The organism is Streptomyces sp. NPDC012935, from assembly GCF_042900345.1.
Classification (GTDB): domain Bacteria; phylum Actinomycetota; class Actinomycetes; order Streptomycetales; family Streptomycetaceae; genus Streptomyces.
On the sequence record NZ_JBIBBC010000002.1, the window covers coordinates 679564 to 771965 of the forward strand.

At 70.9% G+C, this 92402-nt stretch carries 87 protein-coding genes; 53 read left to right on the forward strand and 34 right to left on the reverse strand.

The features are described 5' to 3' along the window. The 6 genes from ACFY5C_RS08470 to ACFY5C_RS08495 form a co-directional block, all read left to right on the forward strand. Positions 1–2054: class II fructose-bisphosphate aldolase (locus tag ACFY5C_RS08470; protein ID WP_389441987.1), on the forward strand; the 2054-nt coding region annotated here is incomplete at its 5' end. Further along, positions 2051–2548 carry a YbaK/EbsC family protein gene (locus tag ACFY5C_RS08475; RefSeq protein WP_389441990.1) on the forward strand — a complete coding sequence of 166 codons (498 nt, stop codon included), beginning with the start codon at positions 2051–2053 and terminating at the stop codon, positions 2546–2548. The genes ACFY5C_RS08470 and ACFY5C_RS08475, both read left to right, overlap by 4 nt. 50 nt (positions 2549–2598) lie before the next feature. Next, positions 2599–3552 (forward strand): DMT family transporter, encoded by a 954-nt coding sequence (locus tag ACFY5C_RS08480; protein WP_389442225.1) that lies wholly within the window; start codon positions 2599–2601, stop codon positions 3550–3552. A 188-nt stretch (positions 3553–3740) separates the two neighbouring features. After that, a complete protein-coding gene (locus ACFY5C_RS08485; protein WP_389441992.1) occupies positions 3741–5237 on the forward strand; it encodes a Tat pathway signal sequence domain protein in 1497 nt (498 codons plus the stop codon). Between the two features lie 193 nt (positions 5238–5430). Beyond that, a complete protein-coding gene (locus tag ACFY5C_RS08490; RefSeq protein ID WP_389441994.1) occupies positions 5431–6327 on the forward strand; it encodes a glycosyltransferase family 2 protein in 897 nt (298 codons plus the stop codon). Positions 6328–6744: 417 nt separating this feature from the next. Further along, on the forward strand, positions 6745–10746 hold the full coding sequence (locus ACFY5C_RS08495) for a BTAD domain-containing putative transcriptional regulator (protein WP_389441996.1): 4002 nt from the start codon (positions 6745–6747) through the stop codon (positions 10744–10746). A gap of 26 nt (positions 10747–10772) precedes the next feature. Here the strand turns inward: ACFY5C_RS08495 and ACFY5C_RS08500 are convergent, their stop codons facing one another. Continuing rightward, complete coding sequence (locus tag ACFY5C_RS08500; protein WP_389441998.1) at positions 10773–12476, reverse strand: bifunctional 3'-5' exonuclease/DNA polymerase; 1704 nt, start codon at positions 12474–12476, stop codon at positions 10773–10775. Between the two features lie 78 nt (positions 12477–12554). Next, positions 12555–13334 carry a Clp protease N-terminal domain-containing protein gene (locus ACFY5C_RS08505; protein ID WP_389442001.1) on the reverse strand — a complete coding sequence of 260 codons (780 nt, stop codon included), beginning with the start codon at positions 13332–13334 and terminating at the stop codon, positions 12555–12557. A 123-nt stretch (positions 13335–13457) separates the two neighbouring features. On the opposite strand from ACFY5C_RS08505, the gene ACFY5C_RS08510 reads away from it, so the two are divergent. Beyond that, on the forward strand, positions 13458–14603 hold the full coding sequence (locus tag ACFY5C_RS08510) for a DUF2786 domain-containing protein (RefSeq protein ID WP_389442003.1): 1146 nt from the start codon (positions 13458–13460) through the stop codon (positions 14601–14603). Between the two features lie 16 nt (positions 14604–14619). Here the strand turns inward: ACFY5C_RS08510 and ACFY5C_RS08515 are convergent, their stop codons facing one another. From ACFY5C_RS08515 to rpmB, 4 genes are all read right to left on the reverse strand, one after another. Next, complete coding sequence (locus tag ACFY5C_RS08515; RefSeq protein WP_389442005.1) at positions 14620–15156, reverse strand: DUF4232 domain-containing protein; 537 nt, start codon at positions 15154–15156, stop codon at positions 14620–14622. 119 nt (positions 15157–15275) lie between these two features. Further along, on the reverse strand, positions 15276–15755 hold the full coding sequence (locus ACFY5C_RS08520; RefSeq protein WP_389442228.1) for a hypothetical protein: 480 nt from the start codon (positions 15753–15755) through the stop codon (positions 15276–15278). A 161-nt stretch (positions 15756–15916) separates the two neighbouring features. Next, on the reverse strand, positions 15917–16222 hold the full coding sequence (gene rpsN / locus ACFY5C_RS08525) for a 30S ribosomal protein S14 (protein ID WP_389442007.1): 306 nt from the start codon (positions 16220–16222) through the stop codon (positions 15917–15919). Then, entirely contained in the window at positions 16222–16458 is a 237-nt protein-coding gene (rpmB, locus tag ACFY5C_RS08530; RefSeq protein ID WP_389442010.1) for a 50S ribosomal protein L28, read from the reverse strand. Before rpmB ends, rpsN begins: the two co-directional genes overlap by 1 nt. A 62-nt stretch (positions 16459–16520) precedes the next feature. Here rpmB and rpmG point away from each other — a divergent pair, with 62 nt between their 5' ends. The 5 genes from rpmG (at position 16521) to ACFY5C_RS08555 (ending at position 19094) form a co-directional block, all read left to right on the forward strand. Beyond that, on the forward strand, positions 16521–16685 hold the full coding sequence (gene rpmG, locus ACFY5C_RS08535; RefSeq protein ID WP_015658813.1) for a 50S ribosomal protein L33: 165 nt from the start codon (positions 16521–16523) through the stop codon (positions 16683–16685). Between the two features lie 7 nt (positions 16686–16692). Continuing rightward, a complete protein-coding gene (locus ACFY5C_RS08540; RefSeq protein ID WP_328425145.1) occupies positions 16693–16941 on the forward strand; it encodes a type B 50S ribosomal protein L31 in 249 nt (82 codons plus the stop codon). Between the two features lie 4 nt (positions 16942–16945). After that, complete coding sequence (locus ACFY5C_RS08545) at positions 16946–18109, forward strand: CobW family GTP-binding protein (protein WP_389442013.1); 1164 nt, start codon at positions 16946–16948, stop codon at positions 18107–18109. Positions 18110–18114: 5 nt separating this feature from the next. Further along, complete coding sequence (gene rpsR / locus ACFY5C_RS08550; RefSeq protein ID WP_389442015.1) at positions 18115–18348, forward strand: 30S ribosomal protein S18; 234 nt, start codon at positions 18115–18117, stop codon at positions 18346–18348. Between the two features lie 527 nt (positions 18349–18875). Then, positions 18876–19094: a DUF397 domain-containing protein gene (locus ACFY5C_RS08555; protein ID WP_389442230.1), complete on the forward strand. Its 219-nt coding sequence runs from the start codon at positions 18876–18878 to the stop codon at positions 19092–19094. A gap of 92 nt (positions 19095–19186) precedes the next feature. Here the strand turns inward: ACFY5C_RS08555 and ACFY5C_RS08560 are convergent, their stop codons facing one another. Next, positions 19187–19705: an ATP-binding protein gene (locus ACFY5C_RS08560; RefSeq protein WP_389442018.1), complete on the reverse strand. Its 519-nt coding sequence runs from the start codon at positions 19703–19705 to the stop codon at positions 19187–19189. A 333-nt stretch (positions 19706–20038) separates the two neighbouring features. On the opposite strand from ACFY5C_RS08560, the gene ACFY5C_RS08565 reads away from it, so the two are divergent. From ACFY5C_RS08565 to ACFY5C_RS08585, 5 genes are all read left to right on the forward strand, one after another. After that, the gene (locus ACFY5C_RS08565) at positions 20039–20863 is read left to right on the forward strand and encodes a helix-turn-helix domain-containing protein (RefSeq protein WP_369276274.1); all 825 of its coding nucleotides are present in this window, start codon (positions 20039–20041) and stop codon (positions 20861–20863) included. Between the two features lie 139 nt (positions 20864–21002). After that, positions 21003–22463 carry an aldehyde dehydrogenase family protein gene (locus tag ACFY5C_RS08570; RefSeq protein WP_389442020.1) on the forward strand — a complete coding sequence of 487 codons (1461 nt, stop codon included), beginning with the start codon at positions 21003–21005 and terminating at the stop codon, positions 22461–22463. Between the two features lie 86 nt (positions 22464–22549). Then, complete coding sequence (locus ACFY5C_RS08575; RefSeq protein WP_389442022.1) at positions 22550–23191, forward strand: PadR family transcriptional regulator; 642 nt, start codon at positions 22550–22552, stop codon at positions 23189–23191. Positions 23192–23280: 89 nt separating this feature from the next. Then, positions 23281–24246: an ATP-binding cassette domain-containing protein gene (locus ACFY5C_RS08580; protein WP_389442024.1), complete on the forward strand. Its 966-nt coding sequence runs from the start codon at positions 23281–23283 to the stop codon at positions 24244–24246. Next, positions 24243–24998, forward strand: coding sequence for an ABC transporter permease (locus ACFY5C_RS08585; RefSeq protein ID WP_389442027.1), 756 nt, complete (start codon positions 24243–24245; stop codon positions 24996–24998). Before ACFY5C_RS08580 ends, ACFY5C_RS08585 begins: the two co-directional genes overlap by 4 nt. 31 nt (positions 24999–25029) lie before the next feature. Here the strand turns inward: ACFY5C_RS08585 and ACFY5C_RS08590 are convergent, their stop codons facing one another. Continuing rightward, positions 25030–26451, reverse strand: coding sequence for a glutamate decarboxylase (locus ACFY5C_RS08590; RefSeq protein ID WP_389442029.1), 1422 nt, complete (start codon positions 26449–26451; stop codon positions 25030–25032). An 88-nt stretch (positions 26452–26539) separates the two neighbouring features. Here ACFY5C_RS08590 and ACFY5C_RS08595 point away from each other — a divergent pair, with 88 nt between their 5' ends. Further along, positions 26540–27301, forward strand: coding sequence for a MerR family transcriptional regulator (locus tag ACFY5C_RS08595; protein WP_389442032.1), 762 nt, complete (start codon positions 26540–26542; stop codon positions 27299–27301). A gap of 27 nt (positions 27302–27328) precedes the next feature. Here the strand turns inward: ACFY5C_RS08595 and ACFY5C_RS08600 are convergent, their stop codons facing one another. Next, complete coding sequence (locus tag ACFY5C_RS08600) at positions 27329–27694, reverse strand: YbjQ family protein (protein WP_389442034.1); 366 nt, start codon at positions 27692–27694, stop codon at positions 27329–27331. 133 nt (positions 27695–27827) lie between these two features. On the opposite strand from ACFY5C_RS08600, the gene ACFY5C_RS08605 reads away from it, so the two are divergent. Beyond that, positions 27828–28754 carry a DedA family protein gene (locus ACFY5C_RS08605; protein ID WP_389442037.1) on the forward strand — a complete coding sequence of 309 codons (927 nt, stop codon included), beginning with the start codon at positions 27828–27830 and terminating at the stop codon, positions 28752–28754. A gap of 91 nt (positions 28755–28845) precedes the next feature. Here the strand turns inward: ACFY5C_RS08605 and ACFY5C_RS08610 are convergent, their stop codons facing one another. Further along, entirely contained in the window at positions 28846–30477 is a 1632-nt protein-coding gene (locus ACFY5C_RS08610) for a threonine/serine exporter ThrE family protein (protein WP_389442040.1), read from the reverse strand. Positions 30478–30595: 118 nt separating this feature from the next. Next, positions 30596–31087, reverse strand: coding sequence for an inorganic diphosphatase (locus tag ACFY5C_RS08615; RefSeq protein ID WP_164425123.1), 492 nt, complete (start codon positions 31085–31087; stop codon positions 30596–30598). A 124-nt stretch (positions 31088–31211) separates the two neighbouring features. Here ACFY5C_RS08615 and dacB point away from each other — a divergent pair, with 124 nt between their 5' ends. The 7 genes from dacB (at position 31212) to ACFY5C_RS08650 (ending at position 40117) form a co-directional block, all read left to right on the forward strand. Continuing rightward, the gene (gene dacB, locus ACFY5C_RS08620) at positions 31212–32804 is read left to right on the forward strand and encodes a D-alanyl-D-alanine carboxypeptidase/D-alanyl-D-alanine-endopeptidase (RefSeq protein ID WP_389442232.1); all 1593 of its coding nucleotides are present in this window, start codon (positions 31212–31214) and stop codon (positions 32802–32804) included. A 101-nt stretch (positions 32805–32905) separates the two neighbouring features. Then, the gene (locus tag ACFY5C_RS08625; RefSeq protein ID WP_389442042.1) at positions 32906–34030 is read left to right on the forward strand and encodes a zinc-dependent metalloprotease; all 1125 of its coding nucleotides are present in this window, start codon (positions 32906–32908) and stop codon (positions 34028–34030) included. Between the two features lie 211 nt (positions 34031–34241). Further along, positions 34242–35432, forward strand: a complete 1191-nt coding sequence (gene tilS / locus ACFY5C_RS08630) for a tRNA lysidine(34) synthetase TilS (RefSeq protein ID WP_389442045.1) — start codon at positions 34242–34244, stop codon at positions 35430–35432. Between the two features lie 65 nt (positions 35433–35497). Continuing rightward, a complete protein-coding gene (hpt, locus tag ACFY5C_RS08635; protein WP_328430472.1) occupies positions 35498–36058 on the forward strand; it encodes a hypoxanthine phosphoribosyltransferase in 561 nt (186 codons plus the stop codon). A 207-nt stretch (positions 36059–36265) separates the two neighbouring features. Then, entirely contained in the window at positions 36266–38305 is a 2040-nt protein-coding gene (ftsH, locus tag ACFY5C_RS08640; protein WP_389442234.1) for an ATP-dependent zinc metalloprotease FtsH, read from the forward strand. Between the two features lie 145 nt (positions 38306–38450). Continuing rightward, positions 38451–39056, forward strand: a complete 606-nt coding sequence (folE, locus tag ACFY5C_RS08645; protein WP_389442047.1) for a GTP cyclohydrolase I FolE — start codon at positions 38451–38453, stop codon at positions 39054–39056. Positions 39057–39124: 68 nt separating this feature from the next. Next, positions 39125–40117, forward strand: coding sequence for a hypothetical protein (locus tag ACFY5C_RS08650; RefSeq protein ID WP_389442050.1), 993 nt, complete (start codon positions 39125–39127; stop codon positions 40115–40117). A gap of 3 nt (positions 40118–40120) precedes the next feature. Here ACFY5C_RS08650 and ACFY5C_RS08655 read toward each other — a convergent pair whose 3' ends face one another. The 6 genes from ACFY5C_RS08655 to ACFY5C_RS08680 all read right to left on the reverse strand — a co-directional run bounded on the left by ACFY5C_RS08655 (position 40121) and on the right by ACFY5C_RS08680 (position 45346). Further along, positions 40121–40609 (reverse strand): DUF3180 domain-containing protein, encoded by a 489-nt coding sequence (locus ACFY5C_RS08655; protein ID WP_389442053.1) that lies wholly within the window; start codon positions 40607–40609, stop codon positions 40121–40123. 57 nt (positions 40610–40666) lie between these two features. Beyond that, complete coding sequence (gene folK, locus ACFY5C_RS08660) at positions 40667–41278, reverse strand: 2-amino-4-hydroxy-6-hydroxymethyldihydropteridine diphosphokinase (protein WP_328880151.1); 612 nt, start codon at positions 41276–41278, stop codon at positions 40667–40669. Next, positions 41275–41634 (reverse strand): dihydroneopterin aldolase, encoded by a 360-nt coding sequence (gene folB / locus ACFY5C_RS08665; protein WP_389442055.1) that lies wholly within the window; start codon positions 41632–41634, stop codon positions 41275–41277. The genes folK and folB overlap by 4 nt, the downstream gene beginning before the upstream one ends. Before the next feature lie 374 nt (positions 41635–42008). Continuing rightward, positions 42009–42512 (reverse strand): nuclear transport factor 2 family protein, encoded by a 504-nt coding sequence (locus ACFY5C_RS08670; protein WP_389442057.1) that lies wholly within the window; start codon positions 42510–42512, stop codon positions 42009–42011. Next, a complete protein-coding gene (gene folP / locus ACFY5C_RS08675) occupies positions 42509–43414 on the reverse strand; it encodes a dihydropteroate synthase (RefSeq protein ID WP_389442059.1) in 906 nt (301 codons plus the stop codon). Before folP ends, ACFY5C_RS08670 begins: the two co-directional genes overlap by 4 nt. Before the next feature lie 99 nt (positions 43415–43513). Further along, positions 43514–45346 carry a phosphatidylglycerol lysyltransferase domain-containing protein gene (locus ACFY5C_RS08680; protein ID WP_389442061.1) on the reverse strand — a complete coding sequence of 611 codons (1833 nt, stop codon included), beginning with the start codon at positions 45344–45346 and terminating at the stop codon, positions 43514–43516. Between the two features lie 260 nt (positions 45347–45606). Between ACFY5C_RS08680 and ACFY5C_RS08685 the strand changes: the two genes are divergently transcribed. Both ACFY5C_RS08685 and ACFY5C_RS08690 read left to right on the forward strand, forming a co-directional pair. Continuing rightward, on the forward strand, positions 45607–46722 hold the full coding sequence (locus ACFY5C_RS08685; protein ID WP_389442063.1) for an alpha/beta hydrolase: 1116 nt from the start codon (positions 45607–45609) through the stop codon (positions 46720–46722). A gap of 159 nt (positions 46723–46881) precedes the next feature. Next, on the forward strand, positions 46882–48291 hold the full coding sequence (locus ACFY5C_RS08690; RefSeq protein WP_389442066.1) for a hypothetical protein: 1410 nt from the start codon (positions 46882–46884) through the stop codon (positions 48289–48291). A 95-nt stretch (positions 48292–48386) separates the two neighbouring features. Here ACFY5C_RS08690 and ACFY5C_RS08695 read toward each other — a convergent pair whose 3' ends face one another. Further along, the gene (locus tag ACFY5C_RS08695) at positions 48387–49721 is read right to left on the reverse strand and encodes a PH domain-containing protein (protein WP_389442069.1); all 1335 of its coding nucleotides are present in this window, start codon (positions 49719–49721) and stop codon (positions 48387–48389) included. Continuing rightward, positions 49718–50236: a PH domain-containing protein gene (locus tag ACFY5C_RS08700; RefSeq protein WP_389442072.1), complete on the reverse strand. Its 519-nt coding sequence runs from the start codon at positions 50234–50236 to the stop codon at positions 49718–49720. Before ACFY5C_RS08700 ends, ACFY5C_RS08695 begins: the two co-directional genes overlap by 4 nt. Positions 50237–50267: 31 nt before the next feature. On the opposite strand from ACFY5C_RS08700, the gene ACFY5C_RS08705 reads away from it, so the two are divergent. Continuing rightward, positions 50268–51419, forward strand: coding sequence for an NADH-quinone oxidoreductase subunit D (locus ACFY5C_RS08705; protein ID WP_389442075.1), 1152 nt, complete (start codon positions 50268–50270; stop codon positions 51417–51419). A 54-nt stretch (positions 51420–51473) separates the two neighbouring features. Here ACFY5C_RS08705 and ACFY5C_RS08710 read toward each other — a convergent pair whose 3' ends face one another. Continuing rightward, positions 51474–52478 carry an SAM-dependent methyltransferase gene (locus tag ACFY5C_RS08710; protein ID WP_389442078.1) on the reverse strand — a complete coding sequence of 335 codons (1005 nt, stop codon included), beginning with the start codon at positions 52476–52478 and terminating at the stop codon, positions 51474–51476. Between the two features lie 118 nt (positions 52479–52596). Between ACFY5C_RS08710 and ACFY5C_RS08715 the strand changes: the two genes are divergently transcribed. The 3 genes from ACFY5C_RS08715 to ACFY5C_RS08725 all read left to right on the forward strand — a co-directional run bounded on the left by ACFY5C_RS08715 (position 52597) and on the right by ACFY5C_RS08725 (position 55276). Next, the gene (locus ACFY5C_RS08715; protein ID WP_389442080.1) at positions 52597–53811 is read left to right on the forward strand and encodes a sensor histidine kinase; all 1215 of its coding nucleotides are present in this window, start codon (positions 52597–52599) and stop codon (positions 53809–53811) included. Positions 53812–53885: 74 nt separating this feature from the next. After that, positions 53886–54557: a response regulator gene (locus tag ACFY5C_RS08720; protein ID WP_389442083.1), complete on the forward strand. Its 672-nt coding sequence runs from the start codon at positions 53886–53888 to the stop codon at positions 54555–54557. Positions 54558–54607: 50 nt separating this feature from the next. Next, a complete protein-coding gene (locus tag ACFY5C_RS08725; RefSeq protein ID WP_389442086.1) occupies positions 54608–55276 on the forward strand; it encodes an AAA family ATPase in 669 nt (222 codons plus the stop codon). A gap of 24 nt (positions 55277–55300) precedes the next feature. Here ACFY5C_RS08725 and ACFY5C_RS08730 read toward each other — a convergent pair whose 3' ends face one another. Next, positions 55301–56407 carry a DUF5937 family protein gene (locus tag ACFY5C_RS08730; protein ID WP_389442089.1) on the reverse strand — a complete coding sequence of 369 codons (1107 nt, stop codon included), beginning with the start codon at positions 56405–56407 and terminating at the stop codon, positions 55301–55303. 174 nt (positions 56408–56581) lie between these two features. On the opposite strand from ACFY5C_RS08730, the gene ACFY5C_RS08735 reads away from it, so the two are divergent. Further along, positions 56582–56797: a hypothetical protein gene (locus ACFY5C_RS08735; RefSeq protein WP_389442092.1), complete on the forward strand. Its 216-nt coding sequence runs from the start codon at positions 56582–56584 to the stop codon at positions 56795–56797. On the opposite strand, the gene ACFY5C_RS08740 is transcribed toward ACFY5C_RS08735, so the two are convergent. Further along, positions 56787–58046, reverse strand: coding sequence for a threonine aldolase family protein (locus ACFY5C_RS08740; RefSeq protein WP_389442093.1), 1260 nt, complete (start codon positions 58044–58046; stop codon positions 56787–56789). The two genes, ACFY5C_RS08735 and ACFY5C_RS08740, sit on opposite strands and share 11 nt — an antisense overlap. 219 nt (positions 58047–58265) lie before the next feature. Here ACFY5C_RS08740 and ACFY5C_RS08745 point away from each other — a divergent pair, with 219 nt between their 5' ends. The 10 genes from ACFY5C_RS08745 (at position 58266) to ACFY5C_RS08790 (ending at position 67394) form a co-directional block, all read left to right on the forward strand. Next, positions 58266–59195 carry a Rossmann-like and DUF2520 domain-containing protein gene (locus ACFY5C_RS08745; RefSeq protein ID WP_389442095.1) on the forward strand — a complete coding sequence of 310 codons (930 nt, stop codon included), beginning with the start codon at positions 58266–58268 and terminating at the stop codon, positions 59193–59195. After that, positions 59192–60181, forward strand: coding sequence for a pantoate--beta-alanine ligase (panC, locus tag ACFY5C_RS08750; RefSeq protein ID WP_389442098.1), 990 nt, complete (start codon positions 59192–59194; stop codon positions 60179–60181). The genes ACFY5C_RS08745 and panC overlap by 4 nt, the downstream gene beginning before the upstream one ends. Continuing rightward, a complete protein-coding gene (locus tag ACFY5C_RS08755) occupies positions 60178–61887 on the forward strand; it encodes an L-aspartate oxidase (RefSeq protein ID WP_389442100.1) in 1710 nt (569 codons plus the stop codon). The genes panC and ACFY5C_RS08755 overlap by 4 nt, the downstream gene beginning before the upstream one ends. Before the next feature lie 5 nt (positions 61888–61892). Next, complete coding sequence (gene nadC, locus ACFY5C_RS08760) at positions 61893–62864, forward strand: carboxylating nicotinate-nucleotide diphosphorylase (RefSeq protein WP_389442237.1); 972 nt, start codon at positions 61893–61895, stop codon at positions 62862–62864. A gap of 8 nt (positions 62865–62872) precedes the next feature. After that, the gene (locus ACFY5C_RS08765; RefSeq protein WP_389442102.1) at positions 62873–63670 is read left to right on the forward strand and encodes a type III pantothenate kinase; all 798 of its coding nucleotides are present in this window, start codon (positions 62873–62875) and stop codon (positions 63668–63670) included. An 872-nt stretch (positions 63671–64542) separates the two neighbouring features. Then, positions 64543–65247: a hypothetical protein gene (locus tag ACFY5C_RS08770; RefSeq protein ID WP_389442239.1), complete on the forward strand. Its 705-nt coding sequence runs from the start codon at positions 64543–64545 to the stop codon at positions 65245–65247. A 170-nt stretch (positions 65248–65417) separates the two neighbouring features. Beyond that, positions 65418–65597, forward strand: a complete 180-nt coding sequence (locus tag ACFY5C_RS08775) for a hypothetical protein (protein ID WP_328425066.1) — start codon at positions 65418–65420, stop codon at positions 65595–65597. Positions 65598–65753: 156 nt separating this feature from the next. After that, a complete protein-coding gene (locus ACFY5C_RS08780) occupies positions 65754–66260 on the forward strand; it encodes a BlaI/MecI/CopY family transcriptional regulator (protein WP_389442104.1) in 507 nt (168 codons plus the stop codon). 9 nt (positions 66261–66269) lie between these two features. After that, positions 66270–66833, forward strand: a complete 564-nt coding sequence (locus ACFY5C_RS08785) for an amino-acid N-acetyltransferase (protein ID WP_389442106.1) — start codon at positions 66270–66272, stop codon at positions 66831–66833. A 225-nt stretch (positions 66834–67058) separates the two neighbouring features. Further along, positions 67059–67394, forward strand: a complete 336-nt coding sequence (locus tag ACFY5C_RS08790; RefSeq protein ID WP_328425060.1) for an Lsr2 family protein — start codon at positions 67059–67061, stop codon at positions 67392–67394. A gap of 18 nt (positions 67395–67412) precedes the next feature. On the opposite strand, the gene ACFY5C_RS08795 is transcribed toward ACFY5C_RS08790, so the two are convergent. After that, complete coding sequence (locus ACFY5C_RS08795; RefSeq protein WP_389442109.1) at positions 67413–68210, reverse strand: SCO3374 family protein; 798 nt, start codon at positions 68208–68210, stop codon at positions 67413–67415. Between the two features lie 430 nt (positions 68211–68640). Between ACFY5C_RS08795 and ACFY5C_RS08800 the strand changes: the two genes are divergently transcribed. Continuing rightward, positions 68641–71166 carry an ATP-dependent Clp protease ATP-binding subunit gene (locus tag ACFY5C_RS08800; RefSeq protein ID WP_389442111.1) on the forward strand — a complete coding sequence of 842 codons (2526 nt, stop codon included), beginning with the start codon at positions 68641–68643 and terminating at the stop codon, positions 71164–71166. Positions 71167–71239: 73 nt separating this feature from the next. On the opposite strand, the gene ACFY5C_RS08805 is transcribed toward ACFY5C_RS08800, so the two are convergent. Further along, positions 71240–71887 (reverse strand): HAD family acid phosphatase, encoded by a 648-nt coding sequence (locus ACFY5C_RS08805; protein WP_389442113.1) that lies wholly within the window; start codon positions 71885–71887, stop codon positions 71240–71242. Positions 71888–72386: 499 nt separating this feature from the next. On the opposite strand from ACFY5C_RS08805, the gene ACFY5C_RS08810 reads away from it, so the two are divergent. Beyond that, entirely contained in the window at positions 72387–73007 is a 621-nt protein-coding gene (locus tag ACFY5C_RS08810; RefSeq protein WP_389442242.1) for a M23 family metallopeptidase, read from the forward strand. Positions 73008–73020: 13 nt separating this feature from the next. Here ACFY5C_RS08810 and ACFY5C_RS08815 read toward each other — a convergent pair whose 3' ends face one another. Further along, complete coding sequence (locus tag ACFY5C_RS08815) at positions 73021–73608, reverse strand: TetR/AcrR family transcriptional regulator (protein ID WP_389442115.1); 588 nt, start codon at positions 73606–73608, stop codon at positions 73021–73023. Between the two features lie 118 nt (positions 73609–73726). On the opposite strand from ACFY5C_RS08815, the gene ACFY5C_RS08820 reads away from it, so the two are divergent. The 3 genes from ACFY5C_RS08820 to ACFY5C_RS08830 all read left to right on the forward strand — a co-directional run bounded on the left by ACFY5C_RS08820 (position 73727) and on the right by ACFY5C_RS08830 (position 76368). Next, the gene (locus tag ACFY5C_RS08820) at positions 73727–75325 is read left to right on the forward strand and encodes an MDR family MFS transporter (protein WP_389442118.1); all 1599 of its coding nucleotides are present in this window, start codon (positions 73727–73729) and stop codon (positions 75323–75325) included. A 101-nt stretch (positions 75326–75426) separates the two neighbouring features. Then, complete coding sequence (locus ACFY5C_RS08825) at positions 75427–75873, forward strand: helix-turn-helix transcriptional regulator (protein ID WP_369272657.1); 447 nt, start codon at positions 75427–75429, stop codon at positions 75871–75873. A 60-nt stretch (positions 75874–75933) separates the two neighbouring features. Further along, a complete protein-coding gene (locus ACFY5C_RS08830; protein ID WP_362383986.1) occupies positions 75934–76368 on the forward strand; it encodes a VOC family protein in 435 nt (144 codons plus the stop codon). 58 nt (positions 76369–76426) lie between these two features. Here ACFY5C_RS08830 and cseC read toward each other — a convergent pair whose 3' ends face one another. The 5 genes from cseC to ACFY5C_RS08855 form a co-directional block, all read right to left on the reverse strand. Further along, positions 76427–77947 (reverse strand): two-component system sensor histidine kinase CseC, encoded by a 1521-nt coding sequence (cseC, locus tag ACFY5C_RS08835; RefSeq protein ID WP_389442121.1) that lies wholly within the window; start codon positions 77945–77947, stop codon positions 76427–76429. Positions 77948–77958: 11 nt separating this feature from the next. Next, positions 77959–78663 (reverse strand): two-component system response regulator CseB, encoded by a 705-nt coding sequence (cseB, locus tag ACFY5C_RS08840; RefSeq protein ID WP_389442123.1) that lies wholly within the window; start codon positions 78661–78663, stop codon positions 77959–77961. Positions 78664–78807: 144 nt separating this feature from the next. Further along, positions 78808–79557 carry a hypothetical protein gene (locus ACFY5C_RS08845; RefSeq protein ID WP_389442126.1) on the reverse strand — a complete coding sequence of 250 codons (750 nt, stop codon included), beginning with the start codon at positions 79555–79557 and terminating at the stop codon, positions 78808–78810. Beyond that, positions 79545–80084 carry a SigE family RNA polymerase sigma factor gene (locus ACFY5C_RS08850; RefSeq protein WP_003999062.1) on the reverse strand — a complete coding sequence of 180 codons (540 nt, stop codon included), beginning with the start codon at positions 80082–80084 and terminating at the stop codon, positions 79545–79547. Before ACFY5C_RS08850 ends, ACFY5C_RS08845 begins: the two co-directional genes overlap by 13 nt. Before the next feature lie 352 nt (positions 80085–80436). Then, a complete protein-coding gene (locus ACFY5C_RS08855; protein WP_389442128.1) occupies positions 80437–81372 on the reverse strand; it encodes an A/G-specific adenine glycosylase in 936 nt (311 codons plus the stop codon). Between the two features lie 228 nt (positions 81373–81600). On the opposite strand from ACFY5C_RS08855, the gene ACFY5C_RS08860 reads away from it, so the two are divergent. Both ACFY5C_RS08860 and ACFY5C_RS08865 read left to right on the forward strand, forming a co-directional pair. After that, positions 81601–83244, forward strand: coding sequence for a sensor histidine kinase (locus ACFY5C_RS08860; protein ID WP_389442130.1), 1644 nt, complete (start codon positions 81601–81603; stop codon positions 83242–83244). Then, complete coding sequence (locus ACFY5C_RS08865; protein WP_389442132.1) at positions 83241–83900, forward strand: response regulator; 660 nt, start codon at positions 83241–83243, stop codon at positions 83898–83900. Before ACFY5C_RS08860 ends, ACFY5C_RS08865 begins: the two co-directional genes overlap by 4 nt. A gap of 3 nt (positions 83901–83903) precedes the next feature. On the opposite strand, the gene ACFY5C_RS08870 is transcribed toward ACFY5C_RS08865, so the two are convergent. Continuing rightward, positions 83904–84536, reverse strand: a complete 633-nt coding sequence (locus ACFY5C_RS08870; protein ID WP_389442135.1) for a phosphatase PAP2 family protein — start codon at positions 84534–84536, stop codon at positions 83904–83906. A gap of 185 nt (positions 84537–84721) precedes the next feature. Here ACFY5C_RS08870 and ACFY5C_RS08875 point away from each other — a divergent pair, with 185 nt between their 5' ends. Further along, entirely contained in the window at positions 84722–85546 is an 825-nt protein-coding gene (locus ACFY5C_RS08875) for a hypothetical protein (RefSeq protein WP_389442137.1), read from the forward strand. 71 nt (positions 85547–85617) lie between these two features. On the opposite strand, the gene disA is transcribed toward ACFY5C_RS08875, so the two are convergent. Then, complete coding sequence (disA, locus tag ACFY5C_RS08880; RefSeq protein WP_328425026.1) at positions 85618–86742, reverse strand: DNA integrity scanning diadenylate cyclase DisA; 1125 nt, start codon at positions 86740–86742, stop codon at positions 85618–85620. Positions 86743–86822: 80 nt separating this feature from the next. Next, entirely contained in the window at positions 86823–88232 is a 1410-nt protein-coding gene (gene radA / locus ACFY5C_RS08885; RefSeq protein ID WP_389442139.1) for a DNA repair protein RadA, read from the reverse strand. 210 nt (positions 88233–88442) lie between these two features. On the opposite strand from radA, the gene ACFY5C_RS08890 reads away from it, so the two are divergent. After that, positions 88443–90227, forward strand: coding sequence for a hypothetical protein (locus tag ACFY5C_RS08890; RefSeq protein WP_389442142.1), 1785 nt, complete (start codon positions 88443–88445; stop codon positions 90225–90227). A 23-nt stretch (positions 90228–90250) separates the two neighbouring features. Here ACFY5C_RS08890 and ACFY5C_RS08895 read toward each other — a convergent pair whose 3' ends face one another. Then, positions 90251–91120 (reverse strand): hypothetical protein, encoded by an 870-nt coding sequence (locus tag ACFY5C_RS08895; protein WP_389442145.1) that lies wholly within the window; start codon positions 91118–91120, stop codon positions 90251–90253. Between the two features lie 74 nt (positions 91121–91194). On the opposite strand from ACFY5C_RS08895, the gene ACFY5C_RS08900 reads away from it, so the two are divergent. Further along, a complete protein-coding gene (locus tag ACFY5C_RS08900; RefSeq protein WP_389442147.1) occupies positions 91195–92127 on the forward strand; it encodes a Ppx/GppA family phosphatase in 933 nt (310 codons plus the stop codon). Positions 92128–92402: the final 275 nt, after the last annotated feature.

The window sequence follows — 92402 nt, forward strand, 5'->3', positions numbered from 1 at the left end:
CGGCGGGCACTGCGGGAGCGGAGCCTCACGCGAGCACCGCCACTTCGGCGAGCACGGCGGCGCCGGCCGGCACTGCGGGAGCGGAGCCCCACGCGAGCGCCGCCGCCTCGGCGAGCACGGCGGTCTCCGCCGCCACGGCGCCGGCGAGTACGGCGATCCCCGCGATCCCCGCGGACGCCGCGGCCCTGGGCTCCCCGGCGGGCCCGATCACACGCCTGGGCCCCCGCCCGCCGCTGCCGTACGGCGTCCCGGGCGCCGCCGTACGGCCGCGCCGCTCCGCTGCCCCGCACGCTGTGATCAGCGCGGAGGTCTGGCACACCGAGTGGGCCCGGCCGCTCCTCGAGCGGCTCGGACTGCGGACCGTCATCGCTGACGAGCGGCTGTCGTGCGAGCGGGTGCTCGACACGCTCGCCGCGCAGTCGGTGGCGTTCGTGTGCGAGGGACTGCCGGTCAGCGGCCTGGCCGCGGTGACCTGGGCGGCCCGCCGCACCGAGGCGCTGCGCCGCGACGACCCGCTGCTCGGCGTGGTCTTCATGGTCGAGGACCACCGGGCCCTGGACCCCCGCGCCCTCGGCCCGCTGGTGCGCACTCTGTCGCCCGGCGACACCGACCTGCCGGACTTTCTCGCCGAGGTGCAGCGCGTACGGCACGAGTACCACTGGGAAGTGCGCAACCGGCGGCCCGGCAAGCCGTCGGCCGGGGAAACGGCGCCGCCCCCCGCCCGGTGGACCGGGACCGTGCCGAACTTCAACGTGAAGCACCCGTCCATGCTGCTGCCGTACGCCATGCTCTCGGCGCGCACGCGGCGGGATGTCTACTGCGAGATCTCGCCGCAGGAGGCCCTGCTGTTCGTCGCGGACAGCGTCGGCCGGGGTCCGGTCGAGGCCGTCGCCGAGGTCTTCCGCACGCTCCGGCAGGACGTGGACCGGCTCAACACCGAGCTCGGCTCGCGGCTGCGGCTGCACCTCGACCACGCGGACGACTACGAGGTGATCCAGGCTGCCTGCGAGGCCGGGGTCGACTCCGTCATGGTCGACGGGTCCGGACGGACGCTGCACCAGAACGTGCTGTTCACCAACGCGGCCACTCAATTGGCACGGCGCTACGGCGTCCTCGTCGAGGGCGAGATCGGCTCCATCGACGGGGCCGGGCTGCGCAAGTGGAACAAGACGACCACGAGCGACTTCACGCGGTTCGTCGAGAACACGGACCTCGATCTCGTCGGGGCCCACGTCGGCCAGTTCCACAGCTTCGACTACGGCTTCGCCGCCACTCGCCGGTCGTTGGCCCAGGTCGGCCTGCTGGACGACCGTGCCACGGGCGACGACCTGCACGCCTTCGCCGAGGCCTGCGCGCGTGTCGAGCAGGACCTCACGGACGCCGGGCTGCCCGGCTACTCGGCTGAGCACCGGCTCGTCGCCGCGCTGGCCCGCCGGGCCACGACGCAAGGGGACGGGACGGACGCCGGGCCGCGGCTCGACGCCGTGTTCCGCGAGGCCCGCACCCGCGTCCCGGTGTTCCAGCGGCCGCTGCTCGACGCCCTGGAGAAGGAGTGGCTGGAGCGGCGGCTGGCCAAGGCCCGGCGCAAGACCGAACTGTGGGACGAAGTCTTCGCCACGGAGCCCGTGCGCGAGCACCGGTACGCGGCGATCGACCACGGGCTCGTCCAGGCCCTGACCAGTGTCCTGGAGGGCACCGGCCGCGCCCTGGTCGTGCACGGAGGCAGCTCGCTCTCGCGGGTCGACCTCGCGTCCCTGCCGGCGCACGGGGTGGCCCGGGTGAACTTCGGCAGCGGGGTCTACGCCGACTATCTGGAGGCACTGCGCGCCCATCTGCCCGTCGATCTCACCGGGGGTCTCAATTCGCCGACCGGTCAAGGGACTTGGAAACATGTACGGCGCATGTCGTACCTTGCGGAGGCGACACGTGACTGGCAGTCCTGGACCGATGCGCCGCCGTCCTTCGTCGACACCTTCGTCAGCCGGCTGGAGCGGTGCTACGCGGCCCCGCTCCGTGGCCGTACGCCCGCACAGGCCCGGGGAGGCCGCAGTTGAGTCCCTTTGAGCAGATCGTCGACCTTCTCGACCGTGAGAAGGCCAGGTACCGCGTGGTCGCGCACCCGGCAGAAGGACGCTCCGAAGAGGTGTCCGCGGTGCGCGGCACGACCGTGTCGCAGGGCGCGAAGGCCCTGGTGTGCCGGGTGAAGGGGATCGAGTCCCCGGCGGTACTGGCCGTGCTGGGGGGCGACCGGCGCGCGGACCTGAAGAAGGTCGTCGCCGCGGTCGCGGGCAAGAAGGGCGGGTTCGCCCCCTCGGAACTGGCTGAGCAGCTCACCGGTTGTGTGGTCGGTGCCATCCCGCCGCTGTCGCTGTCCGGCGCGCTGCCGGTCGTCGTGGACGCGGAGTTCCTCGCGTCCCATGAGGAGATCGCCTTCAACGCGGGGCGGCTGGACCGGTCGGTGGTCATGGCCACGGAGGACTACGTACGGATCGTGGCGCCCGCGGTGGCGCTCATCGCGGCGCCGGTCGTCCCGGTCGCCGCGGAGTAGCGACCGACACGGAAATGGGGACCGACACAAAAGGGGGCGTCGGCTTGCGAGTGCGAATCGGGGCACAGTTCGTCGCACTGGCGTGCGCGTGGGGCTCCAGCTTCTTGTTCATCAAGGTCGCGCTGGACGGGCTGACGCCCGCTCAGGTGGTGTGGGGCCGACTGGTGCTGGGCGCGCTGGCGCTCTGCGCGGTCATGGCGGTCACCCGCAGCAGGATTCCCCGGGACCCCGGGCTCTGGCTGCGGCTGTCCGTCGTGTCCGTCCTGCTGTGCGTCGTACCCTTCCTGCTCTTCTCCTGGGCCGAGCAGCACCTCGACTCCGGTATGGCGAGCATCCTCAACGCCACCACCCCGCTGCTGACCCTCGCGGTCAGTACGGTCGCCCTGGCGGACGAGCGGCTCGACCGGCGCCGCACGGCGGGCCTGCTCGCGGGGTTCGCCGGGGTCCTCGCGCTGATCGGCCCGGGGGGCCTGGCCGGCGGCGGCGGCCACCTCATGGCTGAGCTCGCCTGTCTGGGCGCCACCGCCTGCTACGGCGTCGCCTTCGTCTACCTGCGCCGATTCATCACCCCGCTTGGGCTGCCGGCGGTCAGTGTCGCCTTCGTGCAGGTCACCATCGGCGCAGTCATCATGCTGGCGGCCACGCCCTGGCTCGCGGCGCCCGCACCCCGCATCGACGCGCCGATCGCGCTGAGCATGCTGGCGCTGGGTGCCCTGAGTACTGGCCTCGCCTACCTGTGGAACAACAACATCGTCCAGGCGTGGGGTGCGGTGAACGCCGCTGCGGTCACCTACCTCACCCCGGTCGTCGGTGTGACGGCGGGCGTGATCCTGCTGGACGAACGGCTGACATGGAACCAGCCGCTCGGGGCCGTGCTGGTCATCGCCGGGATCATGGCGGCGCACGGTACGCCTCGTCCGGCGCCGCGTCCGGTCGGGGTTGCGGGCGCGGCGGCGGTGGCCGAGAGGGCGGACGCCGAGGTGAAGGAGCGCGCGGTCCGCTGAGCAGGGGCCGGGGCTGCTCTGAATGGCTGCCACTCCGCCCGGGTCGAGACGCTGCCCCCGAGTGCCGTCGCCGGTGTCTGCTTCTCCAACTGCGTTCCGCATCCTGCCCGTTGACCCGCCCCGCCCGCACCACCAGAATGACCCACGCACTCATGAGAGCGCTCTCAAGAAACCACCGAGGGAGACCCATGAACGGCGTGAACGGCGTGAACGGCACAACCGGCAGTACCGGCAGTACCGGCAGGCAAGGGCCGCCGTTCAGCCGTCGCGACCTCATCGGCGCCGGCCTCGGAGCCGCGCTGCTCACCGCGGCCGGTGCGGGCGTGGCGCAGGCCGCGGCGGGTACGGCCCGGGCCGGTGCCCGCACCGCTCAACCCGCCGGTGCCTCCGCTCAACCCGCCGGCGCCTCCGCTCGTGCCGCCGGTGCCTTTGCCCGCCACCGGGCCCAGGTCTTCCTCGCCGCCACCATGGACGCCTACCCCGACCACGGCCCCATCCGTCTCGCCCAGAGCTACAGCGACGAAGCCGGTCTGTTCAGCACCGCCTTCACCTACGACAACGCCCTCGCGATCCTCGCCCTCCTCGCCACCCGGACCGCCGACGGGCGGGAGCGCGCCATCCAGCTCGGGGATGCGCTTCTCTATGCCCAGCAGCACGACCCGGTTCACGATGACGGTCGGCTTCGGCAGGGGTACAACGTCGGGCCGTACACCTTCTACGACGGCTCGCGGCAGCCGGACGGGTTCGTGCGGGCGGACGGGTCCGTCAATGTCGGGACGCAGTTCGGGTTCACGGGCACGGCCGTGGGGGACATGGCCTGGGCCGGGATCGCGCTCAGTGCGCTTGCCCGGCGGACCGGTGAGCGGCGGTTCCTTGGCGGGGCCGTGCGGATCGGGGAGTGGATCGAGCGGAACGGGCGTACCGACGAACCCCTCGGGGGGTACAAGTTCGGAGTCAACGGCGCCGACGAGAAGCTGCCCTTCACGTCCACCGAGCACAACACCGACCTCCTCTGCCTGTTCGGTCTTCTCGCCCGGCTCACGGGGGACAGGGTGTGGGAGGCGCGGCGGGCGCGTGCCGAGGCGTTCGTCATGCGGATGTGGGAGCCCGACGGCGGGTTCTTCTACACCGGCACCAACGACGGGGTGAGCGTCAACAAGTCGCCGATCCCCGAGGACACCCAGACCTGGACCCACCTCGCCCTCGACTCCCGTACCCACGCCCGGTCGCTGGACTGGGCCGCGCGCGAGCTGGCCGTCCTCGACCACGCCGGGCGGCGCAACAGCACGGTGCCGGCGGGGCAGTCGTACGACGGTGTCACCTTCAGCTCCGCCAGTCTCCTCGCCGACGAGGACGCCCCGATCGCCGACTCCCAGCCCAAGCCCGACCGCAACGGAGTCTGGTTCGAGGGGACCGCTCATCTCTCGCTCGCCCTGCGGGAAAGGCGCCGGCGCGGTGACGAAGCGCGTGCGCGGCGGCTGCTCGACTCCATCGAGCGTGCCCAGGATCTGCTGGGCGGGGGGCAGACCGTCGGTGGGCGGGCGCTTCCCGAGCGGGCGGGGGTCGTGTCGGCCAGTAGTCCGCTCGATACGGGGTTCGGGTTCGGGTACTACCCGTATCGGCACGTGGGGGCGACCGCCTGGTATCTGATGGCGGCCGTGCGTTCCAACCCCTTGCGAGTCTGAACCGGCCCCGCCCCGGGGTCGGCCCTCGACGATGACGCCATGCCCGTACGGCGCGGGGAGAACCGTCGCAACAGTCGTAGCCGCCGTACGCAGTCCGTCGATCGCCCTGCGAGAAGGCGAACTTGAGACGTCCTTACCGTGAACCACTAGCATCTCGGCGGTAGTCGCAGCCGGGAGCAGGTGAGGGCAGGGTATGACGGAACCGAGGATCGCTGTCGCCGTGGTGACCATGGGGAACCGCCCCGCCGAGGTCGACGCGCTGCTCGAGTCCGTGGCCAAACAGGACCTCGCCCCCGAGCGGATCGTCGTCGTCGGCAACGGCTGCCCGCTGCCCGAGTTCGCCGACCGGCTGGGGCTGCCCGGCGAGGTCACGCCCATCGAGCTCGACGAGAACCTCGGCTGCCCGGGCGGACGGAACGCGGCCCTCGCCCGGCTGCGCGACTTCGGGGACGTCGACGTCGTGGTCGAGCTGGACGACGACGGACTCCTCGTCGACGCCGACGTGCTGCGGCGGGTGCGGGACCTGTACGCCGCCGACGGCCGGCTCGGCATCGTCGGCTTCCGCATCGCCGACGAACACGGCGAGACGCAGCAGCGGCACGTGCCCAGGATCGGCAAGTCGGATCCGCTGCGGGGCGGGTACGTCACGGGGTTCCTCGGCGGCGGGCACGCGCTGCGCATGGCGATGCTGGCCGAGACGGGGGACTGGCCCGCGGAGTTCTTCTTCGCCCATGAGGAGACCGACCTGGCCTGGCGGGCCGCCGACGCGGGCTGGCGCATCCTCTACGCGCCCGAACTCCTCCTACAGCACCCGAAGACCTCACCCGCCCGGCACGCCATCTACTACCGCGTGAACGCCCGCAACCGCGTCTGGCTGACCCGCCGCCGACTGCCCCTCGCGCTGATTCCCGTGCATCTCGGGCTGTGGGTGCTTCTCACCCTCGTACGCAATCGCTCGTCGCTCGCCGGCCTGCGCGCCTGGTTCGGCGGCTTTCTGGAGGGCGTACGGGAGCCGGCCGGTGAGCGGCGGCCCATGCGGTGGCACACGGTGTGGCGGCTCTGCCGACTGGGGCGACCGCCGGTCATCTGAGGGCCAACCCCGAAAGGGGGATGACTTCGCCACGAGCGGGCCGGGGGAAGGGGACGCGGGTCCCGGTCGTTCACCTCCGCCGACCGGGACCCGCATGCGTCCCCGGATCCGGCCGCGGCGGCGACACTCCCCCGAGTTACGCGTCGTACGCGCGCACCGTCGGGCCAGATCCGATGAAGTGATCACATCAGGCCACACCAACGGATCGCTAACATGTGGCCAACGATGCTCCGTTTCGGCGCCGTTCGGTTGGCGCGAAGTCGACGGCCGGTGACGGGAGACGACCAGGACGGAACGGTTCTTGGCCGGGGAGCGTCGTCAAGGGTGGCGGGAAACCGCCGTACATGGGTTGTGCATGGGTTGCGCACAGGTCATACACCAGGGCGCGGGCCCGTTGCGTGGGAAGGCAGTGGCGGCGTGAAGCGGTACGGGCTGCGGTTCGGACTGCTGGGGCCGCCGGTCGTGTTCGAGGCGGGGGCGGACGACGACGGCTCGTCCGGGTCCCACGGTGGCCCGGGCCCCGGCGACGCCGCGGCGAGCGTGTCCGACCTCGCCGTCCGGACCGTCCGCAGCCCCAAGGTGCGGGCCCTGCTCGCCACGCTGTTGCTCGAAGGCGGCCGGGTCGTCTCCGTCCAGTCGCTGACGGACGTGCTGTGGGGCGGGGCGCCGCCCCCGTCGGCGCGGGCCTCACTGCACAACCACGTGACCCGGCTACGGCGGCTGCTCGACGACCCCGAACGGCTCCGGGCGGTGCCGCCCGGCTATGTCCTGCGCGTCGACGAGGGCGAGCTGGACGTCGACGTCTTCGTGACCAGTGTCGCCGCGGCCCGGGTCGCGCATGCCGGCCGGGACTGGGAGCGCACGTTGCGCGAGAGCACGGCGGCGCTCGCACTGTGGCGCGGTACGCCCCTGGCCGGCCTGCCCGCCGAGGTGGGCGGATACGCGCTCGTCCAGCGCCTGGCGGAGGCGCGGCTCCTGCTCCTGGAGTGGCGCTACGACGCCGAGCTGACCGTCGCCGGGCCACGCGTCGACGCCCTTGTGCCCGAGCTTGCGGCTCTGGCCGCCGAGCATCCCCTGCGGGAGTCCTTCCACCGTCACCTGATGCTCGCCCTCCATCGCACGGGCCGGCGGGCCGAGGCCCTGGCCGTACATCGTGATCTGCGCACGCGTCTGATCGAGGAGTTGGGGGTCGAGCCGGGCATGGGGGTTCGGGAGGCGCATGTGGAGGTGTTGCGTGGGGGGTCGGAGGGGATGATCGGGGGTCTGCTGCGGCAGGGCTCGAAAGGGGGAACCGGGGGTTTGCTGCGAGGGGGTTCGGAGGGTGGCGCGGGGCGGGAGCCGCGTGGGGGTGGCGACGCAGCGCGCGGTGCGGTAGCGCGCGGTGCCGGCGGCTCTGCCATGGCCCACGCCGGCGACGTGCCGCACAGTGCCGCGAACCCTGACGCTACGCGCGATGACGACGCCGCCCGGCGACCCGCGCAAGCCGATGCCCTCGCTGAGGGGGACACCCCGGTCGACCCGCCTCGACCGCCCCGCCCCGCCCAACTTCCGCCACCCCCGGCCCACTTCACCGGGCGTGCTGCCGTACTCACCGACCTGTGTCGCACCCTCACCCCCACGACCGCCCCCACCCCCGCCGTCACTGTCGCCGTCCTCAGCGGCATGCCCGGCGTCGGCAAGAGTGCTCTCGCACTGCAGGCCGCCCATGGGCTGGCGAATCGTTTCCCCGACGGTCAGCTGTACGTCAACCTGCACGGTGCCACCCCCGGCATGCCCCCGCTCACCCCCGGCCAAGCCCTCACCGCACTCCTTCGCGACCTCGGCGCCGACCCCCGCTCCATCCCCGAACACCCCGACGCGGCAGCCGCGTTGCTGCGCTCCCTGCTCGCACCCACCCGCACGCTCATGCTCCTGGACGACGCCGCGAACGCCGCCCAGGTACGTCCGCTGCTCCCGGCCGGACCCGGCTGCGCAGTGATCGTCACCAGCCGCTCCCCGCTGACGGCCCTGGACGGCGTCCGCCGTTTCCCGCTCGGCCCCCTCACCGCCGAGGAGAGCGCGGCGCTGCTGCGCGCGGCTTCGGGACGCGACGGCTTCGACGGCGGCATCCGTCAGGCCGACGACAGCCGCGATGCCCATACCGGTCAGGATCGCTCCGTCGGACGAAGCACCCTCGACGCGGGCGGGCGTGCCGACGCGGGCGGCCATGCCGACACCGGCGGGCATGCCGACACCGGCGAGGCGCCGGGGCCTGCCGGCGGGGGCGGCGCGTCCGCAGGCGAGGGCCGAGCGGCCGGAAGTGGGGGCCACGTACGCGCAGACGAGAGCCGCGCCCCTGGCGGCGAGGCCGGAGGGGCGATCCCCAAGGGCGGCGCGTCCACCGTGGAGGGCCGCATACCTGGCGGCGAAGCAAGCCCCAAGGGTTCCCCCGGCGACGATCGTGGCGCGTCCGGCAGCGCGCCCCAAGCTTCCACGGGCAAGGGTTCCGCGCCCGCAGGTGATGGCGGCACGTTCAGCAGCGCACCCCAAGCTCCCACGGGCAAGGGTTCCGCACCCGCCGGTGATGGCGGCAGGCTCAGCAGCGCGCCCCAAACTCCCACGGGCAGGGGCCCCGCACCCGCCGGTGATGGCGGCACGCTCAGCAGCGCGCCCCAAGCCCGCACCACCGACGCCGCCACCCCCACCACCGAGGATCAAGCCCTCACCACCGACGCCGCCACCCCCACCACCGAGGTTCAAGCCCGCACCACCGACGCGCTCACCCCGACCAGTGCCACAACCCCCATCCACCCCCTCATCGCCCTCACCGGCGGCCTCCCCCTGGCGCTCCGGGTCGTCGCCGCCCGGCTGGCCGCGCGCAGCGCGCTGACCCCAGACATGCTGGCCGGGCAACTGGCCGCAGCCGAGAGCCGGTTGCATCACCTGGAGTACGACGATCTGAGCGTCCGCCGCTCTCTCGCCGTCGCCCACGACGCCCTCGCCGCCTCCGAACGCGAGGCCGACCGGGACGCGGCCCTCACCCTGCGCCGTATCGGCGCCGTCGACCTGCCCGCGTACGGCGCACCCCTGCTGGCCCGCCTGACCGGCACCGACGAACGCCGCGCCGAAGCCGCACTCGACCGACTGGTGGACGTGGCTCTCCTGGAGGAGACGGCGTACGGCCGCTACACCCCCCACGACCTGGTGCGCGACTTCGCCCGCGAACTCGCCGGCGCCGACGCCGAGGGCGAAGCCGACGTCACCGGGACCGCCCTGCGCTGGTACGCCGCCGTAGCCGAACGCACCCTCACCGCCATCGTCGAACCCGGCCTCGACCAGGACGACCGCCGTCGCCCGACCCGAACCCAACCGCCGGAGCACACGACGACCGTCGCCACGGTGCCCCCCTTCCCCGGCCCCGAAGCCGCCTTCGCCTGGGGCGACTCGGAACTGGAGAACGTCGTCGCGCTGGTGGAGCAGTACGGCGGCGACGACGGCACCGACCGCCGGACAACCACAACCCCGGCCCCGTGCCCGACCACCCCAACCACGACCACCGCCCCCCTCTCCACCCTCATCCGTCTCCTCTTCCCCTACCTCCAACGCAGTGGCCACGTAGCCGAAATGGAGCTGCTGGGCCGGACCGCACTCCGGCTGGCGACGCGGCTCGGGGACGACGCGGCCGAGGCGTACGCGCTCGGCGACCTCGCCGGTCTGCACTTCCTGACCGGCCGCCACACCGAGGCCCTGCACCTCAACGACCGCGCCCTGACGATCTGGCGGCGCCTCGGAGTCGTCTCGTGGATGCGCCGTTGCCTCAACAACCGCGGCCTGCTGCTCGAAGGGCTGGGCCGCTACGCCGAGTCGGGGGAGGCGTTGCGCCAGAGCCTGGAGTACTCAAGGCAGTTGAACGATCCACACGGTGAGGCGGTGACCTACAGCCACCTCGGCAACCTGTACGAGCACACCGACCCCCGGGCGGCCATCGAGCAGCACCGCCGCTCGCTCGCCATCGGCGACGAGACCGGCAACGTCATCGTGCAGCACTCGGCCCACTGCAACATCGGCTACGCCCACCTCACCCTCGGCGAACCGGCGGCAGCCGCCGCGCACTTCGAGGAGAGCCTGCGCATCCTCGGCGGCCACGGTGACTGGCACGGCGAGTCCCAGACCCGCCTCGGCCTGGTCCGGGCCCTGCGTCTCCTGGGCCACACAGACCGAGCCACCCACGCCTGCGCAGAACTGCTCACCCGGGCCGACGCCCGAGCCGACCGCTACATGGGCGGCCTGGCCCGGCACCAGTACGGCCTGCTGCTGTGGGAACTGGGCCGTGTCCAGGCCGCGCACGCCGAGTGGCGCACCGCTCTCGACCTGCTGGACGGCACCGACGAGAAGACGGTCGTCGAGGAGCTCCGCCTCCTGCTGGACGACACCCGGTGATCACTCTGCTGGACGACACCCGGTGATCACTTCGCATCGGCATAACACTCCACCACCGCCGTGGTGAACGGAAACCGCACCGGCGTCTCCCCGAACGTCAGCCGCCCCGCCAGCTCCGCCGCCTCACGGATCGCCGTCACGATCGTGTCGGCCTCCTCCTCGGGACAGTGCACGATCACCTCGTCGTGCTGGAAGAAGACCAGTTCCGCCGCCATGTCCGCGCAGGTTCGCCGCAGCGCGGCGAGCAGCAGCAGGGTCCAGTCCGCGGCGCTGCCCTGGACGACGAAGTTGCGGGCGAAGCGGCCCCGGGCGCGGGCGTTGGTGGAGGCGTAGCCCCGCCCCCACTCCTGCGGCCCGGAGCCCTCGGCGGGCTCGTCCTGCGCGTCCGGCACCGGAATGCCCGCCTCCTCGCCGGCGTCGTCCGTCGCCCCGGCCGCCGGCGGACACGTCCGCCCCAGCCAGGTCCGCACGAGCCGCCCCTCCTCACCGGCCCGCGCCGCGTCGTCCACGTAGGCCACCGCCTTGGGGAAACGGCGTCTGAGCGCGGCGAGGTTCTTGAGTCCGTCGCCGGAGGTCTGACCGTAGACGGCACCCAGCACGGCGAGCTTGGCCTGTGCGCGGTCGCCGGAGAAGGCGCGGTCCGACACCGACTGGTACAGGTCGGTCTCCCGCCCGGCCACCTCCATCAGGCCGGGGTCACGGGAGATCGCGGCGAGGACACGCGGTTCCATCTGGTCGGCGTCCGCCACCACGAGCCGCCAGCCCGGGTCGGCGACCACAGCACGCCGGATGACCTTCGGAATCTGCAGCCCGCCCCCGCCGTTGGTCACCCACCGCCCGGTCACCGTCCCGCCCGCGATGAACTCCGGTCTGAACCGCCCGTCGCGCACCCAGTCCTGCAGCCAGGACCAGCCGTGGGCCACCCAGATCCGGTACAGCTTCTTGTACTCGACGAGCGGCTTCACCGCCGGATGGTCGAGGGACTCGATCTCCCAGCGACGGGTCGATCTGACCTTGATCCCGGCCTGCGCGAAGGCCTTGATGACGTCCGCGGGCAGATCGGGCCGGACCCGGCGGCCGAAAGCCAGGGACACCTCGTCGGCCAGCTCGGCCAGCCGCCGCGGCTCCCCGCCCCCGGCATACCGCTCACCGAGCAGCTCGTGCAGCACCCGGCGGTGCACCTCGGCGCTCCACGGCAGCCCGGCCCGGTTCATCTCGGCGGCGACCAGCATCCCCGCCGACTCGGCGGCGGTCAGCAGCCGCATCCGCTCCGGATGCCCGGCCCTGTCGTGCCGGCGCTGCTGGTCGGCGTACACCTCGACGAGGTCGGCGAGCGGCACATGGAGCGCCTGCGGCTCGAAAAGCGAGGACTGCGAGCCCGGTTCGGCGGACCGCTGGGGCGGATCGGGCGGCACGGGGCGCCCGCGCAGCCGGGCGAGGGCCGCGGCGGCCGATCTCGGTTCCCCGGAGCGTCCCTCGTGACCCAGCAGCAGGGTCTCGGCGTCCTCGATGTCGTAGCACCGCTCCACTCGCACCCCCGTGGCAAGCAGGCGCGGATACACCTCGGCGGTGGACCGCCACACCCACCGCGCGACATCGGGCCGTCCGCGAACGGCCGCCGCCAGGTCCGCCTCCCGGCGCACCGGCCCCGCGGGCAGCCCGTCCGGACCGAGGGGGGCGACCTCCACGCCGCCGTCCTCGGCCGGAGCGAGCGCCCACCGGTCGGTCATGCTGCGAGTGTGGCACCCGGGTCTGACAACGGCCTCAGCCCTGCGTCTCGCCTGCCTCAGCCCTGTGCCTCGCCTGCCTCAGCCCTGTGCCTCACCCTGTGCCTCGCCCTGCTCGCGGGCCTCCTTGCTCGTCCGCTCACCGCTCTGCAGGAACTGTGAGAGCAGCTCGACGACGTAGTCCTCCACCGCCTGCTTGGTGAGGCCGAGACCGGACAGGACGCCGGTGCCGTTCTCGAACTCCAGCAGCGCCAGCAGCATGTGCTCGGTGCCGACGTAGTTGTGGCCGAGGCGCAGCGCTTCGCGGAAGGTCAGCTCCAGCACCTTCTTGGCGTCGGAACCGTAGGGGACGAGCTCGGGCACCTCGTCGACGGCGGGCGGCAGCGCCGCGGTGGCGGCCTGGCGCACGGAGTCCAGGAGCACGCCCTGCGCCGTGATCGCCTTCGCGGCCAGGCCGTCGGGGTCCGCGAGCAGGCCGAGGACCAGGTGCTCGGGCCGGCCCTCGGAATTGCGGGCCGCGATGGACTCGTTGTGGGCGGCCACCACCGCGCCCCGGGCACGCGGCGTGTAGCGGCCGAAGCCCTGCTGGGGGTCGAGGTCGATCGACTCCTTCGGCACGAACCGCTTCTGCGCGGCCTGCCGGGTGACGCCCATGCTCTTGCCGATGTCGGTCCAGGAGGCGCCCGATCGCCGGGCCTGGTCCACGAAGTGACCGATCAGGTGGTCGGCCACTTCGCCGAGGTGATCGCCGGCGATCACCGCGTCCTGGAGCTGGTCGAGGGGTTCTTGGTGGACCTTCTTGATGGCCGCGATGAGTTCGTCGAGACGTACGGATGACGTGATGGTCGGGTTCGTCGACATGTGTCAACCGTAGGTTGACGGTCTGGGGGTGTCAACCCGTGGTTGACAAGACCGCGCCAGAGGCTGTGGGCCTCCCCTGGTGGCCCCGCCTGCCCGACGCCCGCCCCGTGGCACCATCGCCAGGTGAGCAGTACGAACAGTTCGAGCGCCGCGCCCGGCCCCGTCGACCGGGCCTTCGAGCACGCCCTCTACGCCGACACCGACAGCGCCCTCGACACCGGCGCCTCCCTCCTCGCCGCCGACCCCGCCTCGGACGCCGAACTCGCGGAGCGCGGCCAGGAGTTCGTCGCGGCCGCCTGGCGGCGCGGCTGGCAGCCCGCCGATGTCGTACGGCTCGTACGGCGCGAGCTGGACGACGTACACGTACGGCTGCTCTCGGCGCTGATCCACGCGCAGCAGCCGTACGACCGCCCCCGCGGCCCCCGCTGGAACGCCCAGCTGGAGGACCTGCCCACCGAGGCCCCGCCCCGCACGGACCGCTTCTCGCACGCGAGCGCCGTCCTGGAGCTGTACCGCCTCCTGCTGCGCCTGCCCGCGCTGGAGCCCCTCGACGAACCGGCCGAGCAGACCGGGCCGACCGCCCGGCGCCCCGGATCCGAGCCCCGCATGCTCACCCGCATCCGCGCGCTGCTGGCGAAGGCGGAGGCGACCGGGTTCCCGCAGGAGGCGGAGGCGCTCAGCGCCAAGGCGCAGGAACTGATGGCCCGGTACAGCATCGACGAGGCGCTGCTCTCGACCCGCACACAGGGCGCGAAGGACGCCCCAGGCGCCTGCCGCATCGGCGTCGAACCGCCCTACGAACAGGCGAAGGCGGTCCTGCTGGACGCCGTGGCGACCGCCAACCACTGCCGTGCCGTGTGGAACGAACCCTTCGCCTTCTCCACGGTCGTCGGTTTCGAGGCCGACCTGGAGGTGGTCGAGCTGCTCTACACCTCGCTCCTCGTGCAGGCTCAGACGGCGATGACGAAGGCGGAGGCGGCCCAGCGGGCGGGCGGCCGCAAGCGGACCAAGACCTTCCGGCAGTCGTTCCTGGCGGCCTACGCCCACCGCATCGGCACCCGCCTGGCCGAGGCGGCGCAGACACAGGTGACCCAGGACCTGCTCCCCGTCCTCGCCACCCGCGAGGTGGCGGTCACCGACCGCCTGGACCGCATGTTCCCGGAGACGACCACGACCCGCCTGCGCGGCGTCAGCGACGAGGCGGGCTGGGTGGAGGGCTCGGAGGCGGCCGAAAGGGCACACGTGGCTTCCCGCCGGCCGCTCCGCTGAACCCGCCGGACCGGCGTCAGTCGCCGGTCTGCTGGAACCCGCTCACCGAGGCGTCCGGCGTCTTCCCGTCGCTCTTCAGCGCGACATCGCCGTACGACCACTTGAAGCTCTGCGTCTCGGCGGACCCGGGCAGCCGGACCTTGACCGTCTTCACGCCGAGGCTCTTGCTGCCGCCTTCCTCGCCCCGGACATAGGTGAGGGTGAAGGAGGTGGAGGCCTCCTTCACGAGCTTCGTCTTCGTCGACGCGGCGGCCCCGGCACCCTCGTCCGCTGCGACGGAGACCGTCGTGCCGCCCGCGTCGAACTCGACGGCAGGCAGCCCGTCCAGGACGCACTCGGCCCCGGCGCGGTTGGTGACCGTGACCGGGACGTTGCCGGTGTCCCCGGCAGCGGGGGCGGCGTTGGCGGGCCCGAACTCCATGGCCAGCTCGCCGACGCAGGCGGAACCGGCCTTGCTGTCCTGGCTCTTGCCGTCCCCGTCCCCGCCGTCGTCGCAGGCGGTCAGGAGGAGGGCCGCGGCGAGGGCGGCGACGGTGAGGGAAGTGGCGCGCATGAGTCCTCTGCGAGTGACGTCGGTGAGCGGACGGTGATCTCCGCACCGGTCATCGGTGACCGCCGCAGGGATCGACAGCAGGCCACCGCACTTCGCGGGCGGACATCACCGATGAAACATCACGATCCCAGACCGGCCGTAGGCAGCCCCGTCGGCAGCTTGCCGCCCTCCGCCCTGGTGTACGTCTCGGCGCCGAGGCCGCCCTCCCAGGTCACCTTCAGCTGCGACTTGCCGACGGAGTCGACCATCCCGGTCGCCCGGCCCTTGCTGCCGTCGGTGCACTTCAGGCGGATCATCTTCATCCCGCCCTCCTCGCCGGCGGTCCCGCTGCACACGGTCCCGCCGGTCGCGAAGAGCCCGGCCTGCTTGCCGGTGACGACGAGCGCGACGGCCTTGCCGTCGGTCGTGGCGAGCCAGCTGCCCTCCAGTTCACCGGCGGCGGACGCCGATCCGCCTCCCGTACCGCCGCCGGTGTCGGCGCCGGCGGTCGCGGAGGGGCCGGTCGAGGCGCTGTCCTTGGCCACGGAGTCGCCGTCGCCGCTGCACCCGGTCAGGGCGAGCGCGCCGGCCAGGGCCGCGGCCCCGGCCGCGACCCGCATCCGCCGGCCCGACATCGTGCGCGTACGCGAGAAAGTCGCCGAGGTCACTGGAAGCTCCCAAGCTGTAGCGGTCGGCATACGGCCGAGTCGGCCAGGTGGCCGAAACGACCGGCAGCAAGTTACCAGGGAGTCCCGTTCAAAGCCCCGGAACGTGACCCGACCTACCAGGACGCCTTGCGCACCCCCGGCAGATACCCGGCATGCGCCTGCTCGCGCAGACTCAGCCGGGACAGCCCGAAGGCACGGAAGTAGCCGCGCGGCCGCCCGTCCACCTGGTCACGGTTGCGTACGCGCGTCGCGCTCGCGTTCCGCGGCTGCCTGCTCAGCTCCCGCCGGGCGGCCAGCCGCTCGGCATCCGTGGACGAGGGCCGACGGATGATCTCCTTCAGCTCGGCCCGCCGCGCGGCGTACCGCTCGACGACCTCCTGCCGCTGCCGGTTCTTCGCGATCTTGCTCTTCTTGGCCATCAGACCTTCACTCCCCGGGCGCGGATACGGGCGACGGCCGCCTCGACGCCGATGGCGTCGACCGTCTTGATCCCCTTGGTGCTCAGGCGCAGCCGCACATGCCGGCCCTCGCCGGGCAGCCAGTAGCGCTTGGTCTGGATGTTGGGGTCGAAACGGCGGGAGGTCCGCCGGTGGGAGTGGGAAATCGTGTTGCCGAAGCCGGGCCGGGCGCCGGTCAGCATGCAGTGGGCGGACACGGGTGACGCACCTCTCCTCGCTCGCTACTGTTAATGGAATTCATTTTCAGTAAGATAGCAGCATGGCACGCAACGAACTCCGCCCGGTCATCAAGCTCCGGTCCACCGCCGGAACCGGATTCACCTATGTGACCCGCAAGAACCGCCGCAACGACCCCGACCGCATGACCCTGCGCAAGTACGACCCGGTCGCCGGCCGCCACGTCGACTTCCGAGAGGAGCGCTGAGCACCGCATGCGCAACGGAATCCACCCGTCCTACGGCCCCGTCGTCTTCCGCGACCGCGCCGCGAACCACGCCTTCCTCACCCGCTCGACGATGACCAGCGAGAAGACGATCGAGTGGGAGGACGGGGCCACCTACCCCGTCGTCGACGTCGAGATCTCGAACGTCAGCCACCCCTTCTACACGGGCACGGCCCGCGTCATGGACACGGCCGGCCGAGTCGAGCGCTTCGAGCGCCGCTACGGGAAGCAGGGCTGACCCGGTGCCCGAACTCTCCGTCGTGATCGTCGGCGGCCTGCACGCCGACGCCCGCAAAGAGGCCGTGGCACGGCTGCTCGCCGACGTCCCCGACAGCGTCGTACTCCACCACGACCTGGCGAAGGCCGCCGCCGGCACGGTCGTACGGACCATCCGCGACGCCACCGGCATCGTCAGCGCCGGCGAGGCACCCCTCGTCAACGACTGCGCCTGCTGCGCCCTGCGCGAGGACCTGGTGCCGGAACTCGTGCGCATCCGGGACGCCGGCGGCACCCGTATGGCGATCGTCGAACTGTGGGACTCGGTCGAGCCGAAGGCCATGGCCGAGGTGGTCACAGCAGGCGGGCTCACCGTCACCGGGGTGCTGACCGCGGTCGACCCGGTGCTGGTCCTGCCGTACCTCGGCAACGGCGACGACCTGGCCGAGCGCGGCCTCGCGGCGGCGGCGACCGACCAGCGCACGGTCGCCGACACCTTCGCACGCCAGCTGGAGTACGCACCCGTCCTCGCCGTCGCCACCTCCCCGGAGGCCGACGACGAGGACCGTGAACTTCTCGCCCAACTCCACCCGACGGCCCGGCAGGTCCCGATCGACGACCTGACGGTGCCCGCCCCGCGCCGACGCCCCCTGTCCTCCCTCGCCCGGGCGGCCCTGGCCGGCTTCGACGTCGAGGCGGCCGACGCCGCCCAGCATCCGGCGTGCGCCCTGCTCCCCGCCGAGGCCGACGCGCACGGCGTCTCCACCCTCGTCTGGCATCGCCGCCGCCCCTTCCATCCGGAGCGGCTGTACGCGGCCCTGGAGGACCTGACCTGCGCGGCGGCCCGCAGCCGTGGCCGGTTCTGGCTCGCCGACAAGCCCGACGTGCTCCTGCACTGGGACGCGGCGGGCGGCGCCCTGTGCGTGGAGAGCGCGGGCCCGTGGCTCGCCTCGCTTCCCGACGCGGCCTGGGACATGGTCCCGCCGGTGCGCCGGGCCGCCGCCGCCCTGGACTGGCACCCCGAGCACGGCGACTGCTGCCAGCACCTGGTCTTCACGTCGCCCGCCCTCGACCGCGACGGCCTGGAGCAACTCCTCGAATCCTGCCTCCTGACCGACGCCGAGTACGCCGCAGGCCGCACCGCCTGGAAGCGGCTCCCGTCCGCCTTCGACACCCTCCTGGAGGTCTGACCCCCGTGCCCCGCAAGCCCGACCGCAAGCCCGTGAAGTCCCGCCCCAACCCCCTGGACCAGGCCGGCATCACCTACATCGACTACAAGGACACGGACCTCCTGCGCCGGTTCCTCTCCGACCGAGGCAAGATCCGCAGCCGCCGCGTCACCCGAGTAACGGTCCAACAGCAACGAGACCTGGCAAAAGCCATCAAGAACGCAAGGGAGATGGCCCTGCTGCCGTACGCCACCCGCTGACCCCCGCATCACGCACCCGACTGGGGGCCCACGGCCCCCAGACCCCCGCCATCGGCCCTGAACGGGACTCGTCCTCATACGCCGGACGGGCTGAATCACCGAGACCGGCGCTGGAAAGCGGCGGCGGCAGGCCCCCGCGGATGCCGCGCATCCCCATGGCGCGGCACCCGCGTACGGCGGCCGGCCGCCCCCGGCCGCAGGCGCTTGCGCCCGCCCCACCCGTCCCGCAGGCCGCCGCAGGCATCCCCGTCAAGCCGCCGCAGGCCCGGCATGGAACACGAACGCCCCAGAACGCGTCTCTCCCTGATACACGGGGGACCGATCCGGACTGCGACGAGATCCCCGGGGCATGCGCTGCGAACGCTGGAACGCATACGACCCCGCGTACGTCACAGGAGTAACCACAGGAACACCCCCCGTGCACGTGCATCTGCTCATGCAGTTGCACGTGAACAGAGCTATGATCCGGACGCACACCACTGAACACCACCGGGGAGCGACCTGTGGACCACGACGTGTACAACGGCATGGCAGCCACGGATCTGAACGAGGTCGCCTGGCAGAAGAGCAGGCACAGCAACTCGCAGGGCTCCTGCGTGGAGTTCGCGAGGCTCCCCGGCGGCGACGTCGCCGTGCGCAACTCGCGCTTCCCGGACGGCCCGGCGCTCGTCTACACCCGCGCCGAGATCGAGGCGATGCTCCTGGGCGTCAAGGACGGCGAGTTCGACCACTTGGTAGCGGGCTGAGCCCAGTCGCCCGTAGACCAACAGGGCATATCGGGACGAAACACCCCGTGCAACGCGCGTAGAACCACGACGTCAGCGCACGCCGCAGCCCATCATTCCGCCGGCCCCGAACCTCCTTGCGGCGCCGGAAGCCGAAACAGCGCCCACACCACCTTCCCGCTGAGCGCCCCGGCCAGCGGATGCCACCCCCAGCTGTCACTGAAGGAGTCCACAAGGAACAGCCCCCGCCCCGACTCCGCGGAAAAGTCGTCGGAATCGCGCGCGACCGGGCTGTCATGGCTGGGATCGCGCACCGCGCACACCAGCCGCTCGGTCCACCGCATCAGATGCAGCCGCACAGGTGGCGCCTGGTCGTGCACCCGCTGTGCACCAGCCGGCAGGGCATGCCGCAGCGCGTTGGTCACCAACTCCGAGACCACGAGGCACACATCGTCGAAGCGATCGCCCAGTTCCCACTGATCCAGGGTGCGGCGCGTGAACTTCCGCGCCTCACGCACCGCTTCGTAGCGGGCGGGCAGTGCACAGGAGGCGGCGTTGGAGACGGCTGCGGGATCAAGCGGCGGAAGGCCCTGCCGTAACGGCTCGAGCATGGTCGATCCATTCGTCCCCATGCGAGGCACTCCCGGGAGTTCGCGGTCGTTGCGATGCAGCGGTTGCGCGGGACCATGGTTTCGGATGCGCAGGGCAGATGCAAGGGCAGATGCACGTGCACGTGACCGAATTGGACGTTCCCGTACCGCTTGTTGGCCATTTTTTCCGCCAACTTCAGCACCTCTCCTTGCTCATCCCTCACCTCTTCCTGAGAGGAATCCTTGTCTTCTTTCCATCTCTGTAATCGGACGAGTACTGCTCGAAGTGATTTAGTGGCAGACTGCGGGCCCAGAAGACGGTTGGGGAGGCTGGCGAACGTGAGCGCGGGAGAGCCCGGATCGGTGGTGCGGCGCATGCTGCTCGGCTCGCAACTGAGGCGACTGCGGGAAGCGCGCGGGATCACGCGCGAGGCGGCGGGTTACTCGATCCGCGCCTCCGAGTCGAAGATCAGCCGGATGGAGCTGGGCCGGGTGAGCTTCAAGACGCGTGACGTCGAGGACCTGCTGACGCTCTACGGCATCACGGACGAGCAGGAGCGCGCCTCGCTCCTCTCCCTCGCCCGCGAGGCCAACGTCGCGGGCTGGTGGCACAGTTACTCCGACGTCCTGCCCAGCTGGTTCCCCACGTACGTCGGCCTGGAAGGCGCGGCGAGCCTCATCCGCGCGTACGAAGTGCAGTTCGTGCACGGCCTGTTGCAGACCGAGGCGTACGCCCGTGCGGTCGTCAGGCGCGGTATGAAGGGCGCGAGCAAGGCCGACGTCGAAAAGCGTGTGGCGCTGCGCCTGGAGCGGCAGAAGTACCTCGTCGACGAGAGCGCCCCCGAGTTCCACATCGTCCTCGACGAGGCCGCCCTGCGCCGTCCGTACGGTGACCGCGAGGTGATGCGCGGCCAGCTCCAGCACCTGATCGAGATCTCCGAGCGTCCCAACGTACGGCTGCAGATCATGCCGTTCAGCTTCGGCGGCCACTCGGGCGAGTCCGGCGCCTTCACCCTTCTGAGCTTCCCCGAGTCCGACCTTTCGGACGTGGTCTATCTGGAGCAGCTCACCAGCGCGCTGTACCTCGACAAGCACGAGGACGTCGCCCAGTACGAGAAGGCGCTGAAGGAGCTCCAGCAGGACAGCCCCGGTCCGGACGAGAGCCGGGATCTTCTCCGGGGGCTCCTTCAACTCTCTTGAAAAACAAGTACGATGACGTGTGATCAGACCGTGAAGGCGGTCTAGGTGATCGAGTCGATCAAGGCGATCAGGGCCGGTCAAGGCCGGTCAAGGCTTCCGTGATCAGTCGATCGGTGTCCGCTAGGGATTGAGGGATCACATGTCGTCCTACTTCACCGACCTGGCTCAGCAGTACATCGACGGTGAGTGGCGCCCGGGCACAGGCTCCTGGGACATCATCGACTTCAACCCGTACGACGGTGAGAAGCTGGCGTCGATCACGATAGCCACGGTCGACGAGGTGGACGACGCCTACAAGGCCGCCGCCCGCGCCCAGAAGCAGTGGGGCGCGACCAATCCGTACGCCCGCCGTGCCGTCTTCGAGAAGGCGCTGCGCCTGATAGAGGACCGCGAGCAGGAGATCACCGAGGTGATCATCGCCGAGCTCGGCGGAACCCGGTTGAAGGCGGCCTTCGAACTCCACCTCGCCAAGGAGTTCCTGCGCGAGGCGGTCCATCTGGCGCTCCGTCCCGAGGGCAAGATCATCCCGTCGCCGATCGACGGCAAGGAGAACCGCGTCTACCGCGTCCCGGTCGGAGTCGTGGGCGTCATCAGCCCCTTCAACTTCCCCTTCCTCCTCTCCATCAAGTCGGTCGCCCCGGCCCTCGCGCTCGGCAACGGCGTGGTGCTCAAGCCGCACCAGAACACCCCGATCTGCGGCGGCTCCCTGGTGGCGAAGATCTTCGAGGACGCGGGACTGCCCGCCGGTCTCCTCAATGTCGTCATCACGGACATAGCCGAGATCGGCGACGCCTTCATCGAGCACCCCGTCCCGAAGGTCATCTCCTTCACCGGCTCCGACAAGGTCGGCCGCCATGTCGCCACCGTCTGCGCCTCGCACTTCAAGCGCTCGGTCCTCGAGCTCGGCGGCAACAGCGCGCTGGTGGTCCTGGACGACGCCGACATCGACTACGCGGTCGACGCGGCGGTCTTCAGCCGGTACGTGCACCAGGGACAGGTCTGCATGGCCGCGAACCGCGTCCTCGTGGACCGCTCGGTCGCGGACAGGTTCACCGAGAAGTTCGTCGCCAAGGTGAAGACCCTGAAGGCCGGCGACCCGCGCGACCCGGAGACCGTCATCGGCCCGGTCATCAACTCCTCCCAGGCGGAGGCCGTCTCGGCCACCGTCGCGCAGGCGATCGCGGAGGGCGCGACGGCCCTGGTGCACGGCACGACGACGGACAACCTGGTCGAGCCGTCCGTCCTCACCGGCCTTCCGGCCGACTCGCCCCTGCTGAAGCAGGAGGTCTTCGGCCCGGTCGCCTTCCTCGTCCCGTTCGACGGCGAGGAGGAGGCCGTACGCCTCGTCAACGACACCCCCTACGGCCTGAGCGGCGCCGTCCACACCGGCAACATCGAGCGGGGCGTCGCCTTCGCCAAGCAGATCGACACCGGCATGTTCCACGTCAACGACGGCACCGTCCACGACGAGCCGATCGTCCCCTTCGGCGGCGAGAAGCACTCCGGCCTCGGCCGCCTGAACGGCGAGACGATGCTGGACGCGTTCACGACCACGAAGTGGATCTCGGTGCAGCACGGCAGGAGCGGCTTCCCGTTCTGAGGGTGAACGAGGCTGAACGAGGGTGAACAGGGTGCTTCCCGGGGCTGATCTCGGCCCCGGCCGCCCGCCGCCCTAATCTGGACCGCATGTCAGCGATCCGTCTTCTCGTGCTCGGCGCGGTCCGCCAGCACGGGCGTGCCCATGGGTACCAGGTGCGCAACGACCTGGAGTACTGGGGCGCGCACGAGTGGTCCAACGCCAAGCCCGGCTCGATCTATCACGCCCTGAAGCAGATGGCGAAGCAGGGACTGCTGCACGCCCACGAGATCGCGCCGTCCACGGCCGGCGGGCCGCCGCGCACCGAGTACGAGATCACGGAGAAGGGCACCGAGGAGTACCTCGGGCTGGTGCGGGAGTACCTCACGGCCTATGACCAGCGGCCGGACGTGCTCACCGCCGCGCTCGGCTTCATGGTCGACCTGGACCGCGAGGAAGTCCTCGCCCTCCTGGAGGAACGGGTGCGCAGCATCGAGGGGTGGCGCAAGGCCGTCACCGAGTACTACACGCCCGAGGAGGGCCCCGCCCAGCTCGGCCACATCGGCGAGATCATGAACTTCTGGGTCCACTCCGCCGACACCGGCGCCGAGTGGACCCGCGGTCTGATCGAACGCATCCGGGGCGGCGCCTACACCTTCTCCGGCGAGGGCGATCCGTTCGTCGGGATCCTTGCCGACGACCAGGAGAATCCGTACGCGTCAGGGGAGCGGCATCCCGAGGATCAGAGTTGATCAGGTCGCTAGCTAATCAAGTTTGACTATGCGCGTCCGGGGTATTAGCTTCGAGCTGGTAGTCAAGTTTGACTAGCGAGGGAGATGCAGTGGCCGACGCGGCGATCATCGTCGAAGGGGCACGCAAGAAGTACGGCGGCAAAGCCGGCAAACACGCACTGGACGGGCTCGACCTCACGGTCGCCCCCGGCACCGTGCACTCAGTGCTCGGCCCGAACGGCGCGGGCAAGACGACCCTGGTCCGCATCCTGTCCACCCTCCTGCGGCCGGACAGCGGCCATGTCGAGGTGGCGGGACACGACGTGGTGCGCCAGGCCTACGAGGTCCGCCTGCGCATCGGCCTGCTCGGCCAGCACGCGGCCCTGGACGAGGAGTTGGGAGGCCGGCAGAACCTGGAGATGTTCGGCCGCCTCTATCACCTGGGCGCCCGCCACGCGCGCGTGCGGGCCGGCGAGCTCCTTGAGCGCTTCGGCCTCGCGGACACCGCCCGCAAGCCGGTGAAGCAGTACAGCGGCGGCATGCGCCGGCGACTGGACCTGGCGGCCTCACTCATCACCGAACCGGAGGTGCTCTTCCTGGACGAACCCACCACCGGTCTCGACCCGCGCGGCCGCGTCGAGGTCTGGTCCGCCGTCCGCTCCCTGGTCGGCGGCGGCACGACGGTCCTGCTCACCACCCAGTACCTGGAAGAGGCCGACCAGCTCGCCGACCGCATCTCGGTCGTCGACGCCGGCCGGGTCGTCGCGGACGGCACCGCGGACCAGCTCAAGGCGCTGACCGGTGGCGACCGCATCGACGTGGTCCTGCGGGACGCGGGCCAACTGGGCGCGGCCGTCGCCCTGCTGCCCATACCGAAGGACGACATCTCGGTCGACCCCGACCGCCGCCTGCTCAGCGCTTTGGTCACCGACCGGATGGCGGCGCTCTCCGGCGTCGTACGGGCCCTGGAGCAGGCCGGGATCGAGGCGGAGGACGTCGCTCTGCGACGCCCCACGCTGGACGAGGTGTTCCTGCACCTGACCGGGCGCGAGGAACGAGTGAAGGAGGCCGTGTGACCGCGTACGCACTGACCGACTCCTGGACCATGACCCGCCGCGAACTCGCCCACTGGGCGCGGCAGCCCGTGCAGGTCGTGGTCAACCTGGTCTTCCCCGTGATGCTGCTGCTGATGTTCGGCTACCTCATCGGCGGCGGCCGGGGCCTGCAGGGCTCCTACATCGACTATCTGGTCCCCGGAATGCTCGCGCTCACCATGGCCTTCGGGCTGGAGGGCACGATGATCGCGGTCACCCAGGATCTCAACAAGGGCGTGATCGACCGCTTCCGGTCGATGCCGATGGCCAACGGTGCGGTGCTGGTGGGCCGTTCGGCGGCCGACATGCTCCAGTCGGCGCTGGCCCTGTTCGTCCTCATGGCAGTCGGATACGCACTGGGCTGGCGTGCGCAGGGCGGCCCAGGGGCCCTCCTGGGCGCCGTGGGGCTGCTCCTGTTGTTCCGTTTCGCCATGCTGTGGATCGGGATCCACCTGGCGCTGGTGGCCGGGAAGCCGGAGATGGTGCAGGCGGTGCAGATCCTCGTCTGGCCGATCGGCTTCCTGTCCAACGCCATCGCGCCGCCCGAGTCCATGCCGGGCTGGCTCGGCACGGTCGTCGAGTGGAACCCGATGTCCCAGACGGCCACGGCCGTACGCGACCTGTTCGGCGGTACGGGTACGGACGGCGTCGCGGCGGCGATCGTATGGCCGCTGGTGCTCCTGGCGGTCTTCTTCCCGCTCGCGGTACGGCGGTTCGGACGCCTGAGCCGATAGCCGGCGCCCAGGGTCACGCCCGCGACAGGCCCTAGTGGTGGAACCCCGTGGCCGCCCCCCTGTCCTGGGTCAGGGGGTGCTGCTGCCGGCGCAGCTCCGGCAGCAGCAGAGTCAGGTCCTGCACGAACAGTTCGGCGAGGTCCTCGGAGAAGCCGTTGCGGCACACCACCCGCAGGACGGACAGATCCTCGCGGTTCGGCGGGAAGGTGTACGCCGGGACCAGCCAGCCCTTCTCGCGCAGCCGCCGGGACACGTCGAAGACGTCGTACGCCCGGACGTCCGGGGCCGTGGTGAAGGCGAAGACGGGCAGCTGGTCGCCCCGGGTCAGCAGCCGGAAGTCGCCGAGCTTCTCCACGGCCCCGGCGACCTTCCCCGCCACGTCCCGCGAGGCCTGCTGCACTGCCCGGAACCCCTCCCGGCCCAGCCGCAGGAACGAGTAGTACTGCGCCACGACCTGGGCGCCCGGCCGGGAGAAGTTGAGCGCGAAGGTCGGCATGTCACCGCCCAGGTAGTTGACCCGGAAGACCAGCTCCTCGGGCAGCGCCTCCCGGTCCCGCCACAGCGCCCAGCCGACGCCCGGGTAGACGAGCCCGTACTTGTGCCCCGAGGTGTTGATCGAGGCGACCCTCGGCAGCCGGAAGTCCCACACCAGGTCCTCGTCGAGGAAGGGCGCCACCATCGCGCCGGACGCGCCGTCGACGTGCACCGGGACGTCGAGGCCCGTGCGCTCCTGGAGGGCGTCCAGTGCGGCACACAGGTCCTCGATCGGCTCGTACGAACCGTCGAAGGTGGAGCCCAGGATGCCGACGACCCCGATGGTGTTCTCGTCGCACAGCTCGGCCGCCGCCTGCGGGTCCAGATGGAACCGTTCGCCCTCCATCGGGACCAGACGCGGCTCCACCTCCCAGAAGTTGCAGAACTTGTCCCAGCAGACCTGGACGTTGACGCCCATCACCAGGTTGGGGCGCGCGGCGGGGTACCGGTCGGCGTTGCGCTGCGCCCAGCGCCGTTTGAGCGCCATGCCCGCGAGCATGCACGCCTCGCTGGAACCGGTGGTGGAGCAGCCCACGGCCGCCGAGGGATCGGGCGCGTTCCACAGATCGGCGAGCATCGCCACACAACGCCGCTCCAGCTCGGCGGTGCGCGGGTACTCGTCCTTGTCGATCATGTTCTTGTCCCGGCACTCCGCCATCAGCACCCCGGCCTGCGGCTCCATCCAGGTGGTGACGAAGGTGGCCAGGTTGAGCCGGGAGTTGCCGTCCAGCATCAACTCGTCGTGCACCACCTGGTACGCCGTCGCCGGCGGCAGGGGAGAGTCGGGCAGCCGATGCGTGGGCGGGGCCTCGGTCATGCCGCTGACCGGATTCGTCTCGCCGTAGAAGGGGTTGACCGCGAGCCTGCGCCCGCCGCCCTTGCCGTCGGGTGCTTCGCTGTTCCCACGATGCAGTGGCATGTGTACGACGGTAGGTCCGGGCCGCCGGGCTTGCACCTCACGCCGCGTGAGGACTCATCGTGGAGGGCGTACCGAGAAGGGAGCGGAAGTGAGCTACTCCGTGGGACAGGTCGCCGGCTTCGCCGCAGTGACGGTGCGCACCCTGCACCACTACGACGACATCGGCCTGCTCGTGCCCAGCGGGCGCAGCCACGCGGGCCACCGGCGCTACAGCGACGCCGACCTCGACCGGCTGCAGCAGATCCTGTTCTACCGCGAGCTCGGTTTCCCGCTCGAGGACGTCGCCGCCCTGCTCGACGACCCGGACGCGGACCCGCGCGCACACCTGCGCCGGCAGCACGAGCTGCTGACTGCCCGGATCGAGAAGCTGCAGAAGATGGCGGCGGCCGTGGAGCACGCCATGGAGGCACGCAAGATGGGCATCAATCTCACGCCGGAGGAGAAGTTCGAGGTGTTCGGGGACTTCGACCCGGACCAGTACGAGGAGGAGGTGCAGGAACGCTGGGGCAACACCGACGCCTATCGGCAGTCACAGCAGCGCGCCGCCTCGTACACCAAGGAGGACTGGCAGCGGATCCAGCGCGAGGCCGACGAGCTCAGCCGCCGCTTCGTCGCGCTCATGGAAGCCGGTGAGCCGGCCGACTCCGAGGCGGCCATGGACGCCGCCGAGGAGCACCGCCAGGGGATCGCCCGCAACCACTACGACTGCGGGCACGAGATGCACGCCTGCCTCGGCGAGATGTACGTCGCCGACGAGCGGTTCACCCGGAACATCGACCAGGCCAAGCCGGGCCTCGCGGTCTACCTGAGGGACGCGATCCTCGCCAACGCCGCCCGGCACTCCTCCTAGGGCTCCTGGCCCGGGACCCCGTACGGGTCACTCCCGGGCCAGGACCACCGCCGTCCCGTAGGCACACACCTCGGTGCCCACGTCCGCTGCCTCCGACACGTCGAAGCGGAACGCCAGGACGGCGTTCGCCCCACGCGCGCGTGCCTGCTCGACGAGCCGCAGCATGGCCTGGTTGCGGGTCTCCACGAGGGTCTTGGTGAGCCCCTTGAGCTCACCACCGACCAGCGACTTCAGTCCGGCGCCGATCTGGCTGCCCACGTGCCGGGAGCGCACGGTCAGCCCGAAGACCTCACCCAGAACCGCGGTGACCCGATGGCCGGGAATGTCATTGGTGGTCACGACCAGAACGTCCGGCTGTGGCTCCTGTCCGCCGCCGTACTCTTCGATGCCCATGAATCACAGCTTTGTCCCAGCGGGGGCACAGTGCATCCTGAGGGGGTCCATGGAACCTGGGCGGCCAGTGCAGCGTTGATAATTTGAGCACCCAGCTTCGCCTCCGCCCCCTCCCCGCAGGAGCCACGATCCCGTGACCACGCTTGCGCTCGGCCCCGAGTGGCTCAGCCCGGACTATCTGATCGAGACCTTCAGCCTCCCCGGCATTCTGCTGATCGTCTTCGCCGAGTCAGGCCTCTTCGCGTTCCTGCCCGGGGACTCCCTGCTGTTCACGGCGGGTCTCTTCGTTGCCGAGGGGAACTACATCAGCCAGCCGCTGTGGCTGGTGTGCACCCTGATCGTGCTGGCCGCCGTCATCGGCGACCAGGTGGGGTACATGATCGGAAAGTTCTTCGGCCCGAAGCTGTTCAACCGGCCCAACTCCAAGCTCTTCAAACAGGAGAACCTGGAGAAGGCCCACGAGTTCATGGAGAAGTACGGCCCGAAGGCGATCGTCCTCGCCCGCTTCGTGCCGATCGTGCGCACCTTCGCCCCGATCGTGGCGGGCGCCGGCCGTATGCAGTACCGCACGTTCCTCACGTACAACGTCATCGGCGGTATCGCCTGGGGCACCGGCGTCACCCTCGCGGGCTACTGGCTCGGGCAGATCGGCTTCATCAAGAAGAACGTCGAGGCGATCCTCATCCTGATCGTGTTCGTCTCCGTGGTCCCGATCATCATCGAGTACCTGCGGGAGCGCGCCAAGAAGAAGCGCGCGGCGGCCCAGGCACCGGCCGCATCGGCGGCACCGGCCCAGCAGGCCCCGATGATGGACGACGCGACGACCCAGCTCCGCCGCATCCCCTCCGAGGACCACCCCCAGCAGTACGGGAACCAGGGCCAGCAGCAGTACGGCAACCAGGGCCGCCAGTACGACTACGACCAGCAGTACTACGGCCAGCAGCAGCCGCAGCAGCAGCCGTACGCCCAGCAGTACCCCCAGGGCTACGGCCAGCAGCAGCCGTACGACGGTCAGCAGAACCAGCAGAACCAGCAGTACCCGCCGAACCAGGGTTACTGAACCGCCCCTTCAGGGGCGCGGGGAACTGCGCGATCAACCACACACGATCCGCAGTCGCCGTCGATCCGGAAGCGACCGGGCTGCCAGGCGCTCAGAACCCTCGAGTCCGCTTGGCGGCTCGCCGCTTCTCCGGCGACCCGATCCGCAGGAACAACCGGGAGATCTCCGACCCGAGGTTGACCCCGATCGCAATGGCCATGGCCAAGGAAGCCGCCGTGGCCAAGGAGACCAGCCCCTCGTCCACATCGTTCTGCGCGATCGCCAGCAGCCCGAAGTATGTGGCGGAACCCGGCAACAGGGGCCCGATCGCCGCAGTCGTGTACGGCAGCGCGGACGCGAACCGGTACCGCGCCATCAACTGCCCGAACAGCCCCACGAGCCCGGCCGCGACGGCCGTGGAGGCAACCGGCGAGAACTCACCGGCGTAGTGCATCGCGCCGTACACCACCCACGCGACACCCCCGTTGAGGGTCACCGCGAGCACAGTGGTCCGTTCCTGCTGGAGCAGGACGGCGAAGGTCAGCGACAGCAGCATCGACGCGGCGATCTGCCAGTACGGCCGGTCCGAGACGAGCAGCGCCTCGTCCGGGGTGAGCTTGGCACCCAGGTTCACGCCGAAGTAGAGGATCACCAGCACGCCGACGACGATGCCGACGAAGAAGTACATGACCTCCAGCAGCCGCGCGGCCGCGGTGATGTAGAAGCCGGTCAGCCCGTCCTGCACGCCCGCCACCAGTGCCCGTCCGGGCAGCAGCGCGAAGAGCCCACCGGTGATGACCGCGGACGCCTTCACGTCGACGTGCGTCAGCGTCAGCGCGACCCCGATCGCGGCCGGCGGCATCGCGGCCACCGTGAACTGGTAGAACTCCGGCAGCCCGCGCCCCGCGCACAGCCACGCCAGCCGGTCGCCGAGCATCGCGCCGAACATCGCCGCGATGAACACGATCAGGTCACCGCCCACCAGCACCGAGGCCGCTCCCGCGAGCAGCCCGCTCGCCGAGGTCAGCACCCAGGTCGGGTACGGGTGCCGGTTTCGGCGGATCTCCGCGAGCCGCCCGTAGGCCTCCTCCAGGGAGATGTGGCTCTCCGGGTCGCTGAGGTCGTCGACGAGCTGGTACACGGCGGCCAGTCGCGTGTAGTCGGTGCCGCGCCGCCGCACCGTGCGCGACGCCGTCACCGGATCGTCCACCAGCGACGGCTGGTAAGAGATCGACAGCAGGGTGAAGGTGACGTTCGGCTCGCAGCGGTCCAGGCCGTAGGACCGGCAGACCGCGAACATCGCGGCCTCCACGTCCTCCGCGCCCTCACCGCCCGCCAGCAGCAGTTCGCCGATACGAAGGGTCATGTCGAGCACGCGCGGGACGGCCGGGCCCTCGTCCTCCGCCCGCGGCATCCGCTCCGGCGCGGGCCGTTCGGCGACCGGCATGCGCAGCATCGTGCGCATCCGGTCCTGCCAGGGCAGGTCCTTGGTCAGGCTGATCCGCGGGATGCCGCCGGCCGGGGTGAACGCGGGCGGGGCGTCCTCGACGGTGTAGCCGCTGGGCGCGGTGAACGCCGAGCCCTCGGGCTCGTGGAGCGGCGGCTGCAGCACGTCCAGCCCCTTGGGCAGGGCGAACTCGGACGTGGTCTCCGACTCGCTGTCGCCCACCTCGATCCCGGCGGGAGCCGTGAAGGCCATCCTCGCCTCGTCCGACTGCGGCTTGCGGTCCTCCGCGTCCGTCACCTGCGTAACACTCCCTGTACGACACCTCCTGCCGCTCTCAGTATGCGCACAGACACGCGAACGGGCTGCACGCGCACGCGTGCAGCCCGTTCACTTGTGGCTGAGAGGTGGCAGTGGCTCAGTGGCCGCCCTGGTCCTTGAAGCGCTTGTAGGACCGCTCGATCTCGGCCTCGGCGTCGGTACGGCCCACCCAGTCGGCGCCCTCGACGGACTTGCCGGGCTCCAGGTCCTTGTAGACCTCGAAGAAGTGCTGGATCTCCAGGCGGTCGAACTCGGAGACGTGGTGGATGTCACGCAGGTGCTCCTGGCGCGGGTCCGTCGCCGGCACGCACAGCAGCTTGTCGTCGCCGCCGGCCTCGTCCGTCATCCGGAACATGCCGATCGCGCGGCACTTGATGAGGCAGCCCGGGAAGGTCGGCTCGTCCAGGATGACCAGCGCGTCCAGCGGGTCGCCGTCCTCGCCGAGGGTGTTCTCGACGAAGCCGTAGTCGGTCGGGTAGGCGGTCGAGGTGAAGAGTCGACGGTCCAGGCGGATCCGACCGGTCTCGTGGTCCACCTCGTACTTGTTCCGCGAACCCTTCGGAATCTCGATCGTGACGTCGAACTCCACCGGTGGCTCCTCCATGATCAGCACATAGTTCTGGTGGTTAAGTGTCCCTCACGCAGGTGTGTGATCGCGAAAGGGGCTGGTGGTCGTGCCAGAGCTGAGGCCTTGGCGAGCCGCGAGACCGCATGTGACGCGGGTCGCGGGCGCCGTTCGACCGCGTCTGGCACGGGCCGCGGGCGCCGTACGCCCACGTCTCGCACGCGCCGCGACGGCCGCGAAACCGCAGGTCACACGGCTCGCGCGAGCCGTATCACCGCAGGCTGCGCGGATGACGAAGCCGAAGACCTGGCAGTACACCGCGGGCGCCGCCACCGCCGGACTGGCGCTTGCCGCCGCAGTGGTGACCGCCGTCGGCCCCTGGGACTCCACCGGTCAGCGTACGGCCGAGCGGGACTGGGCGGCCGCCCAGGAGCGCACGGGTGGCGCAGATCACGGTCGTAATACTGATACGTCCGGTTCGTCCGATGCGGCGGGTGAGGCACCCCGTCCCGCCCCCTCCGCGGGCTCCGTCCTGACCGGACTCGGCGGCGGCGTCGGCGCCGTGAACCCGGTCCCGGACAGCAAGGCTCTCGCCGATCTCCTGGGCCCGCTCCTGGACGTCCCGGAGCTCGGAACCCGCAGGTCGGCGGCGATCGTGGACGTGGCCAGCGGCAAGCGGCTCTTCGGCGTCGGAGCCGCCGAGCCCCTCACACCCGCGTCGACGACGAAGATCGCCACCGCCGCGGCCGCCCTCACCGCGATGGGCCCCGACCACCGCCTCACCACCCGCACCGCCCTCGAACCCGACACCAAGGAACTCGTCCTGGTCGGCGGCGGCGACCCCACCCTGACGGCCCGCAAGGACGCCGACGGCTGGGCGAGCCTGCGCGAACTGGCCGACGCGACCGCGAAGGCCCTGAAAAAGCGTGACGTACGTGACGTCACCCTCTCGTATGACAAGACGCTCTACGCCGGCCCCGAACTGCACCCCATCGGAGAGAACGGCAACCTCGCCCCGGTCAGCGCCCTCATGGCCGACGAGGCCCGCCCGGACGACTCCACCAGCGGGGAGGTGACCCGGGCGAAGGACCCGGCCATGGACGCGGCGACCAAGTTCGCCTCCTTCCTGGCCGACCGCGGCATCAAAACGACGTCGCCCGGCCTGTCCAAGGCCACGAACCGGGCCGAGGCCCTCGCCGAGGTCTCCTCGCCCCCGCTCTCCTCCCTGGTCGAGCGCATGCTCACCAACAGCGACAACGACATCGCCGAGGCGCTGGCGCGGCACACGGCCGTCGCGAGCGGCCAGCGCGCCGACTTCAACGGCGGCGGGCAGGCGATCGGGGCCCAGCTGAAGAAGCTCGGACTGCCGGTGTCCGGCGTCTCCTTCAAGGACGGCAGCGGCCTCAACCGCGACGACAAACTCACGGCGGACCTGCTCACGTCCCTCCTGGCCAAGGCGGCCGACCCGACCCACCCGCAACTGCGCGCCGCCCTGACCGGCCTCCCGGTGGCCGGTTTCACCGGCACCCTGAGCGGCCGTTACACGGACGGCGCGGCAGGCATCGTCCGAGCCAAGACAGGCACCCTGACCGGCGTCAACGCCCTGGCCGGCACGGTCGTCGACCAGGACGGCCACCTGCTGGCCTTCGCCTTCCTGGCAACGAACACGACGAACAAGGACGCGGCCCAGTCGGCCCTGGACAGAACGGCAACGGCACTGGCGGCCTGCGGCTGCGGTTAGCCACCGCGGGCGCCGTCCGACGCGCGTCCACCCGTGCCGGCCACGCCTCCGCAAATCCCCACGGCCTGCCCCAAGTGGGAACGCTCACGTACGGTTGACACATGACGAGCATCGGTGGTGCCGAGATGGTCGACTGGAATCTCGCGGTGGCGACCGCGACCCGGCTCGTACGGCCGGGCCCCGAGGTGAGCCGCGACGAGGCCAGGGCCGTCGTCGCCGAGCTGCGCCGACATGCCAAGGCCTCGGAGGAACACGTCCGGGGCTTCACTCGTATGGGCACGGAGGACACCCACGACACCCCCGTCCTGGTGGTCGACCGCCCCGGCTGGGTGCGGGCGAACGTCGCCGGGTTCCGCGAGATCCTCAAGCCCCTGCTCGACAAGATGCAGGAGCGCCGCGGCAGCAGCCCCGGCGGCGCGGTCCTCGGCGCAGTCGGCGGCAAGGTCACCGGCGTCGAACTCGGCATGCTGCTGTCCTTCCTGGCCTCCCGGGTCCTCGGCCAGTACGAGACCTTCGCCCCGGCCACCCGCGAACTCCCGGCGGGCGAGAACGGCTCCGGCCGACTGCTGCTCGTCGCCCCGAACATCGTCCACGTGGAGCGCGAACTCGACGTACAGCCCCATGACTTCCGCCTGTGGGTGTGCCTGCACGAGGAGACGCACCGCACGCAGTTCAGCGCGGTGCCGTGGCTGCGGGACCACCTCGAGGGCGAAATCCAGTCTTTCTTGGGGGAGACGGATGTCGACCCCATGACCGTCCTGGAGCGCATCCGCGAGGCCGCGCAGTCGCTCGCCGGCGGCCGGCCAGAGGCCGAGGAGGACGACGGCGGACGTTCGTTCGTGGAACTGGTGCAGACCCCGGCCCAGCGGGAGATCCTCGGCCGGCTCACCGCAGTGATGTCGCTCCTGGAGGGCCACGCCGATTTCGTGATGGACGGAGTCGGGCCCCAGGTCGTGCCGACTGTCGCCGAGATCCGCGAGAAGTTTCAGCAGCGGCGCGCCAAAGGCGCCTCCCGACTGGACATGGCCCTGCGCAAGTTGCTGGGTCTCGATGCCAAACTCAGGCAGTACCGCGACGGCGAACGCTTCGTACGGGCCGTCCATGACCAGGTCGGCATGGACGGCTTCAACCGCGTGTGGACGTCCCCGAACACCCTCCCGACCAAGTCGGAGATCGCCAAACCGGCGGACTGGATCGCGCGGGTGCATCGCAAGGCGGAGTCGTGAATCGCGCGCCGAGTCGTGCATCTCATACGAAGGTCGTGAACCGAATCCGGCCGACGGCAGGCGAACGCCCCTCCAATCACCCGTCCGAGGGACCGTGAGCCATGGGTAGGCGTGCAATGCTCGGGGAACGGCCCGTCTCTGTCACCATCTACACACTCTGAGTGACCGAGCTCGGGCTCACCCCCCGAAAACTTCATGAAGGGAACCGGACATGGGTCCCCATCCTGCGGTCGCGGCGATACGCCTGGCGGTCCGCCGCGTCCTCCACGACATCCTCACCGAACACAGCCGCACCACCGACGCCCCGGCACCCGGCAGCCGCCGCGCGACCTCGTACGAGATCCCGCACATGTCGCTGCCCCTGGCGCCGCCCGTGACGCAGAAAGGCGCAGCGCCCGCCGCCCACGACACGGCGCGCGAACCGTCGTACGCGCTCCCCGGCCGGGCCCCGCAGCAGCCCCCGCGCACCACCCCGCACGAGCGACCCCCCTCCCCGCTCGTGCTCGTGGCATGCTCCGGCGGCGCCGACTCCATGGCCCTCGCCTCCGCCCTCGCCTTCGAGGCCCCCAAACTCGGCATCCGCGCCGGTGGCATCACCGTCGACCACGGTCTGCAGCCCGGCTCCGACCTGCGCGCCGAGGAAGTCGTCCTGCGCATGCGCGAACTCGGCCTGGAACCGGTCGAGTCCATCGCCGTGACCGTCGGCCGCTCGGGCGGACCCGAGGCCGCCGCCCGTGACGCCCGCTACGCCGCCCTCGACGACGCGGCCGTCCGCCACGGCGCCATCGCCGTCCTGCTCGGCCACACCCGGGACGACCAGGCCGAAACCGTCCTGCTCGGCCTCGCCCGCGGCTCCGGCATCCGCTCCCTGTCCGGAATGGCCGCGGTCTCGGGGGCCGGCGGCCGTTACCGCCGCCCCTTCCTCGGGCTGGACCGCCAGACCGCCCGCAAGGCCTGCATGGTCCAGTCCCTGCCGGTCTGGGACGACCCGCACAACGCCGACCCGGCGTACACGCGCTCACGCCTTCGCCAAGAGGGCCTGCCCGCCCTGGAGAAGGCGCTCGGCAAAGGCGTCGTCGAGGCCCTAGCCCGCACGGCCCAGCTCTCCCGTGACGACGCCGACGCGCTCGACGCCTGGGCCGGCCAGGCCGAGGCCGCCGTACGCGACGCGGCCGGCCTCCTGGAGTGCGCCAAGCTGTACGCGCTGCCGCCCGCCGTACGCCGCCGGATCCTGCGCCGAGCCGCCATCGAGGCAGGGGCGCCCGCCGGAGCGCTGTTCGCCCGTCACATCGAGGAAGTCGACCGTCTGATCACCGGATGGCGCGGCCAGGGAGCCATCAATCTCCCCGGCAAAGTCGTCGCCCAGCGTCAGGGTGGCAGACTGGTGATTCGGCAAGGCTGATTCCCGACCCCTTCGCGAACGAGACGGAGGGGCCGGCCAGCCGGTGGGACGACCGACCGAAAGTGATGCGGGTGGACGCGAAAGACATGGGTGCCGACCTCCAGCGGGTGCTCATCACCAAGGAAGAGATCGACGCGAAGCTGGCCGAGCTGGCCGCGAAGATCGACGCGGAGTACGCGGGCAAGGACCTGCTCATCGTCGGAGTCCTCAAGGGCGCGGTGATGGTGATGGCCGACCTCGCGCGGGCGCTGTCCACCCCCGTCACCATGGACTGGATGGCCGTGTCGTCGTACGGCGCCGGCACCCAGTCCTCCGGTGTCGTGCGGATCCTCAAGGACCTCGACACCGACATCAAGGGCAAGCACGTCCTCATCGTCGAGGACATCATCGACTCCGGTCTGACGCTGTCCTGGCTGCTGTCCAACCTCGGCTCGCGCGAGCCCGAGTCGCTGAAGGTGTGCACGCTGCTGCGCAAGCCGGACGCCGCGAAGGTCGCCATCGACGTGGAGTGGGTCGGCTTCGACATCCCCAACGAGTTCGTCGTCGGATACGGCCTCGACTACGCCGAGAAGTACCGCAACCTCCCGTTCGTCGGTACGCTCGCGCCCCACGTCTACGGCGGCTGAGTCCGGCGGTCCGCGCTCGCGGACCCGAAGGGCCCAACACCCGTACGAAGATCGGGAACCCCGGCGGGCCTCGCGCCGTTGGAGCATGCAGACGGGCTTACCGGCCGTCCCGTGCGGCTACGGGCGTCGAAGCTGGGGTACCGTCAGAAGAACTGTCTTATCAAACTCACTATGGCAGGAGGGACGGGGCGGCACCGCTCCGTATGGATGGACGTGAAGCGATACTTCCGTGGGCCGGTCATGTGGATCGTGCTGGCCGTCCTTGCCGTGGTCGTGTTGATGCAGGTCGTCGGCTCGTCCGGCGGCTACAAGACGGTGGACACCGGCCAGGTCGTCCAGGCGATCAACGAGAACAAGGTCGAGTCGGCCAAGCTGACAACCGGCGACGAGCAGATCATCAAGGTCCAGCTCAAGGACGGCGAAAAGGTCGAGGACGCCACAAAGATCCAGGCGAGCTATATCGGCGACCAAGGCGTGGACATCGCCAACACGCTGCAGAACAAGTACCAGCAGGAGCAGATCCCAGACGGCTACACGGTCTCGCCGTCCAAGCAGAACCCGTTCGTCGGCATCCTGCTCTCCCTGCTTCCCTTCGTCCTGATCGTGGTCGTCTTCCTGTTCCTGATGAATCAGATGCAGGGCGGCGGCTCCCGGGTCATGAACTTCGGCAAGTCCAAGGCGAAGCTCATCACCAAGGACACCCCGAAGACGACGTTCTCGGACGTCGCCGGCTCGGACGAGGCGGTCGAGGAGCTCCAGGAGATCAAGGAGTTCCTGCAGGAACCGGCGAAGTTCCAGGCCGTCGGGGCGAAGATCCCCAAGGGCGTACTGCTGTACGGCCCGCCCGGCACCGGTAAGACCCTGCTCGCGCGCGCCGTCGCGGGCGAGGCGGGTGTGCCCTTCTACTCGATCTCCGGTTCCGACTTCGTCGAGATGTTCGTCGGTGTCGGTGCCTCCCGGGTCCGTGACCTGTTCGAGCAGGCCAAGGCGAACGCCCCGGCGATCGTCTTCGTCGACGAGATCGACGCGGTCGGCCGTCACCGCGGTGCCGGTCTCGGCGGCGGTCACGACGAGCGTGAGCAGACTCTGAACCAGCTGCTCGTCGAGATGGACGGCTTCGACGTCAAGGGCGGCGTGATCCTCATCGCCGCGACGAACCGGCCCGACATCCTCGACCCGGCCCTCCTGCGGCCCGGCCGCTTCGACCGCCAGATCGCGGTCGACCGCCCGGACATGCAGGGCCGTCTGGAGATCCTCAAGGTTCACCAGAAGGGCAAGCCGGTCGCCCCGGACGTCGACCTGTCGGCGGTCTCCCGCCGTACGCCGGGCTTCACCGGTGCGGACCTGAGCAACGTCCTCAACGAGGCGGCGCTCCTCACGGCCCGCAGCGACAGGAAGCTGATCGACAACCAGATGCTCGACGAGGCCATCGACCGCGTCGTGGCGGGCCCGCAGAAGCGGACCAGGATCATGTCGGACAAGGAAAAGAAGATCACCGCGTACCACGAGGGCGGACACGCCCTGGTCGCGGCGGCCTCCCCGAACTCCGATCCGGTCCACAAGATCACGATCCTCTCCAGAGGCCGTGCTCTCGGCTACACGATGGTCCTGCCGGAGGAGGACAAGTACTCCACGACCCGCAACGAGATGCTGGACCAGCTTGCTTACATGCTGGGCGGCCGTGCGGCCGAGGAGCTCGTCTTCCACGACCCGACCACGGGCGCGGCGAACGACATCGAGAAGGCCACGACCACGGCCCGCGCGATGGTCACGCAGTACGGCATGACCGAGCGCCTCGGTGCCATCAAGTTCGGCGGCGACAACACCGAGCCGTTCCTCGGACGTGAGATGGCTCACCAGCGCGACTACTCGGAAGAGGTCGCCGCGCTGGTGGACGAGGAAGTCAAGAAGCTCATCGAGAACGCGCACAACGAGGCCTGGGAGATCCTGGTCGAGAACCGCGACGTCCTCGACAACCTGGTGCTTCAGCTGCTGGAGAGGGAGACGCTGGGCAAGGAGGAGATCGCCGAGATCTTCGCCCCCATCGTCAAGCGTCCGCCTCGGCCCGCCTGGACCGGGTCCTCCCGCCGTACGCCGTCCACCCGTCCGCCCGTGCTCTCCCCGAAGGAGCTCGCACTGACGAACGGCGCCAACGGCTCGACGCCGGCGATCACCACCGCCAAGTCGACCGCGACGGAGCCCGCCCCGGTGGCCGAACCGGCCCCCGAGGAGCGTCCGGAGAGCTGACGCCGCCCAGGCCCTGGTGACCCACCAGGCCCGGAATGAATGCCACGCCCCCCAGGTTCTAGCCTGGGGGGCGTGGCATTTCCGTATGCCGGCAGTTCAGACGCGTGACCCATACGCGCCACCCGTAAAAGGATCGAGGCACCACATGACCGACCCCGTGACGCTGGACGGCGAGGGCCGCATCGGCGAGTTCGACGAGAAGCGCGCCGAGAACGCCGTACGCGAGCTGCTGATCGCGGTCGGGGAGGACCCGGACCGGGAGGGGCTGCGGGAGACGCCGGGGCGGGTGGCACGGGCTTATCGGGAGCTGTTGGCGGGTCTGTGGCAGGAACCTGAGGAGGTTCTGACGACCACGTTTGATATCGGGCATGACGAGATGGTTTTGGTGAAGGACATCGAAATCGTGAGCCAGTGCGAACATCATCTTCTGCCCTTCCATGGCGTTGCTCACATTGGATACATTCCGGCTGAAAGTGGCAAGATCACGGGTCTGTCGAAGCTTGCGCGGCTGGTGGACGTGTTTGCCCGTCGTCTACAGGTGCAGGAACGACTCACCACCCAGATCGCCGACTCCCTCATGAAGATCCTTGAGGCCCGGGGGGTGATCGTCGTCATTGAGGCCGAGCACATGTGCATGTCGATGCGGGGGATCCGCAAGCCGGGCGCCAAGACCACGACATCCGCGGTGCGCGGTCAACTTCGGGATGCTACGACCCGTGCCGAGGCAATGAGCCTGATACTGGCGCGCTGACCTGGTTGTCAGTGGTGCCCGATATCGTCTTGATCAGTGGCGTTGATCGCTGATCAAGGGGGATCGCGATGGGATTCGGGCTGCCGAGCAAGCAGACGGTGAATGGGGTGGGCGGTCGCTTACAGGCGCGGAATGTCGGGGTGGGCAGCCGACTCTGGACGCTGGACGCAGACCGTACGGTCCAGACGACGGTCACTCAGGTGGTGGCGGTCAAGGTCCGCGAGGTCGTTGATGTCGTGACCGACCATGTGTCGTTCACGGTGGCCCCAGATCAGCTGTTGGGCACGCCTGATGGGTGGGTCCATGCGAGAGACGTTGAGGGATCCGTCCTCGCGTGGACGCACGCGCGGAAATTGCGTCGCGAGCGACTGACCATCAAACCGGGCTACGAGTTCGGTTACGCGATCGGGGCGAATTGCTCGGATGGCACGGTCGGCAAGAACTACGTGTCGCTGGTTGTCAACGACAAGGGGTTCGCCTCGCGCTACGCGGCCTGCCTGTCTGCGGCAACCGGGATGACCGCTCGTTTGGAATCCGTCACGCGACCGTCGGGCTATCTTCAACGGGAGGTGCCTGGCTTCCGAGTGCGTGTGGTGTCGTCATACCTGGCCGACCTGATGAGGCAGTACGTGGGGGGCGACGCGCACCACATGAGGCAACGATTTCCCCGCGTTGTCCTCCGGGACAGGGAGACGTTCGAAGGCTTCCTCGACGGCTACACGGACGGAGACGGATTCCGTCCGAAGACATGGGCTGCGCGCGTGCTCGTGAGCTCCAACGCCCCGTTTCTCTCCGAGCTGGCGCAAGAGATCGGCGCAAGGTTCACGCCTCGGGCCAACGGGTTGGCCTCGCATCTGGTCGTAGCTGACAGCTGGCCGTCACGAGGGACCTTCAAGCCCGAGCAGCACCCGTTGGAACTCATCGAGTCGACATGGGTCGAGGTGCGCGATGTTCGGCTGCGCGGGGCCGGAAGCCCGAAACCGTTCACTCTCTACAGCTACCGACTCGACCCCTACCCCAGCTTCCTCGTGAACGGTCACCTGGCTCGCCAACCCTGGTGACTCTCACGTGGTCGGCGCCGCCCCCGCGCCATTGTGCTCCTCGTCCTCCGGGAGTTTGCAGACGCGCTCCAGGAAGATGGCTGCCGCTATCACGCCGATGCCTGCCACGACGGAGAAGCCGGCGTAGATGGCCTGGTCCCGGCGGGCGGGGATGTCGAGGGACTCCAGGAGGAAGACGCCCGCGCCGCCGTACATACCGGCGACGAGGGCGGCGACCAGGGCGCTGGACTGGCCGAAGACGACCGCGCGGGCGGCCATCAGGGGGTCGACGCCCTTGGCCTCGGGGCGTCGTTCCCGCTGGGCCTTGAGGCGGGCGCGGATCGAGAGCGCCGTGGCCAGCAGGATCACGGCGATGACCGCCAGGACGATGGGCGCGGCCAGCGGGACGCTGGGCAGGGTCCCGACGGCGTTCCACAGCCGGGCGCCCGCCCAGGACAGGACTCCGGCCACGATGAACACGCCTGCCAGCAACCTGATGCGCAGCTCTCTCACGGTGCCCCTTCAGCTCCCCCGGGTCCCCACGGAATGTGGTCGTCTTGACCTTAACGACTATTCGGGCAGCTGGAGTTCCAGGTCCTGGCGCGGTGCGACGCCGTCCCGGGTGACGGTGCCGAGCAGGTCGACGACCGGGCCGCGGCCGGGCAACTGGGCCTCGGGCTCCAGGTCGTGCCAGGGGGCGAGGACGAAGGCGCGTTCGTGGGCGCGCGGGTGGGGGAGCGTGAGGTTCGGGTCGTCGGAGACCAGGTCGGCGTACGAGACGATGTCGACGTCGAGGGTGCGCGCGCCCCAGTGCTCGTCCCGTACGCGGTGGAAGGCCTCCTCGACCGCGTGCGCCCGCTCCAGCAGGGAGGACGGGGGGAGGGTGGTCTTGAGGACCACGATCGCGTTGAAGTACGAGGGCTGGGTGCCCGGCTCGACGCCCCACGGCTCCGTCTCGTAGACGGGGGAGACCCCCTTGATGCGCACGCCGGGGGTGTCCTCCAGGGCGTCGATGGCGCCCTGCAGGGTTTCCAGGCGGTTGCCCAGGTTGGAGCCGAGGGAGATCACGGCCCGTTTCGGGTTGCTGAGGGTGGTGTCGGCGGCGTCGACCTGGTCGACGACGGAGGCGGGTACCGGCTGTACGGTCGGGTCGTTGGGGCCCTTGATGAACGGTGCAGTCATACTCGGCTCCGGGTGATGGTGACGGTCACGTCGTCGAAGGGGACCGTGATCGGCGCGTCCGGTTTGTGGACGGCGACCTCGACCTCCTGGACCCCTTGGTGCTTCAGACAGGCCTGGGCGATGCGTTCGGCGAGCGTCTCGATGAGGTTGACCGGCTCGCCCTCGACGACGGCCACGACCTCCTCCGCCACGATGCCGTAGTGCACGGTCTTCGCCAGGTCGTCGTCGGCCGCGGCCGGCCGGGTGTCCAGGCCCAGGACGAGGTCCACGACGAAGGTCTGGCCCTCCGCGCGCTCCTCGGGGAACACGCCGTGGTACCCGCGGGCCTTCAGGCCGCGCAGCGCGACACGATCCACGCGAATCACTCCTGCAATCGTCGGTGACGGCCGGTCGATGCCGTGTGCGGGCGGCACACCGGCCTCGAACGAATCTACCTGCGGGCACTGACAGGGCCGGGCCACGGGGGCGTGGGTCCGGTCCGGGGCCAGGAGGATTCACTGGGTGTTTCCCCTGGGGAACCCGGCGGCTCATGGGCTGGTAGCCGCCCCTACCCGAGGACGCGTGATTCCAACCACTTCTTGGTGCCGGAGGGGGCCGGCGGGCCTCCTTGCGGGTGGCTTCCGCGAGTCATCCCGCTGTTTGTCCGTGATTGTCCCTGGGTGTGTTCCTGCCGTCCTGTGGTGCGGTCCTGCGGTCGGTCTGTAGGTCGGTCTGTAGGTCGCCTACCCACTCAGGAGGGGGTGTCGTCGGTCTCGTCCTCGTCGTTTTCGGCCAGAACCGGCGAGGCGTGGTGCGACCACATCTTCCAGCCCTCCGGCGTGCGCCGGAACACGTTCGTGGCGACCACGAGCTGGCCCACGAGCGGGCCGAGCTCCTCGTCGCCCTCGGGGGCGGGCCCGCCGCTGAGGATGTTCTCGGTGCAGGTCACCACGGCGGTGTCGCCGGTCACGGAGACGTGCACGTCGGTGAGGAAGAACTGGATGTAGTCGGTGTTCGCCATGATCAGCGCGTACGACCGCAGGACCTCGCCGCGGCCGGTGAGAACCGGCCAGCCGGGGTGCACGCAGGAGACCACGCCGACGTCGGCCGGGTCGTGGTAGGTCTCGTCGACGCCGAGGTCGGACGGGGTGAGCCAGAACGAGGACAGTTCCTCGAAGTCGCCGCGCTCCATCGCCTCGTAGAAGGCGGTGTTGGCGGCCTCCACCTGCTCGACGTCGGTGTGCGGGGCGCTCACCGGGCTCCCTCAGCGGCCTGCGTGCCCGGCGCGGTCTCGGCGACGCGTGCCCCTTCGACGGCGCGTGCCACGCGCACCGCGTCCGCCGTGGCGTGCACCTCGTGCACGCGCACCGCCCAGGCGCCGGCGTGCGCCGCGAGCGCCGAGACGGCGGCCGTGGCGGCGTCGCGCTCGCGCGCGGGCGGCGGCGAGCCCTCCGGCCCGGCGAGGACCCGGCCGAGGAACCGCTTGCGGGAGGCGGCGACGAGGAGGGGGTGGCCGAGGGCCAGGATGCGGTCGAGGTGGGCGAGGAGCACGAGGTCGTGCTCGGCGTCCTTGGAGAAGCCCAGGCCGGGGTCGACGACGACGCGGTCGGGGGCGATGCCGCCGGCGAGGACGGCCTCCACACGCGTGTGGAGCTCGGCGACGACCTCGGCGACGACGTCGTCGTAGACGCCCTTGACGTTCCCGCCCTCCAGGAAGCCACGCCAGTGCATGACGACGAAGGGGGCGCCGGCGTCCGCGACGACCGGAATCATCGCGGGGTCGGCGAGGCCGCCGCTGACGTCGTTGACGAGGGCGGCGCCGGCGGCGAGGGCCTGCTCGGCGACGGAGGCACGCATGGTGTCGACGGAGATCGTGACGCCCTCGGAGGCGAGGCCGCGGACGACGGGGATGACGCGGCGCAGTTCCTCGGCCTCGTCGACCCGGCTGGCGCCGGGGCGGGTGGACTCGCCGCCGACGTCGACCAGGTCGGCACCCTCCTCGACCAGGGCGAGGCCGTGCTTGACGGCGGCCGTCGTGTCGAACCAGCGGCCCCCGTCGGAGAAGGAATCGGGGGTCACGTTGACGACTCCCATGACCGCGCACCGGTCCCACTGCGGAAGGCCCGTGACGCGCCCGCGTCCGCTCTGCTTGCTCATACGTTCAGCCTAGGCCCAAGGGGGCGCGGGGACGTGCGTAGCCCGAGCGGGAGCCCTCGGGGGCAGGGGGCTTCCGCTCGGGCCGGTCCGGGGGGCCGCTCACGCCGCCTGGACGTCCCGTTCCGCCACCCGGTGCGGGCAGGGGCGCGGTGCGTTCGTACGGCGGCGCAGGAAGCGCGGCAGCGGCAGGGCCAGGTTGACGAAGCCCTCGGCCTGCATGGCGGCGAAGCCGAGGCGGGGCAGGTCGGCCGAGGCGCGGTAGACCACGAAACGGGGCTCCCAGCGTGGCCGGAACTTGGCGTTGAACTTGTACAGGGACTCGATCTGGAACCAGCGGGACAGAAAGACCAGCAGGCCTCGCCAGGCGCGCAGCACCGGGCCCGCGCCGATCTTCTCGCCGCGCGCAAGGGCCGAGCGGAACATCGCGAAGTTGAGGGACACGCGCGCGATGCCGAACTTCGGGGCGGCCTGGAGGGCGGCCACGATCAGCAGTTCGTTCATGCCGGGGTCCGCCGAGCGGTCGCGGCGCATGAGGTCCAGCGAGACCCCGTCCGTGCCCCACGGCACGAAGTGGAGGATCGCCTTGAGGTCGCCGTACTCTCCCGGTTCCTCGTCGGCCTTGTGGGCGGTGGCGACGAGACAGTCGCCGTCGGCGGGGTCGCCGACGCGGCCCAGCGCCATGGAGAAGCCGCGCTCGGTGTCGGTGCCGCGCCAGTCGTCGGCGGCGCGGCGGATGCGGTCCAGCTCGGTCTCGCCGAGGTCACGGACACGACGTACCCGGGTCTCGTAACCGGCGCGCTCGATGCGCTTGACCATCTGTCGCACGTTGCGCATCGCGCGGCCGGCGAGCGAGAAATCCGGGACGTCCACCACCGCCTCGTCGCCCAGTTCGAGGGCGTCGAGCCCGGTCTCGCGGGTCCACACCTCGGCGCCGGTCTCGGAGCAGCCCATGACGGCGGGGGTCCAGGAGTGGGCCTTGGCCTCGTCCATGAAGCGCTCGATTGCGCCGGGCCAGGCCTCGACGTCGCCGATCGGGTCACCGCTGGCGAGCATCACGCCGGAGACGACGCGGTACGTGACCGCCGCCTTGCCGCTGGGTGAGAAGACGACGGCCTTGTCGCGGCGCAGCGCGAAGTGGCCGAGGGAGTCGCGGCCGCCGTGCTTGGCCAGCAGCGCGCGCAGGCGTGCCTCGTCGTCCTCGGTGAGGCGGGCGGCGGGGTGTTCGGGGCGGAAGGCGAAGTAGATCGTCGTGACCGCCGTGATCCAGCCGAGGGCGCCGAGGGAGAAGGCGACCGTCCACGAGGTGTTGCCCTGGTAGTCGACCGGCCCCTCGAAGCCGAAGAGGCCGTACAGGACGTGGGTGATGCGGTCGACCAGGCTCGGGTCGCCGACCAGGGTGTTCGGGTGGGCGCTGACGATGATCAGGCCCAGGGCGAGGGAACCGGCGCCCATGAGGACGAAGTTGGCCAGTGCCCGCCATCGGCTGCGCGGGTCGGGCAGGGCGGTGAACTGGTCGCGGTGGCGCAGCAGCGGGGCCAGCAGCGCCAGTGAGATGAGGACGCCCACCAGGGAGTGGCGGTAGGTGAACTGTGCGACCGCTCCGGCCGGCAGCAGCACGACGGCGGCCCGCCAGGCCCGCCGCTTGCCGCGCTTGAGGCCGTGGGCGAGCAGGAGCAGCAGTACGCCGGCGCTCAGCGACAGCGCGGCCGCGAAGGGGCCTGTCGAGCCCGGCAGTACCTCGGCGATGGCGTGCATACGGCTGTGCCGGAAGCGCGGGAAGACACCCGCGGCGATGTCCAGCAGGCCCACCAGGGCGCAGGCTCTGCCGACGATCAGCGGAACTGCCTCGGGGCGCGGGCCGCGGAGCAGATGCCGTACCCGGCTGGGCAGTTGCCCCGTTCGGCTCGATCGTTGAGGAACCGCGCCCGACATTTCCACATCTGTCCTGACAGACATCGCATCCCATTAGTTCTGCGAGAGACCTTGGATCCGGTGCCGATTCGGGCATCCGGCGACATTGCGCCCTCTAGGACGGTGTCTACGGGGGAGAGGTTCACTCGGCTTCCCAAAACCGTTTCAAAGGCCAAGGAAAGTCCGGGGCAAGCCCTTGCGAAGGTGCAGGGGAGGCAGCGTGGGGGCATGTGTCGTGCGCCCGCGCGGACCGGACGGAAAGTGCGGACAGGTAACCATCGATGGGGCTCACGAGCGACAAGGTGCTGGCGCTGGCGGTGTCGGCCGCCGTAGGGCTGTTCGTCGGCACGGTGTGGCTGTGGCCACGGCTGGCACGGCGCGGCTGGCGGGCCGTGGGCGGGCGCGTCTGCCTGCTGTTCTCCACGCAGTTGGCGCTCTTCGCGGCGGTCGGTCTCGGCGCCAACCAGGCCTTCGGGTTCTACGCCAGCTGGGCCGACCTCTTCGGTCAGGAGGACGAACTGGGCGTCGTCGTGGACCACACGCCCGAGCGCGGGCCGCTCAGGGTTGTCGACACCCGGCGGGTGCCGGGGGCGGCGAGCGCGCGGCCGCAAGTGGGCGGGCAGATCCAGAAGGTCGGGATCGTGGGCCGTACGACGCGGATCGCGACGCCGGCGTACGTCTATCTGCCGCCCGAGTATTTTCAGCCGCAGTTCCGCACGCGTACGTTCCCGGCGGCCGTCGTTCTCACCGGATATCCGGGTACGGCACAGGCGCTGGTGGACAAGCTGGACTATCCCCGAACGGCCGGGAGGCTTGCCGCGGACGGACGTATGCAGCCGATGATCCTGGTGATGATGCGGCCCACTGTGGCGCCGCCGCGGGACACGGAGTGCGTGGACATTCCCGGGGGTCCGCAGACCGAGTCCTTCTTCGCGAAGGATCTGCCCGCGGCCGTGAGCGGGCACTACAGGGTGGGGCGTGAACCGGGTGGCTGGGGCATCATCGGGGACTCCACGGGCGGCTACTGCGCGTTGAAGCTCGCCATGCACCATCCCCGGGTGTACGCCGCCGGGGCGGGGCTTTCCGCGTACTACAAGGCGCCGATCGACGCCACGACGGGCGATCTCTTCCACGGCGACGAGGAACTGCGCAATCAAGCGGACCTGTGGTGGTGCCTCGAGCACATGCCGGCGCCGGACACTTCACTGCTGGTCAGCAGCAGCAAAGTTGGAGAATCCAACTACAAGGACACGTTGAAGTTCATTGAACGCGTGAAGGCCACGAAGCTGACACGGATCTCGTCGGTCATCCTTGAAAGCGGCGGGCACAACTTCAACACCTGGCGGCGGGAGATTCCGGGGACGTTGGAGTGGGTGAGTGGGCGGTTGAGCGGGTGAGTGGTGATGCGTGCGTGAGTGGCGGCAGGGCTTTGTGATCTTGGTTCCTGGTTAATTCGGGGCGGATCTGATTGCCGATGCACTGTGAACGACTCGGGATGGCTGTGTTTTTACGGGGTGGGGCGCCAAGATTCGCCTACGCGCGGTAAGTTTCTGGCCATGCCACGTGGACGTCACCGTCATTCCCCGCCCTTGCACAGGCTGCTGCCCCCGTCGGCGATCGCAGGCGTATCCGTTGTCTGTGCCCTTGCGCCCTGGGTGTTCACCGAGCCCATGGTGCTGCGCGGCCTTGCCGCGGCCGCCGCGGCGACGGCGGTCGTCGGCGGGGTCGTCATGCGCCGCTGGGACGCGCAGGCGGGCAAGCAGGTCGCCGACCTCACGCGCGCGCGTGCGAGCGATGAGTGGCGGCACGAGGAACGGGTCGCCGAGCTGGAGACCGACCTCGAGGAGTCGCGCGAGCTGCGGGTGAAGCTGGAGCAGCGGCTGCGGGCCAAGCGGGCCGAGCTTGCGGGGCTGCGCAATGAGCATGCGTCGCTGCTGCGGCGGTACGCCACTGCGGAGACCGAGCGGGCGAGCGTGCTGGAGGAACGGCGGGTTCTGGAGATAGAGGCGGGGGCGCCCGCGCGGGCGTTGCCGCCGGGGGCCGTGCCGGGGCCGGTTGACGGGGTGGGGGCTGTGGCTGTCCCTGCGGATGTCGAGGCCGGCTCCGAGGGTGCTGCGGTTGGGAGCGAGGCCCAGGCTGAGGCCGACGCCGAGGGCGCCGAGGTCGAGGCCGCCGAGGAGGCGTCGGCGGCTTCTGCTGTCTTCTCGCCCAAGGGGTCCCGGCTGTTCCTGCGCGCCAAGGAGGCGTTGGCGCGGTTCGACGAGGACGGGGAGTCCCTGACGGAGGAGTCCTCGAAGAGCGAGTCCTCGAAGGGCGAGCCGATCAAGGGCGAGGTCATGAAGGGCGAGCCCACGAAGGGCGCGTCCTCGAACGACGAGCCGCCGACGGATGAGCCGCCGAACAACGAGCCTCCCAAGGGCGACGCGCCTTCCAACGACGAGTCGGTGAAGACCGGTTCGGGGACCGCCGAGGCGGAGGCGAGGGACGCTGCCGGGGCCGAGACTGAGCCTGCGTCGGAGGATGACGCGCAGGGGAAGCCCGAGGCGGCCGACGGGCATGAGCGCGCGGCCGCCGGCACCCCGACGGGCGCGGTGGCCCGCACCGCCCAGCCTGCGCCTCCCGCCCGGCCTGCCCCTCCTGCGGCCCAGCAGCCGTCCGGGCACTTCATCGCGCCGACTGCCGTGGCCGTCGTGCCGGCGACGCCAATGCGGCGTCCGGCGGTCCAGGGTGGCTTCGACTTCTTCGGTACCAAGCGGGCTGAGTCCTCCGCGTTGGAGTCCGTCCAGAACGAGGACCTCGCTGATGTCGTGGGCCAGGAAGCGCTGGCCCTGCACAAGGCCGAGGCCGAGGCGGAGTTCAAGCCTGCGGACGCGGAGTCCCGGGGGATCGGGCAGGTCATCGACCTGACGGCTCATGACGAGACCGAGCAGATCGATGTGCAGGGATTGCGCAGCGCGGTTTCCTGACGGATGCCTGCGGCGGCCCGCTCGGTCGAGTGGGGGTTCGCCCAGCGCCTGACGGGCCGTTGCCGGGCGGGGCGGCCGTGCCGGAGGGCGCGCCCTTACGTCATCCAGCGGTCCGGGCGGGCGTCTCTGCGGCCCGTGCGGGACCGTTCTGCCTGGCTGCGCAGCAGCGCGGCCGCGTCCTCGGCGTCTCTCAGGCGGGCGGTCACTGTCTTGTTGGCTCCCGTGTCCACGTGGACGTCGGCGACTCCCCACAGGCGCTTCCAGGGGCCCTGGGTGAGGCGAACGCTCTGGACCTTGGCATGGGGGACCAGGGCCAGGCTCCGGCGGAAGAGGCCGGTTCGGGCGGCGAAGACCGAGTCCGTGACGGACAAGCCGTAGCCGCGCCACCACAGCGGCATGCACCGGGCAGCGCGTCGCGGCGAGCGGGACAGAGCGGCGGCGGGGGGAACCGTCGTGCCCGGGAGTACGTGAGCGACCACTGACTCGGCCACCTCGCGCGGGGCGACCGGGAGCAGGACGGAGTTGGACGAGCCCGCCACGTCCAGTTCCACCCGCACCCAGCCGCGCCGGCGCCACAGCAGCGGTTCGACGATCCGTACGGTCTGGACGCGGCCGGGCGGCACCGTCTCATGTGCGCGGTCCAGCAGGCCGTGGTCGATGCGCAGGCCGTCCGGCGACTCGCCCACCGTCCAGTCGTACTCGGCGACGAACCGCCCCACACTGCTCGCCCCTGCCGCGCCGATCAGCGGAACCGCGGTCGCCAGGACCGTCCACACGCTCTCGGTGACCAGCCAGAGGACGGTCGGTACGAGGACCGCCGCGGCCAGCGTTCCCCAGGTGGCGCCGGTCAGGACGAGGGAGATCGCCAGGACGGCGGGGGGAACGCGCAGGAGCCGGCGGGAGGGCGCCTCTCCTACCTCGTGCGCCGTCTCGGGGGCGAAGCCGGCGGCGCGGGCGAGGAGTTCCGCGCGGAGCGTGCGTGCATCGTCCGCGTCCAGGAAGGCAAGTTCGTCCTTTTTGTTCGTGCCTATGACGTCCAACTTGAGCTTGGCCACGCCCGCCACGCGCGCGAGCAGGGGCTGGGTGATGTCGACGGCCTGGATGCGTTCCAGCCGGATGTGCGCGGTGCGGCGGAAGAGCAGTCCGGTGCGGATGCGCAGTTCGGTGTCCGTCACCGCGAAGTGTGTGAACCACCAGGTGAGGAAGCCGTACATGGCCGCCGCGGGGACGAGCACCGCCAGCGCGAGCAGGAGTGTGGTGGTGGTCAGTCTGGTCAGCTGGCGTTGCGCCTGGTCCGGGTCGTGCACCGCCCAGCCGATGAGTACGGCGATCGGTGCCCACGCGCGCCTGAGCGGTGTCACCGGGTGCAGCCGGCGTTCCGTCACGGGTTGTTTCTCGCGTATGGCGTCGTCGACGCCCTGCGCCGTCACAGCCCCGCCGATCGGGCCTCGCCCAGTTCGGTGAGCCGGTCGCGCAGGCGTTCCGCCTCCGCCGGGTCCAGGCCGGGGATGGTCGCGTCGGTCGCGGCGGCCGCCGTGTGCAGTTGCACGCTGGCCAGGCCGAAGTGCCGCTCCACCGGCCCGGACGTCACCTCGACCAGCTGCATCCGGCCGTACGGCACGATCGTCTCCTCGCGCCACAGCACGCCCCGGCTGATCAGCAGGTCGTCGGCTCGCTCGGCGTATCGCCACGAACGCCAGTTACGGCCCAGCATCACCCAGCCCCACGCCATCAGCGGCAGCGGCAACGCGGCGAAGGCCGCCCAGGCGGGTCCCGCCAGCAGGCCGAGCAGCAGGCCCAGACCGATGGTCAGCAGACCCAGCCACACCACCAGCAACAGTCGGCGCATGCGCAGCAGGCCCGGCGGCAGCCCCCTCCACCCCGGCTCGGCCGCCCCCAGCTCGTCTCCCGCAGTCCCCGTACTCTCCGGGCTCCCCGTCTCCATGAGGCCAGCGTACGTAGGAGAGACTGTGTCCATGACTCCTACGACGGAGACCATGGTCGGTATCGGCGGCGCCGCGGAGAGCACCGACATGGTGCTCAACATCGGCCCCCAGCACCCGTCCACGCATGGCGTGCTGCGCCTCAAGCTCGTGCTCGACGGTGAGCGCATCGTACGGGCGGAGCCGGTGATCGGGTACATGCACCGGGGAGCGGAGAAGCTTTTCGAAGCCCGCGACTACCGGCAGATCATCATGCTCGCCAACCGGCACGACTGGCTGTCGGCGTTCTCCAACGAGCTCGGCGTCGTCCTCGCCGTGGAGCGCATGCTCGGCATGGAGGTGCCCGAGCGGGCGGTGTGGACCCGGACGCTGCTCGCGGAGCTCAACCGGGTGCTGAACCACCTGATGTTCCTCGGGTCGTATCCGCTGGAGCTGGGTGGGATCACGCCGATCTTCTACGCCTTCACGGAGCGCGAGGAGCTCCAGCATGTGATGGAGGAGGTCTCCGGCGGGCGGATGCACTACATGTTCAACCGGGTCGGAGGCCTGAAGGAGGACCTGCCGGCCGGGTGGGCCACGCGTGCGCGTGCCGCCGTCGCCGATGTGCGCTCGCGCATGGACCGGTTCGACGATCTGGTGCTGGGCAACGAGATCTTCCGGGGGCGTACGCGTGGCGTGGGGGCCCTCACGCCGGAGGCCGTGCACGCGTACGGCGTGAGCGGACCGATCGCGCGCGCCTCGGGCGTGGACTTCGACCTGCGGCGCGACGAGCCGTATCTCGCCTACGGCGAGCTGGGGGACGTGCTGCGGGTGGTGACCCGCGACGAGGGCGACTGCCTTGCCCGCTTCGAGTGCCTCCTGGAGCAGACCCACGTCTCCCTCGACCTCGCCGACGCCTGCCTGGACCGGCTCGCCGAGCTGTCGCCCGGGCCGATCAACCAGCGGCTGCCCAAGGTGCTGAAGGCGCCCGAGGGCCACACGTACGCGTGGACCGAGAACCCGCTCGGCATCAACGGCTACTACCTCGTCAGCAAGGGCGAGAAGACGCCGTACCGGCTGAAGCTGCGCTCGGCTTCGTACAACAACATCCAGGCGCTGGTCGAGCTGCTGCCGGGCACTCTGGTCGCGGACATGGTGGCGATCCTGGGGTCGATGTTCTTCGTGGTGGGGGACATCGACAAGTAGGCGACAAGTAGGCGACAAGTAGTCGGCAGATGGTCGGCAGGTGGTCGGGCGCTGTCAGTCCGCCAGTACGTCCGGAATTCCGACCGGCTGCAGCAGCCAGCCGAAGTCTCCCAGTCCGGCCGTCGCCGTGAGCTCGGCGGCCTCTCCCGCGGTCGCGAGGGCGCGAACGTACTCGGTGGGGTTTGTGGAGGCCAGTTCGAGCGGGGGGCGTGCGCCTGTGATGCCCACGGCGTGCAGTGCCGCGCGCTGGGACACCAGGCGGGCGCCCGGCAGCGCGCACGCCCTCGCGCACGCGTCCAGGGCCACGTGTGCCGTGATGTCGCACGAACCGTCCGGCACGGGCACCGTCTCGCGCCCCTCGCGGAAGCCGGTGAGCGTCCCGAAGGGCGGGCGTGCGGGCGCCGTGTGCGCGTAGTCCACGGCGACCGCGAGCCCCTGGTCCAGGGTCGCCACGGCTGCGGCCCAGGCCTCGTCCCGCGGGAGCCCGATCTCGGCCCGCGCCCCCTGCGCGCCCCCCAGCGGCCACCAGCGTGCGAGCCACTCCGCCTCCGCACCGGCGACCGGCTCCCCGAGTCGCTCGGTCCCGTCCCGCCGTACGAGAACCAGGCGGGGTACGCCCGCCGAGTCCACCTCCGCGACCTCGAGGGGGACGTTGTCCAGCCACTCGTTGGCGAACAGCAGGCCCTTGATCCGGTGCGGCGGCTCGGACCTCCACTCGATCCGGTGATCCAGGGTCTGCGGGCGGTCGGCGAGCTCGACGGCGTACGCACGCGTGCGTGCCGCCACATCGTCCGGCAGGGCCGCCAGCACGCCGGTGACCAGCTCACCCAGCCCCGCCGCCATGTCGACGAAGTCGAGCCGCTCAGGGCGGCCCAGGGCTTCGTCGACCCGGCACAGCAGCCGGGCCACGGCAACGGCGAAGAGCGGCGACGCGTGGACGGACGTACGGAAGTGGCCGGCGGGGCCCTCGGGGCGGCGGTAGAAGCCGTCCGGCCCGTAGAGGGCGGCTTCCGCCGCCGTCCGCCACCCGCGCCACTCGCCCGTCGCCACTTCTGTCACCGGCCCAGGCTAAGCGCACAGGAGAACGCAGCCTCCACCTTGCGGAGTACGCGCGGGTAGTGCGGATCGGCCCTCCGGTTGACCCGTGCACGCATCTGGCTTCCCTACGCTGGGTTACGTGCAGCGCCTCTATGACTTCCTCCGCAGGCACCCGACATGGGTCGACAGCTTCTGGGCCGTCCTCCTCTTCGGGATCTCTGTGGTGAGCGTGGCCGTCCGCGAGGAGGGCGGGCAGGATCTGCCGGGCACCTCCTCCGAGGCGGTCGTCGTCCCGGTCCTCCTCCTGCTGGGCCTGGTGATCGCGCTGCGCCGCCGCATGCCGGAGAGAATGCTGGTGCTGGCCATCGTCGTTGGGCTGGCGCAGCTGGTGCTGAACGTGGCGCCGACGCCTGTCAACTTCGCGTTCCTGGTGATCACCTACACCGTGGCCGCGACCGGCGCCCGCTGGGCGTCCCGGCTCGCGCTGGGCGCCGGCCTGTGTGCGGCGCCCCTGGCACAGACGCGCTGGCCGGAGCAGGACTCCAGCGTGCTGGGCAATGTGGCGCTGGTGATCTTCCTGACGGTGCCGTTCGCGCTCGCCTGGGTGCTCGGCGACTCGATCCGTACCCGTCGCGCCTACTACGAGCAGCTCGAGGAGCGCGCGACCCGGCTCGAGAAGGAGCGCGAGGCGCAGGCCAAGGTCGCGGTCGCCGCCGAACGCGCCCGGATCGCGCGCGAGCTGCATGACGTCGTCGCGCACAACGTGTCCGTGATGGTCGTGCAGGCAGACGGCGCCGCCTACGTCCTCGACTCCGCCCCGGACCAGGCCAAGAAGGCCCTGGAGACCATCTCCTCCACCGGCCGCCAGGCCCTCGCCGAGATGCGCCGCCTGCTCGGGGTGCTGCGCACCGGCGAGCACCAGGAGAGCGGCGAGTACGTCCCGCAGCCCGACGTCGAGCAGATCGACGACCTCATCCAGCAGTGCCGCAGCTCCGGCCTGCCGGTCGACTTCAAGGTCGAGGGCACCCCGCGCCCGCTGCCCAGCGGCGTCGAACTCACGGCGTACCGCATCGTGCAGGAGGCCCTGACCAACACGCGCAAGCACGGCGGGCCGAACACGGGCGCCAGCGTGCGCCTGGTCTACTTCGACGACGGGCTCGGCCTGCTCGTCGAGGACGACGGCAAGGGCGCCCCGCACGAGCTGTACGAGGACGGCGGCGCCGACGGCAGTGGCCACGGCCTGATCGGTATGCGCGAGAGGGTCGGCATGGTCGGTGGCACCCTGGACGCGGGGCCACGGCCGGGCGGAGGATTCCGCATCAGTGCGCTGCTGCCGCTCAAACCAGCAAACTGACGCTTGCGCATGCGCTTTGTTGACACCTGTAACGGCCCTGTAGACGGATACGAAAGACACGGAAGAGGACCCCGATGACGATCCGCGTGATGCTCGTCGACGACCAGGTGCTGCTGCGCACCGGGTTCCGGATGGTGCTTGCGGCCCAGCCGGACATGGAGGTCGTCGCGGAGGCGGGAGACGGCGTCGAGGCCCTCCAGGAGCTGCGCGCGACCCCCGTCGACGTCGTGCTGATGGACGTACGCATGCCGAAGCTGGACGGCGTGGAGACCACCCGCCGCATCTGCTCGGACCCCGAGCCGCCCAAGGTGCTGATCCTGACCACCTTCGACCTCGACGAGTACGCCTTCTCCGGCCTGAAGGCGGGCGCCTCCGGCTTCATGCTCAAGGACGTGCCGCCCGGCGAACTCCTCGCCGCCATCCGCGCGGTGCACAGCGGCGACGCGGTGGTCGCCCCGTCGACGACCCGGCGCCTGCTGGACCGGTTCGCGCCCATGCTGCCCTCCAGCGGCAACGAGCCCAAGCACAAGGAGCTGGAGCGGCTCACCGACCGGGAGCGCGAGGTCATGGTGCTGGTCGCCCAGGGCCTGTCGAACGGCGAGATCGCGGCCCGGCTGGTCCTGTCCGAGGCGACGGTGAAGACCCACGTCGGCCGCATCCTGACCAAGCTGGGGCTCAGGGACCGGGTGCAGGTGGTCGTCCTCGCGTACGAGACGGGTCTGGTGCGGGCCGGCGGGCGCGGCTGACGCACGGTGGGCGTGACTCCCGCGTGACCGGTGCCCACTAGGGTCTGCGCATGCTCCTGTGGATCAACGGCCCTTTCGGGGGCGGCAAAACACAGACCGCGTACGAGATCCAGCGCCGCCTGCCCGGCAGCGTGGTCTGCGACCCCGAACACGCGGGCTTCGGGCTGCGGCGGACACTTCCGCCCGAACTGCGCGGGGACTTCCAGGACTTGAGCTCCTGGCGGCAGGGCGTCGTCGAGGTCCTGGACCTCGCCCTCACCAAGCACGACGGTGTGGTGATCGCGCCCATGACGGTCACCGACTCCGGCTACTTCGAGGAGACCGTGGGCCGACTGCGCGAACTAGGGCATGACGTACGGCACTTCACGCTCCTCGCCGAGCGCGAGACGGTCCTGAAGCGGCTGCGTGAGCGGGGGTTCGGGCACCTTCTTCAGTACGTCGCCGGAAAGAACGTCGGCAAGAACGCCGGCAAGAACATCGGGCAGAACGCCGGGCTGCGCCGCGAGAGCTGGGCCGTCCAGCAGCTCGACCACTGCCTGGAGCGGTTGCGGGAGCCGGAGTTCGCCGAGCATCTGTGGACGGACCACTCGACCGTGCCGAAGACGGCGGACCGCATCGCCGTCCTGGCCGGGCTGCGGCTGAGGCCCAACAACGAGGGCGCGCTGCGCACACGGCTGCGGCAGGCGAGGGTCGGGATCAGGCACATCCGCTTCGACTGAGCCGTGGGCGCAGGAGGGGAGCGCTCAGCGCAGCACCCCCTCCAGGAAGTCGCTGCCGAGCCGGGCGACCACCGTCACGTCCAGCTGGTGCAGGACGTACCGCCCCCGGCGGCGGGTGGTGATCAGGCCCGCCTTCTTCAGCACGCCCAGGTGCCGGGATATCTCCGGCGCCGTCACGCCGTGCGCCTGCGCCAGCTCGCCCGTGGTGTACGCGCTGCGGGCGAGATTGCGGCAGATACGCATGCGCACGGGGTGGGAGAGCGCGGTCATGCGCAGGGCCAGCTGCTCGACCGTGGGCGGGGCGGCGAGCTCCGGGGAGCCGACCGGGTAGTGCAGCACCGGCTGCCAGGCGTAGCGGTGCAGGACCATCAGGTGCGGCCAGCCCAGGCTCGTCGGGACGAGAAGGAGACCGCCGTCCCCCGTGGCCGTACGCCCATTGCCCAGCTTGTCGACCGTGATCCGCGCGGCGGCCTCGTCGAGAGTGACCGCCGGTGACACCGCGGCCAGCGTCTCCGCCAGGCCCTTGTGCCGCAGGAGGTCCGTCTTGTGGCGGGCGTCCGCCGTGAGCTGGTGGCGCAGCCGGGACCAGGTATCGGCGAAGAAGGCCTCCTCGCAGTCCTGGAGGAACTGCCGCAGCCAGGCCCGGATCCGCGGCGGATCGAACAGCAGCCGCTCGCTGAACCGCATCTGCTGCGGCCCGCGCGCGGCGGCGAGGTCCAGGGCGCGCCGCCGCACACCGGCGTCGGAGAGTGCGTCCGGCCCGCGCGTGCTGTACGGCAGGGCGCAGGTGAACTCCAGGGCCGCATCCACGAACTGCTCGTCCGTCAGCTTGTCCAGCTGGTCCAGCTCCTCCGCCAGCGTGGCGCCCGGGAGGGCGTTGCGGCCCGGGATGCCGGCGAAGGGCAGAAACAGGTCGGAGAACGTCGACCGCCACAGGAAGTCGGCCTCGCACATCCGGTCGGCCAGGTGCGAGTCCAACCGGGCCGTCACGCCCGTCACCCAGCCCTGCAGGCCCGGGTGGTGCCCCGGCTCCGACAACGCGTGCAGCGCCATGCCGAGCTCGGCCAGGGGCGAGGGCACGACGGCGACCCTCTCCGGCCGCAGCCCCGCGATGTCGATGGTCACGCTCATGCCCTCATGGTGCACCCCGCCACTGACAACGCGGCCGTCGATTGACGACGGCCGTCAATCGACGCGACGTGACGGCCGTGGTGAGGCAACTCTGAGAGCACCGGGGCAGCCGCGGAGCCCGATCCCCCACATGTCATGTCTGCCTACGTCCACGTCCCGAGAAGGGGATCCGCCATGAGCATCACGCAGCAGTACCTCCTCGACACCTACCGCGCCCGCCGGCTCGGCGAGCCCGCCCCTCCGGCGCCGGGCGCCCATGACTGGCAGGTCGTTCGCGAGTGGCGCGACCACCGCGACTTCAGGGCGGTCCTCGCCGGCCGGCCGGCGCGCGGGCGGCTACGGCAGGCCCTGGGCCGCCGGCTGCATGCACGGCCGCGTTCTACGGGCTGACCGCCATGCCGGCCTCCTCGGTCAGCCGGGCCGTGAACTGGGCGGCCGCCGCCTTCACGTCCTCGGCCGTCCACTCCAGCCCGGCGGCCCGCACGTAGACCTCGGTGCAGGCAAGCCCCGGCCCCTTGGCCTCCCAGCCCTGGGCGAACAGGAGGGTCTTCGTCTCCTCGGCCTGCCGGACCGCGGCCTCCGCGAGGACGTCGGCGTCGTACGGCAGCCAGACTTGGAAGTCGTTCGTGTGCGGCGGCTCGGGGTGGATCCTTGTCCACGGCACCCCGGCCGCCGCGAACCCCTCGCGCAGCGCGGCGGCCACCACGCGCGCGTGAGCCACGTACTCGGGCAGCCGGGGCAGCTCCCGCTCCAGGCCGGCGAGCGCCGACAGCGCGGTGGGGAACTGCTGGAACACCGAGCCGCCGTAGCGGTGCCGCCAGGCCTTCGCCTCGTCCACCAGCGTCTTCGGACCGGCGAGGGCCGCGCCGCCGAAGCCGTCGAGGGACTTGTAGAACGACACGTACACGCTGTCCGCCAGATCCGCGATCTCCTCCAGGGTGCGGTCGAAGTGGACGGTGGACTCCCACAGGCGCGCGCCGTCGAAGTGCACCACCGCATCGCGCTCGCGCGCAGCCGCCACCAACTCCGTGAGCTCCTCCCACGAGGGCAGCACGAAACCGGCGTCCCTGAGGGGAAGTTCGAGCATCAGCGCCCCGAAGGGCTCGTCGAACTCGCGGACCTCGGCGGCGGTCGGCAGCCGCGGCTCGCTCGTCACGCGGACCGGGCGCAGACCGCTGACCTGGCTGAACGCGTTGCGCTCGTGCACCTCGGGGTGGGCCAGCGCATGGAGGGCGACGGTCGGATCGCCGGTACGGCCCGCCCAGCAGCGCAGGGCCACCTGCTGGGCCATCGTGCCCGTCGGGAAGAACGCGGCGGCCTCCTTGCCGAGCAGCCCGGCGGTCTTCTCCTCCAAAGCCTCGACGATGCCGTCGCCGTAGAGGTCCGACTGCTCGTCCAGGTCGTGCAGATCCAGCGCACGCGCCTCGTCCAGGAGCGCCAGGCGCTCGCGCAGGGTGCCCAGGAAGCCGGGGCGCGCGAGCACACGCTGCGCGCTGCGGTAGGCGGCGATGCGCCGTTCACGGCGCCGTTTGCGCCGCTCGTCGTCCGACATCGGCTCACCCGACAATTGCTCGCCGGACGTCCCCTCGTCCTGCTCCGCCCCTGCCCGCTGCCTGCTCTGCTCCGCCGCATCGCTCATGCCCCGGATCATCCCCCGCGCCTTCCCGGGCGGGCATCCGCATTTCCGCACGCCGGCCCAGCCCTCCCGTACGAGCGCGAAGCGCCGCCGTGAGGGCGCGTGGGGCGTGTGGAAACCCACAGCCTGTGGACAACCGAACGCCTCTCGAACCGATCGCGTTAACATGACGAGAAATCGTCCGGTACCCGGAGCGGACTGGAACGGGAAGGCCGCCGTCGAGTGAGTACAAGCCAACAGCCAGATCCCAGGGACCGCCCCGCGCGGCTCACCGTCGGTGTCGTCGGCGCCGGCCGCGTGGGCCCCGCACTCGCCGCGTCCCTCCAGCTCGCCGGGCACCGCCCGGTGGCCGTCTCCGCGGTCTCCGACGCCTCCCGGCGGCGGGCCGCGCAGCTGCTCCCCGACGTGCCGCTCGTGCCGCCCGCCGAGGTGCTCGCCCGCGCCGAGCTGGTGCTGCTGACCGTCCCGGACGACACGCTGCCCGGGCTGGTCGAGGGCCTCGCCGAGACCGGTGCCGTACGACCGGGTCAGCTGCTGGTGCACACCTCCGGGCGGTACGGCGCGAAGGTCCTGGACCCCGCCCTGCGCGCCGGCGGCCTGCCGCTGGCCCTGCACCCGGCGATGACCTTCACCGGCACTCCCGTGGACGTCCAGCGCCTGGCCGGGTGCTCCTTCGGCGTCACCGCGCCCGAGGAGCTGCGCCTGGCCGCCGAGGCCCTCGTCATCGAGATGGGCGGCGAACCCGAGTGGATCGCCGAGGAGAGGCGACCGCTCTACCACGCGGCGCTCGCGCTGGGCGCGAACCACCTGGTGACGCTCGTCGCCCAGTCCATGGAGCTGCTGCGCGAGGCGGGCGTGGCGGCCCCCGACCGGATGCTCGGCCCGCTGCTCGGCGCCGCCCTCGACAACGCCCTGCGCTCCGGCGACGCGGCTCTCACGGGCCCGGTCGCGCGCGGGGACGCGGGCACCGTCGCCGCGCACGTCACGGAACTGCGCAGGCACGCCCCGCAGGCCCTCGCCGGCTATATGGCGATGGCACGCGCGACCGCCGACCGGGCGCTCGCCCACGGACTGCTCAAGCCGGAGCTCGCCGAGGACCTCCTCGGGGTACTCGCCGACGGGACCGACGGCACCGAGGGAGACGCCCGATGACGACCCTGCTGCGCACCGCCGACGAACTGCACGCACGCACCCGTGCCGGCCGCCGCGCCGTCGTGATGACCATGGGCGCCCTGCACGAGGGCCACGCCACCCTGATCCGCACCGCGCGCACCATCGCCGGCCCGCAGGGCGAGGTCGTCGTCACCGTCTTCGTGAACCCCTTGCAGTTCGGCGAGGGCGAGGACCTCGACCGCTACCCGCGCACCCTGGACGCCGACCTCAAGATCGCCGAACAGGCGGGCGCCGACGCCGTGTTCGCGCCCTCCGTGGACGAGGTCTACCCGGGCAGGCGACCCCAGGTCCGCATCAGCGCCGGCCCCATGGGCGACAGCCTGGAGGGCGCCTCGCGCCCCGGCCACTTCGACGGCATGCTCACCGTCGTCGCCAAGCTGCTCCACCTCACCCGGCCCGACGTCGCCCTGTACGGCCAGAAGGACGCCCAGCAACTCGCCCTGATCCGCCGCATGGTGCGCGACCTGAACTTCGGCGTCGAGATCGTGGGCGTCCCGACCGTGCGCGAGGAGGACGGCCTCGCGCTCTCCAGCCGCAACCGATACCTCTCGCCCAAGGAGCGGCACACGGCACTCGCGCTGTCCCAGGCCCTGTTCGCCGGCCGCGACCGGCACGCGGCACAGGAGGCGCTGCGCGCGCGGGCACGCGAAGTGCCCGCCACACGCGCGCGTGCGGAAGCGCTCAGCGCCATAGGGGAGTCCCGCGCGGCGGCCGACGCACACGCCGTCGCCAAAGCGGTCCCCGGCGCCCCGGCGGCCGTGCGCGCCGCCGCCCGCCTGCTCCTCGACGAGGCCGCCCGCCTCGACCCGCCGCTCGAACTGGACTACCTCGCGCTCGTCGACCCGTCCGACTTCACCGAGATCGACGACGACTTCACCGGCGAGGCCGTCCTCGCCGTCGCTGCCCGGGTCGGGGCCACCCGGCTGATCGACAACCTCCCCCTCACCTTCGGAGCCGCCTCGTGACCAGCACAGGCATACGACTGCACGCGCCCGCGCCCGGGTGGTCCATCACCGCGGACGTCGTGGTCGTCGGCTCCGGCGTCGCGGGCCTCACCGCCGCACTGCGCTGCGAGGCCGCCGGCCTGACGACCGTCGTCGTCACCAAGGCCCGTCTCGACGACGGCTCCACCCGCTGGGCCCAGGGCGGCATCGCCGCCGCCCTCGGCGAGGGCGACACCCCGGAACAGCACCTCGACGACACCCTGGTCGCGGGCGCGGGCCTGTGCGACGAGGACGCCGTCCGCATCCTCGTCACCGAGGGTCCCGACGCCGTACGCCGCCTCATCGAGACCGGCGCCCACTTCGACGAGTCGGAGGAAGGCGGCCTGGAGCTCACCCGCGAGGGCGGCCACCACCGCCGACGTATCGCCCACGCAGGCGGGGACGCGACCGGCGCGGAGATCTCCCGCGCCCTGGTCGAAGCGGTACGCGCGCGTGGCTTGCGCACGATCGAGAACGCCCTGGTCCTCGACCTCCTGACGGACGCAGAGGGCCGTACGGCGGGCGTCACCCTGCACGTCATGGGCGAGGGCCAGCACGACGGCGTGGGCGCGGTGCACGCGCCCGCGGTCGTCCTCGCGACCGGCGGCATGGGCCAGGTCTTCTCGGCGACGACGAACCCGTCGGTGTCGACCGGCGACGGCGTGGCCCTGGCGCTGCGCGCGGGCGCCGAGGTGAGCGACCTGGAATTCGTCCAGTTCCACCCCACGGTCCTGTTCCTCGGCCCGGACGCCGAGGGCCAGCAGCCCCTGGTCTCCGAGGCCGTACGCGGCGAGGGCGCCCACCTGGTCGACGCCGACGGCGTGCGCTTCATGGTCGGACAGCACGAACTTGCCGAACTCGCCCCCCGGGACATCGTCGCCAAGGGCATCATGCGACGCATGCAGGAGCAGGACGCGGAACACATGTTCCTCGACGCCCGCCACTTCGGCGCGGACATGTGGGAGCACCGCTTCCCGACGATCCTCGCCGCCTGCCGCGTGAACGGCATCGACCCGGTCACCACCCCCATCCCGATCGCCCCGGCCGCCCACTACGCATCCGGCGGCGTACGCACCGACTCCCAGGGCCGTACGACCGTCCCCGGCCTGTACGCGTGCGGCGAGGTCGCCTGCACGGGCGTGCACGGCGCCAACCGCCTGGCCTCCAACTCACTCCTCGAAGGCCTGGTCTACGCCGAGCGCATCGTGGCCGACATCGCGGCCGCCCGTGCGGCCAACGGCCTGCACGCGCGCGTGCCGCACCCGGTGCCCTACCCCGAGACCCCCGAGCACCCCCTGCTCGCCCCCGAGGCCCGCTTTGCGATCCAGCGGACGATGACCGACGGCGCCGGGGTCCTGCGCTCCGCAGCCTCCCTGGCCAAGGCCGCCGAGCAGATCCAGCAGCTGCGCACCGAGGCCCGCGACGCCCTCGCCGAGAACGGCAAGACGGCCGAGCCCGGCGTGGACACGTGGGAGGCCACGAACCTCCTGTGCGTGGCCCGGGTCCTGGTGGCCGCGGCGCAGCTCCGCGAGGAGACCCGGGGCTGCCACTGGCGCGAGGACGAGCCCGACCGTGACGACGTGGCATGGCGCCGCCACATCGTCGTACGCCTGAACCCGGACCGCACACTGGCCGTGCACACCACAGACACCGCAGACTTCCCCCCGACCCGTCCCCAGGAGCAGTGACAGCAGTGACCACCCCCGACCTTCCCCTCGCCTCGACCGGCGGCTGCGGCGACGGCTGCGCCTGCGGTGCCGACGAGGAGTATCTGGAGTGCGGCCTCGACCCCGCGCTCGCCCAGCTCCTGGCCGACGCGGGCCTCGACCCGGTCGAGGTCGAGGACATCGCGAACGTGGCCATCCAGGAGGACCTGGCCCACGGCGAGGACGTGACGACGGTCGCGACCATTCCCGAAGAGGCCGTCGCCACCGCCGACTTCGTCGCGCGTGAGGCGGGCGTCGTGGCGGGCCTCAGGGTCGCCGAGGCGGTGGTCTCGATCGTCTGCGAGGACGAGTTCGAGGTGGAGCGCCATGTCGAGGACGGCGACCGCGTGACCGAGGGCCAGAAGCTCCTCTCGATCACCACCCGCACCCGCGACCTCCTGACGGCCGAGCGCAGCGCCCTGAACATCCTGTGCCGCCTGTCGGGCATCGCGACGGCCACACGCGCGTGGGCGGACGTACTGGACGGCACGAAGGCGAGGGTCCGGGACACCCGCAAGACCACCCCCGGTCTGCGGGCCCTGGAGAAGTACGCGGTCCGCTGCGGAGGCGGAGTGAACCACCGCATGTCGCTCTCGGACGCTGCCCTGGTCAAGGACAACCACGTCCTGGCGGCAGGCGGCGTGACCCAGGCCTTCAAGGCGGTCCGCGAAGCCTTCCCGGACCTCCCGATCGAGGTCGAGGTGGACACCCTCCACCAGCTCCGCGAAGTGGTGGACGCGGGCGCGGACCTGATCCTCCTGGACAACTTCACGCCGGGCGAGTGCGAGGAGGCGGTGTCGATCGTGCACGGCCGAGCGGCACTCGAAGCATCGGGCCGCCTGACCCTGGCCAACGCCAAGGCGTACGCGGACACGGGCGTCGACTACCTGGCCGTAGGGGCCCTCACCCACTCCTCGCCGATCCTGGACATCGGCCTGGACCTGCGAGCGGCGGAGTAGGGACGGGCATGCTCCTCACGATCGACGTAGGCAACACGCACACCGTCCTCGGGCTGTTCGACGGCGAGGACATCGTCGAGCACTGGCGCATCTCGACGGACGCCCGCCGCACCGCCGACGAACTGGCGGTCCTGCTCCAGGGCCTGATGGGCATGCACCCGCTCCTCGGCGACGAGCTGGGCGACGGCATCGACGGAATCGCCATCTGCGCCACCGTCCCCTCCGTCCTTCACGAACTGCGCGAAGTGACCCGCCGCTACTACGGCGACGTCCCCGCGGTCCTCGTCGAACCGGGAGTGAAGACGGGCGTCCCCATCCTCACGGACAACCCCAAGGAGGTCGGAGCCGACCGCATCATCAACGCGGTGGCAGCGGTCGACCTCTACGGCGGCCCGGCCATCGTCGTCGACTTCGGTACGGCGACGACGTTCGACGCGGTGAGCGCGCGCGGCGAGTACATCGGCGGTGTCATCGCCCCCGGCATCGAGATCTCGGTCGAGGCCCTCGGCGTCAGGGGCGCCCAGCTCCGCAAGATCGAGGTCGCCCGCCCCCGCAGCGTCATCGGCAAGAACACGGTCGAGGCCATGCAGTCCGGCATCATCTACGGCTTCGCCGGCCAGGTGGACGGCGTCGTCAACCGTATGGCCCGCGAACTCGCCGAGGACCCTGAGGACGTCACGGTCATCGCCACGGGCGGCCTGGCCCCCATGGTCCTGGGCGAATCCTCGGTCATCGACGAACACGAGCCGTGGCTGACCTTGATCGGCCTCCGCCTGGTCTACGAACGCAACGTCTCCCGTATGTGACTCCACCGGCGTGGCGCTGGGGGCCCCGGTCCCCGCTCCGGCCCTCGCCCTCGAATTCCCCCAGGGCCCCAGACGGCCTGACCGGCACCGCGTCGCACAAGGGCCATGGCGGCGTCCCCCCACCGGGCCGCGGCCGCCCATGGCGGCAAGGGGGCCGTGCCGGGGCGACGGCACCCCCCGGCGGGCTGGATGGCCGGGACCGGCGTCGCACAGCGGCCATGGCGGCATCCCCCCACCGGGCCGCAGTCGCCCATGGCGGCAAGGGGCCGTGCCGGGCGAAGGCACCCCAGACGGGCTGGTGGCCGGCATCGGCGTCGCGCAACGGCCATGGCGGCGTCCCCCCACCGGGCCGCAGTCGCCCATGGCGGCAAGGGGCCATGCCGGGGCGAAAGCACCCCAGACGGGCTGGAGGCCGGGACCGGCGTCGCACAGCGGCCGAAGCGGCGGCGCGCCCCCACCGGGCCGCACCCGCCCACGGCGGCAAGGGGACGTGCCGGGGGGTGTCCGCCCGCAGTGGCCGGCGTCAAGAAACGGCACCACCCTGCCCAACTCCCACCGCCGGTCCGAGGACGGACACCCCCCGGCGCGGGCCCCCCGCGCCGGCCCCCCCCCCCCCCCCCCCCCCCCCCCCCCCCCCCCCCCCCCCCCCCCCCCCCCCCCCCCCCCCCCCGGCGCGGCCCCGACCCACCCACCGCCCCGCAGGCGCTACGCGCACCCCCACCCAACCCCCACAGGCCGCCGCAGGCATCCCACCCCCGGCACCCCCACCACCCGAGTGGCTCCCCACGCCACACCCACCCCACCTATGCCGCGTTTGTCTGATTAGCGCGTATCGTCGGCCCATGCCCACGCCATACGGATCCCGCGGTGCCATGGCGTTCGGCGCGGAGGAGCTGCGTGTGCTCCGCCGCGCTCTCGCCCTCGCCCTACACCCCAGCCCTGCCTCGGCCGAGGATGTCCAGGACTGCCTCCGCCTCGCCGAGTCGCTCGACGAGGCAATGCGTGAGGGCGCCCGGCTGCGTGCCTTCCTGACGGCCGACCTCGCCCGCTACCGCGCCGCCCTCCCCGGCGCCGCAGCCGGCTACCTCACCCTCCTGGAGGAGGCCCTCGGTGCCGGGCACCCCCCGACCGCCGACGACCTCGCCGCCCTGCGCGCCCTGCGCGGCAACCCCACCGCGGCCGCCCTCCTCACCCGTTGCCAGGCACTGGCAGAACAGGACGTACGAGCCCGTCTCGCGCGCGGCACCACCCACCCGGCCACTCCTGCCAAGCCGGCCATCCCCGCGTCCCGTACCCACCTCCTGGCCCTCCCCGGAGGCCTCCGGGGCGACCGCCCCCACCCCCCGGTCGACCTCCCGGCGCAGGCAGCGGGCCAGGACCCCGCCAAGCCGCCCAGGAAGAAGCCGGCAGAAAAGCCGGCCACCCCCAAACCCGACCCCGGTCCCGGCCCCGGCCCCGAGCGCACACCCCCCGCCCCCAAGCCGGCGCGCCCCATCCCCACCCCCGGCGAGGTCTTCCCCCGCCGCAAACCGACCCCACCCCCTGCGAACCCGCCCCAGCAGCTCGCCGCAGGCTGAGACGCGAACCACCGGGCGCGAACCACTGAGACGCGAACCACCGGGCGCGAACCACTGAGGCGCGAACCACTGAGGCGCGAACCACCGGGCCGAGCCGCTGAGGCGCGACACCACCCCCCAACCCCCAACCCCCGCCCCGCCCGCCCTCACCGCCTGGCTACCCTGGACGCATGGACTACGTCTCCGCACTCCTCCCCCCGGCCGTCATGGCCGTGTTCTTCATCGGTGTGATCAGGGTGATCGTGAAGACCCAGGGCGGAGCCAACAAGGCCAAGGAGGACGCGGCCGTGGACGCCGCCCTCGCGCGCGTGGAGGGCACCCGCCAGGCCTCGGCGACCCCCGACGCCTGAACCCGGCGTACGACTCCAAGCTCACCGCTTTCCGAGTCGTACGCCCTTTTTGTTCGTGTTTGCTGGAGAAAGAGCCCGTCCGGCAAGCCAACGCCCGGATCTCCCACTATTGTGCGAGCTGTGCCTCGCCCATTGGGAGAACTCGAAGACGCGGTCATGACGCGGGTGTGGAAGTGGAACCGCCCGGTGACCGTTCGAGAAGTCCTGGAAGATCTTCAGCAGGAACGGTCCATCGCGTACACCACGGTGATGACCGTTTTGGACAATCTCCATCAGAAGGGCTGGGTACGCCGCGAGGCGGAAGGCCGGGCCTATCGATATGAGGCGGTCTCCACCCGAGCCGCCTACGCCGCCGCCCTGATGAACGACGCCTGGTCGCAGAGCGACAACCCCGCCGCCGCACTCGTCGCCTTCTTCGGCATGATGAGCGAGGAACAGCGCCAGGCCCTGCGCAACGCCGTACGCATCGTCCAGGGCCCGGAAACGCCCGAACCCACGGAAGCGCCGGATACACGCCGCGTTACGGGCATCGATACAAGCGCTGCCGCCGATACCACCAGCGCGGATACCAGCGGCGATACCAGCACCGATACCGCCCCGGATACCCGTGCCGATACCGCCCCCGAGAACCCCGCCTCGGCGCCGGAGCGCGACGGGCGATAGCGTCCGCTCATGTCCGCAGAGAGCCACTCGGCCGAGAGTCCCGCGGCTCAGAGCCCAGAAGTCACCGCAAAAGCCATCACCGTCCGGCGGGCGCGTACCGGCGATGTCCCTGTGGTGCGTCGTCTCCTTGACGAGTACGTCCGGCGCCGGATCCTGCTCGACAAAGCCACGGTGACGCTTTACGAGGACATCCAGGAGTTCTGGGTCGCGGAACGTGACGACAACGGCGAGGTCGTCGGCGCGGGCGCCCTGCACGTGATGTGGGAAGACCTGGCGGAAGTCCGCACACTGGCCGTGAAGCCCGGACTGAAGGGTGCCGGCGTCGGTCATCAGTTGCTGGAGAAGTTGCTGCACACCGCGCGCTGGCTCGGCGTTCGCCGCGTTTTCTGTCTGACCTTCGAAGTGGACTTCTTCGGCAAGCACGGCTTCGTCGAGATCGGTGAGACGCCGGTGGACACCGATGTCTACGCTGAGCTGCTGCGTTCCTATGACGAGGGCGTCGCGGAGTTCCTCGGTCTCGAACGAGTGAAACCGAACACCTTGGGCAACAGCCGGATGCTTCTGCATCTGTGATCGTCGCCCACTATTCCGACGGGTCACCCTGCCCAGGTGCCCTATGTCCGAAACGCGCATGTTTCCGGACCGCAGTCGGCCTGTGAGTCTCTCCCGGGGGTTTGTGTTTTTCCAGCAAAAGCGGTTTGCTTTCCGACGTACTGCAGTACTGCATATAACAGGGGACGGCGAAACGGCGGACGCCGCAGACCCCAGGCCCTCAAGTTATCGATGAAAGGAAATCCGGTGGCACAGAAGGTTCAGGTCCTTCTTGTCGACGACCTCGACGGCGGCGAGGCGGACGAGACCGTGACGTTCGCGCTGGACGGCAAGACGTACGAGATCGATCTCACGACCGGCAATGCGGACAAGCTCCGCGGCCTTCTCGAGCCTTACGTGAAGGGCGGTCGTCGTACCGGAGGCCGTGCTTCGGGTGGGCGCGGAAAGGCGCGCGCCACTTCCGGCGGCAGCCAGGACACCGCGCAGATCCGCGCGTGGGCCAAGGAGAACGGTTACGAGGTCAACGACCGCGGCCGCGTTCCGGCGTCCATTCGCGAGGCGTACGAGAAGGCCAACGCCTGATCCGGGCCGATGCCTGATCTACGGACAGGCCGAAGGCTGCACGCCCACGCGTCGCAGTCCCAGGCGGTGGCAGTGTGTCGCCACCGTGCCCACAACCCGCACGAGATCGGGGGCGCCCCCACCGCCCCCAAGGGCCGACAGCGTCGGCAGCGAGGCCTCGACCTCGCCTCCAGGCTCGGGGGGCCGCAGCCACACGGCGGCCCCCTGCACGGCATCGGAGCGGTCCAGGGGAAGCGACCGCACTCCGCACTGCCCCGGCAGGCCAGGACGCCGTACGGCTCCCCCAGGTCCCGAATCGACGGGGCACCGTACGGCCGCCACGGCCGTATCCGCACCCGTTGTGCCCGGCTCGACCGCGAGATGCCGCACGGGCGCGGGTGACCCGAGAGCCGCCGGCGACCGCACGGCAGTGACCGGCCGCCTCTCGGCCGGCAGCGGCGCCTCCATGAGCTCGCCCTCACCCAGCGCCGTCAGGTCCAGGGGCAGCGTGCCCCACTCCAGCCAGTCCAGCACCCCCGGCACCTCCTCCGCGCTGCCCGCGGCCAGGAGCAGCCGCATCCGGTCGCCCCGGAGGGCCACCGGCGAGTCCGGTGCCAGATGGCGCAGTGCTGCGCGGCCCGCCTCGGCGGGGACGTCCAGGACGTCGAAGCGCAGGCCCACGCGAAGGCTCAGCGGGGCTTCGGGTGTGGCGGGCACCACCGGCCAGCCCAGTTCGTTCTCGTACCAGCGGCGGACCTGATCGCTCGGATCGAGCGGCCGACGGGGGAGAGGAATCGAGGCGCGGTCCGTGGCGATCTTGGGGCGGGTGCCGACCATGCCAAGTGAAACCGCCGAATAGGCGTGCGGGTTACGCTGGGTGTTCTGACGGATGCGCAGAGTGTCTGAATGGGGGGCGTGCGGGGGTGTGGGGTGGCGCAAGGTTGTTCGCCCGTAGCGGAGGGAACCGGGGGGCGCGGCATGGAGTGTCAGTCCCAGCGGGTAAGACATCCCTAGTGGGAGGGGGCGACACGCAGGCAAGGTGGTCTTACGTTCGCCATCGGCGTACTGATGGAGAGGGTAAGTGCCTGGCCTGCGGGAACATCGTCTCGCACCATCGGGTTGGAGCAGATGTCGGCGTTCGGGGTCAGGAGGCCATCGACGGTGTCGGCAGTTGGAATGAGCGGTCCCCGCTTGCGGGACTAAGCTGCGGAAGGACAGGGAGGGGAAGTTCCCCCCACTGCCTGACCGCTCTGAGGAGCGATTAACGATGTTCGAGAGGTTCACCGACCGCGCGCGGCGGGTTGTCGTCCTGGCTCAGGAAGAAGCCCGGATGCTCAACCACAACTACATCGGCACCGAGCACATCCTCCTGGGCCTGATCCATGAGGGTGAGGGTGTCGCCGCCAAGGCCCTTGAGAGCCTCGGGATTTCGCTCGAGGCGGTCCGCCAGCAGGTGGAGGAGATCATCGGGCAGGGGCAGCAGGCCCCGTCCGGGCACATCCCCTTCACCCCCCGTGCCAAGAAGGTCCTGGAGCTGTCGCTCCGCGAGGCCCTTCAGCTGGGCCACAACTACATCGGCACGGAGCACATCCTGCTCGGCCTGATCCGTGAGGGCGAGGGCGTCGCAGCCCAGGTCCTGGTCAAGCTGGGCGCAGATCTGAACCGGGTGCGGCAGCAGGTCATCCAGCTGCTCTCCGGTTACCAGGGCAAGGAGACCGCCACCGCCGGCGGGCCTGCCGAGGGCACGCCCTCGACGTCCCTGGTCCTCGACCAGTTCGGCCGGAACCTCACCCAGGCCGCTCGTGAGTCCAAGCTCGACCCGGTCATCGGGCGCGAGAAGGAGATCGAGCGGGTCATGCAGGTGCTGTCCCGCCGTACCAAGAACAACCCGGTCCTGATCGGTGAGCCCGGCGTCGGCAAGACCGCCGTCGTCGAGGGCCTCGCTCAGGCCATCGTCAAGGGCGAGGTGCCCGAGACCCTCAAGGACAAGCACCTCTACACCCTCGACCTCGGCGCGCTGGTCGCCGGCTCCCGCTACCGCGGTGACTTCGAGGAGCGCCTGAAGAAGGTGCTCAAGGAGATCCGCACCCGCGGCGACATCATCCTGTTCATCGACGAGCTGCACACGCTGGTCGGTGCGGGTGCCGCCGAGGGCGCCATCGACGCGGCTTCCATCCTGAAGCCCATGCTGGCCCGCGGTGAGCTGCAGACCATCGGCGCCACCACGCTGGACGAGTACCGCAAGCACCTGGAGAAGGACGCGGCCCTCGAGCGCCGCTTCCAGCCCATCCAGGTCGCGGAGCCGTCGCTGCCGCACACGATCGAGATCCTCAAGGGTCTGCGTGACCGGTACGAGGCGCACCACCGCGTCTCGATCACCGACGAGGCGCTGGTCCAGGCCGCCACCCTGGCCGACCGGTACATCTCGGACCGCTTCCTGCCGGACAAGGCGATCGACCTGATCGACGAGGCCGGTTCCCGGATGCGTATCCGCCGGATGACCGCGCCGCCGGACCTGCGCGAGTTCGACGAGAAGATCGCCGGTGTCCGCCGGGACAAGGAGTCCGCGATCGACTCGCAGGACTTCGAGAAGGCCGCGTCCCTGCGCGACAAGGAGAAGCAGCTCCTGGCCGCCAAGGCCAAGCGGGAGAAGGAGTGGAAGGCCGGCGACATGGACGTCGTCGCCGAGGTCGACGGCGAGCTGATCGCCGAGGTCCTCGCCACGGCCACCGGCATCCCGGTCTTCAAGCTGACGGAGGAGGAGTCCTCGCGTCTGCTGCGCATGGAGGACGAGCTCCACAAGCGGGTCATCGGCCAGGTCGACGCCGTCAAGGCGCTGTCGAAGGCGATCCGCCGTACGCGTGCCGGTCTGAAGGACCCGAAGCGCCCCGGTGGCTCGTTCATCTTCGCCGGCCCGTCCGGCGTCGGTAAGACCGAGCTGTCCAAGGCGCTCGCCGAGTTCCTCTTCGGCGACGAGGACGCGCTGATCTCCCTCGACATGTCGGAGTTCAGCGAGAAGCACACGGTCTCGCGTCTCTTCGGTTCGCCCCCCGGCTACGTGGGCTACGAAGAGGGCGGTCAGCTGACCGAGAAGGTCCGCCGCAAGCCGTTCTCCGTCGTCCTCTTCGACGAGGTCGAGAAGGCCCACCCGGACATCTTCAACTCGCTGCTGCAGATCCTGGAGGACGGTCGCCTGACCGACTCCCAGGGCCGGGTCGTGGACTTCAAGAACACGGTCATCATCATGACGACCAACCTCGGCACCCGGGACATCTCCAAGGGCTTCAACCTGGGCTTCGCGGCCTCGGGCGACACGAAGAGCAACTACGAGCGCATGAAGAACAAGGTGTCGGACGAGCTCAAGCAGCACTTCCGCCCCGAGTTCCTCAACCGCGTCGACGACGTGGTCGTCTTCCCGCAGCTGACCCAGGACGACATCCTGCGGATCGTCGACCTGATGATCGGCAAGGTGGACGAGCGCCTGAAGGACCGGGACATGGGCATCGAGCTCTCCCAGTCCGCCAAGGAGCTGCTGGCCAAGAAGGGCTACGACCCCGTGCTGGGCGCCCGGCCGCTGCGCCGGACGATCCAGCGCGAGATCGAGGACTCGCTGTCGGAGAAGATCCTCTTCGGCGAGCTGCGTCCCGGTCACATCGTGGTCGTGGACACCGAGGGCGAGGGTGAGACCAAGACCTTCACCTTCCGCGGCGAGGAGAAGGCGGCGCTGCCCGACGTCCCGCCGATCGAGCAGGCGGCCGGTGGCACCGGTCCGAACCTGAGCAAGGAGGCGTAGCCGCGCGCTGCGTCTGAACCAAAGGGGCTGCCCCGGGACTTGTCCCGGGGCAGCCCCTTTTTCACGCGCTCCGTCAGGAAAGCTGCCCGTTGTAGTCCGGCAGCTTGTACGCCTTCTCGGCGTGGCCGCCCGACAGGTCGGTGGTGCTGTTGCCGATGTTCGCGATGATCGTGTAGCCCTTCTTCTCGATGTCGACGCGCTGGGCCGTCTTGTAGTCGCCGACGTTCTTGAAGAGGTCGAAGAAGCTGCGCACGTACAGCCCGGAGACCTGGTAGCCGCGGTACTCGAGGTTGTAGTCGGTCACCGAGTAGATGATGCCCGGGCGGGCGGTCACGAAGAAGAGGGCGACGCCGTGCTCCTGGGCGTACTCGGCGACCTCCCGGACGGGCTCGTTGGCCGGCTGCGGGTAGCTGAAGCCGAAGTCCGTCTCCAGGGTGGTGTTGTCGATGTCGAAGACGATCGCCTGCTTCTCACCCGGCTTGGTGTTGGCGATCCGCTGCTTCAGGTAGGGCAGCGCCTGGTCCATCACCGCCTGGCAGTCCTTCTGCCAGGTGTCGTAGCCGACCTCCGCCGAGGACACCGTGGTTGCCGTGGCGGCGGCTGTGGTGGAGGTGCTCGTCGCGGCCGTCGCCGCTTCGGCGGGTACCGCGAGGGCCACGAGGGCGGCCGCTGAGACGGTGCTGACCGCTATACGGCGTGCCCAGGGGCGACGAAGCGTCATGTGGGGGTCCTCTCACGTCACGTGCGCTGTGTTGTTGTCGCGTGCATGTTCGTGGCTCGGAGTGGCTGGTGGGGAACCAGCGGGTTACCGGACGGTAGTTCACGTTGAGGCGTCGCTCACATACCTGTCCATAGTTCTGCGGGCTCATTTGCCGGGTGAGTTGCGTAGCGCCCGTCACATTCCGGGGTCCTGCGATTGCACTCAGCGGTGACATGCCGCACAGGCGATTTGTCCGTTACTAGAGGGAATAGTGGAAACGGCCGCATGGACAAAACGGACGTATCTCTAGGAATCGATCCGCAGGTTTCGGTATCCGTGCTGGTTCGTCCGTAATGGCGGCTCTGTCAAGATGCGCGGATTTATGTGGGGGAGTACTAGCGTCCGTCGTAGATAGAGGGTTTTGGCCTACGCCGGGCCGGGGGTTACCAAGGGATGGCCATCCGGCGAATGCCTGAGCAGTCGGGTGGCTTTCTCTGTCGTCGTCCCCGTGAGGTTTCGAATGTCCCCGCGCTTCTCGTTCCGTTCGTCCCGTACGTCCACCTTCCGCACCCGTGCGGCTGTGCTGGCCGCCGGCCTGGGGGCCTCGGTCGTGCTGGGCGCCGGAGGCGCGGTTGCTGCCGAGATGAGCTCCGCCCCCGCTGCCTCCACCGCCGTCCAGGCGCAGAGCGCCGCCGCGAAGAAGGCTGCCGCCAAGAAGGCGGCCTCCTGGGTCAGCCCGGTGAAGAAGTACACGAAGTCCGCCAGCTTCGCGCAGGCCGGCGGCATGTGGCAGTCCACCCACAGCGGGCAGGACTTCGCCGTCCCGAACGGCACCGACGTCATGGCCGCGCACGGCGGTACGGTCGTCAAGGCCGGCGGCAACGGTGCCGGTGACGGTCCCGCGTACGGCAACGCCGTCGTCATCAAGCACGGCAACGGGACCTTCTCCCAGTACGCCCACCTGTCGCGCATCGACGTGAAGATCGGCCAGGTCGTCAAGACCGGCCAGCACATAGCCAAGTCCGGCAACACCGGTAACTCCAGCGGTCCGCACCTGCACTTCGAGATCCGCAAGAGTGCCAACTACGGCTCCGCCATCGACCCCGTGTCCTTCCTGCGGGCCAACGGTCTGAAGATCTGAGTGACCGATCCGTTCAGGCGCCCTTGTGCGCCTGGGTGATCAGGTCCGTGGCGACCTCGAGGATGGCCTGGCGCTTCTCCTCGGGGTCGCCTTCGAGGTCCTTCATGACGAACATCCCGGCGTGCATCGTGAACAGGGCGCTGATGCAGCGCACCTGGTCGACCAGATCGGCGTCCGGATCTATGACGATGTCGCGCATGCCGAGCATGCGGTTCTTGAACATCTCGCCGATGCTCAGATCGCGGACCGTCGCCTGGTTCTCCTGCATGAAGCGGAACAGCGGCGACGCGTCGGTCAGGACCTGGCTGTAGCGGCGTACGATCTCCTGCTTGGTCTCGAGGGTGTGCGGCTGCTGCCTGCCCCACTCGATCAGGTCCTCGATCGGCTTCGTCAGGTCCTCGAAGAGGCTGACGATGATCTCTTCCTTCGTCTTGAAGTGGTAGTACAAGGCCGCTTTCGTGACCTCCAGGCGCTCGGCGATCTCGCGCAGGGAGGTCTTCTCGTAGCCCTGCTCGGCGAAGAGTTCGAGGGCTACGTCCTGGATGCGCTGGCGGGTGTTCCCGCGGCGCCGCTGCTTGGTGCCGTCCATGGTGCCGCCCATCCTCGTACGCCTCGGCTTTCCATAAAACTTACTTGACGCCCGGCTAATTACGCGCCTAGGTTCCCTGATCGTAGACAACTAGCCGGGCGGCAAGTAAGTGGCCGGGGGAGTGGGAACCATGGCGGACACCAAAACAGTGGACACAGAGGCGGAGCCTGCGGGTAAGCAGCCGAGGAGCGTGCGTGTCGTGCTGCTCGCGCTGATGATCACGATGATGCTCGCGATGCTCGACAACATGATCGTGGGCACTGCGATGCCGACCATCGTGGGCGAGCTGGGCGGGCTGGAGCACCTCTCGTGGGTCGTGACGTCGTACACGCTGGCGACCGCGGCCTCCACGCCGCTGTGGGGCAAGCTCGGCGACATGTACGGCCGTAAGGGCATGTTCATGGCGTCGATCGTGCTGTTCCTCATCGGGTCCGCCCTGAGCGGCATGGCCCAGGACATGGGGCAGCTGATCGCGTTCCGGGCCGTGCAGGGGCTGGGTGCCGGTGGGCTGATGGTCGGCGTCATGGCGATCATCGGTGATCTCATTCCGCCGCGGGAGCGCGGCAAGTACCAGGGCATGATGGCCGGCGTGATGGCGCTCGCGATGATCGCCGGGCCGCTCGTCGGTGGCACCATCACCGACCACTGGGGCTGGCGCTGGGCCTTCTACATCAACCTGCCGCTCGGGGTCGTGGCGCTCGCCGCGATCAGTGTCGTGCTGCATCTGCCGAGGAAGCGGGCGCAGGCGAGGATCGACTATCTCGGGGCCGGGCTGCTGACCGTGGGGATCACCGCGATCGTGCTGGTGACCACGTGGGGCGGTACGGAGTACGCGTGGACGTCCGCGCGGATCATGGAGCTCACCGGGATCGGGGTCGCCGCGCTCGTCGGGTTCGTGTTCTGGCAGACCAAGGCGGCGGAGCCGGTCGTCCCGCTGCACATCTTCCGCAGCCGGAACTTCACTCTGATGTCCGTGATCGGGTTCATCGTGGGGTTCGTGATGTTCGGGGCGACGTTGTTCCTGCCGCTGTACCAGCAGTCGGTGCAGGGGGCTTCCGCCACCAACTCCGGGCTTCTGCTGCTGCCGATGCTCGGGGCGATGCTGGTGACCTCGATGGTCGCGGGGCGTGTGACCACGAACACCGGTCGGTACAAGGTGTTCCCGGTCGCGGGCAGTGTGCTGATGGTCGTCGGGCTGTATCTGCTGTCGACGATGGACACCGGGACGAGCCGGTTCATGTCCGGGGTGTTCATGGCCGTGGTCGGGTTCGGCATGGGCTGTCTGATGCAGATCACCATGCTGGTCGCGCAGAACAGCGTCGAGATGAAGGACATGGGCGTCGCGTCCTCGTCCACCACGCTGTTCCGTACGCTCGGGTCCTCGTTCGGGGTCGCGATCATGGGGGCGCTGTTCAACAGCCGGGTACAGGACGTCATGGCCGAGCGTGGCGGGGCGCTGGGGGCGCGGGTGACCGAGCAGTCGGCTCAGGTGGATGCGGAGGGTCTGGCGAAGCTGCCGGAGGCTGTGCGCGATGCCTACCAGCACGCGGTGTCCGCGGGGACGCATTCGGCGTTCCTGCTGGGGGCCGTGGTGGCTGTGGTGGCTCTGGTGGCGGCCGTGTTCGTCAAGGAGGTGCCGCTGCGAGGGGCGGGGCCGGTGCCTGACGCGGACGGGGGCGCTGCCGCCGGGGATGGTGCGGGGGCCAAGGCAGTGGTGGAGGCCGTCTGAGTCGGCGGTTCGTGCGGGCCCTCGGTGACGTTCCGTCCCGGGGGCCTTCGCCTTGGCCGGTGCCAGGAGGAGTGTCAGTGGGCCGTGTCACCATCGGACCCATGGGCAAGGTGCGGCAGTTGCGGTTGGCGAAGGACGCCATGGATCGGGAGTGGGCCGACCCGGGGCTCGATCTGGACGCCGTTGCCGCGCATGCCGGGTACTCGCGGTATCACTTCGTGCGGGCGTTCAAGGCGGCGTACGGGGAGACGCCGGGCCAGTACCTGACGCATCGGCGGATCGAGCGGGCCGAGGAGTATCTGCGGGGTGCCAATCTGACCGTGACGGAGATCTGCCATCTGGTCGGGTTCAGCAGCCTCGGCACGTTCTCGGCGCGGTTCAAGGCGCGGACCGGGCTGACGCCGACCGAGTACCGGGAGAAGCACGTCGGGCGGGGAGCGGCGCTGATACCGGGGTGCTACGCGATGCTGTGGGCCGGCGGATTCCGGCGCCGCGAAGGGGAGCGGCAGGGGGAGGGGCAGGAGAGCAAGTTTGGAGAAGCACCCTGATCGTGCCTCTGCCTAACGTGACGGAGAGAACAACCAGCCACAGCACGGGAGGGCACCGTCATGATCAAGGGCCTCGGCATCACCACCGTATGGACGTTCGACCAGCAGCGCACGAAGGCCTTCTTCACCGAGAAGATCGGCTTCGAGGTGCGCAACGACCTGTCCATGGGTGACATGCGATGGGTCACCGTGGGCGCCAAGGACCAGCCCGACGTCGAGCTCGCGCTGATGAGCCTCGACGGGCCCGGCCTCGACCCCGAGTCCTCCGAGGCGCTGAAGACGCTCGTCGGGAAGGGCGTCATCGGGGCCGGAGCGTTCCGGACCGACGACTGCCGTGGGGACTACGAGACCTTCAAGGCACGCGGGGTGGAGTTCATCCAGGAGCCGCAGGAGCGGCCGTACGGCATCGAGGCGATCTTCCGTGACGACAACGGCAACTGGTACTCGCTGACGGAGCGCAGCGAGGAGCTCGACTTCTCGAAGTCGTTCGGGTGAGCAGCCGCCGAGCTGCCCGAAAGCCGGCCCGACCGTCGGCGCCGGCATCAGAACAGGCCTACGGCAGCATCGGATAGCTTCCCGTGTTCGTCGGCGCGTGCTCCGGGAGCCACAGGACGGCCACCGCGCCCTCCGCATGCACATGGTCCGCGGCGCCCGCCGGCCGTACGTTGCGGAAGGTCAGGCGGGCACCGAGGACCCGGGCCTGACCTGCCGCGATCGTCAGGCCGAGGCCGTGACCGTGGCCGGCGCGGTCACTGCTGCCCGTGCGGAAGCGGCTCGGCCCGTCGGCGAGCAGGTCCTCGGGGAACCCGGGGCCGTGGTCGCGGACGCGGATGACCCGGCCCTCGACCGTGACCTGGATCGGCGGCCGGCCGTGCTTCGCGGCGTTCGCCAGCAGGTTGAACAGCACCCGCTCCAGGCGCCGCGGGTCCGTCGTGACCTCCGACTCGTGGACGACCCGCACCTCGATATCGGGATCCTTGGCCGCGACCCGCCGGCTGACGAACTCGCCGAGCATGAGGTCCTGCAGCTCGGCCCGCTCCGAGGCGCTGTCCAGTCGGGCCACCTCCAGGACGTCCTCCACGAGCGTGCGCATGGCCTTCGCCCGGTCCAGGACCAGTTCGGTGAGCCGGCTGGGCGGCAGCAGTTCGGCCGCGGTCAGCAGACCGGTCACCGGCGTGCGCAGCTCGTGCGCGATGTCCGCCGTGACCCGGCGCTCCGCCTCCAGCCGCTGCTGCAGCGCGTCCGCCATCGCGTCCACCGCGCTCGCCAGATCGTCGGTCTCGTCCCGTACGACACCCCCGATGGCGTCCCGCACCCGCACGTCCGGCTCCCCGCTCGCGACCTGGTTCGCCGCGGCCGCCGCCTTGCGCAGCCGGCGCGACAACTGCCCACCGACGAGGACGCCGAGCGCGCTGCCACCGAAGACGACCGCGATGGAGCCGATGATCAGCGCCTTGTCGAGATCGTCGAGGATGTCCTCGCTGCTGTCGCTGAACCCGGTGTGCAGCGACATGACATGGCCGTTGCTGAGCGGCACGGCTGCCCAGATGTCGGGCGTGCCGCCGGGCGTGTCGATCACATAGGTGGCCCGTCTGCCCTTCTCGACCTTCTCCCGCAGCGCAGCGGGCAGTTCCGGGTCGTCGATCGTGGCGTTGGGGAAGTTCAGCCGCTTGGACTGCTCATAGCTGCGCTGGGCGATCTGGATCCGCTCGTCGGCGAGGTCGCGCGCGTTGTCCAGCATCGACACCCGGGCCGCGTTGTGCACGACCAGGCTCAGCACGACCGCCACGAGCGCGCCGACCAGCGCGATCGCCGCGCTCAGCTTCCATCGCAGACCCGTCCGAATGGCCAGCCGGCTGCCCAGGCGCCCACGCCCGCGCGCGCCGCTGCGGCCGCTCGTACGGCCACCGCTCGTGCGACCACCGCTCAACCGGCCGCGTACGCGCGCGCCCGCGCGCGTTCCCGCGTCGATGCCGCCCCCACGGCCACCGACGGTCGCGGCGTCGGCCGCGTCCGTGAGGCCCGCCGCGCGCACCACGCCGGACGGAGCCGGGCGTCTGAACATCCCCCGCATGCCGGCCCCGCTCAGGCCTTCAGCTTGTAGCCGAAGCCACGGACCGTCTCGATACGGTCCTGGCCGATCTTCTGGCGCAGCCGCTGCACATGGACGTCGACGACACGGGTGTCGCCGCCCCAGCCGTAGTCCCACACGCGCTCCAGCAACTTGTCCCGCGACAGCACCGTGCCCGGCGCCGACGAGAACTCCAGCAGGAGCCGCATCTCGGTCGGTGTGAGGGCAACCGGCTGCCCGCCCCGGCGCACCTCCATGCCCTCGGTGTCGACCTCCAGGTCACCGAAGGCCAGCATCCCGCCGGTGGCGGACGATTCGGCCTCGTCCACGCGGTCGGGGCCGCTCGCGTGCCCGAAGCGGCGCAGCACCGCGCGGATCCGCGCGACCAGTACGGCACCGTCGAACGGCTTGGTCACATAGTCGTCGGCGCCGGCCTCCAGGCCCAGCACCACGTCGATCGAGTCCGCGCGGGCGGAGAGCATGATCACCGGCACGGTCGACTCGTCGCGGATACGGCGGCACAGACTGACGCCGTCCAGGCCCGGAACCATGACGTCCAGCAGGGCGATGTCCGGCCGGTCCGTGCGGAACGCCTGGAGGCCCGACAGCCCGTCGGGCATGGCGGTGACCGCGAAGCCGTCCCGCTCCAGGGCGAGTTGGGTGGCCTCGCGGATGACGTCGTCGTCCTCGACGAACAGGACGTGGGTCTGGTCTGCCATCCCGGTGCTCTCAGTCCTCGTGTTCGTGTGCCGTGTGCCTTCAGGGGTGCTCGTCGGCGGTGCCCGTCTTCCGGGTGCGTCGGACGTGTCCACTTGAGGGACGCGTGAAGCGCGCGATGCGTTCACTGCCGTCGCGACCGGACCTCAGCCGTCCGGTGCCGCCGACTCCTCGTCACTGCCGAGGGTGCCGTAGTCCGTGCGTGTCCTGAACTTCAGGACGAAGCGGCCGGACGTCCACTCGTATGAGATCACGTTCTCGCTGGACGGGTTCGACAGCGCGTCGTCCTTCGCGTACACCTGCTGGGTCACCACCAGGTAGCCGCGGTCGATCTCCGCGTAGACGGGCGGCTCCTCGGCCTTGAACACATTGCGGTACTCGCCCCCCGACTCCTGGTAGACGTAGGAGCCGACGCCGACCGCATCGCTGCAGGACAGGACGTTGACCACGATGTCGTCCGTGGGTCCGCCGGTCAGGTCGCCGTACGACACGTCGACGGGATAGTCGTCGGAGACGCACGGCTTCAGCTCGCGCTTGACCTCCGCCGAGACCGTGGGGTCCGCCTTGACCAGGCGGACGGCCTCCGTCCGGTCCGGCACCGGCGAGGCCGACGCCGAGGGCGAAGGCGAAGGCGCGAGCGTGGACGAGACGGCCGCGTCGCCCACCGAGTCGGCATGGGCCGGTCCCTCGTCGCGGGCGCCGGTGCCGCCGGTGGCGCACCCGGAGGCGAAAAGGGCGAGGGCGACGACCACGGCCACCGCCGTGAACGCCGCCTGGAAGGTCCCCCGGACGGGCGCGGGCCGGGGTGAGCCGAGTTCCTCGCTGTCCCCGTCGGTGCCCCTGTCACCCGTTTCCGTGCGCCTGGTGCCGCCCGTCGTCGTGCCTAGGCCGCGCAACGCTCCCGCTCCTCACGCTCCAGCGCGCGTGCGTCCAGATCGCGGCTCTCCAGCTCCTCGCGGAGCCGGGCGAGCGCCCGGTGCAGCGTGCTCTTGACCGTTCCGGCCGACATGCCGAGGGCGGCGGCCGTCTCCTCCGTGGACATCTGCTCCCAGTGTCGCAGCACGACGACGCTGCGCTGCTTGGGAGCGAGCACCTTCATGATGTCCATCAGCAGGGCGCGGTCCGCGTGCTGCTCGGTGGAGTCGTCGACCGAGGCGTCCGGCAGCTGCTCGGTCGGCACCTCCTCCAGCTTCCGGGCGCGCCACCACTCGGTCCGCGTGTTGATCATGACGCGGCGCAGATAGGCGTCCGCGAGTCGCTTGTCCGCGATGCCGTCCCAGCGGTGGTACGTCCGCACCAGCGCCGTCTGCAGCAGGTCCTGGGCGTCCACCGGGTCCGGGACCAGCCGGCGGGCACTGCGCAGCAGCGCGTCCTGCCGGGTGCGGACGTACTCCTCGAACTCGAGCACCTCTCCCTGCGCCATGTTGACCGCCTCCGATTCCCCGTACCCGTCGGCTCGTTGGCCGCCGGTTGTCACTGCCTGTGGTTCGTAGTCGTCCCCGCCTGTCGGGTACGGAAATGAAGCTACGGAGGCGTTGTCACGGGGCTGTCCGAAGCAGCCTGCGGCTAGCGCTCGGCTGTCCGTCGGTTGTGTAACGGAAGAAGGAAAGGGGTAAAACGGCAGGGGAGTTGAGGGAGTGTATGTGGCGGTATGTCCGCATTGTGGCTATATGGCGGCCGTGCGGCGGCTGTGTCTTCTGTGTTGCAGACGCTCTACGGCTGTGACGTGGCTGTGCGGCCGTGGCGCAGCCGTGGCTGCGTGATCTGACGGTAAGTCAGCTCAGTGGCAGCCGGTACATCCCGCCCTGCAGCGGCTCCACCAGACCGTCCGAGACGAGGCCGTCCAGGGCACGGGCACGCTGCACCGGCTCGTGCCACACCCGGTCGAGCGCGGCTTGCGGGACGGGCGCATGGGCGTCGCGGAGCACGGCGAGCAGCTTGCCGCGCACCTGACGGTCCGTTCCGGCGTACGTCTGACCGCGGCGCGGCGGGCCCTCGTGCTCCGGCTTGCCCGCGAGCTGCCAGGCGCACTGTGCGGCGATCGGGCAGCGGTGGCACGACTCGTTCTTCGCGGTGCACACCAGCGCACCGAGCTCCATGGAGGCCGCGGCCCAGCGGGCGGCGGTGCCCTCGTCGTCGGGGAGCAGTGTGCGGGCGAGCTTGCGTTCCGCGGCGGTGGTGGCGTTCGGCGGGTACTGCACGCCGGTGACGGCACGGGCGAGGACCCGGCGGACGTTGGTGTCCAGGACGGGGTGCCGCTGACCGTAGGCGAAGGAGGCGACCGCCGCGGCCGTGTACTCGCCGATGCCGGGCAGCGCGAGGAGCTGGGCGTGGTCGGTCGGTACGTCGCCGCCGTGCCGTTCCGCTATGGCGACAGCGGCACCGTGCAGCCGCAGGGCGCGGCGTGGGTAGCCGAGCCGGCCCCAGGCGCGGACGGCCTCGCCGGGGGCGTCCTTGGCGAGGTCGGCGGGGCGGGGCCAGCGGGAGAGCCACTGCTCGTAGACGGGCAGGACGCGGTTCACGGGCGTCTGCTGCAGCATGAACTCACTGACCATCACTCCCCAGGGACCGGCTTCGGGGCGCCGCCAGGGGAGGTCGCGGGCGTTCTCGTCGAACCAGTCGATGACGGTTGCTTGCAGCGGCTTGGCGAGGGGGGCGTCGCCGCCGGCGTCGGTGGAGTGGCTGTACGGGGGCTTCGTGGGCGCAGTCATGGCCTTTCCGATCCTGCCACGTTGGGGGCGGTCGGGTGGGTAGGTGGTGGTGGCGGTGCGTTTTGCGGCCGCGAGTGGGTGGTGGGTGGCGGTCCCTGGGGGCCTGCGGCCCCCAGACCCCCGCTTCGGCCCGGAGGGCCTCGTCCTCGAACGCCGGACGGGCTGAAAGCCCCTGCACCTGACGATCGACAGCAGTGGCCCCCGCCCCTCGCTTGTAGCGTCGGGCGGATGGAACGTCCTCGTATATGGCGGGCCTGCCTCCTGTGGGCCGCCCTCGTGCTGCCCGCGCTCACGGCCGACCGGCTCGGAATGAACGAGCCGCGTGCCGCGTGGCAGCAGCTGGCCGGGGTGGCCGTGCTCGGCGCCGCGGTGGCCATGGCCCGGTGGCGCCCGCTGGTGGCTTTCGCCCTGACGGCCGTACTGAGTCTGGTGGCGGCCCCCGCCCTGTTCACCGTCTCCTACGGCCCCGCGCTCGGCGTCTTCGCGCTGCTGCTCGGTCTGCGGGCGGAACGGGTGCGGCCGGCCGTCGTCGCCTTCGGGAGCGTCGGGTGTTTCGGTACGGCGAGGATCGCGCTGTTCGGGGTCGATCCGGCGCCGGAGTGGGTGGTGCTGACGGGCACGTTGCTGTTCGGCTGTGTCCTCCCCTGGCTCGGTGGCCGCTACTGGCGGCAGAGCCGTCAGCTGACCGCGGCCGGCTGGAACCGGGCCGCGCGTCTGGAGGGCGAGCAGCGCATCGCCGAGGAGCGGGCCCGGCTGCGCGAGCGGGCCCGGATCGCCCAGGACATGCACGACTCCCTGGGCCACGAGCTGAGCCTCATCGCCCTGCGCGCGGGCGCCCTCCAGGTCGCCCCCGACCTCCCGGACCACCACCGCACCGCGGCTGCCGACCTGCGCGCGGCGGCTGCGGACGCCACCGACCGACTGCACCGCATCATCGGCGTGCTGCGGGAGGAGGACGAGCCGGTGTCGTTGAGCCCACCGGGGGAGACGGTCGAACAACTCGTCGCCCGCGCCGCCGAGTCGGGGCTTCCGGTGCGCTGGGCGGGGCCCGAGGGCGGTACGGCAGGGGCGCCGGAACCGGGCGGTGTCGCCGAGCGGGTGCTGTACCGGGTGGTCCGCGAGGCGCTGACGAACGCCGCCCGGTACGCCCCCGGTGCCGAGGTAACCGTGGTGGCGGCCAGGGAGGCGGGCGGTACGGCGGTCACGGTGACCAGTGGGTGGGGCTCGGTGGCGGAGGGGACCGGGGCCCCCAACGGGTCGTCCGCGGCGCCTGGTTCGTCCTCGGCCACCTCCCCGAGCTCCCCTTCCCTCTCCTCCGGCGGCACCGGCCTGCAAGCCCTCCGCGCCGCCGTCACCGCGGTCGGAGGTGACTTCGAGGCCGGTCCCTGTGGCGACGGCTTCCGCGTGTGGGCGTACGTCCCCGAACAGGGCGTCGCCCCAGCCGTACCGCCGATCCCGGCCCCGCACGCCCCCTACACCCGGGCCCGTCGCCGTGTCGTCCTGGCGCTCGCGGCCGCCGCTGCCGCGGGCGTCGTGCTCGTCGGCGGGGGGCTCGCCTGGTACGCGTACACGGAGACCCACTCGGTGCTGCCGCCCGCGGCCTACGCCGAGCTGCGGCTCGGAGCGTCGGACGGGGACCTCGCGCACGTCCTGCCGGACCGCAGCGTGCGGGACGCGCCGGTCGACCGCGCGCCCGTGCCGCCCCCGGAGGGCAGCGACTGCCGCTACTACCGCGCCAGCGGCGAACTCCTCGTCTCCGTCGACCACTTCCGGCTCTGCTTCGACGACGCCGGGCGGCTCGTCGCCAAGGACGTGATCCCCAGGGTGGGTCTGTCCCAACGCCCTTCCACAGACGAGGAGTTCGTACGGTGATCCGCGTACTGCTGGCCGACGACGAGACGATGGTGCGGGCCGGCGTGCGCGCCATCCTGACGAGCGGCGGTGAGACGGAGGTCGTCGCGGAGGCCGGCGACGGGCGCGAGGCGGTCGAGCTGGCCCGGGCGCACCGGCCGGACGTGGCCCTGCTGGACATCCGTATGCCACGCCTGGACGGGCTCGCGGCGGCCGAGGAGATCGTACGCAGCGTCCCCGGCACGGCCGTCGCGATGCTCACCACCTTCTCCGAACAGGCTTACGTGGCCCGCGCGCTCGGCGGCGGCGCCACCGGGTTCCTGCTGAAGTCCGGGGACCCGTACGAACTGATCGCGGGCGTACGGGCGGTGGCGGGCGGCGCGGCCTTCCTGTCGCCGAAGGTGGCCCGCCATGTCATTGACGGGCTCGGCGGCAGCGACGGGCGGCTCGGCCGCGAGGCCGCCGCACGCGCACGCGTGGCCGAGCTCAGCCCGCGCGAGCGCGAGGTGCTCGGGCTCGTCGGCGCGGGCCTGTCCAACCCGGAGATCGCCGCCCGGCTGCATCTCGTCGAGGGCACGGTGAAGGCGTATGTGAGCGCGGTGCTGGACCGGTTGGGGGTGCGCAACCGGGTGCAGGCGGCGATCGTGGCGTACGAGGCGGGCCTGGTGGAGCCATGAGGCTCAGCGCATGTCGTACGACGCCACCCGCTCGGGTCCCGGCCCGGTGAACCACCGTACGGCGGGCGCCGACGAGGCCCGCATCGCCTCAGCCAGCCGGATCGCCGGGCCGGTGCCGAGCCGTACGGCCGCCACGGCGACGACCGCGCCGAGGACGAGGCCCGCCGCGACGTCGTGCGGATAGTGCACGCCGACGAAGACGCGGGAGAAGGCCATGAGCAGAGCCATGGGGGCCGTCAGCCACAGGAGCGCCTGCCTGGTCAGGGCCACGGTGACGGCCGCGGCGCCCGCGATGGCGGCGTGGTTGCTGGGGAAGGACCAGTCGCCGGGTGGCGGGCAGACGGCGAGAGAGGTGGTCGCGTCCGGTACCGCTCGGCACGGACGTTCCTGTGTGACAACCGACTTGAGGAGCTCACTGCAGACGTACCCCACAGCCGTGGCCAGAGGTGCAAGGACCGCGATCGCGAAGGCCCGGGTGGTGCCCTGTCTGGCTCGCCACCACGCGGTGACGAACAGGGCGGCGAACAGCAGCAGTCCGGCCTCCGTCCATATCTCGGCGGTGTGTTGTACCCACGTAGGGGTGTCGCGGGCGAAGTCGGTGATGTCGCGGTAGAGCTCCGCGTCCTCGAAGTCCATGGTCACGGACCGTAGGCGGCGGGCCGATACCGTCACATCCTGCGATCGGCAGGTGTCGCGCCTGACGGAAGACAGGGGTGGAGCGGGCTCGCCGGGCGGTTTCCGGGATGATGATCCGGAAAAGTTGCGGCCTTCGGCGGCGGGTGGAGCAAGCTAGCGCGCCGATCTCTCGTACAGTTTGCGCCGTGGGATCTCTGCGCAATCCGGTCGGGCCGCTTCCCTCCTCCATCTACTGGCGTCGGAGGGCCGTAATGCTGTCTGTGGTCGCCCTGTTGGCCCTGCTGGCCGCCTGGGTGCTCACCTCGGGCGGCGGTGGCGGCAAGAACGACGAGGGCGGGTCCGACGGCAAGAATCCCGCGCCTTCGACGATCACTCCGGGCCCGTCGAGTTCCGGGCCGGCGATCAGTGAGGCGCCGGGCGGGCGCGACGAGACGCCCGGCGGTGGGGACTCCGACGGGTCGGGGTCCGGTGACGGCTCCGGCGACGGCGACGGCAGCGGGTCGGGGGACGGTGACGGGGGTTCCGGCGGTTCGGGCAGCGGATCCGCGGGCGGCGGCTCGGGCAGCGGTGTCGGCGCGGACGACGCGGTCGCCGCGGGCTCCACACTGCCCGACTGTGTCGCGGGCGCGGTGAAGGTGACAGTGCGCAGCCAGCGCAACGCGTACGAGCCCGGCCAGACCCCCGCCGTGCTGCTGACCGCGACGAACTCCTCCAGCTACGACTGCAAGGTCGACCTCGGCCCGAAGAACGCCGTGGTGACGCTCACCCAGGCGGGATCCGAGGACGCCTTCTGGTCCTCCGCCGACTGCCCCAAGGTCTCCGGGAGCCTGAAGTTCCGGGTGCCCACCGGCGAGAGCATCACGTACACCGTGAAGTGGGACCGCAGGGCGAGCGCTCCGCAGTGCGCGACGCCGCCGGCGGGGGCCGCCCCGGCGGGGACGTATCTGGTGGAGGCGAAGACGCCGGGGTTCGGGACGGCGCAGGCGTCGTTCGTGCTGGAGAACGACTGATCGACCAGCGGCGTCAGCGGGCAGAAGCCGGTTGAGCGAAGCCGGCCGAGCGAAGGCCGGGAGCGGTCCGGCTAGACGTACCGCTCCAGGATCGAGCTCTCCGCCAACCGCGACAGGCCCTCACGGACGCTGCGTGCCCGGGCCTCGCCGACGCCGTCCACCGTCTGGAGGTCGTCCACGCTCGCGGCGAGCAGCTTCTGCAGGCCGCCGAAGTGCTCCACCAGGCGGTCGATGATCGCGCCCGGCAGCCTCGGAACCTTGGCCAGGAGGCGGAAGCCGCGCGGGGAGACCGCGGAGTCCAGCGCCTCCGGGGAGCCGGTGTAGCCCAACGCCCTTGCCACCGTGGAGAGTTCGAGAAGCTCGGCGTGGGTGAGCGCGTCCAGCTCGTACAGCGCCTCGTCGACCGTGCGGGAGCGCTTCGCCGTCGGCTCGGGGACGTAGTCGCGCACCACGAGCTCGCGCTCGGGCTCCACACCCGCGATCAACTCGTCCAGCTGGAGGGCGAGGAGACGTCCGTCGGTGCCGAGCTCCACCACGTACTCGGCGATCTCGGTCGCGATGCGCCGGACCATCTCCAGGCGCTGGGCGACCGCCGAGACGTCGCGGACCGTCACCAGGTCCTCGATCTCCAGCGCTGACAACGTTCCCGCGACCTCGTCGAGGCGGAGCTTGTAGCGCTCCAGGGTCGCGAGGGCCTGGTTGGCGCGGGAGAGGATCGCCGCCGAGTCCTCCAGGACGCGGCGGTGGCCGTCGACGTAGAGCGCGATCAGCCGCATGGACTGGGAGACCGAGACGACCGGGAAGCCGACCTGCTTGCTGACCCGGTCCGCCGTGCGGTGCCGGGTGCCCGTCTCCTCAGTGGGGATCGTCGGGTCCGGTACCAGCTGGACGCCCGCGCGAAGGATCTTCGACAGATCCGACGACAGCACGATGCCGCCGTCGAGCTTGCACAGCTCGCGCAGTCGCGTCGCCGTGAACTCGACATCCAGGACGAATCCGCCCGTGCACATCACCTCGACGGTCTTGTCGGAGCCGAGCACGATGAGTCCGCCGGTGTTGCCGCGGAGGATCCGCTCAAGCCCGTCGCGCAGGGCCGTGCCGGGTGCCACGGCGCTCAGTGAGGCGCGCATCAGGCCATCGGCACCGGAGCTCCCACCGGACTTTCCGGGAGCTGCTGCCCGGTCGTTGGCTGCCACTGCACTCCTCCGGTCGCAGGTTCTGGGGCGCTCCGTTTCGCACATTCTGTTCGTACGGACGGGCGAGACCTGGGCAAAGTCTACCGGCGGTCGTCGTCGTCCCGTGGGGCCTCTCTGCGACGCGAGCGCGGAAGGACCCGCAGCGCGTCCCCTATGTCCGCCACTTCCAGCACCTTCATGCCCGCGGGGATCTTGCCCGGGTCACCCGGTACGAGGGCGTGCGTGAAGCCCAGCCGGTGTGCTTCGGCGAGCCTGCGCTGCACGCCCGTGACCCGTCTGACCTCGCCCGCAAGGCCCACCTCGCCGATCGCGACGAGGTTCTTGGGGAGAGGTGTGTCACTCGCGGCGGAGGCCAGGGCCAGGGCCACGGCGAGGTCCGCGGCGGGCTCCGAGAGCTTCACTCCGCCCACCGTCGCGGAGTAGATGTCCCGCTTGCCGAGGGCGCTGATCCGGCCGCGCTGTTCGAGGACGGCCAGCATCATCGAGACGCGGGACGTCTCCAGGCCGGACGTCGTACGGCGGGGCGAGGGGATCTGTGAGTCGACGGTGAGCGCCTGGACTTCGGCCACCAGGGGGCGGCGGCCCTCCAGGGTGACCGTCAGGCAGGTGCCGGGGACCGGTTCGGCGCGACGCGTCAGGAAAAGTCCGCTTGGGTCGGCTAGGCCCGTGATGCCCTCATCGTGCAGTTCGAAGCAGCCGACCTCGTCCGTCGTGCCGTAGCGGTTCTTGACGCCTCGTACGAGACGCAGGCGCGCGTGCCGGTCGCCCTCGAAGCTGAGCACCACGTCCACGAGGTGTTCGAGGAGGCGGGGTCCGGCGATGGCCCCGTCCTTGGTGACGTGCCCCACAAGGAGGGTGGACATCCCGCGCTCCTTGGACGCCCGGATCAGGGCGCCGGCCACTTCGCGGACCTGGGCCATGCCGCCCGGTGCGCCGTCGATCTCCGGGGAGGCCACGGTCTGCACCGAGTCCATGACGAGCAGCGACGGCTTCACGGCGTCCAAGTGGCCGAGCACGGCGGCCAGATCGGTCTCGGCGGCGAGATACAGGTGGTCGTCGATGGCGCCGATGCGGTCGGCGCGCAGCCGCACCTGGCTCGCCGACTCCTCGCCGGTGACATAGAGCGTGCGGTGCTCGTCGCTCGCCGACTTGGCCGCCACGTCCAGCAGCAGCGTGGACTTGCCGACGCCGGGCTCGCCCGCGACGAGGACGACGGCGCCGGGCACCAGCCCGCCGCCGAGCACCCGGTCCAGCTCGGGCACGCCGGTGGGCCGCGCGGTGGCCTGCCGTCCGTCGACCTGGCCGATCGGCAGCGCGGACGTCGTCACCCGCCCCGGCGTCGTCGTACGGACCGCGGGCGCGCCGTACTCCTCGACCGTCCCCCAGGCCTGGCACTCGGGGCAGCGGCCGAGCCACTTGGCCGTCTGCCAGCCGCACTCCGTGCAGCGGTAGGACGGGCGGTCCTTCGTGGACTTGGTACGGGCAGCCATGCGATGAACCGTAACCGAGCCCACTGACAACGCCGTACGGCTGTGCACAGCCGCTTCGGGTCGGCTCCGTGCCTGCTCGGGGCCTTCTCGTCATGCACAAACCATGGAATCCGGCGCTCCTGTCCCCTATTGAGGGATCGTTTCACCCGTACGGAGTAAAACTGCTCAAGCAGGGAGAAGGTGCCACCCGGTGCCGCCTACGGTCCACCAATGATGAGCAGCAGTCCGGAGACCTCGACCCGCACGGCCGGCGCGCACCGGGCGCATCGAGAGGCGCGCGATCGTGCGGCGGCTCGTACGGTGGCGCAGCGGCCGCCCGCGCGCTACGAGCCGTACCTGGACGGGCTGTTCACCTACTGCCTGTCCGTGCTGTGCGACCACGACACCGCGACCGCCGCCCTCGGCGACGTCCTCGCGCTCGCCGAACGACGCGGGCAGCGCGTGCCGGAGGCCGCCGCGGACCGACGGCCCTGGCTGTACGCGCTGGCCCGTTGGGCGTGTCTGCGCAAGCTGGCCGAGGCCAAGCAGAAACGTCAGGGCAGCCACGCGGCCAGCCGCTCCGGCGCCCGTCGGCACGCGGGGACACAGGCCGCCCGGCCCGTCGTCGCCGAGGAGGTCCAGGAACAGCGGCGCCGCGAACTGGCCCTGCTGGCCTGGCCGGAGGCCGCAGGCACCACCCCGGAGCAGCGCGAGGCCCTCGAACTCGCCGTACGCCATCACCTCGCCACCCACGAGGTCGCCGCCGTCCTCGGCATGGACCTGGCCGCCGCCCGTGAGCTGCTCGCCTCCGCCGCCTGCGAGGTCGAGCGCACGCGCGCGGCCCTCGCCGTCGTCGAGACCGGCGCCTGTCCGGGCGTCGCCCGGCTCACCGGCGACAACCAGCTCGTGCTCGGCACGGCCCTGCGCCGCGAGCTCGTCCGGCACGTCGACGACTGCCCGCGCTGCCGCCGTACCGCCGAGCGCGCGATCCCCGGCCGGTGGCCCGGCGCGGCCGTCACCCCCGCCGAACTGCCCGTCCTCCAGGCGCCCCGCGCGGCCCTGCACATGGCCCTCGCGCACGCCCCACGCGCGCGGGGCGTGGCCGTGCCGCGCTTCGACCGGCGTGGGTTCCCGATGGACCCGAAGGATCGAGCCGCCCGCAGGGACCGGCTACGCGCGCGTGCGGTGACGACGACGGTCGTCGCCACCGTCGTCGCCGCCCCCGTCATCGCCCTTTGGGCCGCCTACCGGGGCACGCCGACCGGCGAGGGCGTCGACGGCAGCTCGGCCAGTGCGAGCGAGGCACAGGGCCCCGGCAGCCTCGACGGGGAGGCCGCGGGCGAAGGCTATGAGAACGCGGGCAACGCGAGCACCAGACGCGGTGACAGTTTCGGCGACCGCGGCAAACCGGACGTCTCCGTGGAGGTCGTCAGCGTCAGCGGCGCGCGCGGGGCGGGCGTCGCCGGCCTGGAGGTGTCGGCCGACAACAGCGGCGACACCACGCTCGTCACCCTCAGGGCGACGGGGCGTATGCCGGTGCGCTGGTCCGCGAGCACCGGTGCGCACTGGCTCTACTTGAGTCAGTCGGCGGGAACGCTGGCGCCCGGTGAGTCGTTGACGATCAAGGTGTACGTCGACCATCTGCGGGAGCCGTCCGGGTACTGGAGCGCACGGGTGGCGATCTCACCCGCCGGTGCCCTCGTCTCCATCGAGGGCTACGGCACCGCCCCCAGCCCCTCCGGCCCGGGACAGGGCCCCGGCCCGTATCCCAGCAACCCCCACCCCACCGATCCGACCGACCCCGCAACCCCCAGCGACCCACCGCCCTCGTCCTCGGGGCCCGATCCGACGCCGACGACCCCCGCTCCGACCGACCCGACGCCGAGCGACCCGCCGACCTCGCCCTCCGACCCGCCGCCCACACCCGGCGAGCCGTCCGAGTCCGGCCCGTCCGACCCGGGGGGCTCGACGCCGCCGCCCAGCGGGAGCGGCGATCCGAGCCCGTCGGGGTCGTAAACCGCCGGTCCCTGCCCGGTCCGTCAGCCGACGGGATCCGCCGGATGCGGTGCCAGCAGCGGCAGCTGCGACGCCAGCCGCTCCTCGCACAGCTCGACCAGGCGGTCGTAGCCCGCCTTGCCCATCAGTTCGATCAGCTCCGGCCGGTACGACACGTACACCGGGTCGCCCGCGCCGTGCGCGGAGGTCGCCGAGGTGCACCACCAGTGCAGGTCGTGACCCCCCGGGCCCCAGCCGCGACGGTCGTACTCACCGATCGACACCTGCAGCACCCGGGTGTCGTCGGGCCGGTCGATCCAGTCGTACGTCCGCCGGACCGGCAGCTGCCAGCAGACGTCCGGCTTGGTCTCCAGCGGCTCGCGGCCCTCCTTCAGGGCGAGGATGTGCAGCGAGCAGCCCGCGCCGCCCGCGAAGCCGGGGCGGTTCTGGAAGATGCACGAGCCGTTGAAGGGGCGGGTCTGGCGGTCGCCGTCCTCGTCCTCGGAGATCCAGCCGTGCTCCAAGCCCTCGTCATGGTGCTGCCAGATCTCCGGCGTGAGCCTCGCCACATGTTCGGCGACCCGCTTCTCGTCGTCCTCGTCGGAGAAGTGCGCGCCCAGCGTGCAGCAGCCGTCGTCCGCGCGGCCTGCCTGGATGCCCTGGCAGCCGCTGCCGAAGATGCAGTTCCAGCGGGAGGTCAGCCATGTCAGATCACACCGGAAGACCTGCTCGTCGTCCGCCGGATCCGGGAACTCCACCCATGCGCGTGCGAAGTCCAGCCCCTTCTCGTCCGGTTCCTGGGAGGTCTTCGCGGGGTTCGTGGGCTTCTTCGACTTCGTGGCTGCCTTCGCCTGCGAAGAACCCTTGGCTGATTTGGCCGTCTTGTCGGTCTTCGCCTTTTTCGTCTTTGGCACGGGTCCAGGGTACGGCGTCCGTACCTGCGGCTTCGAGGACGGAGGATCGACCGGGTGGCAGTAGCGTGCCGTACATGAGACTCGGTGTCCTCGACGTTGGATCCAACACGGTGCATCTCCTGGTGGTGGATGCGCACCCCGGCGCGCGCCCGCTGCCCGCGCACTCGCACAAGGCGGAACTGCGCCTTGCCCAACTCCTCGACGACAGCGGGGCCATCGGACCCGAGGGCATCGACAAGCTGATCGGCGTCATCCATGAGGCGCTGCAGGCCGCCGAGGACAAGGGCGCCGAGGAGGTGCTGCCGTTCGCGACGTCCGCGGTGCGGGAGGCCACCAACGCCGATGACGTGCTCGCCCGCGTGAAGGATGAGACCGGGGTTGAGCTGCAGGTTCTCACCGGTGCGGAGGAGGCCCGGCTGACCTTCCTCGCCGCGCGGCGGTGGTTCGGGTGGTCGGCCGGGAAGCTGCTGGTGCTGGACATCGGGGGCGGGTCCCTGGAGATCGCGTACGGCATCGACGAGGAGCCGGACGCGGCGGTGTCGCTGCCGCTGGGCGCGGGGCGGCTGACGGCCGGCTGGCTGCCGGGTGATCCGCCGGAGCCGGAGGACATACGGGCGCTGCGGCGGCATGTCCGTGCGCAGATCGCCCGTACGGTCGGCGAATTCACCCGGTTCGGCGCGCCCGATCACGTGGTCGCCACCTCCAAGACCTTCAAGCAACTGGCCCGCATCGCCGGCGCCGCCCGCTCCGCGGAGGGCCTGTACGCCCAGCGCGAGCTGAAGCGGGAGTCCTTGGAGGCGTGGGTTCCGCGACTGGCAGGGATGACGGTGGTCCAGCGGGCGGAACTGCCCGGGGTTTCCGAGGGGCGGGCGGGTCAGCTGCTCGCGGGGGCGTTGGTGGCCGAGGGGGCGATGGATCTGTTCGGGGTGGAGACGCTGGAGGTCTGTCCCTGGGCGTTGCGGGAGGGCGTCATTCTGCGGAAGTTGGATCACATGTCCGTGGAGTGACGGTGCCTGCGGCGGCCTGTGGGGGTTGGGTGGGGGTGCCTGGGGTGGGATGCCTGCGGCGGCCTGTCGCGGTTCGGTGGGGGTGCGCGTAGCGCCTGCGGTGCGGTGGGGTGGGTCGGGGGCGCCGGCGGGGGGGGGGGGGGGGGGGGCGCGGGGGGGGGGGGGGGGGGGGGGGGGGGGGGGCGCGGGTGTCGTCCAGCGGAACCGCGAACCCGCCTTCAGACGGCCGTGGTCCAGACGTTCGGCGGTGAGGACGGGGGCCTGCCAGGACGGCC

What these genes read in the sequence shown, in the direction of transcription:
- ACFY5C_RS08780 (WP_389442104.1), top strand. Translation starts at nt 65,754, where the DNA reads ATGACGCGGGTGTGGAAGTGGAACCGCCCGGTGACCGTTCGAGAAGTC.
- radA (WP_389442139.1), bottom strand. Translation starts at nt 88,232, where the DNA reads ATGGCTGCCCGTACCAAGTCCACGAAGGACCGCCCGTCCTACCGCTGC.
- ACFY5C_RS08830 (WP_362383986.1), top strand. Translation starts at nt 75,934, where the DNA reads ATGATCAAGGGCCTCGGCATCACCACCGTATGGACGTTCGACCAGCAG.
- ACFY5C_RS08795 (WP_389442109.1), bottom strand. Translation starts at nt 68,210, where the DNA reads ATGGTCGGCACCCGCCCCAAGATCGCCACGGACCGCGCCTCGATTCCT.
- ACFY5C_RS08590 (WP_389442029.1), bottom strand. Translation starts at nt 26,451, where the DNA reads ATGCCACTGCATCGTGGGAACAGCGAAGCACCCGACGGCAAGGGCGGC.
- ftsH (WP_389442234.1), top strand. Translation starts at nt 36,266, where the DNA reads ATGGACGTGAAGCGATACTTCCGTGGGCCGGTCATGTGGATCGTGCTG.
- ACFY5C_RS08560 (WP_389442018.1), bottom strand. Translation starts at nt 19,705, where the DNA reads ATGGGGACGAATGGATCGACCATGCTCGAGCCGTTACGGCAGGGCCTT.
- ACFY5C_RS08490 (WP_389441994.1), top strand. Translation starts at nt 5,431, where the DNA reads ATGACGGAACCGAGGATCGCTGTCGCCGTGGTGACCATGGGGAACCGC.
- cseB (WP_389442123.1), bottom strand. Translation starts at nt 78,663, where the DNA reads ATGGCAGACCAGACCCACGTCCTGTTCGTCGAGGACGACGACGTCATC.
- folE (WP_389442047.1), top strand. Translation starts at nt 38,451, where the DNA reads ATGACCGACCCCGTGACGCTGGACGGCGAGGGCCGCATCGGCGAGTTC.
- ACFY5C_RS08625 (WP_389442042.1), top strand. Translation starts at nt 32,906, where the DNA reads ATGACGAGCATCGGTGGTGCCGAGATGGTCGACTGGAATCTCGCGGTG.
- ACFY5C_RS08700 (WP_389442072.1), bottom strand. Translation starts at nt 50,236, where the DNA reads ATGGAGACGGGGAGCCCGGAGAGTACGGGGACTGCGGGAGACGAGCTG.
- ACFY5C_RS08770 (WP_389442239.1), top strand. Translation starts at nt 64,543, where the DNA reads ATGGCGTTCGGCGCGGAGGAGCTGCGTGTGCTCCGCCGCGCTCTCGCC.
- cseC (WP_389442121.1), bottom strand. Translation starts at nt 77,947, where the DNA reads ATGCGGGGGATGTTCAGACGCCCGGCTCCGTCCGGCGTGGTGCGCGCG.
- ACFY5C_RS08740 (WP_389442093.1), bottom strand. Translation starts at nt 58,046, where the DNA reads ATGAGCGATGCGGCGGAGCAGAGCAGGCAGCGGGCAGGGGCGGAGCAG.
- ACFY5C_RS08820 (WP_389442118.1), top strand. Translation starts at nt 73,727, where the DNA reads ATGGCGGACACCAAAACAGTGGACACAGAGGCGGAGCCTGCGGGTAAG.
- ACFY5C_RS08860 (WP_389442130.1), top strand. Translation starts at nt 81,601, where the DNA reads ATGGAACGTCCTCGTATATGGCGGGCCTGCCTCCTGTGGGCCGCCCTC.
- folP (WP_389442059.1), bottom strand. Translation starts at nt 43,414, where the DNA reads ATGAGCAAGCAGAGCGGACGCGGGCGCGTCACGGGCCTTCCGCAGTGG.
- ACFY5C_RS08810 (WP_389442242.1), top strand. Translation starts at nt 72,387, where the DNA reads ATGTCCCCGCGCTTCTCGTTCCGTTCGTCCCGTACGTCCACCTTCCGC.
- folK (WP_328880151.1), bottom strand. Translation starts at nt 41,278, where the DNA reads ATGACTGCACCGTTCATCAAGGGCCCCAACGACCCGACCGTACAGCCG.
- ACFY5C_RS08800 (WP_389442111.1), top strand. Translation starts at nt 68,641, where the DNA reads ATGTTCGAGAGGTTCACCGACCGCGCGCGGCGGGTTGTCGTCCTGGCT.
- ACFY5C_RS08900 (WP_389442147.1), top strand. Translation starts at nt 91,195, where the DNA reads ATGAGACTCGGTGTCCTCGACGTTGGATCCAACACGGTGCATCTCCTG.
- ACFY5C_RS08735 (WP_389442092.1), top strand. Translation starts at nt 56,582, where the DNA reads ATGAGCATCACGCAGCAGTACCTCCTCGACACCTACCGCGCCCGCCGG.
- ACFY5C_RS08505 (WP_389442001.1), bottom strand. Translation starts at nt 13,334, where the DNA reads ATGTCGACGAACCCGACCATCACGTCATCCGTACGTCTCGACGAACTC.
- ACFY5C_RS08705 (WP_389442075.1), top strand. Translation starts at nt 50,268, where the DNA reads ATGACTCCTACGACGGAGACCATGGTCGGTATCGGCGGCGCCGCGGAG.
- panC (WP_389442098.1), top strand. Translation starts at nt 59,192, where the DNA reads ATGACGACCCTGCTGCGCACCGCCGACGAACTGCACGCACGCACCCGT.
- ACFY5C_RS08890 (WP_389442142.1), top strand. Translation starts at nt 88,443, where the DNA reads ATGATGAGCAGCAGTCCGGAGACCTCGACCCGCACGGCCGGCGCGCAC.
- ACFY5C_RS08520 (WP_389442228.1), bottom strand. Translation starts at nt 15,755, where the DNA reads ATGCGGGTCGCGGCCGGGGCCGCGGCCCTGGCCGGCGCGCTCGCCCTG.
- ACFY5C_RS08730 (WP_389442089.1), bottom strand. Translation starts at nt 56,407, where the DNA reads ATGAGCGTGACCATCGACATCGCGGGGCTGCGGCCGGAGAGGGTCGCC.
- ACFY5C_RS08540 (WP_328425145.1), top strand. Translation starts at nt 16,693, where the DNA reads ATGCGCAACGGAATCCACCCGTCCTACGGCCCCGTCGTCTTCCGCGAC.
- ACFY5C_RS08685 (WP_389442063.1), top strand. Translation starts at nt 45,607, where the DNA reads ATGGGGCTCACGAGCGACAAGGTGCTGGCGCTGGCGGTGTCGGCCGCC.
- ACFY5C_RS08775 (WP_328425066.1), top strand. Translation starts at nt 65,418, where the DNA reads ATGGACTACGTCTCCGCACTCCTCCCCCCGGCCGTCATGGCCGTGTTC.
- ACFY5C_RS08720 (WP_389442083.1), top strand. Translation starts at nt 53,886, where the DNA reads ATGACGATCCGCGTGATGCTCGTCGACGACCAGGTGCTGCTGCGCACC.
- rpmG (WP_015658813.1), top strand. Translation starts at nt 16,521, where the DNA reads ATGGCACGCAACGAACTCCGCCCGGTCATCAAGCTCCGGTCCACCGCC.
- ACFY5C_RS08600 (WP_389442034.1), bottom strand. Translation starts at nt 27,694, where the DNA reads ATGGGCATCGAAGAGTACGGCGGCGGACAGGAGCCACAGCCGGACGTT.
- ACFY5C_RS08855 (WP_389442128.1), bottom strand. Translation starts at nt 81,372, where the DNA reads ATGACTGCGCCCACGAAGCCCCCGTACAGCCACTCCACCGACGCCGGC.
- ACFY5C_RS08870 (WP_389442135.1), bottom strand. Translation starts at nt 84,536, where the DNA reads ATGGACTTCGAGGACGCGGAGCTCTACCGCGACATCACCGACTTCGCC.
- ACFY5C_RS08500 (WP_389441998.1), bottom strand. Translation starts at nt 12,476, where the DNA reads ATGACCGACCGGTGGGCGCTCGCTCCGGCCGAGGACGGCGGCGTGGAG.
- ACFY5C_RS08805 (WP_389442113.1), bottom strand. Translation starts at nt 71,887, where the DNA reads ATGACGCTTCGTCGCCCCTGGGCACGCCGTATAGCGGTCAGCACCGTC.
- ACFY5C_RS08485 (WP_389441992.1), top strand. Translation starts at nt 3,741, where the DNA reads ATGAACGGCGTGAACGGCGTGAACGGCACAACCGGCAGTACCGGCAGT.
- ACFY5C_RS08725 (WP_389442086.1), top strand. Translation starts at nt 54,608, where the DNA reads ATGCTCCTGTGGATCAACGGCCCTTTCGGGGGCGGCAAAACACAGACC.
- ACFY5C_RS08570 (WP_389442020.1), top strand. Translation starts at nt 21,003, where the DNA reads ATGTCGTCCTACTTCACCGACCTGGCTCAGCAGTACATCGACGGTGAG.
- ACFY5C_RS08785 (WP_389442106.1), top strand. Translation starts at nt 66,270, where the DNA reads ATGTCCGCAGAGAGCCACTCGGCCGAGAGTCCCGCGGCTCAGAGCCCA.
- ACFY5C_RS08690 (WP_389442066.1), top strand. Translation starts at nt 46,882, where the DNA reads ATGCCACGTGGACGTCACCGTCATTCCCCGCCCTTGCACAGGCTGCTG.
- ACFY5C_RS08650 (WP_389442050.1), top strand. Translation starts at nt 39,125, where the DNA reads ATGGGATTCGGGCTGCCGAGCAAGCAGACGGTGAATGGGGTGGGCGGT.
- ACFY5C_RS08575 (WP_389442022.1), top strand. Translation starts at nt 22,550, where the DNA reads ATGTCAGCGATCCGTCTTCTCGTGCTCGGCGCGGTCCGCCAGCACGGG.
- ACFY5C_RS08680 (WP_389442061.1), bottom strand. Translation starts at nt 45,346, where the DNA reads ATGTCGGGCGCGGTTCCTCAACGATCGAGCCGAACGGGGCAACTGCCC.
- ACFY5C_RS08565 (WP_369276274.1), top strand. Translation starts at nt 20,039, where the DNA reads ATGCTGCTCGGCTCGCAACTGAGGCGACTGCGGGAAGCGCGCGGGATC.
- hpt (WP_328430472.1), top strand. Translation starts at nt 35,498, where the DNA reads ATGCGGGTGGACGCGAAAGACATGGGTGCCGACCTCCAGCGGGTGCTC.
- ACFY5C_RS08815 (WP_389442115.1), bottom strand. Translation starts at nt 73,608, where the DNA reads ATGGGCGGCACCATGGACGGCACCAAGCAGCGGCGCCGCGGGAACACC.
- rpsN (WP_389442007.1), bottom strand. Translation starts at nt 16,222, where the DNA reads ATGGCCAAGAAGAGCAAGATCGCGAAGAACCGGCAGCGGCAGGAGGTC.
- ACFY5C_RS08515 (WP_389442005.1), bottom strand. Translation starts at nt 15,156, where the DNA reads ATGCGCGCCACTTCCCTCACCGTCGCCGCCCTCGCCGCGGCCCTCCTC.
- ACFY5C_RS08825 (WP_369272657.1), top strand. Translation starts at nt 75,427, where the DNA reads ATGGGCAAGGTGCGGCAGTTGCGGTTGGCGAAGGACGCCATGGATCGG.
- ACFY5C_RS08765 (WP_389442102.1), top strand. Translation starts at nt 62,873, where the DNA reads ATGCTCCTCACGATCGACGTAGGCAACACGCACACCGTCCTCGGGCTG.
- tilS (WP_389442045.1), top strand. Translation starts at nt 34,242, where the DNA reads ATGGGTCCCCATCCTGCGGTCGCGGCGATACGCCTGGCGGTCCGCCGC.
- ACFY5C_RS08850 (WP_003999062.1), bottom strand. Translation starts at nt 80,084, where the DNA reads ATGGCGCAGGGAGAGGTGCTCGAGTTCGAGGAGTACGTCCGCACCCGG.
- ACFY5C_RS08555 (WP_389442230.1), top strand. Translation starts at nt 18,876, where the DNA reads ATGGCAGCCACGGATCTGAACGAGGTCGCCTGGCAGAAGAGCAGGCAC.